Annotated in this window: 84 protein-coding genes (1 of these 84 running past the window's edge); 45 read left to right on the top strand and 39 right to left on the bottom strand. The window is 71.6% G+C overall.

The window, feature by feature from the left end; genetic code table 11:
* The 3 genes from AB0I52_RS00420 to AB0I52_RS00410 form a co-directional block, all read left to right on the top strand.
* Positions 1-87, top strand: partial view of a 3-hydroxyacyl-CoA dehydrogenase family protein gene (locus AB0I52_RS00420; RefSeq protein WP_363067807.1) — the 3' portion only. The gene continues 762 nt to the left of window position 1, outside the view; the window shows 87 of its 849 coding nt (coding positions 763-849); the start codon falls outside the window, past its left edge; its stop codon occupies positions 85-87.
* A gap of 228 nt (positions 88-315) precedes the next feature.
* Positions 316-639 carry an STAS domain-containing protein gene (locus tag AB0I52_RS00415; RefSeq protein ID WP_018102617.1) on the top strand — a complete coding sequence of 108 codons (324 nt, stop codon included), beginning with the start codon at positions 316-318 and terminating at the stop codon, positions 637-639.
* Positions 640-880: 241 nt separating this feature from the next.
* Positions 881-3358 (top strand): ATP-binding protein, encoded by a 2478-nt coding sequence (locus AB0I52_RS00410; RefSeq protein ID WP_363067451.1) that lies wholly within the window; start codon positions 881-883, stop codon positions 3356-3358.
* A gap of 111 nt (positions 3359-3469) precedes the next feature.
* Here AB0I52_RS00410 and nucS read toward each other — a convergent pair whose 3' ends face one another.
* The gene (nucS, locus tag AB0I52_RS00405) at positions 3470-4141 is read right to left on the bottom strand and encodes an endonuclease NucS (protein WP_219574249.1); all 672 of its coding nucleotides are present in this window, start codon (positions 4139-4141) and stop codon (positions 3470-3472) included.
* 263 nt (positions 4142-4404) lie between these two features.
* Here nucS and AB0I52_RS00400 point away from each other — a divergent pair, with 263 nt between their 5' ends.
* A complete protein-coding gene (locus tag AB0I52_RS00400; RefSeq protein WP_123461692.1) occupies positions 4405-4797 on the top strand; it encodes an SCO5389 family protein in 393 nt (130 codons plus the stop codon).
* 90 nt (positions 4798-4887) lie between these two features.
* Here the strand turns inward: AB0I52_RS00400 and AB0I52_RS00395 are convergent, their stop codons facing one another.
* Positions 4888-5931, bottom strand: coding sequence for an LLM class flavin-dependent oxidoreductase (locus tag AB0I52_RS00395; RefSeq protein WP_363067448.1), 1044 nt, complete (start codon positions 5929-5931; stop codon positions 4888-4890).
* 211 nt (positions 5932-6142) lie between these two features.
* On the opposite strand from AB0I52_RS00395, the gene AB0I52_RS00390 reads away from it, so the two are divergent.
* The gene (locus AB0I52_RS00390; RefSeq protein WP_073736866.1) at positions 6143-6472 is read left to right on the top strand and encodes an ATP/GTP-binding protein; all 330 of its coding nucleotides are present in this window, start codon (positions 6143-6145) and stop codon (positions 6470-6472) included.
* Positions 6473-6503: 31 nt separating this feature from the next.
* On the opposite strand, the gene AB0I52_RS00385 is transcribed toward AB0I52_RS00390, so the two are convergent.
* The 7 genes from AB0I52_RS00385 to mce all read right to left on the bottom strand — a co-directional run bounded on the left by AB0I52_RS00385 (position 6504) and on the right by mce (position 16301).
* Positions 6504-7379, bottom strand: a complete 876-nt coding sequence (locus AB0I52_RS00385; protein WP_363067446.1) for an ABC transporter permease — start codon at positions 7377-7379, stop codon at positions 6504-6506.
* Positions 7376-8599, bottom strand: coding sequence for an ATP-binding cassette domain-containing protein (locus AB0I52_RS00380; protein WP_363067444.1), 1224 nt, complete (start codon positions 8597-8599; stop codon positions 7376-7378). The genes AB0I52_RS00385 and AB0I52_RS00380 overlap by 4 nt, the downstream gene beginning before the upstream one ends.
* A gap of 171 nt (positions 8600-8770) precedes the next feature.
* Positions 8771-9550 (bottom strand): ABC transporter permease subunit, encoded by a 780-nt coding sequence (locus AB0I52_RS00375; RefSeq protein WP_363067442.1) that lies wholly within the window; start codon positions 9548-9550, stop codon positions 8771-8773.
* Positions 9551-9554: 4 nt separating this feature from the next.
* Entirely contained in the window at positions 9555-10592 is a 1038-nt protein-coding gene (locus AB0I52_RS00370; RefSeq protein WP_363067440.1) for an ATP-binding cassette domain-containing protein, read from the bottom strand.
* A 120-nt stretch (positions 10593-10712) separates the two neighbouring features.
* Positions 10713-11651: a cellulose-binding protein gene (locus AB0I52_RS00365; RefSeq protein ID WP_363067438.1), complete on the bottom strand. Its 939-nt coding sequence runs from the start codon at positions 11649-11651 to the stop codon at positions 10713-10715.
* 188 nt (positions 11652-11839) lie between these two features.
* A complete protein-coding gene (gene scy / locus AB0I52_RS00360; RefSeq protein WP_363067436.1) occupies positions 11840-15622 on the bottom strand; it encodes a polarized growth protein Scy in 3783 nt (1260 codons plus the stop codon).
* A 250-nt stretch (positions 15623-15872) separates the two neighbouring features.
* On the bottom strand, positions 15873-16301 hold the full coding sequence (gene mce / locus AB0I52_RS00355) for a methylmalonyl-CoA epimerase (protein WP_362963190.1): 429 nt from the start codon (positions 16299-16301) through the stop codon (positions 15873-15875).
* Positions 16302-16435: 134 nt separating this feature from the next.
* Between mce and AB0I52_RS00350 the strand changes: the two genes are divergently transcribed.
* Complete coding sequence (locus AB0I52_RS00350; RefSeq protein WP_363067434.1) at positions 16436-17638, top strand: acetyl-CoA C-acetyltransferase; 1203 nt, start codon at positions 16436-16438, stop codon at positions 17636-17638.
* A gap of 51 nt (positions 17639-17689) precedes the next feature.
* Positions 17690-18649 (top strand): methylmalonyl Co-A mutase-associated GTPase MeaB, encoded by a 960-nt coding sequence (gene meaB / locus AB0I52_RS00345; RefSeq protein WP_363067432.1) that lies wholly within the window; start codon positions 17690-17692, stop codon positions 18647-18649.
* A 201-nt stretch (positions 18650-18850) separates the two neighbouring features.
* On the opposite strand, the gene AB0I52_RS00340 is transcribed toward meaB, so the two are convergent.
* A complete protein-coding gene (locus AB0I52_RS00340) occupies positions 18851-19468 on the bottom strand; it encodes a PepSY domain-containing protein (RefSeq protein ID WP_363067430.1) in 618 nt (205 codons plus the stop codon).
* 119 nt (positions 19469-19587) lie between these two features.
* Here AB0I52_RS00340 and AB0I52_RS00335 point away from each other — a divergent pair, with 119 nt between their 5' ends.
* Entirely contained in the window at positions 19588-20247 is a 660-nt protein-coding gene (locus AB0I52_RS00335; protein WP_363067428.1) for a response regulator transcription factor, read from the top strand.
* Complete coding sequence (locus AB0I52_RS00330; protein ID WP_363067426.1) at positions 20244-21686, top strand: HAMP domain-containing sensor histidine kinase; 1443 nt, start codon at positions 20244-20246, stop codon at positions 21684-21686. Before AB0I52_RS00335 ends, AB0I52_RS00330 begins: the two co-directional genes overlap by 4 nt.
* 28 nt (positions 21687-21714) lie before the next feature.
* On the opposite strand, the gene AB0I52_RS00325 is transcribed toward AB0I52_RS00330, so the two are convergent.
* The 4 genes from AB0I52_RS00325 to AB0I52_RS00310 all read right to left on the bottom strand — a co-directional run bounded on the left by AB0I52_RS00325 (position 21715) and on the right by AB0I52_RS00310 (position 24342).
* Positions 21715-22185 carry a MarR family transcriptional regulator gene (locus AB0I52_RS00325; protein WP_363067424.1) on the bottom strand — a complete coding sequence of 157 codons (471 nt, stop codon included), beginning with the start codon at positions 22183-22185 and terminating at the stop codon, positions 21715-21717.
* 113 nt (positions 22186-22298) lie between these two features.
* Positions 22299-23063, bottom strand: coding sequence for an AIM24 family protein (locus AB0I52_RS00320; protein WP_363067422.1), 765 nt, complete (start codon positions 23061-23063; stop codon positions 22299-22301).
* Positions 23060-23710, bottom strand: coding sequence for an AIM24 family protein (locus tag AB0I52_RS00315; protein ID WP_363067420.1), 651 nt, complete (start codon positions 23708-23710; stop codon positions 23060-23062). The genes AB0I52_RS00320 and AB0I52_RS00315 overlap by 4 nt, the downstream gene beginning before the upstream one ends.
* Positions 23710-24342: an AIM24 family protein gene (locus AB0I52_RS00310; RefSeq protein ID WP_363067805.1), complete on the bottom strand. Its 633-nt coding sequence runs from the start codon at positions 24340-24342 to the stop codon at positions 23710-23712. Before AB0I52_RS00310 ends, AB0I52_RS00315 begins: the two co-directional genes overlap by 1 nt.
* A gap of 179 nt (positions 24343-24521) precedes the next feature.
* On the opposite strand from AB0I52_RS00310, the gene AB0I52_RS00305 reads away from it, so the two are divergent.
* Both AB0I52_RS00305 and AB0I52_RS00300 read left to right on the top strand, forming a co-directional pair.
* Entirely contained in the window at positions 24522-24872 is a 351-nt protein-coding gene (locus tag AB0I52_RS00305; protein ID WP_362963208.1) for a DUF3817 domain-containing protein, read from the top strand.
* Complete coding sequence (locus tag AB0I52_RS00300) at positions 24869-25162, top strand: MTH1187 family thiamine-binding protein (protein WP_363067418.1); 294 nt, start codon at positions 24869-24871, stop codon at positions 25160-25162. The genes AB0I52_RS00305 and AB0I52_RS00300 overlap by 4 nt, the downstream gene beginning before the upstream one ends.
* A 79-nt stretch (positions 25163-25241) precedes the next feature.
* Here the strand turns inward: AB0I52_RS00300 and AB0I52_RS00295 are convergent, their stop codons facing one another.
* Positions 25242-26240: a DUF5937 family protein gene (locus AB0I52_RS00295; RefSeq protein ID WP_363067416.1), complete on the bottom strand. Its 999-nt coding sequence runs from the start codon at positions 26238-26240 to the stop codon at positions 25242-25244.
* A gap of 73 nt (positions 26241-26313) precedes the next feature.
* On the opposite strand from AB0I52_RS00295, the gene AB0I52_RS00290 reads away from it, so the two are divergent.
* The 5 genes from AB0I52_RS00290 (at position 26314) to AB0I52_RS00270 (ending at position 31673) form a co-directional block, all read left to right on the top strand.
* Positions 26314-27807 (top strand): MFS transporter, encoded by a 1494-nt coding sequence (locus tag AB0I52_RS00290; RefSeq protein ID WP_363067414.1) that lies wholly within the window; start codon positions 26314-26316, stop codon positions 27805-27807.
* A gap of 10 nt (positions 27808-27817) precedes the next feature.
* Positions 27818-28327, top strand: a complete 510-nt coding sequence (locus AB0I52_RS00285) for a MarR family transcriptional regulator (protein WP_363067412.1) — start codon at positions 27818-27820, stop codon at positions 28325-28327.
* Between the two features lie 65 nt (positions 28328-28392).
* Complete coding sequence (locus tag AB0I52_RS00280) at positions 28393-28725, top strand: DUF3817 domain-containing protein (protein ID WP_363067410.1); 333 nt, start codon at positions 28393-28395, stop codon at positions 28723-28725.
* 86 nt (positions 28726-28811) lie between these two features.
* Complete coding sequence (locus AB0I52_RS00275) at positions 28812-30512, top strand: methylmalonyl-CoA mutase family protein (RefSeq protein WP_363067408.1); 1701 nt, start codon at positions 28812-28814, stop codon at positions 30510-30512.
* A gap of 102 nt (positions 30513-30614) precedes the next feature.
* Positions 30615-31673, top strand: coding sequence for an alpha/beta hydrolase (locus tag AB0I52_RS00270; protein WP_363067406.1), 1059 nt, complete (start codon positions 30615-30617; stop codon positions 31671-31673).
* A gap of 8 nt (positions 31674-31681) precedes the next feature.
* Here the strand turns inward: AB0I52_RS00270 and AB0I52_RS00265 are convergent, their stop codons facing one another.
* Positions 31682-32314, bottom strand: coding sequence for a TetR/AcrR family transcriptional regulator (locus AB0I52_RS00265; RefSeq protein ID WP_363067404.1), 633 nt, complete (start codon positions 32312-32314; stop codon positions 31682-31684).
* Positions 32315-32631: 317 nt separating this feature from the next.
* Here AB0I52_RS00265 and AB0I52_RS00260 point away from each other — a divergent pair, with 317 nt between their 5' ends.
* From AB0I52_RS00260 to AB0I52_RS00245, 4 genes are all read left to right on the top strand, one after another.
* Entirely contained in the window at positions 32632-33612 is a 981-nt protein-coding gene (locus AB0I52_RS00260) for a tetratricopeptide repeat protein (RefSeq protein WP_363067402.1), read from the top strand.
* A gap of 599 nt (positions 33613-34211) precedes the next feature.
* On the top strand, positions 34212-34871 hold the full coding sequence (locus AB0I52_RS00255) for a DUF6230 family protein (RefSeq protein ID WP_363067400.1): 660 nt from the start codon (positions 34212-34214) through the stop codon (positions 34869-34871).
* 92 nt (positions 34872-34963) lie between these two features.
* Complete coding sequence (locus AB0I52_RS00250) at positions 34964-35554, top strand: DUF6114 domain-containing protein (protein ID WP_363067398.1); 591 nt, start codon at positions 34964-34966, stop codon at positions 35552-35554.
* Entirely contained in the window at positions 35544-36866 is a 1323-nt protein-coding gene (locus AB0I52_RS00245; protein WP_363067396.1) for a hypothetical protein, read from the top strand. Before AB0I52_RS00250 ends, AB0I52_RS00245 begins: the two co-directional genes overlap by 11 nt.
* Positions 36867-36976: 110 nt before the next feature.
* Here the strand turns inward: AB0I52_RS00245 and pyk are convergent, their stop codons facing one another.
* From pyk to pta, 3 genes are all read right to left on the bottom strand, one after another.
* Positions 36977-38407 carry a pyruvate kinase gene (pyk, locus tag AB0I52_RS00240; RefSeq protein ID WP_363067394.1) on the bottom strand — a complete coding sequence of 477 codons (1431 nt, stop codon included), beginning with the start codon at positions 38405-38407 and terminating at the stop codon, positions 36977-36979.
* 74 nt (positions 38408-38481) lie between these two features.
* A complete protein-coding gene (locus AB0I52_RS00235; RefSeq protein ID WP_363067392.1) occupies positions 38482-39723 on the bottom strand; it encodes an acetate kinase in 1242 nt (413 codons plus the stop codon).
* Complete coding sequence (gene pta, locus AB0I52_RS00230; RefSeq protein WP_363067390.1) at positions 39720-41855, bottom strand: phosphate acetyltransferase; 2136 nt, start codon at positions 41853-41855, stop codon at positions 39720-39722. The genes AB0I52_RS00235 and pta overlap by 4 nt, the downstream gene beginning before the upstream one ends.
* A gap of 258 nt (positions 41856-42113) precedes the next feature.
* Here pta and AB0I52_RS00225 point away from each other — a divergent pair, with 258 nt between their 5' ends.
* Positions 42114-43139: an ATP-dependent 6-phosphofructokinase gene (locus AB0I52_RS00225; protein WP_362964780.1), complete on the top strand. Its 1026-nt coding sequence runs from the start codon at positions 42114-42116 to the stop codon at positions 43137-43139.
* Positions 43140-43290: 151 nt separating this feature from the next.
* Here AB0I52_RS00225 and AB0I52_RS00220 read toward each other — a convergent pair whose 3' ends face one another.
* From AB0I52_RS00220 to AB0I52_RS00210, 3 genes are all read right to left on the bottom strand, one after another.
* The gene (locus tag AB0I52_RS00220; protein ID WP_363067803.1) at positions 43291-43914 is read right to left on the bottom strand and encodes a helix-turn-helix transcriptional regulator; all 624 of its coding nucleotides are present in this window, start codon (positions 43912-43914) and stop codon (positions 43291-43293) included.
* Between the two features lie 197 nt (positions 43915-44111).
* Positions 44112-44786: a response regulator gene (locus AB0I52_RS00215; protein WP_363067801.1), complete on the bottom strand. Its 675-nt coding sequence runs from the start codon at positions 44784-44786 to the stop codon at positions 44112-44114.
* A gap of 5 nt (positions 44787-44791) precedes the next feature.
* Entirely contained in the window at positions 44792-46498 is a 1707-nt protein-coding gene (locus tag AB0I52_RS00210) for a sensor histidine kinase (RefSeq protein ID WP_363067388.1), read from the bottom strand.
* Positions 46499-46661: 163 nt separating this feature from the next.
* Between AB0I52_RS00210 and AB0I52_RS00205 the strand changes: the two genes are divergently transcribed.
* From AB0I52_RS00205 to AB0I52_RS00190, 4 genes are all read left to right on the top strand, one after another.
* Complete coding sequence (locus tag AB0I52_RS00205; protein WP_363067386.1) at positions 46662-48023, top strand: cation:dicarboxylase symporter family transporter; 1362 nt, start codon at positions 46662-46664, stop codon at positions 48021-48023.
* A gap of 126 nt (positions 48024-48149) precedes the next feature.
* Entirely contained in the window at positions 48150-48563 is a 414-nt protein-coding gene (locus tag AB0I52_RS00200; protein ID WP_363067384.1) for a MerR family transcriptional regulator, read from the top strand.
* Entirely contained in the window at positions 48563-48907 is a 345-nt protein-coding gene (gene trxA, locus AB0I52_RS00195) for a thioredoxin (RefSeq protein ID WP_363067382.1), read from the top strand. The genes AB0I52_RS00200 and trxA overlap by 1 nt, the downstream gene beginning before the upstream one ends.
* A gap of 177 nt (positions 48908-49084) precedes the next feature.
* Positions 49085-50338, top strand: a complete 1254-nt coding sequence (locus AB0I52_RS00190; protein ID WP_363067380.1) for a haloacid dehalogenase-like hydrolase — start codon at positions 49085-49087, stop codon at positions 50336-50338.
* Positions 50339-50428: 90 nt separating this feature from the next.
* On the opposite strand, the gene glgB is transcribed toward AB0I52_RS00190, so the two are convergent.
* The 4 genes from glgB to AB0I52_RS00170 form a co-directional block, all read right to left on the bottom strand.
* The gene (gene glgB / locus AB0I52_RS00185; protein ID WP_363067378.1) at positions 50429-52948 is read right to left on the bottom strand and encodes a 1,4-alpha-glucan branching enzyme; all 2520 of its coding nucleotides are present in this window, start codon (positions 52946-52948) and stop codon (positions 50429-50431) included.
* A 73-nt stretch (positions 52949-53021) separates the two neighbouring features.
* The gene (locus AB0I52_RS00180) at positions 53022-54419 is read right to left on the bottom strand and encodes a phosphotransferase (RefSeq protein WP_363067376.1); all 1398 of its coding nucleotides are present in this window, start codon (positions 54417-54419) and stop codon (positions 53022-53024) included.
* Between the two features lie 250 nt (positions 54420-54669).
* The gene (gene treS / locus AB0I52_RS00175; protein ID WP_363067374.1) at positions 54670-56376 is read right to left on the bottom strand and encodes a maltose alpha-D-glucosyltransferase; all 1707 of its coding nucleotides are present in this window, start codon (positions 56374-56376) and stop codon (positions 54670-54672) included.
* On the bottom strand, positions 56373-58415 hold the full coding sequence (locus AB0I52_RS00170) for an alpha-1,4-glucan--maltose-1-phosphate maltosyltransferase (protein WP_363067372.1): 2043 nt from the start codon (positions 58413-58415) through the stop codon (positions 56373-56375). The genes treS and AB0I52_RS00170 overlap by 4 nt, the downstream gene beginning before the upstream one ends.
* A gap of 784 nt (positions 58416-59199) precedes the next feature.
* Between AB0I52_RS00170 and glgP the strand changes: the two genes are divergently transcribed.
* Together glgP and AB0I52_RS00160 are read left to right on the top strand one after the other, a co-directional pair.
* The gene (gene glgP / locus AB0I52_RS00165) at positions 59200-61803 is read left to right on the top strand and encodes an alpha-glucan family phosphorylase (RefSeq protein WP_363067370.1); all 2604 of its coding nucleotides are present in this window, start codon (positions 59200-59202) and stop codon (positions 61801-61803) included.
* A 73-nt stretch (positions 61804-61876) separates the two neighbouring features.
* A complete protein-coding gene (locus AB0I52_RS00160; protein ID WP_363067368.1) occupies positions 61877-62923 on the top strand; it encodes an alginate lyase family protein in 1047 nt (348 codons plus the stop codon).
* 81 nt (positions 62924-63004) lie between these two features.
* Here AB0I52_RS00160 and AB0I52_RS00155 read toward each other — a convergent pair whose 3' ends face one another.
* From AB0I52_RS00155 to AB0I52_RS00140, 4 genes are all read right to left on the bottom strand, one after another.
* Positions 63005-65053, bottom strand: a complete 2049-nt coding sequence (locus AB0I52_RS00155; protein ID WP_363067366.1) for a M4 family metallopeptidase — start codon at positions 65051-65053, stop codon at positions 63005-63007.
* Between the two features lie 163 nt (positions 65054-65216).
* On the bottom strand, positions 65217-65705 hold the full coding sequence (locus AB0I52_RS00150; protein ID WP_363067364.1) for a TetR/AcrR family transcriptional regulator C-terminal domain-containing protein: 489 nt from the start codon (positions 65703-65705) through the stop codon (positions 65217-65219).
* A 19-nt stretch (positions 65706-65724) separates the two neighbouring features.
* Positions 65725-67629, bottom strand: coding sequence for an ABC transporter ATP-binding protein (locus AB0I52_RS00145; RefSeq protein WP_363067362.1), 1905 nt, complete (start codon positions 67627-67629; stop codon positions 65725-65727).
* Positions 67626-69512 (bottom strand): ABC transporter ATP-binding protein, encoded by a 1887-nt coding sequence (locus AB0I52_RS00140; protein WP_363067360.1) that lies wholly within the window; start codon positions 69510-69512, stop codon positions 67626-67628. Before AB0I52_RS00140 ends, AB0I52_RS00145 begins: the two co-directional genes overlap by 4 nt.
* A gap of 168 nt (positions 69513-69680) precedes the next feature.
* On the opposite strand from AB0I52_RS00140, the gene AB0I52_RS00135 reads away from it, so the two are divergent.
* The 5 genes from AB0I52_RS00135 to AB0I52_RS00115 all read left to right on the top strand — a co-directional run bounded on the left by AB0I52_RS00135 (position 69681) and on the right by AB0I52_RS00115 (position 74428).
* Complete coding sequence (locus tag AB0I52_RS00135; RefSeq protein WP_363067358.1) at positions 69681-70586, top strand: hypothetical protein; 906 nt, start codon at positions 69681-69683, stop codon at positions 70584-70586.
* A gap of 82 nt (positions 70587-70668) precedes the next feature.
* The gene (locus AB0I52_RS00130) at positions 70669-71649 is read left to right on the top strand and encodes an ABC transporter ATP-binding protein (RefSeq protein ID WP_363067356.1); all 981 of its coding nucleotides are present in this window, start codon (positions 70669-70671) and stop codon (positions 71647-71649) included.
* A 1-nt stretch (position 71650) separates the two neighbouring features.
* Positions 71651-72439 carry an ABC transporter permease gene (locus AB0I52_RS00125; protein ID WP_363067355.1) on the top strand — a complete coding sequence of 263 codons (789 nt, stop codon included), beginning with the start codon at positions 71651-71653 and terminating at the stop codon, positions 72437-72439.
* Positions 72440-72444: 5 nt separating this feature from the next.
* A complete protein-coding gene (locus AB0I52_RS00120; protein WP_363067353.1) occupies positions 72445-73719 on the top strand; it encodes a sensor histidine kinase in 1275 nt (424 codons plus the stop codon).
* A gap of 58 nt (positions 73720-73777) precedes the next feature.
* Complete coding sequence (locus AB0I52_RS00115) at positions 73778-74428, top strand: response regulator transcription factor (RefSeq protein WP_363067351.1); 651 nt, start codon at positions 73778-73780, stop codon at positions 74426-74428.
* Positions 74429-74438: 10 nt separating this feature from the next.
* On the opposite strand, the gene glgX is transcribed toward AB0I52_RS00115, so the two are convergent.
* Positions 74439-76664, bottom strand: coding sequence for a glycogen debranching protein GlgX (glgX, locus tag AB0I52_RS00110; protein WP_363067799.1), 2226 nt, complete (start codon positions 76662-76664; stop codon positions 74439-74441).
* A gap of 207 nt (positions 76665-76871) precedes the next feature.
* Between glgX and AB0I52_RS00105 the strand changes: the two genes are divergently transcribed.
* Positions 76872-78077 carry an Ig-like domain-containing protein gene (locus AB0I52_RS00105; RefSeq protein ID WP_363067349.1) on the top strand — a complete coding sequence of 402 codons (1206 nt, stop codon included), beginning with the start codon at positions 76872-76874 and terminating at the stop codon, positions 78075-78077.
* A 287-nt stretch (positions 78078-78364) separates the two neighbouring features.
* A complete protein-coding gene (locus AB0I52_RS00100) occupies positions 78365-79618 on the top strand; it encodes an Ig-like domain-containing protein (protein ID WP_363067346.1) in 1254 nt (417 codons plus the stop codon).
* A gap of 128 nt (positions 79619-79746) precedes the next feature.
* Here the strand turns inward: AB0I52_RS00100 and AB0I52_RS00095 are convergent, their stop codons facing one another.
* From AB0I52_RS00095 to AB0I52_RS00080, 4 genes are all read right to left on the bottom strand, one after another.
* Positions 79747-80889 (bottom strand): hypothetical protein, encoded by a 1143-nt coding sequence (locus AB0I52_RS00095; protein ID WP_363067345.1) that lies wholly within the window; start codon positions 80887-80889, stop codon positions 79747-79749.
* Positions 80890-81317: 428 nt separating this feature from the next.
* Positions 81318-81980, bottom strand: a complete 663-nt coding sequence (locus AB0I52_RS00090) for a 4'-phosphopantetheinyl transferase superfamily protein (protein ID WP_363067343.1) — start codon at positions 81978-81980, stop codon at positions 81318-81320.
* A complete protein-coding gene (locus AB0I52_RS00085) occupies positions 81977-82825 on the bottom strand; it encodes a metallophosphoesterase (RefSeq protein WP_363067341.1) in 849 nt (282 codons plus the stop codon). Before AB0I52_RS00085 ends, AB0I52_RS00090 begins: the two co-directional genes overlap by 4 nt.
* 60 nt (positions 82826-82885) lie before the next feature.
* A complete protein-coding gene (locus tag AB0I52_RS00080) occupies positions 82886-85654 on the bottom strand; it encodes an AAA family ATPase (RefSeq protein ID WP_363067339.1) in 2769 nt (922 codons plus the stop codon).
* A gap of 207 nt (positions 85655-85861) precedes the next feature.
* Between AB0I52_RS00080 and AB0I52_RS00075 the strand changes: the two genes are divergently transcribed.
* The gene (locus tag AB0I52_RS00075; RefSeq protein WP_363067337.1) at positions 85862-86476 is read left to right on the top strand and encodes a TetR/AcrR family transcriptional regulator; all 615 of its coding nucleotides are present in this window, start codon (positions 85862-85864) and stop codon (positions 86474-86476) included.
* 47 nt (positions 86477-86523) lie between these two features.
* Here AB0I52_RS00075 and AB0I52_RS00070 read toward each other — a convergent pair whose 3' ends face one another.
* From AB0I52_RS00070 to AB0I52_RS00055, 4 genes are all read right to left on the bottom strand, one after another.
* Complete coding sequence (locus AB0I52_RS00070) at positions 86524-86793, bottom strand: PqqD family protein (protein WP_363067335.1); 270 nt, start codon at positions 86791-86793, stop codon at positions 86524-86526.
* Positions 86794-87309: 516 nt separating this feature from the next.
* Complete coding sequence (locus AB0I52_RS00065; protein ID WP_363067333.1) at positions 87310-88074, bottom strand: alpha/beta fold hydrolase; 765 nt, start codon at positions 88072-88074, stop codon at positions 87310-87312.
* A gap of 19 nt (positions 88075-88093) precedes the next feature.
* Positions 88094-88327 carry an acyl-CoA carboxylase epsilon subunit gene (locus AB0I52_RS00060; RefSeq protein ID WP_363067331.1) on the bottom strand — a complete coding sequence of 78 codons (234 nt, stop codon included), beginning with the start codon at positions 88325-88327 and terminating at the stop codon, positions 88094-88096.
* A 55-nt stretch (positions 88328-88382) separates the two neighbouring features.
* The gene (locus AB0I52_RS00055; RefSeq protein WP_363067329.1) at positions 88383-89993 is read right to left on the bottom strand and encodes an acyl-CoA carboxylase subunit beta; all 1611 of its coding nucleotides are present in this window, start codon (positions 89991-89993) and stop codon (positions 88383-88385) included.
* A gap of 520 nt (positions 89994-90513) precedes the next feature.
* Between AB0I52_RS00055 and AB0I52_RS00050 the strand changes: the two genes are divergently transcribed.
* The 10 genes from AB0I52_RS00050 to AB0I52_RS00005 form a co-directional block, all read left to right on the top strand.
* A complete protein-coding gene (locus tag AB0I52_RS00050; RefSeq protein ID WP_363067797.1) occupies positions 90514-91380 on the top strand; it encodes an ACP S-malonyltransferase in 867 nt (288 codons plus the stop codon).
* A gap of 117 nt (positions 91381-91497) precedes the next feature.
* Positions 91498-92361, top strand: a complete 864-nt coding sequence (locus AB0I52_RS00045; protein ID WP_363067327.1) for a TIM barrel protein — start codon at positions 91498-91500, stop codon at positions 92359-92361.
* Positions 92362-92416: 55 nt separating this feature from the next.
* Positions 92417-93646, top strand: coding sequence for a cytochrome P450 (locus tag AB0I52_RS00040; RefSeq protein ID WP_363067325.1), 1230 nt, complete (start codon positions 92417-92419; stop codon positions 93644-93646).
* Positions 93647-93657: 11 nt separating this feature from the next.
* Entirely contained in the window at positions 93658-93852 is a 195-nt protein-coding gene (locus AB0I52_RS00035) for a ferredoxin (protein ID WP_362966135.1), read from the top strand.
* A gap of 154 nt (positions 93853-94006) precedes the next feature.
* A complete protein-coding gene (locus AB0I52_RS00030; RefSeq protein WP_363067323.1) occupies positions 94007-95542 on the top strand; it encodes an AMP-binding protein in 1536 nt (511 codons plus the stop codon).
* Positions 95539-96801, top strand: coding sequence for a type III PLP-dependent enzyme (locus AB0I52_RS00025; RefSeq protein ID WP_363067321.1), 1263 nt, complete (start codon positions 95539-95541; stop codon positions 96799-96801). The genes AB0I52_RS00030 and AB0I52_RS00025 overlap by 4 nt, the downstream gene beginning before the upstream one ends.
* Positions 96798-97298 (top strand): cobalamin-dependent protein, encoded by a 501-nt coding sequence (locus AB0I52_RS00020; protein WP_363067319.1) that lies wholly within the window; start codon positions 96798-96800, stop codon positions 97296-97298. Before AB0I52_RS00025 ends, AB0I52_RS00020 begins: the two co-directional genes overlap by 4 nt.
* Complete coding sequence (locus AB0I52_RS00015) at positions 97295-98683, top strand: methylaspartate mutase (RefSeq protein WP_363067317.1); 1389 nt, start codon at positions 97295-97297, stop codon at positions 98681-98683. Before AB0I52_RS00020 ends, AB0I52_RS00015 begins: the two co-directional genes overlap by 4 nt.
* 112 nt (positions 98684-98795) lie before the next feature.
* Complete coding sequence (locus tag AB0I52_RS00010; protein ID WP_363067315.1) at positions 98796-115142, top strand: type I polyketide synthase; 16347 nt, start codon at positions 98796-98798, stop codon at positions 115140-115142.
* Between the two features lie 7 nt (positions 115143-115149).
* On the top strand, positions 115150-115343 hold a 194-nt coding region (locus tag AB0I52_RS00005), incomplete at its 3' end, for a beta-ketoacyl synthase N-terminal-like domain-containing protein (protein ID WP_363067313.1).

The raw sequence follows: 115343 nt of genomic DNA, 5'->3' as shown, positions 1-115343 counted from the left end.
AAGTTCGCCGCTCCGGAGCTGATGCGCCGAATGGTCGATGCAGGTGACATCGGCCGTAAGAGTGGGCAGGGCTTTTACACCTACTGATCGTTTTTGGTCCTCCGTTGCCTGATCCGCCGTCAATCAGGCAACGGAGGCCCCGGGGGTCGCCTCCCGGGACCATCGGATCCACGGCGGGCCTCAGTCACTCCACGGAGTGAATTCGGTATCGGTTCGCTTACAGACGGCAACTTCCCTGTCGCTGCCGCAGTCAGTTGGGGCAGAGGCAGTTTCAGACAGACGGACCTTGCCACGGAGCATTCCAGGGGAGCGCATATGCACATCAGGGGCGACCACGCCGAGCTGGTCGTCGGGGGCCGCCTCGACGTCCGAAGCGCGGCGGACGCCCGTACGGTCCTGCACTCGGCCCTCGACGACGGAGTCGGCGATCTGGTGCTGGACCTGACCGAGCTGGATTCATGGGACGCCACCGGACTCGGTGTCATCATGGGCGCGCACAGACGGGCCGGACGGGCCGGACGGCGGCTGGTGCTCCGCGGCGTACCACCGCAGATGCAACGCCTTCTGGTGGCCACCAGGCTGCACCGCATCCTGGCCATCGAGGGCGGGATCGCGGCGGAATCGCTGCCGCGTGTCTGAGGTCCCGGGCGGCGGCGGACACCCGTCCGCACCCCGCGGCCGAAGCCGCGCAATCCTCACGAGACCGTGATCTGTCGGGCGGCACGGCACCCCGGATGTTCGTAGATACTGTGCGAAGGTTTAGGGTTCGGCCGTCTGCCGATTGACGGACCCACCTGGCTGACACCGGACCGGAAGCGACAGCTGGACGTGCGAGGCCGGGAGGGACAACCGTGCTCGACGCGTCTTGGGGGCTTTGGCGATGGACCCGACACACCGGGGGCCGGATGAGTTCGGCCACGACAGCAACGGCTCCGCGCAGGACGCCGGCCGACGGCGTCCCTCCCGCGATCCACTGACCCCTGATTTCGGTCAGCAAACACCGCAACAGGCACGTATCGTCCCGCTCATATCGGGCGACCTCCTGCTCACGGTCAACCCGGTCGACGGCAGCGAGGTCGAACCGTGCCGGCCGGGCGAGCGGCCCGCCGAACCGGTCCGGCGCACCCCCGCCGAGCGCGCCGACCGCGAACGGGCCGCCGCGCCCCCCGTGCCGCCCGGCCCGCCCGTCCTCCAGCCGGCCCTCCTGCAGCGCGAGGACGAACGCGAGCGGCTGGTGCGCCTGCTGGCCCGCGGACGCTCGGTACGGCTCACCGGACCGGCCGGATCCGGCCGAACCGCGCTCCTCGAAGCCGTCGCCGCCGACTGCGCCCAGCTCGCACCGGACGGGGTCGTACGGCTCAGCGGCCACAAGCGGACCGTCACCGACCTGCTGCACGGACTCTTCGACGCCGTCCACGACGCACCGCTGCACCGCCCGGACCGGGCACTGCTGCTGGCGAAACTGCGCGCCACCGGCGCCGTCGTCGTCCTGGACGACCTGGAGTTCGGCGGCGCCGCGCTGGACGAACTGCTCGACGCGACGCCCGAATGCGCCTTCCTGCTCGCCGCGACACCCGACGTCGCCGCGCCCGGCCCCGACTCCCACCTCGAAGAGGTCTTCCTCGCCGGGCTGGACGGCGAGGCCTCGGTCGCGCTGATGGAGCGGGTGGTCGAACGGTCGCTCACCGAGGAGGAGACCAACTGGGCGGGCGACCTCTGGTTCGAGTCCGAGGGCCTTCCGCTGCGCTTCGTCCAGGCGGGCGCCCTGCTGCGCCAGCGCGACCTGCTGGGGGCCGATCCCACCGCGTACGACGAGTACGGCTACCTGGACAGCCGGCCCGCCGAGGCGCCGCTGCCGGCCGAGGCCCCCGAACTGCCGCTGCCCAGCCTCGGCGAGGGCGCCGCGCCCGCCGCACTGCTCGCCTCACGGCTGAGCGACGCCGCGCGCGACACTCTGCGCTTCGCGGTCGCCCTGGGCGGCGAGGTGCCGCACCAGGCGCATCTGCCGGCGCTCGTGGGGGACACCCACGCCGATGCCGCGCTCGGTGAACTGGCGGGCTGCGGGCTGCTCTCCCCGGCCGGGCCCCGCTACCGGCTGGCCGCCGGTGTTCTCGCCCAACTGGAGGCCGCCGGCTACGGGGACGACGCCACGGGCCGGGCCCGTACGGCGGCCCAGCACTACGCCTGGTGGGCCGGCCACCCCTCCGTCACCCCCGCACGGGCGGTCGCCGAGGCCGACGCGATCCTCGCGGCGATGACGCAGCTGGTGCCGGGGGACGGTGCCGGACAGACCAGCGTCGCCGTGCTGCTGGCCCGCAGCGCCTCGCCCGCCTTCGCGGCCGGGCTGCACTGGAGCGCCTGGGAGAAGTCCCTGCGGATCGGCCAGGAGGCGGCCCGGATCGCCGGCGAGGTCGCCGAAGAGGCTTACTTCCACCACGAGTTGGGCGTACTCGCGCTCTGCACCGGCCATCCGGACCGGGCCAGGGCCGAGCTGGAGACCTCCATCAGCATGCGCGGAGCCCTGGCCGACAAGCCGGGTGCGGTGGCCGGGCGCCGGGCGCTCGCCCTGGTCGAGGACCTCTCCGGCGCGTCGGCGGCGGGCGGCGTGCCCCTGAGCGAGGAGATACCGGCAGGCCGCTTCGAGGCGTCCTCGCCCGGCGGCCCGACGGCCGGCATACCGGTCACGATGCCGCGGTCGTACGCGGACGACACCGCAGTGCTGTCCCGGCAGACCGCTCCGAAGAGTGCCGGGAGCGGCGCGGACGGCCGTTTCTCGGTACTGGGCGGGGCGCGGCGCAACCTGGTCGCCGCGGGTGCGGGCGTGCTGCTGGCGGGTGTGCTCGGCACGGTGGTGACGCTCGGCCTGACGTCGAACAGCGATGCGCAGGACGACCCCGCCGCCCCCACCGAGCAGTCGGTGAGCGAGGACGACGGCAGCGAGAACGAGCCACCGGCCGACGAGTCGACGGAGGGCGGTACGGTTCCGTCCGCTCAGGCGCCGAGCTCCACGTCGTCGACGCCGGGGCCGACGGGGAGCGAGGCCGCGCCGACCGGGAGCGGGAGTTCGTCCCCGGCCGCGAGCGCCTCGCAGGACACCCCTTCCTCCTCGGGGAAGCCGTCGAGCGACAGGCCGAGTCCGACGCACTCCACGTCCAAGTCGCCCAAGCCGACGAAGTCGGATCCGCCGCCGACGAGTGGGCCGCCGAGCTCTCCGCCGGCGAGTGAGACCCCGCCGCCCACGGAGAGCGCGACGGACGATCCGGGTCTGCCCGACTCGTCGGACTCCGCGAGTGGGCCGTCCGGGGTGACGAGCGCGGACGCGTCCCGGGAGCCGTCGGAGAGCGCGTCGGTGGCCTGAGCGGGGGGCGCGCCCCGGCCGGGCGCCTTGTCCTCACGTGGTGGGCGGGCTTGAAGTGGCCGGGGCTCCGCCCTCAGTCGTCGGACGGGCTTGAGGCTTCCGGTGCCCGGGTCAGAACAGCCTGAGTTTGTCGTCCTCGATGCCGCGCATCGCGTTGTAGTCGAGGACCACGCAGCCGATACCGCGGTCCGTCGCCAGCACGCGGGCCTGGGGCTTGATCTCCTGGGCGGCGAAGATGCCCTTCACCGGCGCGAGGTGCGGATCGCGGTTGAGCAGCTCCAGGTAGCGGGTCAGCTGCTCCACGCCGTCGATGTCGCCGCGTCGCTTGAGCTCGACGGCCACGGTCTGACCGTCGGCGTCGCGGCACAGGATGTCGACCGGGCCGATGGCGGTGAAGTACTCGCGGCGGATCAGGGTGTAGCCCTCGCCGAGGGTCTCGATCCGGTCAGCGAGCAGTTCCTGGAGGTGGGCCTCCACGCCGTCCTTGATCAGGCCGGGATCGACGCCCAGCTCGTGGGACGAGTCATGGAGGATCTCCTCCATCGTGATGATCAGTTTTTCGCCCGCCTTGTTCACCACGGTCCAGACGCCCGCGGTGTCGTCGGCGCCCTCCTTCAGGGTGCAGGGCGGCGACATCCAGTTGAGCGGTTTGTACGCCCGGTCGTCGGCGTGAATCGACACGCTCCCGTCCGCCTTCACCAGGATCAGACGGGGAGCGGAGGGCAGGTGGGCCGTGAGCCGGCCCGCGTAGTCCACGGAGCAGCGGGCGATGACGAGACGCATGGTGGGCCACGCTACTCGACGACGGGCGGTCGACGCGATTCACCCACCCGTCACTCCGTCCCCGCCCCGACCTGACCGAATCTGTCTTGTCCGTCTTTGAACCCCTTCGTTATTGGCCGGTTGTGTTCCCAATCTCCTGGTGCGGCCCGGACTGCACCCTTACCGTGGATGCAGGAGGTCGCCGTCTGTGCACGCTGCGTCGCCGTCCTCCTTCCCTGCCCGTAAGGCCCCGGCCCTCCGTCGGGGTCGCGAGAGGAGAACCCATGTCGCTCGACGTCTCACCGGCGCTGTTGGAACAGGCCGAGCGAGGCGAGGTCGACGAAGCCGACTTCGTCGACTGCGTCCGGACCTCCCTGCCCTTCGCGTGGGAGATGATCAGCTCGCTGGTGGCTCAGCTGAAGGTCGACGGCGGCGAGTTCGCCGACAACCAGACGCCGCCGCCGGACGAGCAGGCACGTGGCCAGCTGCTGCGTGCGCTCGCGAGTGATGCCATCCGCGGCGCGCTGCAGCGGCACTTCGGGGTGCGTCTGGCATTCCAGAACTGCCACCGTGTCGCGGTGTTCCCGCTGGACGCCTCGGTCGACGACCGGCTGGCCCGATTCACTTCGGTGAGGGGCCAGTTGCTCAACCAGTCGCCCGAACTACGGGACTGCTGAACGCCTTTGCTGTCGCTCCGGGCCGCGGGAGGTGCCACTGGTCCGGGGCGGCAGCTCCCGTTCGTACGGCGGAACAGTGGTTCCGGCGCATCATTTCAGGAGTGGCAGCACCTCGGTGCCCAGGCGCGCTACGTTCTCCTCCGTGGCCACGAGATCTCCCGAACCCTCGACCAGGAGCGCGAAGCGGGTGATACCCGTGCGCTCCGCCGTGGCCGCGAGCCGGTCCGCCGCGAGCCGGGGCGGGCCCACCGGGTGAATGCCGCTCAGCATCTCCGTATAGCCGACCGGGTCTCTCATCACCCGGTGCCGGCCGTCGACCGTCACATGGGCGTCCAGCCCCTGCCGCAGCCAGCCGGGCATCGCTTTCACGAGCGTCTCGGTGGCATCCTCGGTGCGGTCCGCGATCTGGGCCACTCCCGCCGACACGTGCCCGGCCTGCCGCACACTCTCCGGCGAACGGCCCGCGGCCAGCGCGGCGGTCCGCCAGAAGCCGACCATTTCGGCCTTCTCCTCGTCCCCGCAGTGCATACCGAGCAGCATCGGGAGGCCGTTCTCGGCCGCGAGCCGCACACTCTTCGGCGAGGTGCACGCGACGACCACCTCGGGACCGCCGGGGCTCTCGCCGCTCTCCCCGTCGAACAGCTCGTCGGCCCGGGGCACCACCGCCACCTCGGGGAACGCGTAACGCTCTCCGCGGCCCGCCACGCGAGGTTCGCGCAGCCAGTCGAGCAACAGCCCCAGGGACTCCGGGAAGCCCCTCTCGTACGCCTCCAGGCCGCCGCCGAACACCTCCAGGTCGATCCAGGGGCCGCCCCGGCCGACGCCGAGGGTGAACCGGCCGCCGCTGGTGAGGTGGAGCAGCGCCGCCTGCTCGCCGAGTGCGACCGGATGCTGCGTCGGCAGCACGCTCACCGCCGTGCCCACCCGGATTCTGCGGGTGCGGCCGAGCAGCAGCGCGGCCAGGGTCACGGCCGACGGGCAGACCCCGTACGGTACGAAATGGTGTTCCGCCAGCCAGACCGAGTCGAGACCGGATTCCTCCGCGACCTCGGCGGACCGGATCGCGCGATGCAGCGCTTCGCCCGGCCCCTGCCCCGGAAACTGGGCTGCCAGTACAAACGTTCCCACACGCATCGCCTATTGCCTCCTTGCGGCCGACGCGGCTTTCCCCTATTGGCAACAACGTCTGACACGTGCCAAAGGCACGGTCGGGCGTGAAGCTGTTGCGATTTTCCGGTAACCCGTCCCGTCCCGGGCCCGGTGTTGCGTGGTGCGGGACATCTGCCCCGGCCGAATGGCCCTACGCTGGACGGGAACTGCCCAGCCCTGCCCCGTGAGGTGTCACGTGTCCCCGCGCCGCAACCGCCCCCGAGGCGGCGAGAGTCCCACCGATAGCGCCGGCGCGGTGGGGGACCGGTACGGGGGTGGCGGGCGCGCGGAGGAGTGGCAGGGCGAGGACTGGTCCGTCCGCCCGGTGAGCGGCGCGAGCGCGGCGGGCAAGCGCTACCGGTGCCCCGGCTGCGACCAGGAGATCCCGTCCGGCGTCCCGCACCTGGTGGCCTGGCCCCAGTACGGCGGGATCGACGACCGCAGGCACTGGCACAAGGCGTGCTGGAACGCCAAGGACCGCCGCACCACACGGGTGCAGCGGTCCAGGAACGCGCCTCGGTACTGAACGCCCCGGCGGCGCCGGGGGTGGCGGCCGGTCAGACGTCCCGGCGGCTCATCGCGAGATAGGCGCCGCCCATGGCCACGGCGGTCACCCCGAGGATGATCCACAGCGGTTCCCAGCCGGACGGCCCCGACGCGGTGACCGAGGTGTCGTAGAAGTTGCTGAGCTGGTTGGGGATCGAGTACTCCAGGAGCCACTCCTGGAGCTTCGCGAGCGACTCGGCGAACATGAAGATCGCCAGCACGAGCGGCAGCAGCACCACACCGATCATGACGGTGATCGCACCGGCCGAGTGCCGGATCAGCGCGCCGACCGCCAGCGAGAGCAGCCCCAGCGTCGCGATGTAGAGGCCGACGCCGACCGTGCTGCGCAGCCAGTCCGCGCCGCTGGGCGTATCGGCGTCCAGGATGGCCGTCTGGAGTACAGCGACGACCGAGGTCATCACCGTCGTCAGGACGAAGGTGAGCAGGAAGAAGACGATGGCCTTCGCGCCGAGCACCCGGCCGGGGCTGGGGCAGGCCGTCATCGTCGTACGGATCATCCCGGTGCCGTACTCCGAGGCGATCGTCATCACGCCGAGCGTGATCACACAGATCGAGCCGAGCAGTACGCCGAAGAAGCCGAGGCTGAGCACCGGGGTGGAGCCCAGGTCGGTGTCGGACATGTCGACCGCGATCGCCGAGAGCAGGCCGATGACGAGCAGCAGCACGATCAGGACGCCGAGCGTCCACATCGTGGAGCGCACCGAACGGATCTTGGTCCACTCGGAGGCGATCGCGTCGCCGAGGGTGGCCCGGCGCACCGGGATCGGCGAGGTGTAGAAGCCGGCCTGCGCGTTCCCCTGCGGGGCGGGCGGCTGCTGGTACGCCTGCGGCTGGTACGGCGTCGGCGGCGTGGACGGCGTTGTCATCGGGGGTCCTCGCTGGTGTCGCGCGCGGTCGGGTCGGCGGGAGCCGGGGCGGGGGCGGGAGCGGTGGGGGCCGGAGTCGGGGGAGTGGCCGGGGCGGGGGCGGCGGGAGGCGCCACTGGGGCCGCGGCCGCCTGCCCGCCCGGTCCGGGGGCTGTCGCGTACGGGTTGTCCCCGGGCGGCGGCGGGGCGTACCAGCCCTGCTGCGGCACCTCCGGGACGGCGGGCTGCGGCGGCGCGTACCCGGGGTGCTGCTGCCCGTATCCGCCGTCCGGGAACGGCTGCTGCAGTCCGGCCTTCTGGTCCGCCGTCGAGCGGTAGTCCACGGCACCCTGCGTCATCCGCATGTACGCCTCCTCCAGCGAGGCCTGGTGCGGCGAGAGCTCCCACAGGCGTACGTCGGAGTCATGGGCCAGATCGCTGATCCGGGGCAGCTTCAGCCCGGTGATCCGCAGGCCGCCGTCCGGCTCCGACATGACCTGGCCGCCCGCCTCGATGAGGGTGGCAGTGAGCTTCTCCCGCTGCTCGGACCTGTTGTCCTGGACCCGGACCCGGGCGAAGTCGGCCGAGTTGGCCGAGATGAAGTCCGTGATGCTCATGTCGGCCATCAGCTGGCCGCGGCCGATCACGATCAGATGGTCGGCGGTGAGTGCCATCTCACTCATCAGGTGGCTGGAGACGAAGACCGTGCGGCCCTCGGACGCCAGCATCTTCATGAGATTGCGGACCCAGAGGATGCCCTCCGGGTCGAGCCCGTTGACCGGCTCGTCGAAGAGCAGCACCTGCGGGTCGCCCAGCAGCGCGGCCGCGATGCCCAGCCGCTGCCCCATGCCGAGCGAGAAGCCCTTGGACCGCTTCCGGGCGACGTCCTGGAGGCCGACGACACCGAGCACCTCATCGACCCGGGCGGCGGGGATGCCGGCGAGCTGGGCCAGCGAGAGCAGGTGGTTGCGGGCGCTGCGGCCGCCGTGCACCGCCTTGGCGTCCAGCAGCGCGCCCACCTGGCGCGGGGCGTTCGGCAGGCTGCGGTAGGCGTGGCCGCCGATCGTCACATGGCCGGCGGTCGGCCGGTCCAGGCCGAGCATCATGCGCATGGTCGTCGACTTGCCCGACCCGTTGGGACCGAGGAATCCGGTGACGGTGCCCGGCCGCACCTGGAAGGAAAGGTTGTGCACGGCCGTCTTCGCGCCATAGCGCTTGGTCAGGCCGACTGCCTCGATCATGCTCCAGCCCCATCGACTTATCTGTCGTCGGGGCCCAGGCCGTCCGGCCGCACGCCCCCGTAAGAGTTAGGAGGATAACCAAGCCTTTACGGTTCCGGCCAAGTCGTTGCGGCGGCGCGCCCCCCGGGTGAAGGCCGCGGACCGGGGTCCACGGCCCCGGACGGCCCCGGGTCAGGCGTCCCGCTTCTTGAGTACGAGGAAGCCGCCGATCACCGCGGCCGCCACCCAGGCGACCATGATCAGCAGTCCGCCCCACGGCCCGTAGGGAGCCGGACTGCTGTTCATCGCGTCGGGCACCACCTGCATGATCTTGGACCCGGCCTGGTCGGGGAAGTACCGGGCGACGCTCTTGGCACCCGGGACGGCCGACAGGATCTGGGAGACCAGGAAGAAGAACGGCATCAGGATGCCGAGCGACAGCATCGAACTGCGCAGCATCGCCGCCACCGCCATGGAGAAGACCGCGATCAGCCCCATGTAGATGCCGCCGCCGAAGACCGCCCGCAGCACGTTGTCCGCACCGATGCCGGTGCTGTGGTCGCCGAGCAGGGCCTGGCCGAGGAAGAAGGTGACGAAGCTGGTGGCGAGGCCGACCACCAGGGCCAGCACGCCGGCCACCAGCATCTTGCTGAAGAGGAACGTGGCGCGCTGCGGCACGGCCGCCAGCGAGGTGCGGATCATGCCGGAGCTGTACTCCGTACCGACCACCAGGACACCGAAGACCACCATCGCCAGCTGACCGAGAATCATCCCGGAGAAGCTGACGAAGGTGGGGTCGAACGTGGCCCGCTCCACGTCGGAGAGGTTGCTGAACTGGGAGTTCATCACGGCGCAGAGCGCGGCGCCCATCGCGACGGTGACGACGAACGCGGAGATCAGCGTCCAGGTGGTCGAGGAGACCGTACGGATCTTGGTCCATTCGGAGCTCAGGACCGCGGGTACCGATGCCATCGCGTCACGCCCCCTTGCCGGTGCCGGACCCGCCGGGGGCCCCGGGAGTGCCGTCGGGAGGACCGGGATCGGCGCCGGGCGGCTGCCCCCACCGGTCGCCCCAGTGCGGTCCCACCGGCGGCGGCTCGGGTCCCCGCTCGGAGTGCGCGTGGTACTCCACGGAGTCCGCCGTCATCTGCATGAAGGCGTCCTCCAGCGAGGCCCGCTGGGAACTCAGCTCGTGCAGCACGATGGTGTGCCGGGCGGCGAGCTCGCCCAGGTCCTCGGTGGTGGCGCCGTCGATCTCCAGCGTTCCGTTGCCCGACTCGACCGCGATGATGCCCTCCGCGTGCAGTACGTCGCGCAGCCGCTCCTGCTGCGGCGAGCGCAGCCGTACGTAACTGCGGGAGTTCTGGTGGATGAAGTCGGCCATCGAGGTGTCGGCCAGCAGCTTCCCCTGGCCGATCACGATCAAGTGATCCGCGGTGAGCGCCATTTCGCTCATCAGGTGCGAGGAGACGAAGATCGTCCGGCCCTCCGAGGCGAGCGCCTTCATCAGATTCCGGATCCAGTGGATTCCCTCGGGGTCCAGACCGTTGACGGGTTCGTCGAACATCAGGATCCGGGGATCACCGAGCAGCGCCGAGGCGATGCCCAGCCGCTGCCCCATGCCGAGGGAGAAGCCCTTGGACTTCTTGTTCGCCACCGCGGTCAGACCGACGGTGTCCAGGACCTCCGCCACCCGGCTCCGCGGGATCCGGTTGCTCTGCGCGAGACAGAGCAGGTTGTTGTACGCGCTGCGACCGCCGTGCATCGACTTGGCGTCGAGCAGCGCACCGATGAACTTCAGGGGTTCTTCCAGCTCGCGGTAGTGCTTGCCGTCGATGCGTACCGACCCGCTGGTGGGGTTGTCGAGATCGAGCATCATCCGCATCGTGGTGGACTTGCCCGCCCCGTTGGGACCCAGAAAGCCCGTCACCATCCCCGGCCTGATCCGGCACGACAACTGGTCGACGGCAACCTTGCTGCCGAACCGCTTGGTGAGGCCATCGAGCTCGATCATGCGTTCACGCTAGAACGGCCGCGCGCCCGGCGCCACCACAAGGGCGGAACCGGGCGCGTCGGTGTCGGACCGGCCGGTGCGTCGGGGGACCACCGGTCGTTACCGCGTTGTTCCCTGGCGTCAGCGGGTCTGCTGGGCCGGGACGCCGCGGGAGGCGGGCTCCTCGTCGGCGGGGGTGCCGGCGGCGGCCACGGCGGCGCCGGTCAGCGTCGCCAGCATCTCGCGGACGTTGGTCAGCTGCGCGTTGATCGAGTCGCGGCGGTTGGTGAGTGCCGCCAGCTCGCGCTCCGACTCGCTGCGGATCCGGTCGGCCTTCGCGTTGGCGTCCGCCACGATGTCCTCGGACTGCCGCTGCGCGGTCTCCACCGTCTGACGAGCCCGGCGCTCGGCGTCCGTACGGAGCTTCTCGGCCTCCAGGCGGAGCTGCTCGGCGCGGTGCTCGATCTCGGCCAGACGCTTCTCGGCCTTGGCCTGGCGGGACGCGAGGTCGCGCTCCGACTGGTCGCGGCGCTTGGCCAGGTTGGTCTCGAAGTCCGCGGCGGCCTGGGCGGCCTTGGCGCGGGTCTCCTCGAAGAGGGCGTCGGCCTCCTCGCGCTTCTGGGCGGCGTCCTTCTGGGCGTCCGAGCGAAGCGTGGTGGCCTCACCCTTGGCCTTCTCGACGATGCGGACGCCGTCTTCCTCGGCCTTGGACTTGCGCTCGGCGGCGAAGGCCTCGGCGTCGTTGCGCACCTGCTGGGCTGCGGACTCGGCCAGCTCGCGGTGCTGCTCGGCGGCGCGACGGGCCTCTTCTCGCAGGTCCTTCGCCTCCTCCTCGGCAAGGCGGAGAATCTTCTCCACACGCGCGCCGAGACCGGCGTACGACGGCTCCGCGTCGCTCACCTGGGCCTGGGCGTTCTGCGTTTCGAGGTGCAGTTCCTCGATGCGCTTTTCCAGAGACGTGATGCGGGCGAGAGCACTATCACGGTCGGCGACGAGCTTGGTAATGCGGTCATCCACCTGACCGCGGTCGTAACCACGCCGCACGAGCTCGAAGCCGAAGGGGGAGGAAGGGTCACTCATGGGTTTCCTGTCGAAGTAAGACCGGTGAGGTGATAGGGGGAATCCTAGGGGCCCGGACGGCGTGTCATCGAGCAGATGCCGGTTTGATCTGGAGAATGACACCCCTTTTGAGTGGCTAACCCCCGCAACCCTTGCCACTCGGGGGGCTGAATGTCGTTGCGGGGCTGCGGGAGGCCCGCGGACAGGACCTACCCATCGGACGGCTTGCCACTCGAACGAGTACCTGCCGCGGCCCCGGCCTTGACGCTGTCGGCGCCCTTACCGCCCGCCGCGGGGGTCTCGAATGACTCCAATGCCTCCAGTACGTCCTGGACACGGGAGATCTCCGTGTTGATGTCCGCCCGCCGGCGCACCAGGACATCGAGTTCTCGCCGGCCCTCGTCCACCGTCCGCTTGGCCTCGGCCTCGGCGTCGGAGCGCAGCTTCTCGGCCTCGCGCACCAGGCTGGCCTTCTTCTGCTCGGCCTCCTTCAGCAGCGACTCGGCCCGCTTCACGGCGGCGATCCGGACCTTGCTCGCCTCCGAACCGGCGTCGGACAGAAGTTCCTTGGCCTTCGCCGCGGCCTCGTCGCGCTGCTCGGTCGCCGCCCTCATCAGGTTGTCGACGCGCTCGCCGGCCGTCTTCATCTGCTCGGAGGTCTCCCGCCGGGCACGGTCGTGCAGCTCCTCGATCTCGGCCTCCAGGCGGGTCCTGAGCTCCTCGGCCCGCTCCCGGATGGCCGTGGCGTCCCGCCGCGCGCCGACCAGCAGCTCGTCCGCGTCCGTCCGGGCCCGCTCGACCAGGGAGTTGCCCTCGACCGTCGCGTCGGAGGTGATCCGGACAGCCTCGTTCCGGGCCGCCCCGACCATCGTGTCGGCCTGCTCCTCGGCCTCGGTGGCGGCGCGCAGCGCCTCCTCCTGGGCCTTGTTGATCAGCTGGTCGGCCTGCTCCGCGGCGTCGGCCCGGCGCTTCGAGGCCGATTCGCGCGCCTCGTCGAGCAGCCGGTCCGCCTCCTGGCGGGCCTCGGCACGCATCTGTTCGGCCGCGGCCTCGGCGTCGGCCCGCAGCCGCTCCGACTCCTCGCGGGTCCGGGCCGCGTGCTCCTGCGCGGAACCGACGGTCGCCGCCGCCTCCGCCCGCAGCCGCTCCGACTCGCCCGCCGCCTCGTCACCGGTCCGCGCCGCCTGCTGAGCGGCCTCCGTCACGAGGCGCTCGCTCTCGGCGGTCGCCTCGGACATCAGACGGTCGGCCTGGACCGCCGCCTCCGACCGCATCCGATTGGCGTCCTCGCGGGCCTCGGCACGGCTGCGCGAGGCATCCTGCTCGGCGGAGGCCAGGGCGTCGGACGCGTCGGTACGCATCCGCTGGCTGTACTCCGCGGTGTCGGCCCGCAGCTTCTCCGACTCCGCGATCGCGTCGGAGACCGTCCGCTCGGCCATCGCCTTCGCGGCCTCGGTCTCCTCCTTCGCGACGGAACGGATCCGGGCCGCGTCCTCGCCGGCCCGCTCCCGCTCGGCGTAGGCGTCGGCGCGGACCCGGTCCGCCTCCTCCTGCGCCTCGGACTTCGTCCGCTCCGCGACATGCTCGGCGGTGGAGCGCAGCCCGGCGATCTCCGCCTCGGCCTGCTCCTGAAGCCCGCTGACCGCGTCCCGTACCTGCTGGGCGGTCTGCTCGGCCGCGGAGACCATCTCGGTCGCCCGGCTGTCCGCCTCCCCGACCAGACGCTGCGCCTCGGCCTGGGCCTCCTCGACCCGCTTGCGGGCGGAGGCGAGGAGCTCCTCGCTCTGCTCGCGGGCCCGCTCGCGCTCCTGGTTCGCCTCGGCACGTGCCGCGTCCAGGGTCTCCTCCGCCTCGCGGCGGCGCCGGTTCGCCTCCTCCTGGGCGGCGGCCAGCGCCTCGGCGGCCTCCGTGCCCACCCGCTCGGCGGCGGCCGCGGCCTCCGACCGCACCCGGTCGGCGCTCTCCTGCGCCTCGGTCTTCAGCCGCTCCGCCTCGGCGGCAGCCTCGGAGCGCAGCCGTACGGCGACGCTCTCGCCCTCCGCACGGGACTGCGAGGCATCGGCCGCCGCCTCGTCGCGCAGCCGCTGGGTCTCGGTCTCGGCCTGCTCCTGGAGGGTGCGCAGCCGCTCGGCGGCCTCGGCGCGCAGCCGCTCGGACTCCTCGTTCGTCTCGCGCCGGACGCGCTCCGCGTCGGTGCGCGCCTCGCCCAGCGTCTGCTCGGCGGCGGCGACCCTGGTCTCGGCCTCGGTGTGCAGCCGGGTCAGCTCGTCGGCCGCCTCGGCCTGCCTCGCCGCTACCGCGCGCTCGGTCTCCTCGCGCAGCTCCGCCGCCGCCTGCTCGGCCGCCGACGTCGTCGACTCCGCCTGCTCCTCGGACTCGGTGCGCAGCGTCTCGGCCTCGGCGCGGGCCCGCTCCAGGGCCTCCTCGGCCTGCTTGCGGAGTGTGGCGGCGCGCTCGGTGGCCTCGGTGCGGACCCGTTCGCTCTCGGTGCCCGCGGCGCCGCGCAGCTCGTCCGCGTCGGCCTTCGCCTTGGACAGCAGCTCCTCGGCGGTCTTCGCGCCCTCCTCGATCTGCTGGACGGCCTCCCGGCGGGCCTCGCCGCGGATCCGCTCGCCCTCGGCGACGGCCTCGGAGCGCAGCTGCTCGGCCTCGCCGCGCAGCCTGCGGGCCTCCTCCTGGAGCTCGACCGTCTTGGCCCGGTACTCCTTGGTGTCGTCCTTGGCCGCGCCCTTGAGCTGGTCGGCCTGCTCGGCGGCCTCGCCGCGCAGCCGGTCCGCCTCGGCCTCCGCCTCGTGGCGGATCCGGTCGGCCTCCTCGCCCGCCGCCCGGGTGGTCGACTTCGCGTCGTCCGACGCCTTGGTCAGCACCTCCTCGGCGGCACGGGCCGCCTTGGCGAGCTGGGCCGCGGCGTCCTCGGCGGCGGCGGTGCGCGCGGCGTCGGCCGCCTCGGAACGGAGCCGGTCCGCCTCGGCGCGGGCGTCGGCGAGCGACTGCTCGGCCTCCGCCTTCAGGGATTCGGCGTCCTTGGTGGCCTCGCCGACCAGCCGGGCGATCTCCGACTTGGCGGTACGGGTGCGCTGCTCGTTCTGCGACTCGGCGCCGGCCAGCCGCTTGACCGCGGCCTCCTTCGCCTCGGACAGGACCTTCTCGGCCTCCACGCGGGCCTCGCGCAGCTGCGTCTCGGCCTCCTGCATGCGCTGCTCGGCGGTCCGGTTCAGCTCGGCGGTCTGCTGCCTGGTCTGCTCGGTCTCGGCCGTCGTCGAGGTGCGCAGCTGCTCGGCGTGAGCGGTGGCCTCCTGTGCCTGGCCGGACGCGGCGTTCAGCATCCGCTCGGCGTCCTTGCGGGCCCGCAGCAGGATCGACTCGGCCTCGGACCGGGCGGACTCCGCCTCGGAACCGAGCCGCTGCCGCGTCTCGTCCGCCAGCCGGCCGGCCTCGGCGCGTGCGGCGGTCAGCGCCTGCTCGGCCTCGGCCCGTGACTCCTCCAGCAGCCGGCGGGCCTGGGACTCGGTCCTGGCCCGCAGCTGCTCGGCCCACGCCACGTTCTCGTTGACGTGGGACTCGACGGTCTGGCGGCGCTCCGCCAGCTCCTGGTCGAGCCGCTGGCGCCGCTGCACGGCCTCGTTGTGCAGCTCGGCCTGGAGCCGCGCCTGGTGCTCCGCGTGCTCCTGCAGGATCCGCTGCGTCTGCGCACGGGCGTCGCGCAGCTCGCGTTCGGCGTCGTTGCGCAGCTGCTCGGCCTGGACCTGGGCGTTACGGAGCAACTGCTCCGCCTGGTAGCCGATGTCCGCGCTGTCGTAGGCGGGACGGGTCGCCAGACTGCGGCGGGCCTCGTGCAGCTTGGCGCGCAAGACCTCGACCTGGTAACCGAGGTCCTCGGCGTGCTGGACGGCCTTCTCCCGGTCGGTCTTCAGCCGGTCCATCTCGGCTTCGAACCGCGAGAGATGGTCGTCTTCAGCTCGGTGGCTCTCCTGGCGTTCGTAGCCCCGCACTGCGCGGTCCCATCCTTCCCCGAGCTCTCAACTCTGTTCGAACAGGGGAGACCCCAGCCCTGGTCGCAAACTCCACACGAGTACCGTTCGCCGGCGAACGGTCCCCCCGGGGAATGGTGACAGATCAACGGCTGAGGACGCGGCGCGGCCCCGACCCGGCCCCGGCCCGGAACAGCCCACTCTACCGGGCCGGGTATCCCTGAGAAGCTGTTGTCCGGCTCCCGCTGAATCCGGACAACGGCTTCCCGGGTCAGTGCTCCGTGCGGGACGTGACGAGTTCGGTGAGGACGCCGTGGCAGTCCTTGGGGTGCAGGAAGGTGATCCGGGACCCCATCGAACCCGTCCTGGGCTCCTCGTACAGCACTCTGACCCCCTTCTCCCGGATGTCCGCGGCGTCCGCGTCCACGTCTGCGGTACCGAAGGCGATGTGGTGCACGCCCTCGCCGTTCTTGGCCAGCCACTTCCCGACGGCGGAGTCCTCGCGGGTCGGTTCCAGCAGCTGGAGGTAGGAGGCGCCGCCGTCCGACGTCTCGTTGATCTTGAGCATGGCCTCGCGTACGCCCTGCTCCTCGTTGATCTCGGAGTGGAAGACCTCGAACCCGTAGGTCGAGCGGTAGAACTCGACGGTGGCGTCGAGGTCGAAACAGGCGATCCCGATGTGGTCGATTCGCGTCAGCATGGGAACAGTGCAGCGCTCCGCCGATGGTTACGCAACGTGCGCGCGATCACACCCGCTGCCGGATGACGGGCGCAGTACCGCTCAGTACATTCAGGTAAACCCTCGTTCACTTCTAATCCAAGGGGCTGCGCCTCATGTCAGGAACGACCGGTACGACTTCTGTGATCGTCGCGGGCGCCCGTACGCCCATGGGCCGCCTCCTCGGCTCGCTGAAGAGCTTCTCCGGAGCCGACCTCGGAGGATTCGCCATCAAGGCGGCGCTGGAGCGGGCCGGCATCGGCGGCGACCAGGTCGAGTACGTGATCATGGGCCAGGTGCTGCAGGCCGGGGCGGGGCAGATCCCGGCACGGCAGGCCGCGGTCAAGGCGGGCATCCCGATGAACGTCCCGGCGCTCACCGTCAACAAGGTGTGCCTCTCCGGGCTCGACGCCATCGCGCTGGCCGACCAGCTGATCCGTGCCGGCGAGTTCGAGATCGTCGTGGCCGGCGGCCAGGAGTCCATGACGAACGCCCCGCACCTGCTCCCGAAGTCCCGCGAGGGCCACAAGTACGGCGCGATCGAGATGCTCGACTCCATGGCGCACGACGGCCTGACCGACGCCTATGAGAACATCCCGATGGGTGAGTCGACCGAGAAGCACAACACCCGCCTGGGCCTGGACCGCGCCGCTCAGGACGAGATCGGCGCCCAGTCCCACCAGCGGGCCGCCGCCGCCCAGAAGAACGGGCTCTTCGAGGCCGAGATCACCCCGGTCGAGATCCCGCAGCGCAAGGGCGACCCGGTCCTCTTCTCCAAGGACGAAGGCATCCGCCCCGAGACGACCGCCGAGTCGCTCGGCAGGCTGCGCCCCGCCTTCGCCAAGGACGGCACGATCACCGCGGGCACCTCCTCGCAGATCTCCGACGGCGCCGCCGCGGTCGTCGTCATGAGCAAGGCCAGGGCCGAGGCGCTGGGCCTGGACTGGATCGCCGAGATCGGCGCCCACGGCAATGTGGCCGGCCCGGACAACTCACTCCAGTCCCAGCCGTCCAACGCGATCCGGCGCGCTCTCAAGAAGGAGGGCATCGGCGTCGGGGACCTCGACCTCATCGAGATCAACGAGGCGTTCGCGGCCGTCGCCGTCCAGTCGATGAAGGACCTCGGCGTGACCTCTGACAAGGTCAACGTCAACGGCGGCGCCATCGCGCTCGGCCACCCCATCGGGATGTCCGGCGCCCGGGTGGTGCTGCACCTGGCGCTGGAGCTGAAGCGGCGCGGCGGCGGCACCGGAGCGGCGGCGCTGTGCGGCGGCGGCGGTCAGGGCGATGCGCTGATCCTCCGCGTTCCGGGCAAGTAGCACGTAGCACGTAGTACGCAGAGCACGCGGCGAGCGAGGAGACGAGCGGTGATGGTGGACGTCCCCACCCTGGTGGAGCAGGCCCGCGAGGGCAGGCCGCGGGCCGTGGCCCGGCTCATCTCCCTGGTGGAGGGGGCGTCGCCGCAACTGCGCGAGGTGATGGCGGCCCTCGCGCCGCTGGCCGGCAACGCCTACGTCGTCGGCCTGACCGGGTCGCCCGGTGTCGGCAAGTCGACATCGACGTCGGCTCTCATCTCCGCGTACCGGCGGCAGGGCAAGCGGGTGGCCGTGCTCGCCGTCGACCCGTCGTCGCCGTTCTCCGGCGGCGCGCTGCTCGGTGACCGGGTCCGGATGTCGGACCACGCGTCCGACCCGGGCGTCTACATCCGCTCCATGGCCACCCGCGGACATCTGGGCGGCCTCGCCTGGTCGGCCCCGCAGGCGATCCGGGTGCTGGACGCGGCGGGCTGCGACGTGATCCTGGTGGAGACCGTGGGCGTCGGCCAGTCGGAGGTGGAGATCGCCTCCCAGGCCGACACCTCCGTCGTCCTCCTCGCCCCCGGCATGGGCGACGGCATCCAGGCGGCCAAGGCCGGAATCCTGGAGATCGGTGACGTGTACGTGGTGAACAAGGCCGACCGGGACGGTGCGGACGCCACCGCCCGCGAGCTCAACCACATGCTGGGCCTCGGGGAGTCCCGTGGCCCCGGCGACTGGCGGCCGCCGATCGTGAAGACGGTCGCGGCCCGGGGCGAGGGCATCGACGAGGTCGTCGAGGCGCTGGAGAAACACCGCGCGTGGATGGAGGAGCACGGGGTGCTCGCCGAGCGGCGCGCGTCCCGCGCCGCCCACGAGGTCGAGACGATCGCGGTCACCCGCCTGCGTGAACGCATCGGTGACCTGCACGGCGACCGCCGCCTCGGCGCTCTCGCGGAGCGCATCGTGGCGGGCCGGCTCGACCCGTACACGGCGGCCGACGAACTGGTGGCGGGGCTGACGGGGGAGGCCTGAGCGGTTCCCCATGGCTGATAGCGCGTCAGCCATGGGGCGGGAGTGCGCCGTTCACGTCTTCCCGCTCTGCCGCACCCGCCCCGGCCGTGACACGAATGCCGCCGGTCACGTGTCATGCGTGCCAGGGCGAGCGGCACATGCTGGGGCCGCTGCGGGAGGACTTGCCGCCCAGACAGAGCAAGGACCGCGGCGGCGACCGCCTCAGCCGTCTTCGCCGTCGTCCCCGCCGTCGTCCCCGTCGTCGTCCCCGTGGCCGTCGTCCGACCGGTCCACCGTGACCTTCGCCGTCTTCGCGTCCACGTCTCGCTCGTGCTTGCTGCCGTCCTTGCCCCGGACGTCGACCTCCCAGTGCACCGCCCGGCCGCCGCGGCCGTCGTGGTCCTCCAGCTCGACGGAGGTCACCGTGCCCGGCGCCGAGCGGAGCGCGGCGCCGACCGCCTCGTCGAGCGTGACGGAGGTCTTGGGGGGCGCGTGCCGGTCGCCGTCGTCGTCGTTGTCGACATGCTGGCCGAGCACCTTGCCGTTGCCCGGGTCCACCGTCACGTCGTGCCAGGACTTGTCGGAGCCGTACACATCCAGCTCCCAGACGAGCCGGCCGTCCTCGTCGTCGAGCTCGGCCTCGGTCACCGTGCCCGGGACGGCGCCGACGGCGGCCTTGACCGCGTCGCCGACCGTGACGCGGGCGGAGCCGTTGCTCGCGGTGCTGCTGCTGCCTGCCGGGCCGTGGCTGTCGCCGCCCGCGAGGGCGACGGCCGTCGCGGTCCCGCCACCGACGAGTACGGCTGCGGTGACGGCGGCGATGACGGTCTTTCGCTTCATGAGGGGTCCTCCCCGGTCGGATGGTCCGTTGCGACGAGGTCCACACTGCCGGGGTGATGCTGAACGCAGCCTGAAGCCACCTGAAGCCGTCTTCAGCTTCGGTTTGGGAGGCTGTGCACATGCGCCTGTTGATCGTGGAGGACGAGAAGCGGCTGGCGGTCTCCCTGGCCCGGGGGCTCACCGCCGAGGGATTCGCCGTGGACGTCGTGCACGACGGGCTCGAAGGACTCCACCGGGCCTCCGAGGGCACGTACGACCTCCTCGTCCTCGACATCATGCTGCCGGGGATGAACGGCTACCGGGTCTGCGCCGCGCTGCGCGCCGCCGGCCACGAGGTGCCCATCCTGATGCTGACGGCGAAGGACGGGGAGTACGACGAGGCGGAGGGCCTCGACACCGGCGCCGACGACTATCTGACCAAGCCGTTCAGCTACGTGGTGCTGGTGGCCCGGGTCCGCGCGCTGCTGCGCCGGCGCGGCGGTTGCGCGTCACCGGTGCTCACCGTCGGCTCCCTGCGGATGGACACCGCCGCCCGCCGGGTCCATCTCGGCGAGGAAGAGACCGTCCTCACCACCAAGGAGTTCGCCGTGCTCGAACAGCTCGCGCTGCGCGCCGGGCAGGTGGTCAGCAAGGCGGAGATCCTGGAGCACGTCTGGGACTTCGCCTACGACGGCGACCCGAACATCGTCGAGGTGTACGTGAGCACGCTGCGCCGCAAGCTCGGCGCGGCCGCCATCCGTACGGTGCGCGGCGCCGGCTACCGGCTGGAGGCGCTGTGAGATCGGTACGGGCCAGGGCGGCGCTCGGTGCCACGGTGGTGGTCGCCCTCGCGGTCGTCGCCGCCGGGCTCGGCGTCCTGCTGGTCCTGCGCGCCAACCTCACCGACCAGGCGGGTCTCCAGGCCGAGGTGGCGGCCCGCGAGACCGCCGGGCAGCTGGCCCTCGACGTGCCGTACGACAAGCTGGAGACGGGCGACGGGGAGGACCATCCGGTCCAGGTGACCGACGAGGACGGGCGGGTGGTCGCCGTCTCCGAGGACCTGGACGCGATCTCCGGCACCGGCACGGACCGGGTCATCCCGCAGCCCTCGCCCGCCGCCGCGGAGAAGGGCGACGACGGAGACCGCGACGACGACGATGACGACGGCGCGAGCGCCGACCCGGGACGCGGCGAGGTCTCCACCGACGAACCGCACTTCAGCAACGGCACCGCCACCGTCGACGGCGACCGCGCCGCATACCGGTTCGCCTCCGTCGAGGCCACGAACTCCGCCGGACTGACCCTGACCGTCCACGCCGGTGCCCCGCTCGCCGCCGAGCAGCGGGCCGTCGCGAGTGTGCGCGGTGCGATGCTGGCCGGGCTGCCCGTCGTGCTGCTCGTCGTCGCCGGGGTGACCTGGCTGGTGACCCGGCGGGCGCTCCGTCCGGTCGAGGGCATCCGGCGCGAGATGGCGGCGATCACCGCGTCCGAGGATCTGACCCGGCGGGTGCCGGAGCCCGCTTCGCGCGACGAGATCGCCCGGCTGGCCCGTACCACCAACGAGACGCTGACCGCCCTGGAGGCCTCCGTCGACCGACAGCGGCGGTTCGTCGCGGACGCCTCGCACGAACTGCGCTCCCCGATCGCCTCGCTCCGCACCCAGCTGGAGGTGGGTGCCGCGCACCCGGAGCTGCTGGACGTGGCGGGCGCGGTCGCCGACACCGTACGGCTCCAGACGCTGGCCGCCGATCTGCTGCTGCTGGCCCGGCTGGACGCGGGGGAGCAGCCCGGGAACGCACGGCTGGACCTCGGTGCACTGGTGCGGGAGGAGGTCTCGCAGCGCATCGGCGACCGGATCCCGGTGACGGTGTCCGTGCCGGAGCCCGGCGGGCTGGAAGTGACCGGTTCACGCGGGCAGCTGGCCCGGGTGATCGGCAATCTGCTGGACAACGCCGAGCGGCACGCGGAGAGTTCGGTGGCCGTCGAGGTGCGCGCGGAACGCGGCGGGGTGGCCGTGGCGGTCACGGACGACGGGGCCGGGGTGCCGGAGGCGGAGCGCGAGCGGATCTTCGAGCGCTTCGTGCGCCTGGACGACGCCCGCGCCCGCGACGACGGCGGGGCCGGTCTGGGCCTCGCCATCGCCCGTGATGTGGCCGGCCGGCACGGAGGGCGGCTGACCGTGGCCGGTGCGGGGGAGCGCGGCGCCCGGTTCGAGCTGTGGCTGCCCGGCTCTCGCTGAGCGCCGCTCCCGGTGATCCGGGCCGCTGTCAGACGCGGCGTGCGCGCAGGTGGTCGGCGACCGGGGCGAGGGCCGTGTGCAGCTGCTCCAGCGCCTCCGGGGTCAGCAGGTCCATGAAGTGCTTGCGCACCGACGCCACATGGTGCGGTGCCACCTTCCGCATCGTCTCCGCGCCGGCCTCGGTGAGGACCGCGTACAGCCCGCGCCGGTCGGACTCGCAGTTCTCCCGGCGGACCAGGCCCGCGCCCTCCATGCGGGTGATCTGGTGCGAGAGCCTGCTCTTGGACTGCAGAGTGGCGGTGGCGAGGTCACTCATCCGCAGGCGCTGGTCCTCGGACTCCGAGAGGTTGACGAGAATCTCGTAGTCGTTGTTGGTCAGGCCGAACGGCTGGAGATCTTTCTCCAGCTGGTGCATCAGCAGCCTGCTGACATCCAGATGGGTGCGCCAGGCGCACTGCTCCGCGTTGCTCAGCCAGCGAGTGGCCGTCTCGGTCTCCATATATGGATTCTACCTAAGAAGTTGAAATCCGGACGAAGTCAGTTGATGTGACGCCCGGCACGCGCTTACGAGCCGGGTGCGGACGTTCGGCGTCACACTGCGCAGACTACCGTTCACAATCCGAAGCGCCGCTGGAGGTCCCCCGGGCGGCCGGGGGCGCGGGGGGTGGACCCAGGTTGACCGCCGCCGCCCGGAACACCCGCCTGCTGCGGTGTCGCCCCCGTCGGCTGCTCGGCCATCAGCACCTCGGTGGACTGGAGCAGCACCGTACCCGCGCCCACGAACTCGAACTGGTGCTCCTCGCCGGAGGCGCCCCCGATCCCGGTGAACGCGCGCAGCCCGCCCAGTACGCCCGTCATGTAGCCGTGGTCGTAGTGGTGGCACGGCGAGGGGCAGTCCGCCCAGCCCACCAGCGCCTGCGGGTCGACCCGCAGCGGCGGTTCCATGAAGACCACCGGACCGTTGGACGCCGCGACGAACTTCCCGGTGCCGATCAGCGTCAGGAACCCCGGCACGATCGACTGCTTCAGCGCCAGAGTCGGCTGGTAGGCCAGCAGGTTGCCGGAGCGGATCGTCAGGTTCCCGTCCTCCAGGTCGTACGAGTTCACATCGAAGGCCCGGTCCGCGAGCAGCATCTTCCCGCTGCCCTCGGCCACCACCCAGTCGCTCGCGTGCAGCGGCGAGTGGAAGCTCGTACGCACCAGCCGCTCGAAGCGGCCGTGCCCGATGCCGTTGAACTCGATCCGCCCGTAGTAGGCGATCATCTTGCCCTTCTGCAGGAACCACTGGCTCCCCTTGAGCTCCACGCAGAAGGTGTACGAGTTGACGTTGTCGTCCGACGGCAGCGTCATCGGATCGAAGACCACGGGCGTGCTCACAGCTTCTCCTCCGACGCCTGGACGTACACCGCACCGTTGCCGCTGAGCTCCAGCTGGAACGCCTCGCCGGAGCCGCGCCCCACCATCTCGCGCCACCCGAGCGCGGTGGAGAGCTTGTTGCGCACGTCGCCGTGGTGGGCGACGTACGCCTGCGGATCCACATGGACCTCGCGGCCCGGGGTGATCGGCAGCTCGATCACCCCGCCGTGCGCCATCACCGCCACCGCGCCGTGCCCCTTGAGCGTCGTGGTGAACAGGCCCTGCCCGCTCACCTGGCCGCGCACCATGCCCATCACACCGCCCTGCGAGCCCATGAACATCGTGCCCTGCTGGAGTGAGCCGTCGAAGGCGAGCAGCCGGTCGGCCTCCACGTAGAGGGTGTCCCCGGCCAGGTTGATCACCTGGATGTGGTGGCCGCCGTGACCGAACATCACCGTGCCGCTTCCCTCGACCGTCATCAGCGGGGTCGCCTCGTTCGCCATCCGGCGGCCGATCATCGACATCACCCCGCCCTGGCCGCCCTGGATGTTCGGGGTGAAGGACACCTCGCCGCGGTAGGCCAGCATCGCGCCGCGCTGGCTGAACATCTTCTGGCCGGGGAGCACCGTCGCCTCGACCATCTTCGAGTTGATCTCGCGGAACGGCATCAGACATCGCCCCCGATCGTGTTCCGTTCGCTGGGCTGGACGTAGACGAGCCCCTCGCCCTCGAAGCGGATCTGGAAGGACTCGCCCGATCCCTCGCCGATCAGCGTCCGGAAGTTCACCCCGGACTGGAAGTGCTGCTGGAGGTTGCCCTGGTGGGCTATGTAGGCCCCCGGGTCGACGAAGAGCGGGTACTGGGCGGAGACCCGCAGCACCACGGCCGAGCCGTCCGACATGATCGCCGCCTGGCCGGTCCCCTCCACGGTGGTGGTGAACAGGCCGTTGCCCGTCGCGCCGCCGCGCAGCCCGGTGAAGGTGGTGCCGGTGCGCAGACCGGCGTCGGTGCAGAGCAGATTGCTCGCCTCGACGTACAGCTTCTCGCCGCGCAGCGAGACGAGGCTGATCTCGCTCGCACGGTCGGCGAAGAAGCAGGTGCCCTCCCCCTTCACCTCCATCACGGCCATCTGCTCGCCGGTCAGCCGGCGGGTCACCATGCCGCGCAGGCCCTCACCGCCGCCGGTCATCTTCTTGAACGCCATCCGGCCGTCGTAGGCGACCATCGAACCGTTCTTCGCCTTGACGGCGTCGCCGGTCAGGTCGACGGCGAGCGTCTTGCTGCCTTGGAGTCGGAACATTGCCACGGTGCGACGGTAGCCGCCGGAAAAGGAGCCCGTCCGGCGATTGGAGGACAAGAAGTGCCTGAAGGGCGCGAAACGGCCCCCCGCCACTCCGTCCGGCAGGGGCCGGTGCCACAATGGTGGCGCTTGTGCGTGCGTTCACAAGCCATCGCCGTCCTCCCACCGAAGGTGCCCCCGTGGACATCAAGACCGCTACCGCCCTGCACCGGCTGCGCCTCATCTCGATTCCCGAGGCGCTCTCGTTCCCGGCGCTGATCCTCTTCGGCTCGGTCCTGAGCCGGATCTCGGACATCGACTTCCTGATGATGCCGCTCGGCATGCTGCACGGCGTGCTCTTCGTGATCTACGTCGTGGCGCTGCTGGATGTCTGGTCCAAGACCAAGTGGCCGTTCAAGCGCGTCGCGTTCTTCTTCCTGCTCTGCGTGCTGCCGTTCGGCGGGCTGTACGGCGACAAGGTGCTGAAGCGCTACGAGGCCGACGGCCTCATCGCCGCCCGCGCCCGCCGGGAAGGCACGGTCAGCGCATGATCGTCGCCTTCTCCGTCAGTCCGCTGGGTGTCGGCGAGGACGTCGGCGAGTACGTCGCCGACGCCGTACGCGTGGTCCGCGAGTCCGGGCTGCCCAACCGCACGGACGCCATGTTCACCTCCGTCGAGGGGGAGTGGGACGCGGTCATGGACGTCGTCAAGCGTGCCGTCGAGGCCGTCGAGGCGCGGGCCGGACGGGTCTCCCTCGTCCTGAAGGCCGACATCCGCCCGGGTGTGACCGACGGTCTCACCTCCAAGGTCGAGACGGTCGAGCGCTACCTGGCCGACTGACGCCGGGGCCCCGGGCGAGCGGCAGGCCGGGTGACCTGCCGCCGCTCCGCCCCGGGGCCGTGGCCCCTGGCCGCTCCCGTCATCGCGGTGCCTGGTCCTGGGGCACCGCCAGGGCGATCCCGAGCGGCGTCCGCTCGTACAGCACCTGGTGGCCGTATCTGCGCGACGTCAGCAGCCCCGCGGCCCGCAGCACCGACAGGTGCTCCGACACCGAGGACGGCGCGAGGCCGAGCCGGTGGGCGAGCGCGCCCGTGCCCGTCGGCTCGTCCAGCGCGCACAGGACGTCGGCGCGGGCCCGGCCGAGCAGCCGCGCGAGCACCTCCGGCGTGCTGTCGCCCGGCTCCGTCCAGAGTCCGCCGATGCCGCGTGCCGGATAGATGACCGCGGGCAGCCAGGGCGCCTCGAACCCGCCGACCACGTTCGGCCAGGCGAAGACGCTGGGCATCAGCACCAGGCCCTGCCCGCCGAGCACCCGGGAGTGGCGGCCGGCCGTGCGCGAGATGGTGAGCGTCGACTCCGACCAGCTCAGCTGCCCGCTCAGCTCACCCAGCAGCCGCTCGAAGCCGACCGCGGCGAGCCGCCGCGAGTGGTACGCCACGTCCGCCTCCAGCAGGGCCCGCAGCCGCGGCCAGTGCGGCTCGATCAACACCCGCCAGGCCTGCTCCAGCAGATCGGCCAGCTCCCGCACGGTCCGCGCGGGATCGGCCAGCAGCGCCTGCCCGGCGGGGGAGTCCAGCGCTCCGGGCCGGTCGGACAGTGCCCAGGCCATGTCCTCCCGCGCCAGCGCCGGATCGACCGCCCGCACCCCCGCGATCTCCTCCTCGAACGAGGCGAGGGGCCCCAGCGGCGGCGGGCAGAAGAAGTCCGGGCTGTGACCGCGCTCGTTCATCAGCAGCCACAGCGGCCCGAGGTCGAGCCCGGCGGCCGCGTGCCGGATCCGGCGCAGCCACGGCAGGTGGTAACCCTGCCGCTCCGGCGCGGCCAGCACCCGCACGGCGGCCTGGGTCTCCCCCAGCGGGGAGAGCGCGAACCGGCAGCGGAGCAGATCGCTCTCCTCGAAATGCAGATGGAACGGCATACGCGGGCCTCGGAAGATTCGGTGTGGACCGAAAGTCTACGGAGCGAGGGCCGCCCTCCCGCAGGCTGCGTCCATGCCGAGAGACAACGATCCCCAGGCGGGCGGACCCCGCGACGCGCCGGACACACCCCGCGAACGGCCGCTCCCGCACCGGGCCCGGCCGCCCGTCCCGCGCCCCGCGAGCCCCACCCGCACCGGACCGGCCCCTCTCCCGGCACCGCACCCGGAGCGCGCCGGTCCCCCCGACCCGAGCGGACCGCCCGCGCTCCGGGCCACCGCCCCGCCCGCTCCCGCGCCCCCGCCCGCCGGGGAACCGCCCCGCGGCTACGGTGCCGTCTTCGCCGTCCGCGAGTTCCGGGCCGTCTTCGCCGCGCATCTGCTCTCACTGCTCGGCGTCGTCGTCAGCGAGCTGGCGCTCACCGTCCTCGTGTACGACCTCACCGGCTCGCCGCTGCTCAGCGCCCTCACTTTCGCGCTCGGCATGCTGCCGTACCTCGTCGGCGGCACCCTCTTCAGCGGGATCGCCGACCGCTACCCCGCCCGCCGGGTCCTGGTCACCTGCGACCTGATCTGCGCCGGCTGCGTCGCCGTGATGGTGCTGCCGGGCACCCCCGTCGCGGGACTGCTCGTGCTGCGCTGCCTGGTGGCCGCGGTGTCGCCCGTCTTCACCGGCACGAGGATGGCCGCGCTCGCCGACATCCTCGGCGAGGACGACCTGTACGTCCTGGGCCGCTCGCTCCTGCGGATCGTCTCGCAGGGCGCGCTGCTCGCGGGCTTCGGTGTGGGCGGGCTGCTGCTGGCGGTGGTCTCGCCGCGCGGCGCGATCACGATCACCGTCGTCACCTTCCTCGGCTCGGCCGCCCTCCTGCGCCTCGGCACCCGGGACCGGCCGGCCCGGACCGGCGGCGGCCAGGGCGGCACGCTGCTCAGGGAGTCGCTCTCCGGGGCCCGCCTCGTCCTCGGCGACCGCCGGATCCGCGCGCTGCTGCTGCTCTTCTGGCTGCCCCCGGTGTTCGTCGTCGCCCCGGAGGCGCTGGCGGCCCCGTACGCCGAGGAGATCGGTGCGGGCACCGTCGCGCTCGGGCTGCTGATGTGCGCGATGCCGGTCGGCCAGATCGCGGCCGAGCTGTACGTGGGCGCGGTGCTGAGCCCGCGCACCCGCTCCCGGCTCGTGCTGCCGGTCGCGGCGGTGGGGCTGCTGCCCTTCCTGCTGTACGGGGTCAGCCCCGGCATCGTGCCGATCGCCGCCGCGCTGGTGCTGGCCGGTGCGGGGTCGGCGTACATCATCGGGCTCGACCAGTGGTTCGTCGAAGCCGTGCCCGACGAACTGCGCGGGCGGGCCATGACCCTGCTCACCGCCGGACTGATGACGCTCCAGGGCGTGGGCATGGCCCTCGCGGGCCTGGCCGCCGAGTTCTTCCCGGTGCACCAGGTGGTCGCCGGGTCCGGAGTCCTGGGCACGCTGTGCCTGCTGCTGCTCGTGGCGGAGGTCCGCAGAACCGCACCCGCTCACCGTATTCGGACCGAAGTTCGAGACGGGGAGGAGCAGCATATGACCAGTGGGTAAGGTCGATGCCGTGCCCAAGCCGCTCAGTCTTCCCTTCGATCCCATCGCCCGCGCCGACGAACTCTGGCAGCAGCGCTGGGGTCCGGTGCCCTCCATGGGTGCGATCACCTCGATCATGCGTGCGCAGCAGATCCTGCTCGCGGAGGTCGACGCGGTGGTCAAACCGTACGGGCTGACGTTCGCCCGCTACGAGGCGCTGGTCCTGCTCACCTTCTCCAAGGCCGGTGAGCTGCCGATGTCCAAGATCGGCGAGCGGCTGATGGTCCACCCCACGTCCGTCACGAACACCGTGGACCGGCTGGTGCGCTCCGGCCTGGTCGACAAGCGCCCCAACCCGAACGACGGCCGCGGCACGCTCGCCTCCATCACGGACAAGGGCCGTGAGGTCGTCGAGGCCGCCACCGGGGACCTGGTCGCGATGGAGTTCGGGCTCGGGGCGTACGACGCCGAGGAGTGCGGCGAGATCTTCGCGCTGCTGCGGCCGCTGCGCATCGCGGCCCAGGACTTCGAGGAGATCTGAGAGACCGGGTTCCGGGTCCCGGCCCGCTGCAAGATCGCCCCGGGTGTCCGGTTAGGCTCGATGGCATGAAACGCAGCGTGCTGACCCGGTACCGGGTGATGGCTTACGTCACCGCCGTCATGTTGCTGGTGCTCTGCACCTGCATGATCTTCAAGTACGGCTTCGACACCGGTGAGGGCCTGACGCTCGTCGTCTCGCAGGTCCACGGCGTGCTCTACATCATCTACCTGATCTTCGCCTTCGACCTCGGCTCCAAGGCGAAGTGGCCGATGGGCAAGCTGCTCTGGGTGCTGATCGCCGGCACGATCCCGACGGCCGCGTTCTTCGTCGAGCGCAAGGTCGTCCGCGAGGTCGAGCCGCTGCTCACGGACGCCGTCCCGGTCCCCGCGAAGGCCTGACCGAAGTCCGGTCCGAACCGCCCCGTGCAAAGCACCGGGCGGTTTGCCATCGACATTTACTAGGACGTCCTAGTAAATTTGTACGCATGGACGCTGACGCTATCGAGGAAGGCCGCCAACGCTGGCAGGCTCGTTACGACAAGGCCCGCAAGCGTGACGCGGACTTCACCACGCTCTCCGGGGATCCGGTCGAGCCCGCGTACGGTCCCCGCCCCGGGGACGCGTACGAGGGCTTCGAGCGGATCGGCTGGCCCGGCGAGTACCCCTTCACGCGCGGTCTCCACCCGACCGGCTACCGCGGCCGCACCTGGACGATCCGCCAGTTCGCCGGCTTCGGCAACGCCGAGCAGACCAACGAGCGCTACAAGATGATCCTGGCCGCGGGCGGCGGCGGACTGAGCGTCGCCTTCGACATGCCGACCCTGATGGGGCGCGACTCGGACGACCCCCGCGCACTCGGTGAGGTCGGCCACTGCGGTGTGGCCATCGACTCCGCCGCCGACATGGAGGTCCTCTTCGGGGACATCCCGCTCGGTGACGTCACGACGTCGATGACGATCAGTGGCCCCGCCGTGCCCGTCTTCTGCATGTACCTGGTCGCCGCCGAGCGCCAGGGCGTCGACCCGGCCGTACTCAACGGCACGCTCCAGACGGACATCTTCAAGGAGTACATCGCGCAGAAGGAGTGGCTCTTCCAGCCCGAGCCCCATCTGCGTCTCATCGGCGACCTGATGGAGCACTGCGCCCGCGACATCCCCGCCTACAAGCCGCTCTCCGTCTCCGGCTACCACATCCGCGAGGCCGGAGCGACGGCCGCGCAGGAGCTGGCGTACACCCTCGCCGACGGCTTCGGCTACGTGGAGCTCGGCCTCTCCCGCGGGATGGACGTCGACACCTTCGCGCCCGGCCTCTCCTTCTTCTTCGATGCGCACCTCGACTTCTTCGAGGAGATCGCCAAGTTCCGCGCGGCCCGACGGATCTGGGCCCGCTGGATGAAGGAGACGTACGGCGCGAAGACCGACAAGGCGCAGTGGCTCCGCTTCCACACCCAGACCGCCGGTGTCTCGCTCACCGCCCAGCAGCCGTACAACAACGTCGTACGGACCGCGGTCGAGGCCCTGTCCGCCGTCCTCGGCGGCACCAACTCCCTGCACACCAACGCCCTCGACGAGACCCTCGCGCTCCCCTCCGAGCAGGCCGCCGAGATCGCCCTGCGCACCCAGCAGGTGCTGATGGAGGAGACCGGCGTCGCCAATGTGGCCGACCCGCTGGGCGGTTCCTGGTACGTGGAGCAGCTCACCGACCGGATCGAGGCGGACGCCGAGAAGATCTTCGAGCAGATCAGGGAGCGCGGCACCCGGGCCCACCCGGACGGGCAGCACCCGATCGGCCCGATGACCTCCGGCATCCTGCGCGGCATCGAGGACGGCTGGTTCACCGGCGAGATCGCCGAGTCCGCCTTCCGCTACCAGCAGTCGCTGGAGAAGGGCGACAAGCGGGTCGTCGGCGTCAACGTCCACCACGGCTCGGTGACCGGGGACCTGGAGATCCTGCGGGTCAGCCACGAGGTCGAGCGCGACCAGGTCAGCGAGCTCGCCGGCCGCAAGGGCGCCCGCGACGACGCCCGGGTGGGTGCGGCGCTGGACGCGATGCTGGCCGCCGCCCGCGACGGCTCCAACATGATCGCCCCGATGCTCGACGCCGTACGGGCAGAGGCGACCCTCGGTGAGATCTGCGGGGTGCTGCGCGAGGAGTGGGGCACCTACACGGAGCCGCCCGGCTTCTGACAGATAGTTGGCAGTTACAGGTGTCACCTCCAGGGGCCCGGGTAGGCGCAGCCGCGATACTCGTCACGCCTCTGGAGGAACACAGTGAGACTGTCCGGGAGAATGACAGCGGCCGCGGGCGCCGCACTCGCCGTACTCGGAACGCTGCTGGTCAGCGGTTCGACGGCGGTCGGCGCCGCACCGGCACCGAAGCCGAGGGTGCAGGACACCTTCGACTCGCTCGGCCCGGACGTGAAGGCCGCGAAGCTGTCCACCGGCCGGACCGCGCACTACATCGACGAGGGGCGCCGGGGCGGTACCCCGGTCCTCTACATCGGCGGCACCGGAACCAGCGCGCGCGCCGCGCACATGACGGACTTCCTCCGCTCCACCCGGGAGTCGTTCGGCCTCCGGCTGATCTCCGTGGAGCGCAACGGCTTCGGCGACACGGAGTACGACCCCTCCCTCGGCAAGGCCGACTTCGCGAAGGACGCCCTGGAGGTCCTGGACCGGCTCGGCGTCAAGAAGGTCTCGGTGATCGCGATATCCGGCGGCGGGCCGTACGCCGCCGAGCTGGCCGCCCGCGCCCCCGGCCGTGTCAAGGCCCTCCATCTGGCCGCCGCGCTCCCGCCGTACGGCGAGAAGGCCGCGTACTGCGGCCTGAGCGACGACGCGCTGGCCGACGCGGTCAAGGACTCGATCGCCGACCCGCGCTCCTGGTGGGCGTTCCCCGACGACAGTGCGGTCAAGTCCATCCCGGGCTTCGCCGACACCGCGTACGAGGAGGGCGCCCGCACGTACAACCAGCGCGGCCAGAAGTCCGATCCGGCTCCGCAGGTGCACGAGCAGCGGCTCTACTGCGAGCGTCCCGGCCCCGACCTGTCGAAGCTGAAGGCACCCGTCTTCCTGTACGGCGGCGACAAGGACACCACCGTGCCGCCGGCCAGCCTCGCCACCTGGCGCAAGGCGCTGCCGGTCACCCCGGTGGTCCGTACGTACGCCGACTCCGGCCATGACGTCCAGTACCGCCACTGGGACCAGATCCTGGTGGACCTGGCCGGACAGGGCGACCGCACGGTCGTCTGCCACAGCGACCACAGCAAGCTGATGGCGCCGAAGCGGGCGGACCGGCTGGTCTCCGCAGGCAAGGCCACGCTGGGCAGCTGCGCCTGGCAGAAGTAGCCCGAGGGCTACTGTCCCCCGGCGGCCGCACCCAGCCCCGCCAGGAGCAGCAGGGTGAAGCGCCGGGCCCAGTCGGCATCGACGGGCTCGGCGCTCACCAGCACCCGGTGCACCACCGCGCCGGCGATCACGTCGAAGGCCAGATCCGCCGTCAGGGCCGCCGTGACCTCGTCCTGCTCCACCGGCAACTCACCCCGGTCCTGCGCCCGTTGGCGACCCTGGAGCACCAGCCGCTTCTGCCGGGCCACGATCGAGTCGCGGATCCGGGTCCGCAGCGCCTCGTCCCGGGTCGACTCCGCGACCACCGCCATCAGCGCGGTCTGGGTCTCCGGCCGCTCCAGCAGCGCGGCGAACTGGATGACCACCGCCTGCACATCGGCGGACAGGCTGCCCAGATCCGGCAGCTCCAGCTCGTCGAAGAGAACCGCGACCGCGTCCACGACCAGCTCGTTCTTGCCCGCCCAGCGCCGGTACAGCGTCGTCTTGGCGACCCCGGCCCGCGTCGCCACATCGCCCATCGTCAACTTCGACCAGCCGAGATCGACCAGCGAGGCTCTGGTGGCCTCAAGGATCGCCTCATCGGCCGCGGCATTGCGCGGACGTCCCGTTCGTGAGGGTTTGGGGTGGCTGTGGCTCAGCATGACGCGACCATACCCGCCAGTAGCTAGTACCGGCCGGTCCCGTTCGCCGTGAGACAGATCACCGGGCACTCCTGTGCAGCGGGGGTGGTGGCCAGTTACGCTACGGGTCGTAGCGTAAGAACAACGGTCCGGCCGTTGTGGCGCCACGGGCGAACGACAGCCACAGGCACCGGGTGGGGACCGGGTGCCGAACCGGGTCTTTCAGGGGCCCTCGGACCGTGTCTGTCCGTACACCTCGCACACCGGCGGGGGGCGCGGACGGGCGCGGTTCACACATTGCTTTCCGGATCGGTGCGCCAAGGGGGGAGGATGTACGTATGCAGCCTAGGAACATGTCCATGAGCGGCGTCGTCGACCTCGCCGCGGTGAAGGCGGCCGGTGAGGCCAAGGCGAAGGCGGAGCAGGCCCGTGCCGAGTCCGCCCGGCAGGGTGGCCCCGCCGCCGTACCCGTTTCCTCCCTCGTCTTCGACGTCGATGAGGCGGGCTTCGAGAGCGACGTCCTGCAGCGCTCGGCCGAAGTCCCCGTCGTCATCGACTTCTGGGCCGAGTGGTGCGAGCCGTGCAAGCAGTTGGGGCCGCTCCTGGAGCGGCTGGCCCATGAGTACAGCGGCCGCTTCGTGCTGGCCAAGGTTGATGTCGACGCCAACCAGATGCTGATGCAGCAGTTCGGGATCCAGGGCATCCCGGCGGTCTTCGCGGTCGTCGCGGGCCAGGCACTCCCGCTCTTCCAGGGCGCGGCCCCCGAATCCCAGATCCGCCAGACCCTGGACCAGCTGATCCAGGTCGGCGAGGAGCGGTTCGGACTCACCGGCATCGTGGTCGACCAGGACGCGGCGGCTCCCGACGCGGCCGCGCAGGAGCCCGCCCCGGTGCCCGCCGGCCCGTACGACGCCCTGTTGGAGGCGGCCGCGCAGGCGCTGGACGCCAGCGACTTCGCGGGCGCCGTCCAGGCGTACAAGAACGTCCTCTCGGACGAGCCGGCCAACAGCGAGGCCAAGCTCGGCCTCGCCCAGGCGGAACTCCTGGCCCGGGTCCAGAAGACGGACCCGCAGCAGGTCCGCAAGGACGCCGCCGAGAACCCGGCCGATGTGCCGGCCCAGCTCGCCGCGGCAGACCTGGATCTGGTGGGCGGTCATGTCGAGGACGCGTTCGGGCGCCTCGTCGAGACGGTCCGCCGGACTTTCGGTGACGACCGCGACCGGGTGCGGGTGCGGCTGCTGGAGCTGTTCGAGGTGATCGGCCCCGATGATCCCCGTGTGGGCGCCGCGCGTACCGCCCTCGCACGCGTCTTGTTCTGATCTGACAACACGGCCGCGACTCCTTCCGGGAGTCGCGGCCGTTTTCGCGTCGGGGCGATAAGAGAGGCCCACGCTTTACCAAATCTTGATAAAAGCACGGGCTGTTACTCCGAGTAAATCGTGCACCGGGATCTGTCCGACTTCGCGCGTCAATGCCGTGATTCGTCTGCGGGTCCGGGGCAACCCTGTGTGGCCGGGCGGTGCCGCCCGGTCGTGGGCGGGTTATCGCGCCGTTACCAGTGAGTAACGAACCCCCTTGTGTCACGGCCGCGAATGGACCACGATCGGCCACGCTCGGTCCAATGACGCCAGTCCGGCTGCCAGTCGGTGCGGCGGCTCCGTTGGGTCCCCACCGGGTGGGCCGGCTGCAGTGGTGCCGGCTCCGGACAGGGGGGTTCCTGCTGACTCGCAGGGCCTGTCCGAAGAGGTTGCGCGAACGCGTGGCCAGTGGTTGTCGCTCGGGGGTGATCGCCGGTGATTCGGGCGCGGTTCACGTCCCCGTTCGCGGGCGCTCTCCTTTCCGAGGACGTAGCACTTCTCCCATCCCAGGTCGGGCAGGATGCCAGACCGGAGATGTACGTCCGAGAAGGAGGAAAAGTATGAGTTCCCAGGTTCGCGGTGGCACGAGATGGAAGCGTTTCGCTGTCGTCATGGTGCCCAGCGTCATAGCCACCGCCGCGGTGGGTGTCGGCCTGGCACAGGGCGCGCTCGCCGCGTCGTTCAGCGTGTCCGGGCAGGAGTTCAAGGTCAGCGCGAAGAAGCTCGAAGGCTACGACTTCGTGCAGTACGGCAGTGTGGCCGCCGAACGCGGCGCCGACCCCAAGGTCGCGGGCAAGGCGCACGCCGTGGCCGTGTCGGGCTTCAGCAAGGCCTACATCACGAACATGTGCCAGTCGGTCGTCACGCCCAACCTGCCGTTCGGCCTCGGCACCATCACCATGAGGCTGGAGGCCGGTGGCGAGGGCCACAAGCGTGTCTACGCCAAGGACCTCTACCTCGATGTGGCGGAGCTCGACGGCGACGCCAAGTTCTCGAACATCGACATCGGTGTGGCTGCCGGTTCGCTGCCGCGCACGGACAAGGGCACGGGCATCCAGCCTGGCACCCAGGCCGACCCCAACGGGTTCTCCCAGCGTGCCGAGGAGGCCGTGCTGACCGACGTCAAGCAGAAGGCGTGGGCCACGACGGCCGGCACCTTCAACCTCAGCGGTCTGAAGCTGCGCCTGCACAAGGGCACCGACATGGAGTGCTACCACTAGGCACCCGCCAGGGTGGCCGGGGGGCGCACTGCCTTCCGGCCACCCACCCTTCTCTTTCTCACGGCAGTACCGGTTCCAGGGAGCTGTTTTCCATGAGCCCCGAATCCCAAGGGCAGAACGAGCACTACCTCAGCGTCTTCCGGCGGACGTTCCGCACCTGGCGGGGTAACCGGCCGTTCTGGGCGGGTCTGTTCACCATGTTGGGCGGAGTACCCATCGCGTACTTCCCGTACGCGAACATGCACCTCGGCAACGTGACGCTGGCCATGTCCACCACCGCGGGCGCCGGGTCGCTCATCATCGGAGTCCTGCTCATCACGCTGGGCCTGACGATGTGGTTCCACAGCATCGTCCGAGTGTTCGCGGGCGTCGCGGCGATCCTTCTCGCGCTGATCTCGATCCCCGTCGCCAACATCGGCGGCTTTCTGATCGGCTTTCTGTTCGCCATGCTCGGTGGTGCGCTCTCCCTCTCCTGGGCTCCTGGTGAGCCGGGGACGGAAGAGGCCGCGCCCGCGGCGGGAGTTCCCGCCGAAGCGGCGCCGGAAGGCCCCTCGTTCACGAAGGACGAGCAGACCCCCGAACACTCCGGGGGCGAGCTCTACGGGAGCGCCGTTCCCCAGCAGGAGCCGGCGCAGTACGACACGACAGTTGAGGTCGACGGCGGGAGGCATCGTGCGGGGTGACGACAATCTGGCGGACGCCGCGGGCGGGGGCGGGCCCCAGGAGCGAAGAGGGCCCCGCCACGCCGCCCCCAGGAAGTCCCTGCTGACGAAGCTCCACATGCCCGCGGGCAAGAAGGCGTTCGCGCTCGCCGCGATGCCGACCGCGGTGTTCGTCGGGATGGGGCTCACCCCGAAGCTGGCGATGGCCGACGACAGCGCGGACATCCCCTTCGCGCCGGGCCCCTGCGTGACCCGCTCCGACGAGCCGAGCGAGTCGCCGTCGCCCTCCGCGTCGGAGACGAAGTCGCCGTCCCCGTCCGCCACCGCGAGCGGCAAGGCCACGCCGGACCGGAGCGACGGGGCCACCCCGAAGCCCTCGGCCAGCCCGTCGGCGAGCGCCTCGGGCGACAAGGCGGCCGGCACAGCGGGCGACAAGGCGGCCGACTCGGCGAAGAAGAGCACCGACGCCGAGACCGAGAAGCCGAGCGCGACCCCTTCGCCCACCAAGTCGAAGAACCCGCTCGACCCGCTGGGACTGGGTGACGCCCTCAAGGACCTCTTCGACGGACCGGACAAGGAGACGGCAAGCCCGTCTCCGAGCGCCACCACCGCCTCCCCGAAGCCGTCCGCGAGCACCGGTGACAAGTCCACCGACAAGGCGGACGACAAGCCCGTCGACAAGGTCACGGACGCGGCGAAGGACACGGTCGACAAGACCACCGAGGCCATCCGCGAGGCGGCCGGCAAGGCGGGCAAGCCGGTCGAGGAGCTGGACAAGGACGTCAAGGGACTCGACCCCAAGAAGGACGAGGACATCCCGGACGGCGCCAAGCCCTCCTTCCCGTGCCCGACCGCCGACCCGAAGGCACTGGCCGCGGCCGATCTGGAGCAGGGCATCCCCCGGGTCCCGAACGACCCGTGGATCCTGGAGAGTTCGCTGCTCACCCTGAGCGGGCTCGACTACAAGGGCATCGTGGAGGTGGAGAAGGGCGACGGCAGCACGAAGAAGGTGCTGAAGTTCACCGCCTCCTCCGTTGACATCAAGGACCTCCACCAGTTGACGGTCGGCCCGCAGTCGGGCGTCACCGGTCATGTGAAGGCGCGGAAGGGTTCGACCTCCACCATCCGCGACGGCACGGTGACGATGTACACGGAGGAGCTGAAGGGCAACCTCTTCGGCCTCATCCCGATCACCTTCAGCCCTCAGACCCCGCCCCCGCTGAACGTCCCGTTCGCCTTCTTCACCAACGTGAAGGTGACCCAGGCCGGCCAGTTCGGCGGCACGCTGACGGTGCCGGGACTGCAGAACTACTTCACGGGCGGCAACAGCTAGGAGCTTTCGTTCGGGAGCCGCGTGAGGCCCGCCCAACCGCCGAGGGCGGTGCCCCGGTTCAATTCGAACCGGGGCACCGCCCTCGTGTCGTCTACGGGACCGCCGTGCGGTCAGTCGCGGCCCTGGCCGCCCACGTGGTGCACGCGCACCATGTTGGTCGTGCCCGGGACGCCGGGGGGTGAGCCGGCCGTGATGACCATCGTGTCGCCGGCGTTGTAGCCGCTCAGCTTCAGCAGCTCCGCGTCGACCAGGTCCACCATCGCGTCCGTGTTGTCCACGTGCGGGACCACGTGGGCCTCGACGCCCCAGCTGAGGGCCAGCTGGTTGCGGGTGGACTCGTCCGTGGTGAAGGCCAGGATCGGCTGGGCCGCGCGGTAGCGGGAGAGGCGGCGGGCGGTGTCGCCGGACTGGGTGAACGCGACCAGGGCCGCACCGTCCAGGAAGTCCGCGATCTCGCACGCCGCGCGGGCCACCGAACCGCCCTGGGTGCGGGGCTTCTTGCCCGGCACCAGCGGCTGGAGGCCCTTGGAGAGCAGCTCCTCCTCGGCGGCGACGACGATCTTCGACATCGTCTTGACCGTCTCGATCGGGTACGCGCCCACGGAGGACTCCGCGGAGAGCATGACCGCGTCCGCGCCGTCCAGGATCGCGTTGGCGACGTCGGACGCCTCGGCGCGGGTCGGACGGGAGTTGGTGATCATCGACTCCATCATCTGGGTCGCCACGATCACCGGCTTGGCGTTCCGGCGGCAGAGCTCCACCAGGCGCTTCTGCACCATCGGGACCTTCTCCAGCGGGTACTCGACGGCGAGGTCGCCACGGGCGACCATCACACCGTCGAACGCCGCGACGACGCCCTCCATGTTCTCGACGGCCTGCGGCTTCTCGACCTTGGCGATGACGGGGACCCGGCGGCCCTCCTCGTCCATGATCTTGTGGACGTCCTTGACGTCACCGGCGTCCCGCACGAAGGAGAGCGCGACCAGGTCGCAGCCCATCTTCAGGGCGAAGCGGAGGTCGTCGATGTCCTTCTCGGACAGGGCCGGGACGTTGACCGCCGCACCCGGCAGGTTGATCCCCTTGTGGTCGGAGATCACCCCGCCCTCGATGACGATGGTGTGGACCCGGGGGCCGTCCACGGAGACGACCTTGAGCTCGACGTTGCCGTCGTTGATCAGGATCGGGTCGCCCTTGGTGACGTCTCCGGGCAGGCCCTTGTAGGTGGTGCCGCAGATCGACTTGTCCCCGGGGACGTCCTCGGCGGTGATGACGAACTCGTCCCCCCGGACCAGTTCGACAGGGCCCTCGGCGAACTTCGCCAGGCGGATCTTCGGGCCCTGGAGGTCGGCGAGTACGCCGACCGCCCGGCCGGTCTCGGCGGCGGCCTTGCGGACCCGGTCGTAACGACCCTGGTGCTCCGCGTGGGAACCGTGACTGAAGTTGAATCGGGCCACGCTCATGCCGGCCTCGATCAGAGCGACGAGCTGCTCATGGGAGTCGACGGCGGGACCGAGGGTGCAGACGATTTTGGAACGGCGCATGAGGCGGATCCTATCGGTTTGTTTAGCTGCGGAATATTCCGGCTGGTGGAAGATACAAAGGGGCGCGGGGGTGCTCAGTTGTCGATCAGTGCGAAGGTCTGGTCCGCGATCTCCAGCTCCTCGTCCGTCGGCACCACGGCGACCGCGACCCGTGCGTAATCCGGCGAGATCAGCCGCGGTGCGCCGGACCGTACGGCGTTGAGATCAGCGTCCACCACCAGGCCGAGCTCCTCCAGACCGGCGATCGCAGCCTCCCGTACCGGTGCCGAGTTCTCGCCGACCCCCGCCGTGAACACCACCGCGTCCACCCGCCCGAGGACCGCCGAATAGGCGCCGATGTACTTCTTCAGCCGGTGGACGTAGATGTCGAAGGCGAGCGCGGCACGCTCGTCGCCCTCGTCGATCCGGCGTCGGATCACCCGCATGTCGTTGTCGCCGCAGAGGCCGACCAGACCGCTCTTCTTGTTGAGCAGGACGTCGATCTCGTCCGCCGACATCCCCGCCACCCGCTTGAGGTGGAAGGTGACGGCCGGGTCGATGTCTCCCGAGCGCGTGCCCATGACCAGCCCCTCCAAGGGGGTCAGCCCCATCGACGTCTCCACGCACCGGCCGGCCGCCACCGCGGAGGCCGAGGCGCCGTTGCCCAGGTGGAGCACGATGACGTTGACGTCCTCGGGGGCGTGGCCCAGCAGCTCGGCCGTCTTGCGCGAGACGTACGCGTGCGAGGTGCCGTGGAATCCGTAGCGCCTGATCCGGTGCGCGTCGGCGGTCTCCACGTCGATCGCGTACCGGGCCGCGTACTCCGGCATCGTCGTGTGGAACGCGGTGTCGAAGACCGCCACCTGCGGCAGGTCGGGGCGCAGCGCCTGGGCGGTGCGGATGCCGGTGATGTTCGCCGGGTTGTGCAGCGGCGCCACCGGGACCAGGCGCTCGATCTCCGTCAGCACCTCGTCGGTGATCACGGTCGGCTCGGTGAACCGCAGCCCGCCGTGCACCACCCGATGGCCGATCGCCGCCAGCTCGGGGGAGTCCAGGCCGAGCCCGTCGGCGGCCAGCTCCTCGGCGGCGGCCCTGAGCGCCGCGTCGTGGTCGGCGATCCGGCCCTCGGTCTCCCGGCTCTCGCCACCGCCGCCGGTCAGCGGGGTGTGGACGAGCCGGGAGGTCTCCTCGCCGATGCGCTCGACCAGACCGGCCGCGAGCCGGGTGTGGTCGCGCATGTCCAGGAGCTGGTACTTCAGGGAGGAGGAGCCGGAGTTGAGCACGAGCACCCGGCTCGCCCCCTCGGCTGCCGCGGCACCTTCGGTCGGGGTGGTCATGCGGGTCGCTCCTCGCCCTGTGCCTGGATCGCCGTGATCGCCACGGTGTTGACGATGTCCTGCACCAGCGCGCCCCTGGACAGGTCGTTGACGGGCTTGCGCAGCCCCTGGAGGACCGGGCCGACGGCCACCGCTCCCGCCGAGCGCTGCACGGCCTTGTAGGTGTTGTTGCCGGTGTTCAGGTCCGGGAAGATCAGGACCGTCGCCTGGCCCGCCACCTCGGAGCCGGGCAGCTTCGTCGCGGCGACGCTGGGCTCCACCGCCGCGTCGTACTGGATCGGACCCTCGATCATCAGGTCCGGATGGCTCGCGCGCACCCGGTCCGTCGCCTCGCGGACCTTGTCGACGTCCGCTCCCGTGCCCGAGGTCCCCGTCGAGTACGAGAGCATCGCGATCCGGGGCTCCACGCCGAAGCGGGCGGCGGTCACCGCGGACTGCACGGCGATGTCCGCGAGCTGCTCCGCGTCCGGGTCCGGGTTGACCGCGCAGTCCCCGTACACCAGGACCTTGTCCGCGAGGCACATGAAGAAGACCGAGGAGACGATCGAGGCTCCCGGCTTTGTCCGCCCAGCGCCCGCCGCCACCCTGCCTGACGAGCTCCGCTCGGCCGCCTTTGTCTTGATGATCTCGAACGCGGGGCGGATCGTCGCCGCCGTGGAGTGCACGGCCCCGGAGACCATGCCGTCCGCGAACCCCTCCTGGACCATCAGGGTGCCGAAGTAGTTGACGTCCGCGACGACGTCGTACGCGAGCTCGACCGTCACCCCCCGGTGGGCGCGCAGCTGCGCGTACCGCTCCGCGAAGGTCTGGCGCAGCTCGGAGGTCTGCGGGTCGATGAGCTGGGTGCCGGCCAGATCGATGCCGAGGTCGGCGGCCTTCTTGCGGATGACGTCGGGGTCGCCCAGGAGGGTGAGGTCGCAGACGTCGCGCCGCAGCAGTACGTCGGCCGCGCGCAGCACCCGTTCCTCGGTGCCCTCCGGCAGCACCACCCGGCGCCGGTCCGCGCGGGCCTGCTCCAGCAGTTCGTGCTCGAACATCATCGGCGTGACCCGGCTGCTGCGGGCGACCGAGATCCGGTCGAGGAGCGCGCCCGTGTCGACATGGCGCTCGAAGAGTCCCAGCGCCGTCTCGGCCTTGCGCGGCGTCGCCGCGTTCAGCTTGCCCTCCAGGGCGAAGAGCTTCCCGGCGGTGGGGAAGGAACCGTCGACCACCGCGACGACCGGGGTGCCCGGTGCGAGCCGTGCGGCCAGCTTGAGTATCTCCTCGCCGGGCCGCTCGTCCAGCGTCAGCAGCAGGCCCGCTATGGGCGGGGTGCCCGCGCTGTGCGCGGCGAGCGAGCCGACGACCAGGTCCGAGCGGTCCCCGGGGGTCACCACCATGCAGCCCGGTGTCAGCGCCTTCAGCAGGTTCGGCAGCATCGCGCCGCCGAACACGAAGTCCAGCACGTCCCTGGCCAGCCCCGCGTCGTCGCCGAGCAGCACCGTCCCGTCCAGCGCCGCGGTGATCTGGGCGACCGTCGGCGCCGAGAGGGCCGGGTCGTCGGGCAGCACCGAGCAGGGGACGGGCAGCGTGGCCGAGAGCCGGTCCGCGATGACCTCGCGGTCCGCGGAGGCCACCCGGTTCACCACCATCGCGACGACGTCGCAGCCCAGACCGGCGTACGCGCGGTAGGCATTGCGCGTCTCGGCCCGCACGGACTCCGCGTTCTGGTCCTGGCCGCCGACCACCGCGATCACCGAGGCGCCGAACTCGTTGGCGAGGCGGGCGTTGAGGGCCAGCTCGTCGGGGAGCTGGGTGGCGGCGAAATCGGTGCCGAGCACGAGGACCACCTCGTACTTCTGGGCCACCCGGTGGAAGCGGTCGACGAGCCGGGAGACCAGTTCGTCGGTACCCTGCTCCGCCTGGATCGCGGAGGCCTCGTGGTAGTCGAGCCCGTAGACCGTCCCCGGGTCCTGGGAGAGCCGGTAGCGGGCCCGCAGCAGCTCGAACAGCCGGTCGGGGTCGTCGTGGACCAGTGGGCGGAACACCCCGACCCGGTCCACCTGACGCGTCAGGAGCTCCATGACTCCCAGATCGACGACCTGTCGGCCGTCGCCCCGGTCGATCCCGGTCACGTACACGCTGCGCGTCACGCGTGCTCTCCCGTCCTTGCCTGGCGGTTTGGGTGGTATCGCCTGTTTGACGATACCTGCGGGGGCCGAGGGGCCGCCCGCCGGGCGAAAGCCCCTCTCCGCGGCCGCCGGCGCCGCCGCCGCGAGCGGCCGGCGGCCCCCGGAGCAGGCCGGGAGCGCGAGGTACGTACCAGGCATGGGACAATCACCGTGGCTCACGGTACGGGGGATTCTGTAGTTACCGGCGGACAGGCCCTAGCGAGCAGGAGACAAAGCACGATGCGCATCGGAGTTCTCACCGCAGGCGGCGACTGCCCAGGCCTGAACGCAGTGATCCGCTCGGTCGTGCACCGTGCCGTGGTGGGTCACGGCGACGAGGTCATCGGGTTCGAGGACGGGTTCAAGGGCCTCCTCGACGGTCACTTCCGTCCCCTCGACCTCAACGCGGTCAGCGGCATCCTCGCCCGCGGCGGAACGATCCTCGGCTCCGCCCGGCTGGAGCGCGACCGGCTGCGCGAGGCGGCCGAGAACTGCGCCGAGCTGAGCCGCCGTTACGGCATGGACGCGCTGATCCCGATCGGCGGCGAGGGCACCCTCACCGCCGCCCGGATGCTCTCGGACGCCGGAATGCCCGTGGTCGGTGTACCGAAGACCATCGACAACGACATCTCGGCCACCGACCGCACCTTCGGCTTCGACACCGCGGTCGGCGTCGCCACCGAGGCCATAGACCGGCTGAAGACCACCGCCGAGTCCCACCAGCGCGTCATGGTCGTCGAGGTGATGGGCCGCCACGCGGGCTGGATCGCGCTGGAGTCCGGAATGGCCGGCGGGGCCCACGGCATCTGCCTGCCCGAGCGGAAGTTCCAGGTCGAGGACCTGGTCAAGATGGTCGAGGAACGCTTCGCGCGCGGCAAGAAGTTCGCGGTCATCTGCGTCGCCGAGGGCGCGCACCCGGCCGAGGGCTCGATGCCGTACGCCAAGGGCGCGATCGACCAGTTCGGCCACGAGCGCTTCCAGGGCATCGGCAACCGTCTGGCCGTCGAGCTGGAGACCCGGCTCGGCAAGGAGGCCCGGCCGGTCATCCTCGGCCATGTGCAGCGCGGCGGCACGCCGACCGCGTACGACCGGGTGCTCGCCACCCGCTTCGGCTGGCACGCGGTGGAGGCGGCGCACCGGGGTGACTTCGGGCGGATGACGGCCCTGCGCGGCAACGACATCGAGATGGTGCCGCTCGCCGACGCGGTGACCCAGCTCAAGCGCGTCCCGCTGGACCGGATGCACGAGGCCGAGTCGGTGTTCTGACCGGGCCGGCCGGTCCCGGCGAGCTTGTTGGGCAACGGCAGCAACCTTATTGAGCAACGGCAGCAACCGCAGCAACCGCAGTAACGGCGAGCGGGGCCGTGACCGTCCACCCTGGACGGCCACGGCCCCGCTCATCGTCGTGCGGCGGACCTCACGCCTCGGCGGTCTGCCAGAACCGGTCCACGATCTCCGCCAGGAACGCCCGGCCCGCTTCGCCCGTCGCACCCTCCCGCTCGGTACCGGTACTGCTCCAGCTCAGCGTGGACACCATCACGGCCTGGTACTCGGAGTGCAGCTGTTCCAGTACGCCCTGGACCACCTTCCGGTCCACCGGCACCACCTTCGAGACCGGCCGCACATACGCCTGCCAGCGCGTCGTCACGGCGCTGCGCAGCAGCTCGGCCAGCTCCTCGTCCCGTCCGGACGCCGTCACGAAGCCGGCGGCCGTCAGCCCCAGCGCCTCGGTGAGCGCCGCGGACTGGCGCTCGTTGCCCCGCCACCGCCCGGACTCCTCCATGCGCAGATACGCGGACGTGGCCATCCCCAGCAGCCTCGCCAGCTCGTCCGGCGCCAGGTCCCGGGCGACCCGGTGCTCGCGCAGGGTCCGGGCGGCGGTCAGGAGCTCACCGGGGGCGCACCACAGCACCCCCGCGAGCGCCGTGAGTTCGTACTCGGTCGGCAGAGCGAGTCCACGCTCCCAAGCGGCTACGGTCTCGGCGCTGATCCGGAGTCCGTACTGGGCGCCGAGGCCGTAGGCGACATGACCGGGAGCCATACCCAGGGCCTCGCGCAGTCTGCGCGCGGCGGGGGCGTTGAAAGGCGGGGTGGGGTGCACGGCCCTACCGTAGGAGGTCAGAGGCGGTATGACTACGGTGTGTTCTGCCGAGGCCACGGCTCGTAGGAAGCTCCTAGGGCGAAATCCGGGCGGCCGGGCACCCCCTGCGGGGGCCCAGGGACGGCCCGGGAGCCCGCTCAGCGGGCCTCGGCCACCCACCGGTAATGCAGTTCCGGACGTCCGATCTGTCCGTACTGTGGACTGCGCACAGTCCGCCCCGTGGTCACCAGATGCTCCAGATAGCGGCGCGCGGTGATGCGGGAGATCCCCAGCTCCACGCCCGCCGAGGCCGCCGTCACCCCGTCCGGGGCCGAGCGCAGCACCCGGGTCACCGCCTCCAGCGTCGGACCGCTCAGGCCCTTGGGCAGCCGGGCGGGCTGCGGGGAGCGCAGGGAGGCGAGCGCGCGGTCGACCTCGTCCTGTCCGCTCGCCTCGCCGGCCGCCGCCCGGAACTCCGCGTAGCGGACCAGCCGGTCGCGCAGGGTGGCGAAGGTGAACGGCTTCAGCACGTACTGGACGACGCCGAGCGACACCCCCTCCCGGACCACCGTCAGATCGCGCGCCGAGGTCACGGCGATCACATCGGCGGTGTGACCGGCCGCCCGCAGCGAGCGCAGCAGGTGCAGACCGTGCCCGTCCGGCAGGTACAGGTCCAGGAGCAGCAGATCGACCGGCGTGCGCTCCAGCGCCCGTACCGCTTCGGCGCGGGAGTGCGCGACCGCGGCCACCTCGAATCCCGCGACCCGGTCCACGTAGAGCCGGTGGGCGGCGGCGGCGACCGGATCGTCCTCGACGACCAGCACCCTGATCACTGGGTTCATGTGGTCCTGCCCTTTCGCGCGCCGCCGCCCTCGGACAGCGGCAGTCGTACGGTGAACTCCGCGCCGCCGTCCGGCCCGCGCTCCAGCGTGACCACGCCGCCGTTGCGGTGCGCGGCCTGCTGTACGAGCGCCAGGCCGATCCCGCGGCCGGCGCCGTTCGTCGACCAGCCGCGCCGGAACACCTCCGCGGCATCGGCCGGGTCGACGCCGGTCCCGTTGTCGGCGACCCGCAGCAGGAGTTCGCCGTCCCCGGCGAGTGCCGTGACGGTGACCCGGGCGCGTGCGGGGCGGTGCGGCGACGGGCCGCGCTGGGCGGGGACGGAACCGTCCCCCGGGCCGTCCCCCGGGCCTTCCGCGGCACCGGGCGGGCCCGCCACCGCCTCCGACGCCGCGTCCACCGCGTTGTCGATCAGATTGCCGAGGACGGTGACCAGATCGCGCTGCGGCAGCGACGCGGGCAGGACCCCGTCGTCGATCAGGCTGTCGTCCGCCAGCACCAGCTCCACCCCCCGCTCGTTCGCCTGCGCCGCCTTGCCCAGCAGCAGGGCCGCCAGCACCGGTTCGGCGACTGCGCCGACGACGCGGTCGGTCAGGGTCTGCGCCAGTTCCAGCTCCGCCGTGGCGAAGCCGACGGCCTCCTCGGCCCGGTCCAGCTCGATCAGCGACACCACCGTGTGCAGCCGGTTCGCCGCCTCGTGGGCCTGCGAGCGCAGCGCCTGCGTGAAGCCGCGCTCCGAGTCCAGTTCGCCGGACAGCGCCTGGAGTTCCGTGTGATCGCGCAGGGTGACGACCGTGCCGCGCCGCTCGCCGCCCACCACCGGGCGGGTGTTGACCACGATCACCCGGTCCGCCGTCAGATGCACCTCGTCGACCCGCTCCTCGGAGGCGAGCAGCGCCCCGGTCAGCGGCGCCGGCAGATCGAGTTCGGCGGCCCGGCGCCCGACCGCACCCGGCGCCAGGCCCAGCAGCTCCCGGCCCGCGTCGTTGATCAGGGCGATCCTGCGCTGCCCGTCGAGCATCAGGAGCCCCTCGCGCACCGCGTGCAGCGCGGCCTCGTGGTAGTCGTGCAGCCGGCTCAGCTCGGCGGCGTTCATCCCGTGGGTGTGCCGCCGGAGCCGGGCGTTGATCACATAGGTGCCGATGCCGCCGAGCGCCAGCGCCGCACCGGCCGCGAGCCCCAGCGCGCCCAGTTGCGCCCGCACCTGGGAGGAGACCCGCTCGACCGTGATGCCCGCACTGACCAGGCCGACGATCCGGCCGCCGTCCCGGACCGGCGTGACGACCCGGATCGACGGGCCGAGCGTGCCGGTGTACGTCTCCGAGAACGTCTCGCCGCCCAAGGCCTGCGCCGTGTGCCCGAGGAAGGTCTCGCCGATCCGGTCGGTGTCGGGGTGCGTCCAGCGGACCCGGTGCGGGTCCATGATCGTGACGAAGGCGATCCCGGTGTCCCGGCGGGCCGCTTCCGCGTACGGCTGGAGGACGGCCGACGGGTCCGGGGTGCGGATGGCCTCCCGCACCGACGGTGAATCGGCCACCGACACGGCCACCGCCCTCGCCTGCCGGGTCGCCGTCTCCCGGGCCTGAGCGCTGCCGGACGCGTACGCGAAGAAGGCGCACCCCGCCACGACGGCCGCCACCAGCACCACCTGCATGGCGAAGAGCTGTCCGGCCAGGCTGCGTGGACGGGCACGGGGAAACTGCATAGCCACAGTCTGCCTGGCCGAAAACCTACGTGGGGCCGGCCACTGGGGGCGGCCCCTCTTGTGAACGAAATGCACGTAACGGTGACCGGTGTCACAGGGAGCGGAATAGTCGCCGGGGCCCCCAGGGACGGGGGAGGGACAAGGACGAGCCGAGGAGACCCCCGTGGGAGTGGCCGCCGCCAAGCGGGACCGTACGAAATATCTGTATATCGCCGTGATCGTGGCGGTGGGGCTCGGCATCCTCGTGGGCCTGGTCGCCCCGGATGCCGCCGTTGAGCTCAAGCCGATCGGAACCGGCTTCGTCAATCTCATCAAGATGATGATCTCGCCGATCATCTTCTGCACGATCGTGCTGGGGGTCGGCTCCGTACGAAAGGCCGCCAAGGTCGGCGCCGTCGGCGGTCTGGCCCTCGGCTACTTCCTGGTGATGTCGACCGTCGCCCTGGCCATCGGCCTGGTCGTCGGCAACATCCTGGAGCCCGGCTCCAGCCTCCACATCACCGAGGCGACCCGCGCCGCGGGTGCGGCGCAGGCGGGGGACAGCGAGTCCACCGCGGACTTCCTGCTCGGCATCATCCCCGACACCATGGTGTCGTCCTTCACCTCGGGCCAGGTCCTCCAGACCCTGCTCATCGCCCTGCTCGCGGGCTTCGCGCTCCAGGCCCTCGGTTCGGCCGGCGAGCCGGTCCTGCGCGGCATCGGCCACATCCAGCGCCTCGTCTTCCGTGTCCTCGCCATGATCATGTGGATGGCCCCGGTCGGTGCGTTCGGTGCCATGGCCGCGGTGGTCGGCGAGACCGGCGTGGACGCGCTGAAGTCCCTCGCGGTCATCATGGTCGGCTTCTACATCACCTGCGGGCTCTTCGTGTTCCTGATCCTGGGCACGATCCTGCGCCTGGTGGCCGGGCTCAACATCTTCACCCTGCTGAAGTATCTCGCCAGGGAGTTCCTGCTCATCCTCTCCACCTCTTCGTCCGAGTCGGCCCTGCCACGGCTGATCGCGAAGATGGAGCACCTGGGCATCAGCAAGCCCGTCGTCGGCATCACCGTGCCGACCGGCTACTCGTTCAACCTCGACGGCACCGCGATCTACCTCACGATGTCCTCGCTCTTCATCGCCAACGCGACGGGTGACCCGCTGAGCATCAGCGAGCAGATCTCGCTGCTGGTCTTCATGGTGATCGCTTCCAAGGGCGCGGCGGGCGTCACCGGCGCCGGACTGGCCACTCTCGCGGGAGGCCTCCAGTCGCACCGCCCCGAGCTGGTGGACGGTGTCGGTCTGATCGTCGGCATCGACCGCTTCATGAGCGAGGCCCGCGCCCTGACGAACTTCGCGGGCAACGCCGTGGCCACGGTGCTCGTCGGCACCTGGACCAAGGAGATCGACCGGGAGCGGGTGGACCAGGTCCTCTCCGGAGCGCTGCCGTTCGACGAGGCGATGCTCGCGGACGAGGGCCCCGCCGAGCCGCAGGTCCCCGAGGCCAGGGACGGTGGCGAGGAGCAGCCCTCGCTCGCGAAGGTGTAACACCCCCCATGCGCGCCGGGCCGGTACGGAACTTCCGTACCGGCCCGGCGCGTGTCCGCGCGCCCGCCCGCACCCCCGAGCCGCCGCCCTTGCGTTGACGCCGACGTCAACGCTTACGGTCGTGCCATGCGAATCGGGGAGCTGGCCGAGCGGGCCGGAACGACGACGCGGACGCTGCGCTACTACGAGTCGCGCGGGCTGCTGCCGACGCGGCGGGCGGAGAACGGGTACCGCACGTACGACGAGGGCGACCTGCGGCTGCTCCAGCAGATCCGGACCCTCCAGGACTTCGGGTTCGACCTGGAGGAGACCCGGCCCTTCGTCGACTGCCTGCGCGCCGGCCATCCGGCCGGTGACTCCTGTCCGGCGTCACTGGCCGTCTACCGGCGCAAGCTCGGCGAGCTGGACGCGCTCATCGGCCAGCTCCAGTCGGTCCGCACGGAGGTGGGCGCCCAGCTGGCCCGCGCCGAACTGGAGGCTTCCGCCGAGCTGCCCGGCGGCCCCGAGCCACGATGTGAACTGAACTGGGAGGACGACTGATGATCCAGGTGGAGGGCGTGGCCGAGGTCACCGACGAGACCTTCGACGCGGAGGTACTGGGGGCGGGGCTCCCCGTCCTCGTCGAATTCACCGCCGACTGGTGCGGACCGTGCCGGCAGCTCGCCCCCGTGCTGGGAGCGATCGCGGCCGAGGAGAGCGAGCGCATCAAGATCGTCCAGATCGATGTCGACCGGAACCCCGGGATCACCTCCCGGTACGCGGTGCTGTCGATGCCGACCCTGATGGTGTTCCGCTCGGGCGAGCCCGTGAAGTCGATGGTCGGCGCCCGGCCGAAGCGCCGGCTGCTCCAGGAGCTGGAGGACGTGCTGCCGACAGCGCGCTGATGTGCGCGAAGCCGATGACGGCGGACGCGGACGGGAGGCTGAACACCGCGAAGGGCAGGGGCGATCGCGCCCCGGCCCGCGTCCACGCGGTGGAGCGCGCCCTCTCAACATCGCGGAAACGTTGATGTACGGTCCACTCGCATGCGAACCCGACTTGTTCTCGCGTGGACCTCAGCCGTGACCGCCGCATTCGCGGTCGCGGCAGCAGCCGGCCCCGTGGCCGCCGCTCCGGCCGATCGCATGTCCGTGACGCCGACGGCTCGCTGCCCTCAACTCTCCGACCAACTCACCTGGTACGGCGACAACCGTGCCCAGCTGCAGCGCGTGATCGACGAGCGCGGCACCTGCCACGGCAGGAGTGGACCGCGCCCGGTCGCGGCGTTCGACTGGGACAACACCATCACCAAGAACGACGTCACCGACGCCACCATCAGCTGGTCCCTGCGGCACGACAGGATCCTCCGGCCCGCCCGCTGGAAGGACACCAGCAAGTGGCTGACGGACACCGCGGACAAGGCACTCACCAAGGCCTGCGGCACCGACGTCAGGGTAGGAGCGCCCCTGCCCACCTCCACCCGTGCCCGCTGCGCCGACGAGATCCTCCAGATCCGTGAGGACGGCACCACGATGAGCGGCGAGGCCGCCTTCGCGGGGGAGTGGAACCACCGGCGCACCGTTCCGCAGTACGCGTGGGTGCCCCAGCTGTTCGCCGGACACACCGTCTCCGAACTGCGCGCGTACACGGAGGCCGCCCGCTCGGAGGCCCTCGCCGCGCCCGTCGGCGCGACCCGCACCGTCGGCACCCACGTCCTTCCGGCCTACGTCCGGTACTACGAACAGCAACGCGACCTCGTCCGTACGCTCCAGAAGGCCGGGTTCGACGTCTGGATCGTCTCGGCGGGTTCCGAGCCGGTCACCGAGGTCTGGTCGCGCGGCATCGGAATCGACCGCGCACACACCGTCGCCATCCGCTCCGTGCTCGACCGCAAGGGCCGCATCACGACCAGCAACGAGGGCTGCGGCGGGGTGGGCGTCACCCAGGGCGAGGCCATCCCGTACATCGACGGCAAGCGTTGCTGGATCAACCAGGAGATCTACGGGATCAAGGGCCGGGCCGCCTGGAGCCGGCAGGCCCCGGACCGGCGGATCACGCTCGGCGGCGGTGACGCCGACACCGACGTGACGTTCGTCGGTGACGCCACGGGCGCGCACCTCGTGCTCAACCGCAACAAGAACGAGGTGATGTGCCGCGCCTACGACAACGCCGACGGCCGCTGGGTCGTGAACCCCATGTTCATCGAGCCACTGCCCCGCAGGACCACGGCCTACCCCTGCGCGACCGCCGCCCGCACCGAGCCGGAGGGCGGCTTCGGCCCCGTGCGGCGTGGTGACGGCAGCGTCGTACCGGACCAGCAGGACACGGTGTACTGACGCCGGGACCGGCAAGGGAAGACGCCGCGGCGGTTCCGGGAAACGACCCGGGGCCGCCGCGGCACGGTGCCCCGGGCGGTCGGCGCCCCGTCAGGCGGGCCGCAGCCACACCGTCGCGAGCGGCGGGAGCGTCAGCGTCACACTCGTCCTTCTGCCGTGCGCCGCCACCGCCTCCGGCTTCAGGGGCTCCTCGTTGCGGACGTCGCCGCCCCCGTACCGCGCCGCGTCCGTGTTCAGGACCTCGACCCAGGCGGCCGGCCCGTCCGGCACCCCGATCCGGTAGTCGTGCCGCACCACCGGCGAGAAGTTGCAGACGGACAGCAGCGGTGAGCCGTCCGCGGCGAAGCGCAGGAAGGCGAAGACGTTGTCCTCGGCCGCGTCACCCACGACCCAGTCGAACCCCTCCGGGACCGTGTCGCGCTGCCAGAGCGCCGGCGTCGCCCCGTACACCGTGTTCAGATCGCTGACCAGGGTCCGTACGCCGCGGTGGTCGCTCTCCGCCGCGTACGACGGATCGAGCAGCCACCAGTCCGGGCCGTGACCCTCCGACCACTCCGCCCCCTGAGCGAACTCCTGCCCCATGAAGAGGAGTTGCTTGCCCGGGTGGGACCACATGAAGCCGAGGTAGGCGCGGTGGTTGGCGCGCTGCTGCCACCAGTCGCCGGGCATCTTGCTGACGAGCGACCGCTTGCCGTGCACGACCTCGTCGTGCGAGATCGGCAGCACGTAGTTCTCGCTGTACGCGTACACCATCGAGAAGGTCATCTCGTTGTGGTGGTACTTGCGGTGCACCGGCTCCTTGGACACGTACTCCAGCGAGTCGTGCATCCAGCCCATGTTCCACTTCAGCCCGAAGCCGAGCCCGCCGAAACCGCCGGGGCCGACATGGTGGGTGGCGCGGGTGACGCCGTCCCAGGCGGTGGACTCCTCGGCGATGGTGACGACCCCGGGGTTGCGCCGGTAGACGGTGGCGTTCATCTCCTGGAGGAAGGCGACGGCGTCCGGGTTCTCCCGGCCGCCGCGCTCGTTCGGGGACCACTCGCCCTCCTCGCGCGAGTAGTCGAGGTAGAGCATCGAGGCCACGGCGTCCACCCGCAGCCCGTCGATGTGGAACTCCTCGCACCAGTAAGTGGCGTTGGCGACCAGGAAGTTGCGCACCTCGGTGCGGCCGAAGTCGAATTCGAGGGTGCCCCAGTCCGGATGCGCCGCCCGCTGCGGGTCCGAGGGTTCGTACAGCGGCCGGCCGTCGAACTCGGCGAGCGCCCACTCGTCGCGCGGGAAGTGCGCGGGCACCCAGTCGACGATGACGCCGATTCCGGCCCGGTGCAGCGCGTCGACCAGGAAGCGGAAGTCGTCCGGTGTGCCCATCCGGGAGGTCGGGGCGTAGAAGCCGGTGACCTGATAGCCCCAGGAGCCGCCGAAGGGATGCTCGGAGACCGGCATCAGCTCCACATGCGTGAACCCCAGATCGCGTACGTACGCGGGGAGTTGCTCGGACAGCTGACGGTAGGTGAGACCGGGCCGCCAGGACGGCAGGTGCACCTCGTACACGGACAGCGGCGCCTCGTGCACCGGGACGTTCCCGCGACGGGCCATCCACTCCTGGTCCTGCCAGACGTGGTGCGCGGCCGTCACGACCGAGGCGTTGGAGGGCGGGACCTCGGCATGGCGGGCCATCGGGTCGGCGCGCAGCGTGTGCGTGCCGTCCGGGCGGCAGATGTCGAACTTGTAGAGCGCGCCCTCCCCGATCGCGGGCAGGAACAGCTCCCACACCCCGGTGGAGCCGAGCGAACGCATCGGGAAGCCGGTGCCGTCCCAGTAGTTGAAGTCACCCGCGACGCGTACCCCGCGGGCGTTGGGGGCCCAGACGGTGAACCGGGTGCCGGTGACGCCCTGGTGCTCCATCGGCTGGGCACCCAGCGCGGTCCACAGCTCCTCGTGCCGGCCCTCGCCGATCAGATGCAGATCGAGATCGCCGAGCGCGGGCAGGAAGCGGTACGGGTCCTGGACCTCGGTCTCGTTGTCCTCGTAGGTGACCAGGAGCCGGTACTCGGGGACCGCGGGCATCGGCAGGAGCCCGGAGAAGAAGCCGCCGCCGTCCTCGTGCAGCTGGGCCCGCAGCCCCTTGGCCAGCACGGTCACGGACCGGGCGAAGGGACGCAGCACCCGGAACGTCACCCCGCCGCGGATCTGGTGCGCGCCGAGCAGGTCGTGCGGGGCGTGGTGCTCACCGGCCAGGAGCCGGGCCCGGTCCCCGTCGCCCAGGGCGCGGGCCGGGCGGACCCCCTGACCGCCGCCGGCGCGGCGGGTATGCGGCGGTGCCGCCGCCCGCTTCGCCCGCTTGGCGGGAGCGGGCGCGGGAGCGGGAGCGGCAGCGGGCGTGGGCGTGGGGGCGAGTGCGGTGACCGGGGTCGCGTCCGGCGTCGGCACCGGCGTGGGCATCGGCATCGGAGTGGTGACCGGCTCGGGGGGCGGGGCGCTCGCTTCCACCGGTGCGAGGGTCCCGGTCGCCGGGCCTGCGGCGGCGTCCGCGTGCTCGGCGGACAGCGGGGCCTCGGTGGTGGACGGAGCGTGATCGGGCGCTTTGCGGGACGGCTTGCGGGCGGTCACAGGGACAGCCTCCTTTGGGGTGTGGGTGGGGCGCCGGGGACCGCGCGCGGGACGGGGCGCGCGGCGGCGGGGGTCAGTCGGTGGCGGCGGCCAGGCGGTGGATGGCGGCCATCGGGACCGGAAGCCAGTCGGGCCGGTGCCGTGCTTCGTACAGCACCTCGTACACCGCCTTGTCGGTCTCATGGGCCCGCAGCAGCTCCGGTTCGCCGCGGGGGTCGATGCCCGCGGCCTCGGCGTAGCCGTCGCAGTAGGCGGACCGGCAGCGGGCCGCCCAGTCGGCGTTCCAGGGCCGGTGGGAGCGGGCCGCGTAGTCGAAGGAGCGGAGCATCCCGGCGACGTCGCGCACCGGCGGCTGCGGGCCGCGGCGCTCCGGGAGCGGGCGGGCAGGTTCGCCCTCGAAGTCGATCAGTGACCAGAAGCCGTCGGCCCCGCGCAGGGTCTGGCCGAGATGGAGATCGCCGTGCACCCGCTGGGCGGCCCGGCTCCGCCCCCGGTGGCCCAGCGCCGTCACGGCGTCGAAGGCGGCGCGCAGTCCGGGGACGTACGGCACCAGTTCCGGCACCGCGTGGGCGGCCGCCTCCAGCCGCCGCACCATGCCGGCGGCCTGTTCGTCGGTCTCGCCGCGGGGCGGCACGGGGGTGGGCAGCGCCGTGGCGAGCGCGGTGTGCACCTCGGCGGTGGCCCGTCCCAGTGCACGGGCCTCGGGTCCGAAGTCGTGGCCGGCCGCGAGCGCGCGCAGCGCGAGCTGCCAGCCGTCCTGCGCATCGCGCAGGAACGGCTGGAGCACTCCGAGCGTGAGGTGCTCCGGCACGGTGGACTCGAACCAGGCGACGGGGGCCGGGACGCGCCGGCACCCCTCGCGGGAGAGCGCGAGAGGCAGTTCCAGATCGGGGTTGGTGCCGGGGAACACCCGGCGGAAGATCTTGAGGATGTAGGCGTTGCCGTAGACGAGGGAGGAGTTGGACTGCTCGGTGTCCAGCACCCGGGGCGCGAGCCCGGCGGGTACGGTGGCCGCGCCCCGGCCGAACCGGAGGACACCGAGTCCGCCGGGGGTGCGCAGCCGCTCCAGCAGCAGGGCGGCGAGGCGCGGGTCGTGCAGTCCGTCGTAGACGGTCAGGCCGGCCAGCGGGCCGTCCGTCACATGGCCGATGAGGGCGGGTGCCAGCCGGGTCGGCAGCGTGGGCCGTACGCCGAGCAGCAACTGGTAGCAGTCGATGGGGGGCTGGGCGGGCATGGTGGGCTGGTGGACCCGGACCAGCAGGTGCAGGAGCCCGGGGCCGGCGGCGGTGCCGCCGGACTTCTCCACCGGCAGCATCTCGGTCGCCGACACGAGCGAGAAGGCCGTGATCGGCCGTCCCTTGCCCGCGAACCACCGCTGCCGGGGCAGCCATTCATGGAGCAGCGGTCCGAGAGACGGGAGCAGGGCTGTGCTGTTCGCCAGGGTGACCTGAGCGGATGCAGCCTCCGACATGGCATCGCGTCCTTTCCCCGGGCACACCACAGGATGCGAAGAGTGTCCCGGATTGCGGCTTTGGCTGTCCGGCTGTGCGGGACGTGTCGGGTCAGGATGGTCCGTACGGACTCGACTCGAAGGGAACGAAACGCCGGGAGGATCCACGAAGGGCCCCGAAGCGTTCTGTATGGGGGAGAGCGCCCCGTGCGGAGCGGCGGGAACCGCCCCGCACGAGAGCCTCTCCAGCGGCCTGTGCGCCGGTGCCCGGTCAGCTCGGCGGCGCGTCCTTGCGGAGGCGGAACCAGTAGAAGCCGTGTCCCGCGAGAGTCAGCAGGTAGGGCCACTGACCGATGGCGGGGAAGCGCACCCCGCCGATCAGCTCCACCGGATGACGCCCGTTGAAGGACCGCAGATCGAGCTCCGTGGGCTGCGCGAACCGGGAGAAGTTGTGCACGCACAGCACGAGGTCGTCCCCGTGCTCGCGGGTGAAGGCGAGCACCGCGGGGTTGGACGAGGGCAGTTCGGTGTACGAGCCGAGGCCGAACGCCGGGTTCTGCTTGCGGATCTCGATCATCCGGCGCGTCCAGTGCAGCAGCGAGGACGGCGAGGCCATCGCCGCCTCGACGTTGGTGACCTGGTAGCCGTAGACGGGGTCCATGATCGTGGGGAGGAAGAGCCGTCCCGGATCGCTGGAGGAGAATCCCGCGTTCCGGTCGGGCGTCCACTGCATCGGGGTGCGTACGGCGTCCCGGTCGCCCAGCCAGATGTTGTCGCCCATCCCGATCTCGTCCCCGTAGTAGAGGATCGGGGAGCCGGGCAGCGACAGCAGCAGGGCGGTGAACAGTTCGATCTGGTTGCGGTCGTTGTCCAGCAGGGGTGCCAGGCGCCGCCTGATACCGATGTTGGCCCGCATCCGCGGATCCTTGGCGTACTCCGCGTACATGTAGTCGCGCTCTTCGTCCGTGACCATTTCGAGCGTCAGCTCGTCGTGGTTGCGCAGGAAGATGCCCCACTGGCAGCCGGACGGGATCGCCGGTGTCTTGGCCAGGATTTCGGAGACCGGGTAGCGGCTCTCACGGCGTACGGCCATGAAGATCCGCGGCATCACGGGGAAGTGGAACGCCATGTGGCACTCGTCGCCGCCCGCCCGGTAGTCGCCGAAGTAGTCGACGACGTCCTCGGGCCACTGGTTGGCCTCGGCGAGCAGCACGGTGTCCGGGTAGTTGGCGTCGATCTCCTTGCGGACCCGCTTGAGGAAGCCGTGGGTCTCCGGGAGGTTCTCGCAGTTGGTGCCCTCGCGCTGGTAGAGGTACGGCACGGCGTCGACCCGGAAGCCGTCGATGCCGAGGTCCAGCCAGAAGCGCAGGGCGGAGATGATCTCCTCCTGCACCGCCGGGTTCTCGTAGTTGAGGTCGGGCTGGTGCGAGAAGAACCGGTGCCAGTAGTACTGCTTGCGCACCGGGTCGAAGGTCCAGTTGGACGTCTCGGTGTCGACGAAGATGATCCGGGCGTCCTGGAACTGCTTGTCGTCGTCGGCCCAGACGTAGTAGTCGCCGTACGGCCCCTCGGGGTCGGTGCGGGACTGCTGGAACCAGTCGTGCTGGTCGCTGGTGTGATTCATGACGAAGTCGATGATCACGCGCATCCCGCGCTGGTGCGCGGCGTCGACGAACTCGACGAAGTCGGCGAGGTCGCCGAACTCGGGCAGCACGGCGGTGTAGTCGGATACGTCGTAACCGCCGTCGCGCAGCGGCGACTTGAAGAACGGCGGCAGCCAGAGGCAGTCGACGCCCAGCCACTGGAGGTAGTCCAGTTTGGCGGTGATCCCCTTCAGATCTCCGATGCCGTCGCCGTTGGAGTCCTGGAAGGAACGGACGAGGACCTCGTAGAAGACGGCACGCTTGAACCAGTCGGGATCGCGGTCCTTGGCCGGGGTGTCCTCGAACGTGTCGTGGACGGGCTCATTGACGATCATGGTGTGGGTGACCCTCCGGTCGGCGGGGACGGTCGCAGGACGGCGATGTGCGCGGGCGTCACGCCCGGCTCAAGGCGCACATAGAAGGTCCTGCCCCAGTGATAGGAAGTGCCGGTGAGCTCGTCGCGCACCGGCACGCTCTCGTGCCGGTCGAGGCCGAGTCGCGGCATGTCCAACGAGACGGTCGCCTCCTGGGTGTGGTGCGGGTCGAGGTTGACGACCATCAGAACGATGTTCGAACCGGAGCGCTTGCTGTACACGATCAGGGCGTCGTTGTCGGACGAGTGGAAGTGCACGTCACGCAGCTGTTGCAGCGCCGGGTGGCGGCGCCTGATCCGGTTGAGCGTGGTGATGAGCGGGGCCAGCGACCGGCCCTCGCGCTCGGCGGCTTCCCAGTCCCTGGGCCGGATCTCGTACTTCTCCGAGTCGAGGTACTCCTCACTGCCGCTGCGGATCGGGGTGTTCTCGCAGAGCTCGTACCCCGCGTACACCCCCCAGGTGGGGGAGAGGGTCGCCGCGAGCACCGCCCGTGCCTCGAAGGCGGGCCTGCCGCCGTCCTGGAGATATCCGGGGAGGATGTCGGGGGTGTTCACGAAGAAATTCGGCCTCATGCAGGAGGCCGTCTCACCGGACAGTTCGCTCACGTACTCGGTGATTTCCTGCCGGCTGTTGCGCCAGGTGAAGTAGGTGTACGACTGCTGGAATCCGATGGTGGCGAGTGCGTGCATCATCGCGGGGCGGGTGAATGCCTCGGCCAGGAAGATCACATCGGGATCGGTGCGGTTGATGTCGGCGATGACCTTCTCCCAGAAGATCACCGGCTTGGTGTGCGGATTGTCGACGCGGAAGATCCGTACCCCGTGATCCATCCAGAACCGGAGAATGCGCACGGTCTCCGTGACGATTCCGCACAGATCCTTGTCGAAAGCGATCGGGTAGATGTCCTGGTATTTCTTGGGAGGATTCTCCGCGTAGGCGATACTGCCGTCCGCCCGGTGATGGAACCACTCGGGGTGTGCCGTGACCCACGGGTGATCGGGGGAGCACTGGAGGGCGAAATCCAGTGCGACCTCCATGCGCAGGTTTCGCGCGGTCCCGACGAAATGGTCGAAGTCGTCGAGGGTGCCGAGATCGGGGTGGACGGCATCGTGGCCGCCCTCGGCCGAGCCGATCGCCCACGGCACCCCCACATCGTGCGCGGCGGGGGAGAGGGAGTTGTTCGGGCCCTTGCGGTGAGTGGTCCCGATGGGGTGGACGGGTGGCAGGTAGACCACGTCGAAACCCATCGCCGCGACCGCGGGCAGGCGTTCGGCCGCCGTGCGGAAGGTGCCGCTGACGATCCGGGGCGGCTGCGCCGCGGCCGCCCGCGCCTTGGCCGAGCGGCCCTTGCGCGGCGCCTTCACCGGTTCGGTCCTGGCGCCCTCGGAACGGGGGAACAGCTCGTACCAGGAACCGAACAGGGCGCGCCGGCGCTCGACGACGAGCGGGAGCGGGCGCGAGGCGGTGACCAGCTCACGCAGGGGATGGCCGGCCAGCGCCTCCTCCGCCTCGGGGGTGAGCGCGGCGGCCAGCCGGGCGGCGGCCGGGCGGGACGCGTCGCGCAGGGCGTCGACCGCGCACAGCACCGCCTCGCGGCCGTCCCGCTTGGGCACGCCCTCGGCGGCCCGTTCGTACAGCTCGGCGCCCTCCGCGAGGACGAGCGCGGTGTCGACTCCCGCCGGGATCTTGATCCGGGCGGTGTGCCGCCAGGTGGCCACCGGGTCGCTCCAGGCCTCGACCGTGTACGTCCAGCGCCCCTCCGCGTCCGGCGTCACATCGGCGCCCCAGCGGTCGGTGCCCGGAGCGAGCTCGCGCATCGGTGTCCAGGGGCCGGGGCGCCCGCTCGGGTCGAGCAGGACGACGTTGGCCGCGACCGCGTCATGGCCCTCGCGGAAGACGGTCGCGGTGATCTGGAAGGTCTCACCGGAAACCGCCTTGGCGGGCCTTCTTCCGCAATCGACGAGGGGGCGGACGTCGAGGACGGGAATGCGACCGATCATGAAATCACCTGGGGACTGGAGCTCGGACTCGGCAGGGCGCGTTGCGGCTGCGGAGGGCTGAACACGCGCGCCGCGACGGTGGGGTTCCGTCCTTTCTAGCTGCTCCGTTGACGACTGGTGGGGTGTGGGCATGGCCGCTCCTGTCCGCGTTCACTCGAATGGCACTCGAATGGGTGGGGTGAGGGTGTGGTGCACGCGTGCGGACCGAATGTGCGCGGGCCGCACCGATTGCATACGAACCGCGGGCGGATCGCCGCCGAACGGCGGATGAACCGGCCGCGGGTGCGGGACGGATTGCCTTGAACTTTCATCCGAACGCATTCGCTCCGGCTACCGGAGAAGCCTTCCCACGGATGCCGGTAGGCCAATCCGGTGGTTTGTTAACTACTCGGGCGTATCTGTGACGGTCTGAATGCGCCGGGCTCCGCCGCGCGTGCGCGGGTTTACGGAAAGCCGGCGCACGCGGGGACGGCGGACGCCACTGGGAAGCCTTCCCTGTGGGGCGAAGGCCCACAAGGCCGTATGAGGTGAGGGAATCGGCCATAACGCCTGTGACGGATGCGCCTGGAGCCGCGTCCAGTGCCCGGCGGTGCTCAGGAGTGCGGAGCGGAACCGGGAGTGCGGAGCGGAAGGGGCGGTCGGCCCGTCCGGGGTCGCACGCCGCCGGACGGCCGTGCGCCGTGGTTGCCGAGTGCCGCGCCCAGCTAACGTCGAGGGTGACGGAGCGGCGCACACCCGTGGTGCGTCCCCTCGGATCCGGACGTCCCCTGTAAAGGTGGAATACGTGAAGGCCATTCGTCGATTCACCGTGCGTCCCGTCCTCCCCGATCCCCTTCAACCGCTCAGCGACCTCGCCCGCAACCTGCGCTGGTCCTGGCACACCGAGACCCGTGAGCTCTTCCGGTCCGTCGACCCGGTGGCCGGCCGCGCGGCGGACGGCGACCCCGTGCGCCTGCTCGGTGCCGTGTCCGCCGGGAGGCTCGCCGAGCTCGCCCATGACGAAGCGTTCCTGCACCGGCTGACCGAGGCGTCCGCCGGCCTCCGGGACTACCTTCAGGGCCCCAGGTGGTACCAGGAACAAGTGGCGCAGGGCGTCGAGCTGCCCACCGCCATCGCCTACTTCTCGCCCGAGTTCGGGGTGACCGCGGCCCTGCCCCAGTACTCCGGCGGGCTCGGCATCCTCGCCGGGGACCATCTCAAGGCAGCCAGCGACCTGGGCGTCCCCCTGGTCGGTGTCGGCCTGCTCTACCGCCACGGCTACTTCCGCCAGAGCCTCTCCCGGGACGGCTGGCAGCAGGAGCACTATCCCGTCCTCGACCCCAACGAACTGCCGCTCACCCTGCTGCGTGAGGCCGACGGGACACCGAGCGAGGTGGTCCTCGCGCTCCCCGGCGGCCGCTCGCTGCACGCCCACATCTGGCAGGCCCAGGTGGGCCGGGTGCCGCTCCTCATGCTCGACTCCGACGTCGAGGGCAACGCCCCCGGCGAACGCGAGGTCACCGACCGGCTGTACGGCGGCGGCAGCGAGCACCGGCTGCTCCAGGAAATACTGCTGGGCATCGGCGGCGTGCGTGCCGTGCGGACCTACTGCCGGCTCACCGGCCACCCGGCGCCCGAGGTGTTCCACACCAACGAGGGCCACGCCGGATTCCTGGGCCTCGAACGCATCCAGGAGCTCTCCGGCAGCGGCCTGGACTTCGGCGCCGCGGTGGAGTCCGTACGCGCGGGCACCGTCTTCACCACCCACACCCCGGTGCCGGCCGGAATCGACCGGTTCGACCGCGAACTCGTCGCCCGTCACTTCGGCGACGACGGAGAACTGCCGGGCGTCAGTGCCGAACGCATCCTGCACCTGGGCACCGAGACGTACGACGGCGGCGATCCCGGCGTCTTCAACATGGCCGTGATGGGCCTGCGGCTCGCCCAGCGGGCCAACGGGGTCTCCACCCTGCACGGGGCGGTCAGCCGGGAGATGTTCGCCGGGCTCTGGCCGGGCTTCGACGCCCCGGAGGTGCCGATCACCTCCGTGACCAACGGGGTCCACGCCCCCACCTGGGTCGCCCCGGAGATCTACCGGCTGCGCACCGAGTCCGGGGGCACCCCCGGGCGGTGGGACTCCGCCGCCGCCATCCCCGACCGGCAGCTCTGGGACCTGCGGCGGACGCTGCGCGAACAACTGGTGGCCGAGGTGCGGCAGCGGCTGCACGCCTCCTGGCGCACCCGCGGCGCGGAACCCGCCGAACTCGGCTGGATCGACGGCGTCCTGGACCCCGACGTACTGACGATCGGCTTCGCCCGCCGCGTCCCCTCGTACAAGCGGCTGACGCTGATGCTGCGCGACCGCGACCGGCTGCGGAGGCTGCTCCTCCACCCGGAGCGCCCGATCCAGATCGTCGTGGCGGGCAAGGCGCATCCGGCCGACGACGGCGGGAAGCGGCTGGTCCAGGAGCTGGTCCGGTTCGCCGACGACGCCAGGGTGCGCCACCGCATCGTCTTCCTGCCCGACTACGGGATGGCGATGGCCCAGAAGCTCTACCCGGGCTGCGATGTCTGGCTGAACAACCCGCTGCGCCCGCTGGAGGCGTGCGGTACGAGCGGGATGAAGGCCGCCCTCAACGGCTGCCTCAACCTGTCCGTTCTCGACGGCTGGTGGGACGAGTGGTTCGAACCGGACTTCGGCTGGGCGATCCCGACGGCCGACGGCTGCGCCATGGACGAGGACCGGCGCGACGATCTGGAGGCCAACGCCCTCTACGAGCTGATCGAGGACCGGGTCGCGCCCCGCTTCTACGACCACGGCGGCGAGGGGCTCCCGGAGCGCTGGATCGAGATGGTCCGCCGCACGCTGGGCACCCTCGGCCCCAAGGTCCTCGCGGGGCGCATGGTCCGTGAGTACGTGGAGCGGCTGTACGCCCCCGCGGCCCTCGCCCAGCGCTCCCTGGACGCCACCGCGGCGCGGGAGCTGGCCGACTGGAAGGCCAGGGTCCGGGCGGCCTGGCCGCGGGTGGCGGTCGACCATGTCGAGGCGGTGACGCCCACCGAGGCGGGCAGCTCGGCGGAGCTGGGCTCGACGCTGGCGCTTCGGGTCCGGATCAGCCTCGGGGTACTGGAGCCGGACGATGTGGAGGTGCAGGCGGTGGCCGGCCGGGTGGATGCCGCCGACGCCATCACGGACGCCCAGGTCTTCCCGCTGAAGCCGGCCGGCGGTCAGGACCTGGAGGGCCGCTGGCTGTACGACGGCCCGCTGGCCCTGGACCGCACGGGCCCCTACGGGTACACCGTGCGGGTGCTGCCGGCCCATCCGCTGCTCGTCGGCGGAGCCGAACTCGGCCTGGTGGCACAGCCGACGGAGGGAACGGGTGAGGGTGCGGGTCTGCTGATGCGCTGACGTCCCGCTCTCCCGTTCCTGCCCGGGGCCCGGCACCGTTCCACCGGTGCCGGGCCCTTCGTCCTCTGAACGCATGTGCTTGGACTTCGTACGTACCAAGGTGCAGGCCGGCACCCAGCCCTGGAAGGGCGCGTACGACCAGATGATGGCGAGCAAGTACGCCTCGCTCACCCGGACCGCCAAACCCCGGGCCGTCGTGGAGTACGGCTCGTACTCCAACCCCAACAACGGCTGCACCGACGAGCGCGAGGACGCGATAGCCGCCTACACGCTCTCGCTGGCCTGGTACATCACCCAGGACAGCCGCTACGCCGCCAAGGCCGTCGAGATCATGGACGCCTGGTCGGCCGTGATCAAGGACCACACCAACAGCAACGCCCCGCTCCAGACCGGCTGGGCCGGCTCCTCCTGGCCGCGTGCCGCCGAGATCATCAAGTACACGTACACCGGCTGGCCGAACGCGGGCCGGTTCGCCACCATGCTGCGCGACGTCTACCTGCCCGAGGTCATCAACGGTTCGAACAGCAACGGGAACTGGGAACTGAGCATGACCGAGGCCGCGATCGGCATCTCGGTCTTCCTGGAGGACCGCACCTCGTACGACAAGGCGGTCACCAAGTTCCGCGGACGGGTGCCCGCGTACATCTATCTGACCTCGGACGGCGCGCTGCCGAAGACGGCGCCCGGCAGCGGCCTCGACACCCGCGACAAGATCGTCAACTACTGGCAGGGCCAGTCGACCTTCATGGACGGGCTCTCGCAGGAGATCTGCCGCGACCTCACCCACACCGGCTACGGCCTCTCCGCCATCTCGCACATCGCCGAGACCGGCCGGATCCAGGGGCAGGACCTCTACCTGGAGATCGCCGACCGGCTGCGCCACGCGCTGGGGCTGCACGCCAAGTACCAGCTGGGGGAGGCCGTTCCGTCGTCGCTCTGCGGCGGATCCCTCAAGGACGGCCTCGGCCCGGTCACCGAGGTCGGGTTCAACGCGCTGCACAACCGGATGGGCATCGCGATGACCAACACCCAGACCCTCACCGAGCAGCGCAGGCCCGCCGGGACCGACAACCTGTTCGTCGCCGGGGAGACGCTGACCCACGCGGACAACCCCGCCTGAGCGCGGAACCGCCCGGGAGGAGTGGGTACTCCTCCCGGGCGGGATACCGCGTCAGCTGTGGTGCGTGCCGTGCGGCTGGGTTCAGAAGGTGAGCTTGAAGCTGTTGATCTTTCCGGTGTCGCCCGAGTAGACGTCCTGGACCTTCAGCTTCCAGGTACCGTTCGCCACCACCGAGGAGGCGTTGACCGTGTACGTGGTCTGGACGTTGTCCGCCGAGTCGGTCGGGGAGGAGTTCTTCAGGCGGTAGGTGGTGCCGTTCGGGGCGACCAGGTCGATGACCAGGTCACCGCGGTAGGTGTGGGTGATGTCCACGCCGACCTTGAGGGCACTGGGGGCGTTGCCGGTACGGCCGGTGACGTTGACCGAACTGGTGACGGCCGAGCCGCGGTCCGGGATGGCCGTGGCGGTGGTGTTCTCGAAGACCGTGCCGCCGGGGTCGGTGCCGCCACCGGGGCGTGAGCCGACGTTGATGCCGGCCCAGGCGTTGGCCACGGCCGTGTACTCGGCGCTGGTCGTGCCGTACAGCTCACCGGCCGCGGCGAGGGTGCCCGTGCGGGCGCCCGCGTAGTTCGTGGTGGAGCTGAACTTGGTGGTGAGCGCCTTGAACCAGATCAGCGCGGCCTTGTCGCGGCCGATGCCGGTCACCGGCAGGCCGTCGGAGGTCGGGGAGTCGTACGAGACGCCGTTGATGGTCTTGGCGCCGCTGCCCTCCGAGAGCAGGTAGAAGAAGTGGTTGGCCGGGCCCGACGAGTAGTGGACGTCGACGTTCCCGATGCCCGAGTACCAGGCGTCCTTGGACGCGCCGTCCTTGCTCGGCTTGTCCTGGTAGCGCAGCGGCGTGCCGTCGCCGTTGATGTCGATCTTCTCGCCGATGAGGTAGTCGCCCTTGTCGCTGGCGTTGTTGGCGTAGAACTCGACGGCGGTGGCGAAGATGTCGCTGGTCGCCTCGTTGAGGCCACCGGACTCACCGCTGTAGTTCAGGCCGGCGGTGTTCGAGGTGACGCCGTGCGTCATCTCGTGCGCGGCCACGTCCAGCGCGGTCAGCGGCGAGGCGTTCCCGCTGCCGTCGCCGTACGTCATGCAGAAGCAGCTGTCGTCCCAGAAGGCGTTGACGTAGCTGTTGCCGTAGTGGACGCGTGAGTACGCCCCGACGCCGTCACCCCGGATACCCGTCCGGCCGTGGACGTTCTTGTAGTAGTCCCACGTCTCGGCCGCACCGTAGTGCGCGTCGGCCGCGGCGGTCTCGGCGTTCTGGGGGGTGCCGTCACCCCAGATGTCGTCCGAGCCGGAGAACAGGGTGCCCGTGCCGGACGAACCGTGGTTCAGGTTGTACGTCTTGTGGTTGCCGCGGCCGGTGTCGGTCAGCGTGTACGAGGGGGCGGTGCCGAGGGTGACCTGCCCGCTGTACTCGGTGTTGCCGGTGCCCTTCTCGATGGCCTGCCACTCGTAGAGCTTCGCGCCGGTGGTCGCGTCCGTGACGACGTGCAGCGCGTTCGGGGTGCCGTCGTCCTGGAGCCCGCCGACCACGGTCTCGTAGGCGAGCTGCGGTGTGCCGCTCGCCATCCAGACGACCTTGCGGGGGGCCTTCTCGGCGACGGTCTTGTCCGAGCCGTCGGCCTTGGCCGCACCGAGCGCCTGCTTCTCGGCCGCCGCCGGGGCGACCTCCGCGGCCGTGTCCACGGCCTTCAGCTGGGCGGTGGTGGCCTTGGACGCCTTGGTGACGCTCTCGGTCGCGCCGGCCTTCGTCTGCTGGACGACCAGGTCGCCGCCGAGGACCGGAAGTCCGCTGAAGGTGCGCTCGTAACGGGTGTGCGTGGTGCCGTCGTTGTCCTGGATGACGTCCCGGACGACGAGCTTCTCCTGCGAGCCGAGACCGAGGTCCTTGGCGGTGGCCGCCTTGCTCGCGTTCGCGTCGCGGATCAGCTCCGCACGCTGGGAGGGGGAGAGCTGCCTGGGCAGCGCACCGTGATCGGCACCTGCGGATGCAGCGGCGTTGATGGCGGCTGCGGCGCTGGATGCGCCGGCCGGTGTCGCGGTGGCCGTGCCGGTCTGGACTCCGGCGGCCAGAAGGGCTGCTGCGGCTATCAGAGCGCCGGTCGCGGTGGCACGACGGCTGGGCGTGGATCTCACGCGGACTCCTTCTGCAAGGGGGGTACCGGCGGCTGGGTGAGCCGTCCGGGCAGAGCAGGCAGTGCGCAGAACGGGGTGAAGAGTGTCAGCAGAAGGGTGTTGCTGTCAGGACCTCGTCAACAAGATGGCCGGAATTCGTTCGTTGCCGTAATGGTCATGTTCGTTAACCGGACGTTTCGCCGATCATCACCGCGATGCCGTCCAGCGTCCTGCGTAGCCCGAAATCGAAGAGGACGTCGAGGTCGAGCTCGAAGTCGTCGTGTTCGAAAAGAGCGTGCGGAACCGGGAAGCGACCACCTGTCGAGACGGCTGCGAACTGTGGCTCGTTCCGCGCCATCCACTCCTCGTCGGACAGTCCGGTGTCCTTCAGGGCGCGCAGCACCCACTCCGTGTACCGCATCGCGTGCGGGGACGCCTTGGGCCGGGTGAAGGAGGCCGTCGCGCGGGCCATCCACGGATGCCGCCCGTGCACCGCGCGCAGCCAGCGGGCGGCGAGTTCGAGGCCGGTCCGCCAGTGCTGCGGCGGGCCGGCGGGTCCGGGGCGGCTGGTTCGGGGCGCGACCCACTGCCGGATCGCCCACTCGCGAGGGAGCTGCCCGGCCGCGCGTCCCGGCCCGCGGAACGCCGATGACGTAAGGGAGCTGCCCCACAAGGGCGCGGACCTCCCGCCCTCAGACCAGGCTCTCCCGCCAGACGCGGTGCAGGCCCGCGAACCGGCCCGTGCCGCCGATGAGGTCGGCCGGGGCCCCGTCCTCCACGATGCGGCCGTGCTCCATCACCAGGACCCGGTCCGCGATCTCCACGGTCGACAGCCGGTGGGCGATCACCACCGCGGTGCGGCCGTGCAGCACGGTGTCCATCGCGCGCTGGACCGCCCGCTCGCCCGGGATGTCGAGGGAGCTGGTCGCCTCGTCGAGGATCAGCACCGCCGGGTTCGCCAGCAGGGCGCGGGCGAAGCCGACCAACTGGCGCTGGCCGGCCGAGATCCGGCCGCCCCTCTTGCGTACGTCGGTGTCGTAGCTGTCGGGCAGACCGCTGATGAAGTCGTGGGCGCCGATCGCCTTCGCGGCCTGCTCGATCTCCTCGCGGCTCGCGTCCGGGCTGCCGATCGCGATGTTCTCGGCGACGGTCCCCGAGAACAGGAAGGCCTCCTGGGTCACCATCACCACCCCGCGCCGTAGTTCGGGGACGGCGAGGTCCCGCAGATCGGTGCCGTCCAGCAGCACCCGGCCGTCGGTCGGGTCGTAGAAGCGGGCCAGCAGTTTGGCGAGCGTCGACTTGCCGGCGCCCGTCGAGCCGACCACGGCGATCGTCTGGCCGGCGGGCACGGTCAGATCGAAGCGGGGCAGCACCTCACCACCCGTGCGGTAGGCGAAGCTCACCGCGTCGAAGACCACCTCGCGGCCCGGGAGCTCGCCCGTGAGCGGCGGCAGCTCCCGCGGCTCCAGGGCCTCCGGGACCGTCGGGGTCTGGGCCAGCAGACCCGCGATCTTCTCCAGCGACGCCGCCGCCGACTGATAGGAGTTGAGGAACATGCTGAGCCGGTCGATCGGGTCGTAGAGCCGCCGCAGATACAGCACCACCGCGGCCAGCACACCGAGGGCGAGGGTGCCTGAGGCGACGCGGTAGGCACCCCACAGCACGATTCCGGCCACCGCGGTGTTGGCGATCAGCCGGGACCCGACGACGTAACGCGCGTTCTCGATCATCGCGTCGCCGTTCGTGCGCCGGTGCTCGTGGTTCAGCTTCCGGAAGGCCGCGTCGTTGACCGCCTCCCGGCGGAACGCCTGGACGGGGCGGATGCCGTTCATCGTCTCCGCGAACTTCACGATGACCGCGGCGATCGCCGTCGACCGGGCGGCGAAGACGACTCCGGCCCGGCGCTGGTACTGCCGTACCAGCAGATACAGCGGGGCGAAGGAGAGCACGGCGACGGCGCCCGTCGCGAAGTCCAGCCAGAGCAGCACCAGGGAGATGGAGACGAAGGAGAGGACGACCCCGATCAGCTCCTGCAACCCCTCGCTGAGCAGCTCCCGCAGCGACTCCACATCGGTGGTGGAGCGGGAGATCAGCCGGCCCGAGGTGTACCGCTCGTGGAAGTCCACGCTCAGGGCCTGGGCATGACGGAAGATCCGGCCGCGCAGATCGAGCAGGGCGTCCTGGTTGACGCCGGCCGAGGCCCGGATGAAGGCGTACTGCATGGCTCCCGCGGCGAAGGAGCACAGGGCGTAGCCGATGCCCACGGCGATCAGCGGCCCGTAGTCCTTGTCCCGGAACGCGGGCACCCCGCTGTCGATGGCGTACGCGACGAGCAGCGGACCCGCCTGTACCGCTATCTGCTGGACCAGCAGGAAGAGCGCGGCCACCACGACCCGGCCGCGGTGCGGGCGGAGCAGCGAGACGAGCAGCCCGCGCGTCGCGCCACGGGGAGTGGGCAGGTCGTCGCGGTCGAAGGAGTCCCGGGGCGCCGGGTCCTGGGGGCCGGGGTCCGGGGCGGTCTTCTCGTCGCCGCAGTCGCCGCAGTCGCCGCGGTCGCCGTCGTCTTCCGTGGGTCGCCCCGTCGTGGTGCTGGTCATCGGCTGCTGCCCTCCTCGGCAGGGGCGTTCGCGCCCAGGATGTCGTCGGTCGGGCCGGGGCCCCCGGGGCAGGCGTCCTCGCCGGCCGGGCGTTCCGCGCCGGACATCAGCCAGGCGTACTCGGCGTTGCCGCGCAGCAGTTCCTGGTGGGTGCCGACCGCGCTGATCCGGCCCTCCGACAGGAGCGCCACCCGGTCCGCGAGCATCACGGTGGACGGCCGGTGGGCGACCACCACGGCTGTGGTGTTCCGCAGCACGCTGCGCAGCGCGGCCTCGACCAGTGTCTCGGTGTGCACGTCCAGCGCGGAGAGCGGGTCGTCGAGCACCAGGAAGCGCGGCCGGCCGACGACGGCACGGGCCAGCGCGAGCCGTTGCCGCTGCCCGCCGGAGAGGCTCAGTCCCTGTTCGCCCACCTGGGTGTCGATCCCGTGCGGCAGGTCGTGGACGAAGTCGGCCTGCGCGACCGACAGGGCGCGCCGCAGCTCGTCCTCGTCGGCACCCTCGGCGCCCATCAGAACGTTCTCCCCGACGCTCGCGGAGAAGAGCGTCGGCTCCTCGAACGCCACGGACACCAGCTCCCGCAGCCGCTCGCGCGGCATCGCGGTGATGTCCTCGCCGTCGAGGGTGATCCGCCCCGAAGTGGCCTCGTGCAGCCGGGGAACGAGCGCGGTGAGCGTGGTCTTGCCGCAGCCCGTGGCCCCGACCAGGGCCATCGTCTCGCCGGGACGGATCCGCAGATCGATCCGGGCCAGCACCGGAGCGGAGCCCTCCGCCGCGTCCGGGTAGCGGAACCGGACCCCCTCGAAGACCATGCCGCCTGCCCCGGAGGCATCCTCGGCGGGGCCACCGGACGGGCTCCCGGCCGCCGGCCGGTCCGTCGCGGTCTCCTCCTCCTCGGCCACGTCCATCACCTCGAAGAACCGCTCGGTCGCCGTCGCCGACTCCTGGCTGATCGCCAGCAGGAAGCCGATCGACTCGACCGGCCAGCGCAGCGCCAGCGCCGTGGAGAGGAAGGCGACCAGCGTGCCCGCGGACAGTCCGCCGTCCGCGACCTCGATCGTGCCGAGTACCAGCGCCGCCCCGATGGCGAGTTCGGGGATCGTCGTGATGAGGGCCCAGATGCCCGCGAGCAGCCGCGCCTTGTCCAGCTCCGTGGTCCGCAGCCGCTGCGCGAGGGCGCGGAACGCGAGGGCCTGGCTGCGGTGCCGGCCGAAGCCCTTGACGATACGGATGCCGAGCACGCTCTCCTCGACCACCGTCGTCAGATCGCCGACCTGGTCCTGGGCCGTGCGCGCCACCAGCGAGTACTTCGCCTCGAAGACCGAGCAGAGGATCATCAGCGGCACGACGGGGACGAGCAGCACCAGGCCGAGCGTCCACTCCTGGCCGAGCAGGATCACGAAACCGACCACGATCGTGGTGGAGTTGACCACCAGATAGGTCAGCGGGAAGGCCAGGAACATCCGCACCAGCATCAGGTCGGTCGTGCCGCGCGACAGCAACTGGCCCGACGGCCAGCGGTCGTGGAAGGCGACCGGCAGGCGTTGCAGATGCCGGTAGAGGGCGGCCCGCATCGACGCCTCGACGGCGGCCAGCGGGCGCGCCACCATCCAGCGCCGGAGGCCGAACAGAAACGCCTCCGCTATCCCCAGCAGCAGCAGATACAGCGCCCCCAGCCAGACGCCGCCGGGGTCCCGCTCGGCCACCGGGCCGTCGACCATCCACTTCAGCACCAGCGGGATCACCAGGCCGAGGCACGAGGCGACGACCGCGATCACGACCGCGCCGGACAGCCGCGCCCGCACCGGCTTCACGTACGGCCACAGCCGCATCAGGGAGCGTGCGACGGACCGGTCCTTGGGCTCTGCATGTTCTTCGGGCATCAGGGGCGAGCCTACGGTTCACCACTGACATCGCTCATCTGCTTTTCCCGTCCGGAACCGGCTTGACGCCGTGCCCACCGCAGCCGATATTTGGTCGGCCCCTGGAGGGAGGGGCGGCTGGACGCGGAATCCGCGCAGTCGAGTCCGTGAGCACTGGGGGCAGCACGCATGACGACGGCCGATGTGTACAGCGAACCCTGTGAGCAGCTCTTTCTGGCGGGAGGCCTCGCCGGGGTCCGGCGCACCGCCACCCAGCGTCTCGACGAGGCGGGTCCGCACGCCGACCTGTACTGCCGGCTGGCCGTGGCCCACGCGTCGGAGGACGACGACGACCACGACACCGAGGCCGAACGAGCCTTCCGGAAGGGCCTGGCCCTGGACGCGGACCACCCCGGGCTGCTGGCCGGGTACGCCGAGCTGTGCCTGCGCAGCGACTCGTTCGAGTACCCGGGCCGGGCCGCCGGTGCTGTGGAGCTGACCCGGCGCCTCGAAGAGCTCGCCCCCGACTCCGCGGAGAACGCACAGCTGCGGGCAGCCCACCGCTGGGCCGCCCGCGGCTACTGGGAGGACCTGCGGATGTCGGCGGCCGAGGGCGCGGTGAGGCGGCAGGCGCGCGAGACACAGAGCGACGAGATCGCCGACGCCCTCAGGGGCCAGGGGCTCCGGGAGGCGCGGGTGCGGACCGCGGAGGCCGCCGGGGCCCGGCCCGACGACCAGCGGGCCGCCGTTCTCGCCGTCACACTCGAAACGCTCTCCGGCCCGGGGAACGGCTGGCTGCGCTGGGTGGCCCGTCACCGGGCGGCGGTGTGGGGGGTGTCGGTCGCGTTCTCGGCGCTGACGAGTCTGCTGCTGCGGACGACCGGAGTGGTCGACGGGTTCGGTCCCTGGGGCCTGTTGTGGATGCTGCCGATGCTCCTGGCCGACGCCAGGCTGTCGTCGGTGCGCAAGGAGAGCGAGCGGGTGGCCCTGGCGCGCCTGGAGGCACGGCTGTCGGGGAGCGAGGAGACCGGCACCGCCGCCGGGACCGCCACCACCGCCGACGCAGGTACCCGACGGGGCGTACGGCGGTCGTAGCCGGCATCAGCCGATCGGCTGATGCCGGTTCGAGCGCGATGGCGGATACCGCGTGCGGGCCGGGGCCGGGATGCTCGTGGACATGGCAATCATCGAAGTGGACGGGGTGCACAAGGCCTACGCCGGACGCCCCGCGGTGGACGGGGTGAGCTTCTCCGTCGAGGAGGGGGAGATCTTCGGGATTCTCGGCCCCAACGGTGCGGGCAAGACCACCACCGTCGAATGCGTCGAAGGGCTGCGGGTCCCCGACTCCGGTACGGTCCGGGTCGCCGGGCTCGACCCCGTGGCGGACCACGACCGGGTGACGCTGCTGCTCGGCGCCCAGCTACAGGAGAGCGAACTCCAGCCCAAGATCACGGTGGGCGAGGCGCTCGGCCTGTACAGCGCGTTCTACCCGGACCCCGCCGACTGGCGGCCGCTCGCCGAACGCCTGGGCCTGCACACCAAGCTCACCACCCGGTTCGGCCGGCTCTCCGGCGGTCAGAAGCAGCGGCTGTCCATCGCGCTCGCGCTCGTCGGCAACCCCAGGGTCGTGGTCCTGGACGAGCTGACCACCGGGCTCGACCCGCGCGCCCGGCGCGACACCTGGCAACTGATCGAGGAGATACGGGCGAGCGGGGTCACGGTCCTGCTCGTCACGCACTTCATGGAGGAGGCCCAACGGCTCTGCGACCGGATCGCCGTGATCGACAAGGGCAGGGTCGTCGCCCTCGACACCCCGTCCGGGCTCATCGCCGGGGCCGGCAGCTCCACGGTCATCTCCTTCACGCCCTCGCGGCCGCTCGACGACGCCGAACTGGCGCGGCTGCCCGGCGCGGCCTCGTGCGAGAGCCGCAACGGCCGCATCGTCATCAACGGCACCGACGAGACCGTCAACGCCGTGATCTCGCTGCTGGCCCGGCTCCGCGTCACCGCGCACCAGCTGCGCGTCGCCGAGGCCACCCTGGACGACGCGTTCCTCGACCTCACCGAACACCGCGCAGACCTCACCGAACACCCCGGAGACCTCACCGAGCACCCCGGGCCCGCCGAGCGGCACGAACTCACAGAACGGGCAGTCTGAGATGGCCACAGCGAACACCGTCACCGGCCACGTGCCGCGCACCGCCCCGGCGGGCGCCTCCCTCGCGGTCCTCAGGTCCGAGACCAGGCTCTTCCTGCGCGAACCCGGCAGCCTGTTCTGGATCCTCGTCTTCCCGACCGTACTGACGACGATCCTGGGACTGATCCCGTCCTTCCGGGAGCACGACGACGGCCTCGGCGGCCGGCGCGTCATCGACCTGTACGTCCCCGTGGCGGTGCTGCTCGCCATGATCATGGCCGGGCTCCAGGCCATGCCGCCCGTACTGACCGGCTACCGCGAGCGCGGCATCCTGCGCCGCATGTCCACCACCCCTGTACGGCCCTCCGCCCTCCTCGGTGCGCAGATCGTCCTGCACGGCGCCGCGGCACTCGGCTCCGCCCTGCTGGTGATGGCGGTCGGCCGGATCGCCTTCGGGGTGCGGCTGCCCGGACAGCCCTTGGGCTATCTGCTGGCGCTGCTGCTCGCCGTGGCCTGTGTGCTGGCGCTGGGCGCGCTGGTCTGCGCGGTCTCCCGCACCACCAGGATCTCGGCGGCCATCAGCTCGGTCGTCTTCTTCGCGATGATGTTCACCGCGGGCGTCTGGGTGCCGGTGCAGGCCATGCCCGACACCGTCCGCCGCATCGTCCAGGTCACCCCGTTCGGCGCGGCCTCCCAGGCGTTGGACCGGGCGGCCTCCGGAGACTGGCCGAGCTGGGCGTACCTCGGCGTGGTGGCGCTGTGGACGGTACTGGCGGCGGGGGTCGCGATCCGCAACTTCCGGTGGGAGTAGGGGACATGAGGGCGGGGGAGCGAGCGGCCGTGATCCGGGTGGCGACGGCCGAGCAGTGGTGGGAGCGGTTCTTCCGGTACGGACCCTACGGACTGCTCGGCCTGGCCACCGCGGTCTCGGCCGTGACCGCCGAGCTCATCATGTCCCGGAGGGACGTGTACACGGTCGCGGTCCTCGTGCCGGTGGCGCTCGTCCTCCAGCTCTGGCGGGGCCGCGACCCCTCCGGGCCGGGGTCACGGGCGGCGCAGTTCTACTTCGTCACCCGCACGCTTCTCGCCTCCGTGCTGACCTGGTGCAACCCGTTCTTCTCCATGTTCGCCGTGCTCGGCTACTTCGACGCGGGCCGGCTGCTTCCGCGACGGGCCATGCGGGCCGGAATGCTGGCCACCGCCGTCATCATGGCGGGTTCGCAGTCCGGCAGCGGCCTGCCGCCGGTCAGCCTCATGAACTGGATCACCTTCCTCATCCTCCTCACCCTGCACGGGACCCTCACCATGGTCTTCGCGCAGATCAGCAACCGGGAGGCCGATCAGGTCCGTACCCAGGTCGACACGATCACCGAACTGGAGTCGGCCAACGCCCGGCTCGAACAGGCCATGGCGGAGAACGCCGGCCTCCACGCCCAACTGCTGGTCCAGGCCCGCGAGGCCGGGGTGGCCGACGAGCGGAGGCGGATGGCCGCCGAGATCCACGACACCATCGCCCAGGGGCTGACCGGCATCATCGCCCAGCTCCAGGCCGTGACCTCCGCGGCCGCCACCGATCCGGAGCTGGCCGGGGAACACCTGGTGCGGGCCACCGCCCTCGCCCGGCACAGCCTGGGCGAGGCACGCCGCTCGGTGCACGATCTGCTGCCGGCCGCGCTGGAGCACGACGACCTCCCCGGCGCACTCAAGAAGACGGTCACCACCTGGTCGGAACGGACCGGCGTCCGCGCCGAGTTCACCGTCACCGGCACGGCCGAGCCGCTGCACGACGAGGTCGGCGCCACCCTGCTCCGGATCGCCGAGGAGGCGCTCGCCAACGCCGGCCGCCATGCCGCCGCGTCCCGGGCCGGCGTCACCCTGTCCTACATGGGCGACGAGATCACCCTCGACGTGCGGGACGACGGCCGCGGCTTCGACCCGGCCGCGCTGCCGCCCTACCGGGGCGCCGGCGGATTCGGGCTCGGCGGCATGAGGGCACGCGCCGAACGCATCGCGGGCACGGTCGAGGTGGAGACAGGACCCGGCCTCGGCACCGCGGTCTGCGCCCGGGTCCCACTGGTGCGCGACGACTGACAGGCTGTCGGGTGACCTCTGGGACGGCGCCGCCGCGCGCACAGTACGGTGGGCCGCTATGGCTGAGGAACCCGCACGCGTCATCACGCTGATCGTCGTCGACGACCACCCCGTCGTACGGAACGGGCTGCGGGGCATGTTCGACTCGGCGGCGGAGTTCCGGGTGCTCGGCGAGGCGGCGGACGGTGTCGAGGGCGTCGAGATGGCCGTCCGGCTCGATCCCGACGTCGTCCTGATGGACCTCCGGATGCCCGGCGGCGGCGGAGTCGCGGCGATCACCGAACTGACCCGGCGCGGCGCCCGTTCCCGGGTTCTGGTCCTCACCACGTACGACACCGACTCCGACACCCTGCCCGCGATCGAGGCCGGTGCGACCGGATACCTGCTCAAGGACGCCCCGCGCGAGGACCTGTTCACCGCGGTGCGCGCCGCCGCCGACGGCCGTACCGTCCTGTCGCCCGCCATCGCCTCCCGTCTCGTCTCGCGGGTGCGCGCCCCCGCCCGGCCCGGCGGCGAGACGCTCTCCGCGCGTGAGCGCGAGGTGCTCGCACTCGTCGCCAAGGGGAACTCGAACCGGGAGATCGCCGCCGTGCTCTTCATCAGCGAGGCCACGGTGAAGACCCATCTCGCCCATGTCTTCGCCAAGCTGGGTGCCAAGGACCGCGCTGCCGCCGTCGCCGTGGCCTACGACCGCGGCATCCTGGGCTGAGCGGCCGGGCTCACTCCCGTACCCGCAGCAGCAGCACCGATCTCGCGGGCACCGTGAGGCCCGTGTCGCCCCGGTGGACCGTGCCCGGTGCGGTGGACTGGTCCTCCCGTGCGGTGTCCAGGACCAGTTCGTAACTCTGCGCCCACGGCGGTCCCGGCAGCCGGAAGTCCGCCGGGCGGTCACCGGCGTGCAGCACGGCCAGGAAGCTCTCGTCGGTCACCGGCTCGCCCCGGGCGTCCCGGCCCGGGATGTCGCGGCCGGAGAGATAGAGCCAGACCGTCGCGGCCGGCGCGTACCAGTCCTCCTCCGTCATCTCGGTCCCCTGCCGGGTGAACCACGCCAGGTCCCGCAGCCCGTCCGGGGCCTGCGCCCGGCCGGAGAAGAACGCCCGGCGGCGCAGCACCGGATGGGTGTGGCGCAGGGTCAGCACCCGGGCCGTCAGCTCGGTCAGCTCCCGCCACCGCGGCTGTTCGAGGAGTGACCAGTCCAGCCAGCCGACCTCGTTGTCCTGGCAGTACGCGTTGTTGTTGCCGCCCTGGGTGCGGCCCATCTCGTCGCCCGCGACGAGCATCGGCACCCCGGTCGACAGCAGCAGGGTGGTGAGCAGGTTGCGCAGCTGGCGGCGGCGCAGCGCGTTGACGCCGGCGTCGTCGGTCTCGCCCTCGGCGCCGCAGTTCCAGGACCGGTTGTCGCAGGTGCCGTCGCGGTTGCCCTCGCCGTTGGCCTCGTTGTGCTTCTGCTCGTAGCTCACCAGGTCGCGCAGGGTGAAGCCGTCGTGCGCGGTGACGAAGTTGACCGAGGCGTACGGGCGCCGGCCGCCCCACGCGTACAGATCGCTCGATCCGGTCAGCCGGTAACCGAGATCGCGTACGTCGGGCAGCGCGCCGCGCCAGAAGTCCCGTACGGCGTTCCGGTAGCGGTCGTTCCACTCGGTCCACAGCGGCGGGAAGGCGCCGACCTGGTAGCCGCCGTTGCCGACGTCCCACGGCTCAGCGATCAGTTTCACCCGGCGCAGCACCGGGTCCTGGGCGATCACCGCGAGGAACGGGGAGAGCATGTCGACGTCGTGCATCGAGCGGGCGAGCGCCGCCGCCAGGTCGAAACGGAAGCCGTCGACGCCCATCTCGGTGACCCAGTACCGCAGGGAGTCGGTGATCAGCCGCAGGACGTTCGGCTGCACCACGTGCAGGGTGTTTCCGCACCCGGTGTAGTCGGCGTATCTGCGGGCGTCGGACTGGAGCCGGTAGTAGCCGCGGTTGTCGATGCCGCGCAGCGACAGCATCGGGCCGAGCTCGCCCGCCTCCGCCGTGTGGTTGTAGACCACGTCGAGGATCACCTCGATCCCGGCACCGTGCATCGCGCGGACCATCCGCTTGAACTCGCCGACCTGCTGGCCCGCGGTGCCGCTCGCGCAGTAGCCGGCGTGCGGGGCGAAGTAGCCGATCGAGTTGTAGCCCCAGTAGTTGTGCAGCCCGCGCCGGAGCAGATGGTCCTCGTGGGCGAACTGATGCACCGGCAGCAGCTCCACGGCCGTCACCCCGAGGCGCTTCAGATGGCCGATGGCCGCGGGGTGCGCGAGTCCGGCGTAGGTGCCCCGCAGCTCCTCGGGGATGCCAGGGTGGAGCTTGGTGAAGCCGCGGACGTGCAGTTCGTAGATGACGGAGTCGGCCCATGGGGTCTTGGGCCGCCGGTCCTCGGCCCAGTCGTCGTCATCGTGGACCACCACCCCCTTGGGGACGTACGGGGCCGAGTCCCGTTCGTCGCGCACGGTGTCGGCGACCTGCTGCTGGGGCCAGTCCCTCACATGGCCGTACACCTCGGCCGGAAGGGTGAAGGACCCGTCCACCGCACGGGCGTACGGGTCGAGGAGCAGCTTCGCCGCGTTCCAGCGGGCGCCCGTCCACGGGTCCCAGCGGCCGTGCACCCGGTAGCCGTAGCGCTGACCGGCTCCGATGCCGGGCACGAAACCGTGCCAGATCTCGTGGGTCAGCTCGGTCAGCGGCAGCCGGGTCTCGGTGCCGTCCGCCTCGAAGAGGCACAGCTCCACGGCCTCCGCCCCGCCCGCCCAGAGCGCGAAGTTGGTGCCCGCCACCCCGTCGGGCCCCACCCGGAAGCGGGCTCCGAGCGGCATCGGCGTACCGGGCCACACAGCGGGCGGCCGCTGTCCGGGGCCGGCCGGAGCGGTTGCCGGCCGTTCCGCCGCCTGTCCGGGCGGTCCCGGAAACGTCTTCGGCACTGCCTCCTGCTCGGCTGCGCTCGACACCTGCTCGCCTCCCGCGGCTCGTGGGGGACCGGCACCGGAAGGGAGCGCGCGGCGTCCCGGCCGCGGCTCCGCGAGTGTGGTCTCTCCTCTGTTCTGCCCACGAGTGGGCCCGCACTCACGTTTCCCCCGAGCGGCCCCGGTCGTTGGGGGGACGTGAACCACGTAGCGAAGAAGGCAGGCGTGAGCCCGGTGACCGTGCTGACACGGCCGGGACTGCTCGCCGTACTGGCCCTACTGGCCGTTCTGACCGGCTGTTCGGGCGCGGGCTCGATCGTCGGCGGGAAGTCCCGGTCGCCGCAGGAGGCGATCCGGATCACCCCGCAGGACAGGGCCGAAGGTGTGAAACCTGACAGCAAGGTCGAGGTGAAGGTCCCGGACGGGCGGCTGGAGAGCGTCAAGGTGACCCGGATCGAGGACGCGCAGGAGCAGGAGGTGAGGGGCCTGATCGCGAAGGACGGCCTCTCGTGGACGCCGCAGGGAGCGGCGGGCCGGCTCGGGCTCGCCGCCAAGTACAGCGTCGACGCGGTCGCCCTGGACGGCGCGGGGCACCGCTCGGCCCGCCACACCACCTTCACCACGGTGGTGCCCGAACACCGCTTCATCGGCTACTTCAAGCCGGAGAACCGGTCCACGGTCGGCACCGGCATGATCGTCTCCTTCGAGTTCAACCGTCCGATCACCCACCGCGCGGCCGTGCAGCGGGCCATCCGGGTGACCAGTGATCCGCCGGTCGAGGTGGCCGGGCACTGGTTCGGCGCCGACCGGCTGGACTTCCGCCCGGCCGCCTACTGGGAGCCGGGCACCGAGGTCACCGTCGAGGTGGCGCTGCGCGATGTGGAGGGGGCGCCGCAGGTGTACGGCACCCAGCACAAGACGATCAGGTTCACGGTGGGCCGGGAGCAGGTCTCCCGGGTGGACTCGGCCGCCCACACCATGGAGGTGCGCCGGGACGGACAGCTCGTCTCCACGGTCCCGATCACGGCGGGCTCCCCGACGACGACCACGTACAACGGCAAGATGGTGGTCAGCGAGATGCACGAGGTGACGCGGATGGACGGGCGGACCGTCGGCTTCGGCGGTGAGTACGACATCAAGGACGTGCCGCACGCCGTCCGGCTCACCGAGTCCGGCACCTTCCTGCACGGCAACTACTGGTCCGACGACGACATCTTCGGCTCGACCAACGTCAGCCACGGCTGCATCGGGCTCCGCGACGAGCAGGGCGGCAGCGGGTCCACCCCGGCGGGCTGGTTCTTCGACCGGACGCTCATCGGGGACGTCGTCGAGGTCGTCAACTCCAAGGACAAGAAGGTCGCCCCGGACAACGGGCTGAGCGGCTGGAATCTGAACTGGACCCAGTGGAAGGCGGGTTCCGCCGTGCGCTGAGGCGCCGCGGCTCTCCCGTGCACATCTCGGCTCCGCCCCGGAGCCGTCCGGACGGCGCGGCCGGTGCGGCCGCGCCGTCCGTCGCGTCCGCCCACAGCGCCGGTACCGCCCGCCACCAGGCGAACTCCTGAACGAGTTGGGACGGAACGGTGACATTCCGGGGGAGATCTGTCCGCAGCCGGTGTGATTATCTTTCGCTGAGCGCGCATATGCAGCGCGCGGGGGCGGGAGCCCGAGAGCTCCCAGGGTCTTGGCGGGGCCAGGCCGTGCGAGGGGAGACGACCACATTGAACGGGCAGCCGATATCGGGCACACCTGCCGGGGCGAACAGCGGGCGGCGTGGACGTGGGGCCACCGGACTGCTGGCTCTGGTGCTGGGCGCACTGTTGCTCCTGGTGACGGCGTGCGGCGGTGAGGACACCGGCGGCGGGAGCAAGGGTGGCGGCAAGGGCGGGGCGAAGACCGACGACACCAGCGCCTCCCAGGCGGTGGTGAAGGTCGCCCCGAAGGACGGTGCCGACTCCGTCGCCACCAGCGGGGCGCTGAAGATCTCGGCCGAACAGGGCAAGCTCACCACCGTCAAGGTCGCCGACGCCAAGGGCGCCGAGGTCGAGGGGAAGATCGCGGCGGACGGCGCGAGCTGGGAGCCGGAACGGCATCTGGCCTCCGCGACCAAGTACAGGGTCCACGCGGTGGCGAAGGACGCGAAGGGCCGTGAGTCGGCGAAGGACACCACCTTCACCACACTGGTCCCGCAGAACACCTTCATCGGGCAGTACACCCCGGAGGACGGTTCCACGGTCGGCGTCGGCATGCCCGTCTCGATCCACTTCACCCGTGGCATCACCGACCCGGAGGCCGTCGAGAAGGCCGTCAAGGTGACGGCCGATCCGGCCGTCGAGATCGAGGGCCACTGGTTCGGCAACGACCGCCTGGACTTCCGGCCGCAGGACTACTGGGCCGCGGGCACCAAGGTGACCGTGAAGCTCGACCTCGACGGTGTCGAGGGACGCCCGGGGGTCTACGGCAAGCAGACCAAGACGGTGTCGTTCACCATCGGCCGCCGGCAGATCAGCACCGTGGACGCGAGCTCGCACCGGATGAAGGTCGTCCGCGACGGCAAGCAGGTCAAGGACATCGCGATCTCCGCGGGCGCCCCGGCCACCACCACGTACAACGGCCGGATGGTCATCAGCGAGAAGCTCCGGGTGACCCGGATGAACGGTGACACCGTCGGCTTCGGCGGTGAGTACGACATCAAGGACGTGCCGCACGCGATGCGGCTGTCCACGTCGGGCACCTTCATCCACGGCAACTACTGGGGTGGTTCGGGTGTCTTCGGCTCCACCAACACCAGCCACGGCTGCGTCGGCATGATGGACGCCCGCGGCGGCGGTGACCCGGGCACCCCGGCGGCCTGGTTCTTCAACAACTCGCTCATCGGCGACGTCGTGGTCGTGAAGAACTCCCACGACAAGACGATCCAGCCGGACAACGGCCTCAACGGCTGGAACATGGACTGGTCGGAGTGGATCAAGTAGCCCTGACCGTCCGAGCGACGTCGGCTCCCGGGACCACACGGTGGTCCCGGGAGCCGACGTCGTCATGGGGGAGCGGTGTGGAACGGTATTTCGGCACGTATTCGGTACGTGTGTAACGGTCCGGTTCGTTACATGGATGTCGTTCCGGGCGTGTATGTCGAGTGCGGGGGCCCTTCCGCGGCCTCGGGATTACCCGGCAGGCCGGGCTCTTTTCCCGGCGCGGCTGTCGGGTCCGGCGGAAAGGGTTCGTCGACCAGGCCCGCCCGGGTCAGATGAACACCCGCCTGAAAGCGGCTGAGCGCTCCCTGTTCATCCATTATTTCCGCGATATGGCGACGGCACGTGCGGACCGATATGCCGAGCCGGCGTGCCACCATTTCGTCCTTGTGGCCCATTGCCAGAAGGCGCACTATCGACTTCTTGAGTTCATCGATTGTGTGTGCGGTGCTCTTCGTGTCGGGAATGAGCGGGCTTGCGGTGTTCCACAGGTTCTCGAAAACGGCGCAGGCGAACGCGACCACGGCCGGGTCCCGTACGGCGGCCGCCGATGTCATGCCGGCCCCCCGGGAGGAGTCCGGGGAGTGGGGCAGAACGACCGTCTCGCGGTCGAACACGACGAGCGGATCGATCAGTTCGGCGCTGGTCCTGACCTCGGCCCCGTGCTGGGTGAGCTCCCGCACCAGGGACCGGGTGACCAGGTCGCCGCGGATGGCGTGCTGGTAGATCAGCCGGGCCCGAACCCCGCGGGCCAGCAGGTCCAGGGTGATGTTCCGGGCGGCCGGGAAGGCCTGGCAGGGGCGGGCGCCACTCGGCAGGACGAGGAGGAGTTCCTCCCGGCAGCGGGTGCTCAGCTCGTCGATCAGCGCGTGGAAGGCCGCGGCGTCGGCGGGGTCGCACGCCGGGGGAGGGGCCGCGGAGGGCGGACCCTCCCGGTCCGGCCGGTTCTCCTCGCCGTCGCGGGCGCCGTCCGGGTGACGTTCGTACAGCCGACGCTCGCGCAGTTGCGCTCCGAGCGCCCGTGCCAGCATCGCCCCCACCTCCTCGGCGTCCACCGGGGCGATGAGTTCGCCGGCGGCGCGGGCCGACCGGATCAGGCCCAGGAGGCGCAGCACCCGCTCCGCGCCGATCGACTGCTCAGGACTCAGGCTCAGACCCGCGGCGACGTCCTCGCGCTCGAACCGGGCCTCGTCCCCGGTGAACCGGTGCGTCGATGCGCCGCGGTCCTGCGGTGCGAACTCCCCGAGCGAGTGGGAACCTCTGGCTGCCGGCATTCGCTGCTCCCCCCTTGTGCCCGCAGGTCGGTGGGCTTCAACTCTAGGGTATCTGGATTTCGTTAAGACAAATGGAGCGTGAATACACTCACGAATGATCCAGGGTATAACCGTGCAGTGGAGAGGGGAGACGCGGGAAGTCTCGGAAAAGTTGCTGGGAAATAAAACAACGGCGTTCGGGGGCCTGTCCCGGTGGTGCCGAGTCAGGAAAAATTCCCCTCACGCCGAATTGTCTGTAGGACAATCGGAGCGGGCTTGGTCGATCACGAGCGTAACCGAGGGGGTTGCGCATCCAACAGCATTTACTCAATCAATGCAGTTCATTTACTACCCCTTTACTTGTTTTCAAGTTGTGACCCTGTTTGGGTTCGCCGTATGGGGGAAGGGGTTAGTTGAATGTTTTCTCTGTTTCTGTCGTGCGGTTCATCTCACGCCGGCAGCGCGATCGCGGTCACGACGAAGCCGCGCCCCACCGTCCAGCGCCCGGAGAACGTGCCGTGCCGCCGCCCGGCCACCTCGGGCCCCGGCACCAGCAGCCGCGCCGAGAAGGTGCCCGCCGGGTCGAAGTCGAGCTCCGCCTCCGTGAAGTCGAGCTCGCGCCGGGTCAGCGGGTACCAGGTCTTGAACACCGACTCCTTGGCACTGAACAGCAACCGGTCCCCGTGCACCTCCGGGCGCTGCCGGGAGAGTTCGGCGAGCCCGGCTCGCTCGCGGGGCAGGGAGACGACCTCCAGCACACCGTCGGGCAGCGGCCCGTTCGGTTCCGCGTCGATGCCCAGTGACGCGGTGGCGTCGGTGCGGGCGACCGCCGCCGCGCGGAAACCGGCGCAGTGGGTCATGCTGCCGGTCACGCCGTCCGGCCAGCTGACCGCGCCCCGCTTCCCGGGCAGCAGGGGGGCCGGTGGCAGCCCGAGCTGCTCCATGGCGCGCCGCGCGCACAGCCGTACGGTGGTGAACTCGGCGCGGCGGCGCGCCACCGCACGGGCGATCGCCGCCGTCTCCGCAGGGAAGAGCCCGCAGCCCTCCCGGGGCGACAGATCACCGAACACGCTCACGGCGGCCACGTCCGGGGGGAGTATGCCGCCGATCATGTCGTGGGCCCCGATGCGGGCGGGGGCAGGATCTGGCGCAGCGGGGAGCGGGCCGGCCGGGACCGCCACTCCCTCGGGTATCCGATCGACACCTCCTCGAAGCGGACCCCGTCGTACCAGGTGACCCGGGGGATGTGGAGGTGGCCGTAGACGGCGGCGACCGCCCGGAAGCGCCGGTGCCAGTCGGCGGTCAGCTCGGTGCCGCACCACTGGGCGAACTCGGGGAAGCGCAGGACCCGCGTCGGGTCCCGTACCAGTGGATAGTGATTGACCAGGACCGTGCCGTACCGGGGGTCGACGGCCGAGAGCCGCTCCTGTGTGAGGGCGACCCGGGCCCGGCACCAGGCCTCGCGCGACGGGTACGGGTCGGGGTGGAGCAGGAACTCGTCGGTGCACACCACCCCCGATTCGTGGGCCACGCGCAGCGATTCCTCCTTGGTGCGGGTCCCGGGGGCGAGGAAGGAGTAGTCGTACAGGACGAACAGGGGCGCGATCGTGACGGGTGCCTCACCGCCGTGCCAGACGGGGTACGGGTCCTCGGGGGTCAGCACACCGAGGCCCCGGCACAGTTCGACCAGCGCCTCGTAGCGGGCGGTGCCCCGCAGGGTGACGGAGTCGGCGGGGTGGGTCCACAACTCGTGGTTGCCAGGGGCCCAGACGACCTGGGCGAAACGCTCCGCGAGAAGCTTCAGCGCCCAGGCGATGTCGTCGAACTTCTCGCCGACATCGCCCGCGACGAGCAGCCAGTCGTCCTCGGACTCCGGCCGGAGAGACTCCGTGATGCGCCGGTTCTCCTCATGGGCGACGTGCTGGTCGCTGAGTGCGAACAGCTTTCCGTGGGTCACCGGGACCAGTCCTTCCAGCCGTGCTGATATCGCGGTCCACAGCGAACCCGGAAGGTCTGATCAGACGGCTTCGGCGGTGGAGACCGCGAGGTGGAGGTCCACCGGCAGATCCTGCCGGCGGGTGATGTTGAGTTTGCGGTAGACGCGGGTGAGGTGCTGTTCGACGGTGCTGACGGTGATGTGGAGCTTCAGGGAGATCTCGCGGTTGGTGTAGCCGCTCGCCGCGAGGGTCGCCACCCGCCGCTCGGAGTCGCTCAACTTGGTGTCGAGATCGGAACGGTACTCCTCCGGGGCGCCGCGTCGGTGCATCCCGTCCTCCGGACCGAGTTCCGGGCAGATCTCCTCGCACAGCGACTCGGCACCGCACTCCCGGGCCAGGTTCCAGGCCCGGCGGATCACCGCGTCCGCCCGTGCGGGCTCGGCGACCGCCCGCAGGGAACGGCCCAGCGCGGCGAGCGAACGGGCCAGTTCCACCCGGTCGCCGGAGCGGCTCAGCTCGTCGACCGACTGATTCAGCAGGGCGAGCTGCTGGCGAGGATCCGAGGTCACCGCGCGTAGACGAAGACTGATACCGCGTACCCACGGCCTGCGCGCGTCCGGATCGGCGAACTGCTGCTCCACGAGCGCCTTGGCCCGCTGCGTCTCACCGAGCCGGAACAGCGCGTCGGCCGCGTCCGTGCGCCAGGGCAGCATCGCCGGCCGGTCCACGCCCCAGCTCTTGGCGAGCCGGCCCGCTTCCAGGAAGTCGCCCAGCGCGGCCTGGAGTTGATGCGTGGCCATGAGGTAGAGGCCGCGGGCGCGCAGGTAGGAGAGGCCGTGGGTGCTCTTGAACAGCGTGTCCGCGACGGGCTGGTGGAGCTGCCGGGCGACCGCGGCGTGGTCCCCCATCAGGGTGCGCGCCCGGATCAGGGTGGCCGTCGGACTGCCGATGAACGCGCTGCTGCTCTGCTCGGGCAGGCAGTCCAGCGCGCGGCGCGCGTACTCCTCGGCGGCGTGCAGATCGCTCAGGCGCAGCAGTACCGCCGCGAGCGCGGAGGAGAACAGGGCCTGCCAGGCGGGGGCCTTCTGCCGCTCGGCCTCGGCGATCAGCTCGCGGCAGCAGACGGCGGCCCGTTCGGGCTGACCGAAGTAGGCGAGCGAGCGCAGCGCGCGCATGACCGGTTCCAGCGTCTCGTCGGTGAGGACGGTCGTGCGCAGGAAGCGTTCGGCGGCCGTGGTCTCGGCGTTGTTCTCGGCGTCGGCCGCGGGTCTTCCCCCGCCGGGTTCTCTCGGGTTCTCGATCCGGACGCCGGAAGTGCCCGTTCCCTCGGCCGGACGGGTTCCGTATCCGTTCCCCGTGTGGTCCCCGGCGCCGCTCGCCGCGGTATCGCTGAGAATCATGGACATCACCTCGGCCGCCTCGGCGATCCGGCCCTGGGAGGTGAGGAGTTCCGCCAGCGGCGCCAGGCGCTCCGCGGCCAGCCGGCCGGACCGGAGCACCGCGAGCGGGACGGACAGGTGCTTCTCCGCCCGGCCCGGATTGACCCGCCAGGTGACGGCCGCGAGCCGGGTCTTGATGTCGGCCCGCTGCTGTTCGTCGCGGCTCAGTTCGTGGGCGAGTTCGAGTGCCTTGGTGGCGCGGACGGGGTCGCCGTGGGCCAGCAGGTCCTCGGTGGCCTCCCGCAACACGTCCACGGCCCAGGGGACGGCGGTGAGCGATCCGCCCAGCTGGGCGGCGCCGAGCAGATGACCGGCGACCCGGGTGACGGATTCGCCCTCCAGGTGCAGGAGTTCGGCGGAGCGCAGGTGCAGGCGCGCCAGTACGTCGGCGGGCACCTGGTCCAGGACCGCCGCCTCGGTGTGCGGGTGCGGGAAGCGGTGGCCGTTGAGGATGCCGGAGGCGGACAGCGAGGCGACCGACTGCGCGGCGGCCAGGGCCGGGACGCCCAGGAGCCGGCCGGCCCGCTCCGGCGTGTAGGCGTCGCCCAGCACGGCGAGCGCCGCGCCCAGGTCCACCATGTGCGGTCCGCTGTGCCGCAGGCAGGTCAGGACGGCCTGCCCGAACAGCCCGCCCTGCTCGGGGCGGAAGGCCTCGGTGCCGGTCGGGGCCGAGCGGTACTCCTCCAGGAGCGCGCGCAGCAGCAGCGGGTTGCCCCCGCTGATGGCGTGCAGCTCACCCGAGAGCGCCTCGCGCGGTGTGGGGCCGCGGGAGCCGGCCGCGACGCTCCGGCTTCCCTCGGGGCTCAGCCGCCGCAGCCGGATGCGCCGCGCGTTACGGCTGCGCAGCAGCTCCGTGCAGAAGGCGGCGTCCTGGCCCTCCTGGTGGAGGGGCGTCGTGAGGACCAGCAGCACCCTGGCGGAGCGGCAGTGCCGGACGATGTGCTGGAGATAGCGCAGGGACGCGCTGTCCGCGTGGTGCGCGTCGTCGACGGAGATGACGACCGGGGTGCCGGCACTCAGCCGCTCCAGCGCCGCCTGGAACTCGCGCATCGCGCTGACCTGCGGCTGGCCGTCCGGTGCGGTGGAGGCCTCGGGCAGCGCGCCGGCCGGCGCGTCCCCGGTCAGCTGCCGCATCAGGCCGAGCGGCAGCGCCCGTTCGCTCGGTGAGCAGTACGCCCGCAGGGCCAGCTCGTCGCCCGTGTCGGTCCATTCGGCGAGGGCGTCGATGAGTTCACTCTTGCCGCATCCGGCGGCTCCCTCGACGACGATGATGCGTGTCGCGCCGTTGCGGCACTCGTCGAGTGCGGTGCGCAACGCCCGGACTTCCGGCTCTCTTTCGGCAAATACCACTCTGTCCCCCGAACACCATGCTGCAGATTGACTTGTTCCGGCATTGGGAAAATGCCTCATAGGAACACGTGTGGCGTATCTGGAACGCGTGTGCGTACGCCACACGCCTCAGAGTGTGGCGCACGCTCGGCGCATCCTCTAGTGGCCACAAGCTGCACGGACGGCGAGGCGGTGTTGCGTTCGGCGGTCACGGTCCAACGCTTGTCAGTTCCGCGGGAGTTCGCTCGGTCTAAGATGCCCCGACGGCTTCAAGGCAAGGGTGGTGCTGTGGGTCACCGTGAAGATCTTCTGGAAGGCGCTAAGCGCTGTCTCCTGGAGAAGGGGTTCGCCCGTACGAGCGCGCGGGACATCGTAGCGGCGTCCGGAACCGCTCTGGCGTCCATCGGCTACCACTACGGTTCCAAGGACGCCCTGCTGGTGCAGGCGTACGTCCAGGCGATGCAGGAGTGGGCGGACGAGTTCGGACCGGGGACCGCGATCGGGGCCGACCTCGAATCCGCGTCGTCGACGATCGAGCGTTTCGAGATGGTCTGGAACCGCATCGTCGAGATCTTCCCGGAGCGCAAACCGCTGTGGGCGCTGAGCGTGGAGGTCGCCGTGCACGCGGAGAACCTGCCCCAGATGCGCGAGGGGCTCTCCAGGGCGCAGCCGTTCGGCTGGTCGGCCCTGGTCGCGCTCTTCCATGGCGTGGACGAGAGCGAGGTCGACGAGCAGATGGCGGTCACCCTCGGCCGGTTCTACGCCGCGCTGCTCAACGGGGTGATGTCGCTGTGGCTGTTCTCGCCGGAGACCGCGCCCTCCGGGCGCGATCTGGCCGAGGCGATGCGGGCCATTCTGGTGCTGCACCAGGGTACCGCCGCCGGCACGGGCCCGATCGTCTGAGGGGGCCGTGCCCGAGGGAGGGGGTGGGTGCCGTGGCTGCCGCCTCCTCAGAGCTCGTCGCGGACCAGACCCGCGTCGCGCAGCTCGCTCACCCAGATGTCCATGTCGGTACGGGTGTTCTCCGGGTCCGTGCACCACAGCTCGGCCAGCATCTCGGCCGCCGGGCCGAGTTGGCCGTTGTGCTGGCGCAGCGCGATCCACATGGCCGCGGCGACGGGGCTGCACCGGTAACTGGGGCCCTCCGTCGTGGTGAGGAATTCGAGGCACCCGTCCTCGGTGACGCGTGAGGTGACGCCGTGCTCTGGTCGTACCGGCACTCTGGCCTCCGTAGTCGATAGCCGGTCGGTGACGGCCAACCATGGGAAGGAGGCGTGACCGTGTACGCGGGGCGGGATGGGGATGTGTGTCAGGCCGGTGCGTTCACGGGCTCCGACCGGGACTGCCTCGCACATCGGCTCTTGAGGGCAGACTGCCCGATGCCGCGATAGACGTTAGTCTAGTACGGTCGTCTAGATTCTGGTGAGGGAAGCGCAACTCTGTCCGGATTGCATTGGACGGGGCATGAAACACACATGCCCCGGAGATGACTCCGGGGCATGCGGCAGGAGGCAGTTCGACGACACGGCCTAAGGGCTGTCCCGCGGCGTCACGGGGCTGGGCACGCCCGCTCGCAGCGTTGCCGGAGCGCCCTGGTAGCTCCGCTACAAGGGTGCTCCGGCGCCTTGCGATCGCACGCACCCAGCCCCGCTCCTTCTTCCGCGTGACAACCCAATACAGGCCCTAGACGCGGGTGACCGGGCGAGCGGGCCGGACGGCCCGCCGCACCCGGCGGTTCACCGTCCCACCGCGGTCACGCCCATGCGCGCGCGGATCAGGTCGAGCACCGCGGCCACGTGGGAGTCCAGGAAGAAGTGTCCGCCGGGGAACACCTTCAGCTCGAACGAAGCCGTGGTGTGCTCGCGCCACGACGCCGCCTCGTCGACGGTCACCTGCGGATCGTCGTCACCCACGAGCGCCATGACGTCCAGGCCCAGCGGCGGCCCCGGCCGGTAGCGGTAGGTCTCCGCGGCCTTGTAGTCGCTGCGGATCGCCGGGAGGATCATCCGCAGGATCTCGGGATCGGCCAGCACCGCGGAATCCGTCCCGCTCAGCTGGGTGATGTCCGCGATGAGGCGGTCGTCGTCCGCCAGGTGCACGGTCTCCTCGCGCACCCGGGAGGGCGCCCGGCGGCCGGAGGCGAAGAGCATGCCCGGCGGTGTCCCCGCGGCCTCCAGCCTGCGGGCCACCTCGAACGCGAGCGTGGCGCCCATGCTGTGGCCGAACAGGATCAGGGGTACGTCACCCCAGGGGCGCAGCTCCTCCACGACGAGGCCGGCCAGCTCCTCGATGGACTCGACGCAGGGCTCGTTCCTGCGGTCCTGGCGGCCCGGGTACTGGATCGCCAGCACGTCGACCGCCGGGGACAGCGCACGCGACACCGGGAAGTAGTAGGTGGCCGAACCGCCCGCGTGCGGGAAGCAGACCAGACGGGCGCGCGCCTCGGGCGCCGGATGGAAACGCCGGATCCAGGGTCCGGTCTCCCGGGAGTCGTCCGTCATCAGTGCTCTACATCCTTACTCATCGTGCCGCCCAGCTGCCTGGCGGCCGGTAGTGAAGCGGTGCGCTCCACCGGGGTGCGGTGCCGGGACGGGCGTCCGGACCGGCCGCCGGGGCGCGGCGCAGGCTCAGCAGCGCGGCGGTCACGGCGGCGATCTCCTCGCGGGACGGCGCGCCGCCCAGGAAACGCAACGCCGGTCCGGTGCGGTCCGGGTCCGCGCTCCGGGCCGCCGGGGCATGGGCGAGAGCGGTCATGGGCGGGTCACTCCTCACAGGGTCACAGGTCACAGGTCGTCGCGGTTCACAGGTCTCAGGTCGGGGGGTTGCCGTGCTTGCGGGCGGGGACAGGAGCATCCTTGGTCCGCAGCATCGCGAGGGAACTCACCAGCACCGCACGGGTCTCGGCCGGATCGATCACATCGTCGACCAGACCGCGCTCCGCCGCGTAGTAGGGGTGCATCAGCTCCTGCTGGTACTCCTTGATCCGCTGCTCACGGGCTGCCGCGGGATCGGGCGCGGCGGCGATCTCCCGGCGGAAGACGATGTTCGCCGCACCCTCCGCGCCCATCACGGCGATCTCGTTGGTCGGCCACGCGAAGGACAGGTCGGCCCCGATGGAACGCGAGTCCATCACGATGTACGCACCGCCGTACGCCTTGCGCAGGATGACCTGGACGCGGGGGACGGTCGCGTCGCAGTAGGCGTAGAGCAGCTTCGCACCGTGCCGGATGATGCCCCGGTGCTCCTGGTCGGTGCCCGGCAGGAAGCCCGGTACGTCGACCAGCGTGACCAGGGGGATGCTGAACGCGTCGCAGGTCTGGACGAACCGCGCCGCCTTCTCCGAGGCGTGGATGTCCAGCACCCCGGCCTGCGAGGCGGGCTGGTTCGCCACGATGCCGACCGTGTGACCGTCCAGCCGGGCCAGCGCGCAGATGATGTTGGTGGCCCACTGCGCGTGGACCTCGAAGAAGTCCTCGTCGTCGACGATCTCCCGGATCACCGCGCGCATGTCGTACGACTGGTTGGCGTGGTGCGGCACCAGGGTCAGCAGGCTCTCGCACCGACGGTCCGCCGGGTCGTCGGTCGGTGCCTCGGGCGGCAGTTCGCGGTTGTTCGCCGGCATCAGGGAGAGCAGGTGCCTGACCTCCTCCAGACACTCCGCCTCGTCGTCGTACACGAAGCCCGCCGCGCCGGAGACCGTCGCGTGCACCTGCGCCCCACCGAGCTCTTCGTGTGTCACCCGCTCGTTGGTGACGGCCTGGACCACGTCCGGACCGGTGATGTACATCTGCGAGATGTCCCGCACCATGAAGACGAAGTCGGTGAGCGCCGGCGAGTAGGTGGCACCGCCCGCGCACGGCCCGAGGATCACACTGATCTGGGGAATCACCCCGGACGCCCGCACATTGCGGCGGAAGATCCCGCCGTACCCGGCGAGCGCCGTCACACCCTCCTGGATCCGGGCCCCGGCCCCGTCGCTCAGACCCACCAGCGGAGCCCCGGACGACAGCGCCAGATCCATCACCTTGTGGATCTTCTGCGCGTGCGCCTCGCCCAGCGAGCCGCCGAAGACCCTGAAGTCATGCGCGTACGCGAACACCGTACGGCCGTGCACCTGGCCCCACCCGGTGATCACCCCGTCCCCGCTGGGCCGCCGGTGCTCCAGGCCGAAGCCCGTGGACCGGTGCCGCCGCAACGGCTCCACCTCGCGGAACGTACCCGGGTCGAAGAGCAGTTCCAACCGCTCCGGAGCGGTCAGCTTGCCCCGGGCGTGCTGCTGTTCGGTGGAGCGCGGGCCCAGTCCCTCACGCGCCGCGCTCTTCAGCTCCGCCGCCTGAGCCACCAGCGAGCGCAGATCCGGCCGGGGCGCCGGGGAACTGTCGCCCACACTGTCCGACGGGGCGTCCTGAATCACTGTCATGGTCCCACCCATCCATGGCTCGACGGTGCGCGGCGGTTTCCTCCACCGGCGCCGGAATCCGGATAACCGTCCCTCATTGAAGACCCGGCGCGGCCCCGTGCCCTCCCCTAAGTTGTCCGGCACCCCCCTACGCCGGGTCCGCGAGGCCTGGGCCGGGTCCGCGACCCGCCCGCGGCCGGGACCCGCCCCGTCCGGTCCCGACGCCCGACCCTTAGGGGCTCTACGGGGGACCGCCGGGTGGAGCCGAAATCCCTTTGCGCCGACCGGACCGCAGGGCGCCGCGCCTCCACGAGCGCGGGGCGTCAACGGAATTGGGACCCGCAACCTTAGGGGTTTTGGCGGCGGCGGGCAGACCTCAGCCTGGGTCCCGACCGGTTCGGAAACGAAGCGCCCGACGGCTGATCGCGCCGGGACGACGTGCTGAAGGGCAGGAACACCAATGAGAGACGACTTCCGCGCCGGCGCTGCGCTGGTCTTCCCCGGCATGAGTCCCACGCGCTTCCAGGACTCGGCCAAATTCATGCTCATCAACCCGGTGGCCCGCCGGCTGGTCGCCGACGCCGACGACGCGCTCGGCTACTCACTCGTCGACCGCTACCGCGAGGCCGAGGGCGACTACAGCGAATACGCGCAGGTCGCCTTCCTCGTCAACTGCCTGGCCCTCGCCGCGTGGGCGCACGACCGCTTCGACCCGGAACCCGAGCTCTGCGTCGGACCCAGCTTCGGCGGAAAGACCGCGGCCGCCCACACCGGCGTCCTCGACTTCGCCGACGCGGTCCGCCTGACCGCCGGCTGGGCCAGGCTCCTGGAGTCCTGGTTCGCCGAGAACCTCCAGGACGTCGTCACCCACTCCTTCACCCGGGTCCCGCTCCCGGAACTGGACCGGGTGCTCGCCGAACTCGACGAGCGCGGCGAGTGGTACGAGGTCTCCTGCCACGTCGACGACGACTTCCACATGGTGTCGCTGCGCGCACACGTCCTCGACTGGCTCGGCAAGCGGCTGCGTTCGGTGGGCGGCCTGCCGCTGTACACGATGCGCCCGCCCATGCACGCGAGCGTCTTCGCCCCGCTGCGCGAGCGGGCCGAGCGGGAACTGTTCGCCCCGCTGACCTTCCACGATCCCCGCATCCCGGTCGTCGCCGACCAGGACGGCACCCTGCTGACCACCGGTGACCAGGTCCGCACCATGCTGCTGGACGGTTTCGTCCGCCCGGTCCGCTGGCCCCTCGTCGTCGACTCCCTGCGCCGCCACGGCGTCGGCAGGCTGTACGTCGCGGGACCGGACAGCCTCTTCGGCCGGGTACCCGTCACCACCAGGAACTTCGACGTCGTCGCCGTGGACCCCAGGACGGCGCTCCGGCCCGTCCGCCGGAGCCTCGCCGCCTGAGCGCGGCCCGGTCGCCCCGGACCCAACGCACCTCCGGTGGGACGCGCCCAGGCCGGCGCCGCGTCCCTGCCACCGGAACTCAGGACCGGCCGCGGACTTCCGAGCGAGAGGTACACCATGACCCTTCTGACCAGGACCGACCTGGGATTCGCCTATCTGCAGCTGACCGGGTCGGCCTGGCAGGAGCCGGTGCGGTACACGCTGGAGGAGCGGCTGGCGGCGCTGGCCGAGAACAACTGCGCCTCGATGGGCATGAGCGTCGAGGAGCTGGAGTCGTTCCTCGCCGAGTTCTCGGCGGACAAGCTGCGCGGACTGCTCTCGGAGTACGCGATCCGGCTGCACGAGCTGGAGGTCCACTTCGGCTGGAACGCCGGACCGGAGGAGAGCGCCGCCGCCCTGGAGACGGAGACCCGCCTCTTCGACCTGGCCGAGATCGCCGGCATCCCCTCCGTCAAGTCCTGTGCCGTCTACCCGCCCGGTGTGGAGATGCCCCCCACCGAGGTCCTCACCGAGCGCTTCGGCGCGATGTGTGACCGGGCCGCCGCGCGCGGACTGAACATCTCCCTCGAAGCGATGGCCGTGATGCCCGGCTTCACCTACCAGGTCGCCTCCGACATCATCACCGCCGCCGACCGGCCCAACGCCGGTCTGCTCGTCGACATGTGGCACCTCTTCCGCGACCCGACGGGCATCGGCTCGATCGACCAGCTCACGGGCGCGCAGATCGTGGGCGTGGAGTTCGCGGACGCCCCGCGCACCCCGTCCCCCGACGTCATGAACGAAGTCCTCAGCGGCCGCATGCTGCCGGGCGAGGGCGACTTCGACATCACCGGGCTGCTGCGCAAGCTGGACGCCAAGGGTGTCGACCTCACCCCGTCGGTGGAGGTCCTCTCCGCCGACCTGCGCGCCCTGCCACTCAGCGAGAACATCGCCCGCACCGCCGCCGCCGTGCGCGCCTCTCTGGAGAAGGCCCGTGGCTGAGCCGGTCACCGCCGCCCCGTACCCACCGAGCGCAGAGACCTCTGGAGAAGGAACCATGTCCGATCTCGTCGACGCATGCCCGCACGCCCAGCCCCGCCCCTTCCCCCTGGAACGCACCGGCTGCCCCCTGGACCCCGCACCGGAGTACGCGGTCCTGCGGGAGACCGAGCCGGTCTCCCGGGTCAAGCTCAAGTTCAACGGCCGTGAGGCCTGGCTGCTCACCCGGTACGAGGACGTCCGGCAGATGCTGGTCGACCCGCGGTTCAGCGCCAACATGGCCGACCCCGGCTACCCGCTCCAGTTCCACTTCCCCATGGAACTGCTCGGCAAGGTCAAGCCCGCCCTGCTGCACATGGACCCGCCGGAGCACACCGCGCACCGCATGATGCTGATGCCCGAGCTCAGTGTGAAGCGCGTCGAGGCGATGCGGCCGCGCACCCAGGAGATCGTCGACGAGTGCATCGACGCGATGCTGGCCCAGGGCGGCCCGGTGGACCTGGTGTCCATGCTGTCGATGCCCGTGCCGTCCATCGCCATGTGCGAGCTGACCGGTGTTCCGCACGAGTCGCGCGACCTGTTCCACCGCTGGGTCACCCTCCTCGTCACCCAGGGCAGCGCCGAGGAGCACGCCTCGGCCAACGCCGAGGTCGAGGTGCTCCTCTACGAGCTCATCGCCGAGCGGCAGAAGAACCCCGGCGACGACCTGATCAGCAGTCTGATCCAGCGCAACGGGGAGAAGAACGAGCTGGAACCGTCCGACATCAGTGCCCTGGTACGGGCCATGATCGCCGCCGGCCACGAGAGCACCGTCAACGGCATCACCATCGGCGCCCTCGTCCTCCTCCAGCACCCCGAGCAGGCCGACTGGCTGCGCGCGCACCCCGAACTGTCGGGCCAGGCCGTCGACGAGCTGTCGCGCTACTCCAGCATCTCCGACCACGGCACCGTCCGCGTCGCGCTGGAGGACGCCGAGATCGGCGGCCAGCTGATCCGCAAGGGCGAGGGCGTCATCTGCTCGCTCTCCGCCTCCAACCACGACCCGGCCGTCTTCAAGGACCCCAACACCCTGGACCTGAGCCGCCGCGAGGCACGCCACAACGTCGCGTTCGGCTTCGGACGCCACCAGTGCGCGGGCCAGATGCTCGTCCGCATGCAGCTGGAGGTCGTCTTCACGACCCTGCTGCGGCGTATCCCCGGACTGCGTCTCGACGCGGCCCTGGACGAACTGCCCTTCAAGGCCAACGCCCTCATCGACGGCGTCCACGAGCTGCCGGTGACCTGGTAAAGGAGTTTCCCATGCGTGTGATCGTCGACAAAGAGCGCTGTGTCGCGGCCGGTTCCTGTGTGATCACCTCGCCCGCGGTCTTCGACCAGGACGAGGAGGACGGCAAGGTCGTCCTGCTGATCGAGACGCCGGACGAGAAACTCCGCGACGAAGTCCTGGAGTCCGTCAACGTCTGCCCGGTCGCGGCGCTGAGCGTCGCCGACTAGGTACGGGGCACAGCCCCGGGAAGCCGGGGCACGGAACCCACCCCCCTCTCAGGTTCCGTGCCCCGGCCCCCCACACCCCCCGAAGAGCCCGGCCCCCCGTCGCGCGACGACGCCGGCCCGCTCGCCACCCACACCCGAAAGCGACGTTGGAACCGTGGAGAATCCGAACACCACTTACGCGCCGACGGCGCACGGGAACGGCGGGACGGTCCATTCCCTCCTCGACGACGCGACCGCCGACACCCCCGACGGGCGGTGTCTGCACGACTCCGCCGGCGAGGTGACGTACCGGCGGATGGCCGAACTCAGCCACGGCTTCGCCGCCTGGCTCACCGAGCGGGGTGCGGCCCACGGTGACCGGCTGCTGGTCCAGCTCCCCAGCCGGCGGGAACTGGTGGCCATGGTCTACGGGGCCTCGCGCCTCGGAGTGATCCTGGTGCCGCTCAACCCCGCGATGAAGGAGTACCACCTCCGGTCCGTCATCGAGGACGCCGAACCCACCCTGATCATCGGGGACGGCCCCACCACCGAGGTACTCGGCAGGGCCGCCGGCCTCCCCGTGCACGACCTCGCGGCGATCTGGCCCCACGTCGAGGAGGCCGCCGGCCGCCCGGCGCCGCCGCCCCTCGACATCGCCGCCGACGACACCGCGTTCCTCGTCTACACCTCCGGCTCCACCGCCGCGCCCAAGGCGGTCGTGTGCCCGCACGCGCAGGTCACCTTCGCCTCCCGCGCCATCCAGGAAGTGCTGGGATACCGGCCGGACGACGTCGTCTTCTGCCGCTTCCCGATCTCCTGGGACTACGGCCTGTACAAGGTGCTGCTCGCCTGCCTGGGACGCTCCCGGCTGGTCCTGGACGGCGGCGAGTCCGACCTCGTACTGCTGCGGCGGATGCGGGAGACCGGCGCGACCGTGGTGCCCATCGTCCCCTCGCTGGCCACGATGATCGGCACCCTCGCCCGGCGCGACACCCAGGACCCGCCCCCGGTGCGGATGTTCACCAACACCGGCGCCGCGCTGCCCGCCCACGCCGTCACCGCCCTGCGCGAGGCGTTCCCCGGCGTACAGGTGATCCGCCAGTTCGGCCAGACCGAGTGCAAGCGCGTCTCCATCATGCCGCCGGACCAGGAACACGAACGCCCCCAGTCGGTGGGCCTGCCCCTGCCCGGCACCACCGTCCTCATCCTCGACGCCGAGGGCCGGCCCCTCCCGGCCGGCGAGACCGGCGAGATCGTCGCCGTCGGCCCGCACGTCATGCCCGGCTACTGGCGCCGCCCCGAACTCTCGGCGCGCACCTTCCGCCGCGACCCCGCCACCGGGGCGCTGCGGCTGCACACCGGCGACTACGGCCGGCTCGACGAGGACGGCTACCTCTACTTCGAGGGCCGCCGCGACGACATGTTCAAGCGCAAGGGCATCCGGATGAGCACGGTGGAGATCGAGGCCGCCGCCATGGACATTCCCGGTGTGCGGACCGCCACGGCGCTGCCGCCCACCGACACCCGGGACCTGGTCATCTTCGCCGAGACCGAGCTGCCCCCGCACACCGTTCTGAAGGAACTCGCCGAGCGTCTGGAGTCGGCGAAGGTGCCCGCCCAGTGCCGGGTCCTGGACGAACTGCCGCTGAGCCTGCACGGGAAGAACGCCCGGCAGCTGCTGACCGAGATGATCGACGGGGAAGGGCGATGAGCCGCTACCAGGCACTGGCCGAACGCTTCGGCACACCGCTGTACGTGTACGACCTCGACGAGATCGAGGCGGCCCGGCAACAGCTGTCCGACGCACTGCCCGAGGAGTTCACCCTCTTCTACGCCCTCAAGGCCAACCCCCACCCGGGGCTGGTCCGGGCCCTGCGCGAGGGCGGGGGCCGCAACTGCCGGCCCGAGATCAGCTCCACCGGCGAGCTGGAGTCCGCCCTCGCCGCCGGCTTCCGCGGCGAGGACTGCCTCTACACCGGACCCGGCAAGACCGCGGGGGAACTGGACGAGGCGATCCGCCTGGGCGTCCGCGTCTTCTCCACCGACTCGGTCTCCGACGTCCGCCATGTCGCGGACGCCGCCCTGGCGAACGGGGTGACCGCCGACTGCCTGCTGCGCGTCAACAGCGCGACCGCCAGCGCCACCAGCAGCATCCGGATGACCGGCACCCCCTCGCAGTTCGGCTTCGACAGCGAGACCCTGGCCGACGTCGTCCCCGAGCTGCGGACGGTCGAGGGCGTCCGCATCACCGGGATGCACTTCTTCCCGCTGAGCAACGCCAAGGACGAGGAGAGCCTCGTCGGCGAGTTCCGCCACACCATCGAACTGGCCGCCCGCCTCCAGCAGGAGCTGGACCTCCCCCTGCGCTTCCTCGACATCGGCGGCGGCTTCACCGTGCCGTACGCCGTACCCGGCAGCCGGGGTACGTACCCCAAGCTGCGCGGCGAACTCGCGGCCGCGCTGGACACCCACTTCCCGCGCTGGCGGACCGAGGGCCCCGAGGTCGCCTGCGAGTCGGGCCGCTACCTCGTCGGCGCGAGCGGCACGCTGGTCGCCTCGGTCAGCAACGTCAAGGTCAGCCGCGGTCGCAAGTTCGTCATCCTCGACGCGGGCATCAACACCTTCGGCGGCATGTCGGGCCTGGGCCGGCTGCTGCCCGTGGCCGTCGGGACCGAATCCGGGGAATGCGTCGAATCCGCCAGCCTGGTGGGCCCGCTGTGCACTCCCGGCGACATCCTCGGCCGCGAGATCGACCTGCCCGCGCTCGCCCCCGGCGACCTGGTGTCGATCCCCAACGCCGGGGCGTACGGGCCGACCGCCAGCCTGCTGATGTTCCTGGGCCGCCCGGCCCCCACCGAGGTGGTCGTACGGGGTGACACGGTGCTGTCCGTCTCCCGGATCGAGCACTCCCGCTCCTACGCGAACGTGGACGAACCGTCCGCGGACACCGGGGCGGGAGAGACCGCATGAGCGCCGGCCTCACACACGGCGCCACCAGCGCCGTCAGCGCGGCGGGCGACCGGCGCGGCACCGTGATCGTCACCACCGTGGCCTCCGACTCCCACACCTGGAACCTCGTCTTCCTCCAGCTGCTCATCGAGGAGCTGGGATACGAGGTGATCAACCTGGGGCCGTGCGTCCCGGACCAGGTACTCGTCGACGCCTGCCGGGAGAGCGCCCCCGACCTGGTGGTGATCAGCAGCGTCAACGGGCACGGCCACCAGGACGGCCTGCGCGTCATCGACGCACTGCGCACCCGCGGTGAACTGGCCTCGACCCCGGTGGTCATCGGCGGCAAACTCGGCGTCGCCGGGCAGCAGAGCGACGCGGCGATCGGCGAGCTGATCTCCGCCGGTTTCGACGCCGTCTTCGACGACGCCTCCACCACCACCAGGGAGTTCAGCCGGTTCGTCGGCGCACTGCCCACCGCCCCCCGCGCCCTGGAACGCACCGAGGTCGTGGCGTGAGACCGGGCGCGCGCCCGCTCCGGCGGACGTCCGAGGGGGCGCGCCCGGTGGACTTCGGAGCCTTCGTCCGGGCCAGGAGCCGCGCCGGCGACCTGGTGGTGCAGCCCCGGATGGGGTTCAGCGACCCCGCCACCATGCGCGCCGGACTGGCCGCGACCCGCGCCGCCGACGCCGCGACGGTCGGCACCATCACCCTCGACAGCTACACCAGGGTCGGTGAACTGACGTCCGTGGAGAGCGCGTTGCGGGCCGGGGCCGATCTCAACGGCTACCCCATCGTCAGCTACGACCCGGCCGTGACCGGGCAGGTTCTCGCGGGCATCAGGGACGAGGCGTTCCCCGTCCAGGTCCGGCACGGATCGGCCGTCCCCGAGGACATCTTCACCGCGCTGCGACGGACCCTGATCAACGCCACCGAGGGCGGCCCCGTCTCCTACTGCCTCCCCTACGGACGGACTCCGCTGGACGAGTCCGTACGGAACTGGGTCCGCTGCACCGAAGATTTCGCACAACTGCGGGAATCGGGCGTGGAACCGCATCTGGAGACGTTCGGCGGCTGCATGCTCGGGCAATTGTGCCCACCCAGCCAGCTGGTGGCGATCAGTGTGCTCGAAGCGCTTTTCTTCTGCGCGCACGGAATACGCAGTGTGTCGCTCAGCTATGCCCAGCAGACCCACCCGGGGCAGGACCGGGAAGCGGTCGCGGCGCTGCGGCGGCTCTGCGCCGAATTGCTCCCGACGCCGAACTGGCACGTGGTCATCTACGCCTACATGGGCGTGTACCCGACCACGGACGAAGGCGCCTATCTGCTGCTCGACGAAGCGACGCGCCTCGCGGTCGACTCTGGTTCGGAGCGGCTCATCGTGAAGACGGTGGCTGAGTCCCGCCGCATACCGACCGTCGCGGAGAACGTCGCCGCGCTGGAGTCCGCGGCCCGCACCGCCAAGGCGCCGCCGTCCGGCGGCCCGGCCGCCGCCGAGGCCGACTCGCAGACATACCTGGAGGCCAGAGCCCTGGTGGAGGGCGTACTCGAACTGGCCCCGGACATCGGGCACGCACTCGTGCTCGCCTTCAGGCAGGGCGCCCTGGACATCCCGTACTGCCTGCACCCGGACAATCACGGCCGGGCCCGCAGCTACATCGACGGCGACGGCCGGCTGCGGTGGGCCGGCATCGGGCGGCTGCCGCTGGCCGGGCTCGTCGGCCGGGCCCGCGGCCGGGAGGTCACCTCGGCGGGGCTGATCGCCGACCTCTCCTACGTACAAAGGGCATTCGACCGGACGGCGATGGATTCCGGTGACTTCCGGGACCGCGAAGGTGCGGACATCCGGCCGGACACCGGTCACTCTCCCGCGGTGAACAGCGGGCGAGATCTCAGGTCTTAGGGGGGCTCTAGGGGCTGCGTGCGGCCTTTCGCCTTCCATAGCGTGACCCGCAAGTGGTGCGGTTCCCTGGTGAATTCCGTCCGGCGACGGGCGACAATTGTGTGGAGTGCAGATGACTGAGTCGGGAAACTTCGTCTCTGGCACCGACGGTGTGCCGGACGGGGGCACGGTGCAGCAGTCCGCACTCGTGCGTGAGCTGGAATCCCTCCCCACCTCGGAGCAGACCCGGGTGCTGCTCGACCTGGTGCGGGAGAACACCGAGGCCGTCCTGCGGCAGACCCGGCCGGACGCCGCGCAGAGCGTGGACCCGGCACGCGCCTTCCGCGAGCTGGGGCTCGACTCCGTGGCGCTGGTGGCGCTGCACGCCCGGCTGGCCGCGGCCACCGGCCTCGCACTGCCCCCTACCGTCGCCTTCGACCACCCCTCACCGGCCGAGCTCGCCGCACACCTGCGCACCGAGGCCCTGGGCCTGCCCGACCTGCCCGACCCGGTCGTCGCACCCGGCATCGCCACCGACGACCCGATCGCCGTCGTCGGCATCGGCTGCCGCTACCCGGGAGACGTGTCGTCCCCCGAGGACCTGTGGCGACTGGTCGCCGACGGCACCCACATCCGCGACGACTTCCCCACCGACCGGGGCTGGGACCTCGACCGGCTCTTCGACAACGACCCCACGACCCCCGGCACCACCTACGCCAGGCACGGCGGATTCCTGTCCGGCGCGGCCGAGTTCGACGCGGACTTCTTCTCCATCAGCCCCCGTGAAGCCCTCGCGATGGACCCGCAGCAGCGCCTCGTGCTGGAGACCGTGTGGGAGGCCGTGGAGCGGGCCGGGATCGACGCGCGGACCCTGCGCTCCAGCCGGACCGGCGTCTTCGTCGCCGCCGAGCCGCAGGAGTACGCGATGCGCCTGCACGAGGCGCCGGACGGACTGGACGGATACCTGCTCAGCGGCAACGCCCCCAGCGTGGTCTCCGGCCGGGTCGCCTACACGCTCGGCCTGGAAGGACCCGCGCTGACCGTCGACACCGCCTGCTCGGGCTCGCTGGTCGGCCTCCACCTCGCCGTCCAGTCCCTGCGGCGCGGCGAGTGCACCCTCGCGCTGGCGGGCGGGGTCGCCGTCATGGGCAGCCCCGGTGTGTTCACCGCGTTCAGCCGGCAACGCGGACTCGCCCCCGACGGCACGGTCAAGGCCTTCGCCGCCGCCGCGGACGGCACGGCGTTCGCCGAGGGCGCCGGTGTGTTCGTCCTGGAACGCCTCTCCGACGCACGGGCCAACAACCACCCGGTCCTCGCCGTCCTGCGCGGTACGGCCATCAACCAGGACGGCGCGTCCAACGGGCTGACCGCGCCCAGCGGCCGCGCCCAGCGCCAGGTCATCCGCCAGGCACTCGCGGACGCCGGACTCACCGCGGGCGAGGTCGACGCCGTCGAGGCGCACGGCACCGGCACCACGCTCGGCGACCCCATCGAGGCCCAGGCGCTGATCGCCACCTACGGGCAGGAACGCACCGGGGAGCCGGTCTGGCTCGGCTCGGTGAAGTCCAACATCGGACACACCCAGGCAGCCGCCGGCTCGGCCGGCCTGATCAAGATGATCATGGCGATGCGTCATGGCGTGCTGCCCGCGACCCTGCACGTGGACGCCCCCTCGCCCAACGTCGACTGGTCGGCGGGGGAGGTCCGGCTGCTCACCGAACCCGTGCCGTGGGCTCCCGGCGACCGCCCCCGCCGGGCCGCCGTCTCCTCCTTCGGCGTCAGCGGCACCAACGCCCACATCGTCATCGAGGAGCCGCCGGCCGGGACCGCGCGGAGCGCCGCCGCCGAGGGCGACGGCACCCCCGCCGACGACGGACGCCCGCTGCCCGCGACGCTCTCGGCCCGGACCGAGGCCGCCCTGCGCGACCAGGCCCGACGCCTGCTGGCCCACGTCGAGAACGCCCCCGACGCCCGCCCGCTCGACCTCGCCCACTCCCTGGCGACCACCCGTGCCGCGCTGCCCCACCGCGCCGTGGTGCTCGCCGGCGACCGCGCGGGCCTCCTCGACGGGCTGCGCGCCGTGGCCGACGGCCAGAGCGCCCCCGGTGTCCTCACCTCCGTCACCGGCGGCGGCACCGCGTTCCTCTTCACCGGCCAGGGCAGCCAGCGCCTCGCCATGGGACGCCTGCTGTACGACGCCCACCCGGCCTACGCCAAGGCCCTCGACAACGCCATCGGCTACCTCGACCTCCAGCTCGACCGTTCCCTGTGGGACGTCCTGTTCGCCGACGAGGACACCCCCGAAGCGGCCCTCCTGGACCGCACCGAGTACGCGCAGGCGGCCCTCTTCGCCGTCGAGGTCGCCCTGTTCAGGCTCCTGGAGTCCTGGGGCGTCCGCCCCGACTACGTGGCCGGGCACTCCATCGGCGAGCTGACCGCCGCCCACGTCGCCGGTGTGCTCACCCTCGACGACGCCGCCACCCTCGTCGCGGCGCGCGGCCGGCTGATGCAGGCCCTGCCCGAGGACGGCGCCATGATCGCCGTGGAGGCCGCCGAGGAGACGGTCGAGCCGCTCCTCGCGCACTGCCGCGACACGGTGAGCATCGCCGCCGTCAACGGCCCCCGCTCCGTCGTCCTGTCCGGGGACGAGGCGAACGTCACCGCCGTCGCCGCCCGGCTGGAGGCCGCCGGCCACCGCACCAAGCGGCTCCGGGTCAGCCACGCGTTCCACTCACCGCTGATGGCCCCCATGCTCGACGACTTCCGTCAGATCGCCCGGATCCTCAGCTACGCCGCACCGCAGCTCCCCGTCGTCTCCGCCCTCACCGGCCGGCTCGCCACCGCCGGGGAACTCACCGACCCCGAGTACTGGGTACGGCACATCTGCGCCCCCGTGCGCTTCCACGACACCGTCGCCTCCCTCACGGACCGGGGCGTCGCCACCTTCCTCGAACTGGGACCCGACCCGGTGCTCTGCGCCATGGGCCGCGAGAGTGCCGGCCCGGCGGCGGTGTTCGCCCCGCTCCTGCGGCGCGGGCACGACGAGCCGTACCAGGTGCTGAGCGCCCTGGCCGTCGCCCACACGCGCGGCACCCCCATCGACTGGCACGCCTTCTTCGCCGGCGCCGGCGCCCACCGCGTCGAGCTGCCCACCTACGCCTTCCAGCGCGAACGGTTCTGGCTCAGCGCCCCCGACGCCGCCCAGGACGCGACGGCGCTCGGCCAGATGGCCGCCGGCCACCCGCTGCTGGGCGCGGTGGTCGGCCTCGCTGACACCGGGGGCGCCGTCCTCACCGGACGGGTCTCGCTGCGCTCGCACCCCTGGCTCGCCGACCACGTGATCGACGGCCATGTCCTGCTGCCCGGCACCGCGTTCGTCGACCTCGCGGTCCGGGCCGGGGAACAGACCGGCTGCGAACGCCTCGACGAACTGGTCATGGCGGCCCCGCTGATCCTGCCCGGCACCGGCGGCGTCGCCCTCCAGATCGTCGTCGACGCCCCGGACGCCACCGGCCGCCGCCCCGTCGCCTTCTACTCGCGCGACGAGGACGCCCCCGCCGACGCCCCGTGGACCCGGCACGCCACCGGCCTCCTGGCCCCCCGCGGCCCGGCCGGGCCCACCGCGGACTTCGCGTCGGGCACCTGGCCGCCGCCCGGTGCCGAACCCCTGGACATCACCGGCCTCTACGGAGACCTGGCCACGCAGGGCTACGGATACGGCCCCGCCTTCCACGGACTGCGAGCCGTCTGGAAGGCCGCCGGGGGCGAGGTGTTCGCCGAGGTACGGCTGCCGGAGACGGCCGGAGACCCGGCCTCCGCCTACGGACTCCACCCCGCACTGCTCGACGCCGTCCTGCACGCCACCGACTTCGCCGCGGCGGACGGCACCGACAGCCAGGACGGCCGCATCCTGCTGCCCTTCGCCTGGACCGGCGTCACCCTCCACGCGGCGGGCGCGACCACCCTGCGGGTACGCGTCACCGCCACCGGCACCGACGAGGTCGCCCTCGAACTGGCCGACGCCACCGGAGCCCCGGTCGCCTCCGTCGACTCCTTCCTCGTCCGCCCCCTCACGGCCGGCGGACTGGCCGCCACCGCACACCCCGACGCGCTCCACCACGTCCGGTGGACCCCCCTGCCCGACCCCGCCCCCGCCGCGTCCGCCCCGGACACCGGCGCCGTCCACCACTGCCCCGCCCCGACCGGACCCGACGTCGCCGCCGACGTCCGCACCGCCCTCGGCACCACGCTCACGGCCGTACAGGACTGGCTCGCCGACGAGAGCTCCGCCACCGCACGCCTGACCGTCCTCACCCGGGGCGCGGTCGCCGCCGGCCCCGGCGAAGAGGCCGCACTCGCCCAGGCACCCGTCTGGGGCCTGGTGCGCTCGGCCCAGGCCGAACACCCCGGCCGGTTCCTCCTGCTCGACACCGACGGCTCACTCGGCACCGACGAACTGCTGCGCCTCACCGCCGGCTCCGGCGAACCCGAAATCGCCCTGCGCGACGGCCGGCTGCACGTCCCCCGGCTGACCCGCACCACCCAGGCACCGAACCCCGACACCACCCCCTGGCGCACCGAAGGCACCGTCCTGATCACCGGCGGGACCGGCGGCGTCGGCGCCACGCTCGCCCGGCACCTGGTCACCGCGCACGGCGTACGTGGACTGCTGCTCACCGGCCGCCGGGGCGCGGACGCCCCCGGCGCCGAGGAACTGCGCTCCGAGCTGACCGCACTCGGCGCCGAGGTCACGATCACCGCCTGCGACGCCGCCGACCGCGACGCACTGGCCGCAGCCCTGGCCGCCGTACCGGACCGGCTGCCGCTGAGCGCGGTGGTGCACGCGGCCGGGGTGCTCGACGACGCACTCGTCGACTCCCTCGACGACGCCCGCCTGGACACCGTCCTGCGGCCCAAGGCCGACGGAGCCTGGAACCTCCACGAGCTCACCCGCGACAGCGACCTGTCGGCGTTCGTCCTGTTCTCCTCCACCGCCACCCTCCTGGACGGTGCGGGACAGGGCAACTACGCCGCCGCCAACGTCTTCCTCGACGCCCTGGCCACCCACCGCGCCGCCCTCGGCCTCCCCGCGACCTCGCTGGCCTGGGGGCTGTGGACCGGCACCGGCGGCATGGGCGGCACCCTCGACGAGGCCGCCCTGCGGCGCATCGAACGCCTCGGCCTCCAGCCCCTGTCCGTAGCGGAGAACCTCGCCCTCCTGGACCGTGCGATCAGCACCGAGGCACACCCGGCCGTCGTCCCCGTACGGCTGAACCTGCGCACGCTCAACGCCCGAGCCGACGAGGCCCCGGCCCTCCTGCGGGCCCTGGTCCGTCCGCCGCGCCGCGCCGTGGGCGGCGGCGGGGTCAGCGTCGAGCAGTCCCTCGCGCGCAGCCTGAGCGGCCTGACCCGCTCGGAGCGCGGCGAGGCCCTCCTCGACCTGGTCCGTACCCAGGTGGCCGCCGTCCTCGGCCACGACGGTCCCGAACGCGTCGTCACCACGAGGGCGTTCAACGAGATGGGCTTCGACTCCCTCGCGGCCGTCGAACTCCGCAACCGGCTCGGCTCCGCCACCGGCCTGCCGCTCACGGCCACCCTCGTCTTCGACTACCCCTCGCCCGCCGCCCTCGCCGACCACCTGGCCTCCCGGCTCGGCGGCGACGCGGAACAGCGGACCGGCCGGCAGAACCCGGCCACCACCGCCGTCTCCGACGACGACCCCATCGCCATCGTCTCCATGGCCTGCCGCTACCCCGGCGGCGTGACCTCGCCCGAGGAGCTGTGGCGGCTCGTCGAGGAAGGGCGCGACGTCGTCTCGGCGTTCCCCACCGACCGCGGCTGGGCCACCGACATCCACGACACCGAGCCGGGTACACCGGGCAAGAGCCTCACCGACCAGGGCGGATTCCTCCACGAGGCGGCCGACTTCGACGCCGAGTTCTTCGGCATCAGCCCCCGCGAGGCCCAGGCCATGGACCCGCAGCAGCGGCTGCTGCTGGAGATCGCCTGGGAGACCGTCGAACGCGCGGGCATCGACCCGCACGCCCTGCGCGGCAGCGACACCGGTGTGTTCGCCGGTGTGATGTACCACGACTGGGGGCTGCGGCTCGGCCCGCTCCCCGAGCACGTGGCCGGCTACCACGGCAACGGCAGCCTCGCCAGCGTGGTGTCCGGCCGGGTCGCCTACACCCTCGGCATCGAGGGCCCCGCCGTCACCGTCGACACCGCCTGCTCGTCCTCCCTGGTCGCCCTGCACTGGGCAGCCCAGGCCCTGCGCCGGGGCGACTGCGCCCTCGCCCTCGCGGGCGGCGTCACCGTCATGTCCACCCCCGACACCTTCGTCGACATGAGCCGGCAGCGCGGCCTGGCCGCCGACGGACGGTGCAAGTCGTTCGGCAGCGGTGCCGACGGCACCGGCTGGGGCGAGGGCGTCGGCATGCTCCTGCTGGAGCGGCTCTCCGACGCCGAACGCAACGGCCACCGTGTGCTCGGCATCGTCCGGGGTTCCGCCGTCAACTCCGACGGCGCGTCCAACGGCCTCACCGCACCCAACGGACCGGCCCAACAGCGGGTCATCCGACGCGCGCTGAGCGTCGCCGGCCTCACCCCCGCCGACGTCGACGCCGTCGAGGGCCACGGCACGGGCACCGTCCTGGGCGACCCGATCGAGGCCCAGGCACTGCTGGAGACCTACGGCCAGGAGCGGCCCGCGGACGGCAGCCCGCTGCTGCTCGGCTCCATCAAGTCCAACATGGGCCACACCCAGGCGGCGGCCGGGGTGGCGGGCATCATCAAGATGGTGCAGGCGATGCGCCACGGCACCCTGCCCGCGACCCTGCACGCCGACGAGCCCTCACCTCAGGTGGACTGGGACTCGGGCGCCGTCGCGCTGCTGACCGGCCCCACCGCCTGGCCCGCCCACGACCGCCCGCGCCGCGCCGGGGTGTCGTCCTTCGGCATCAGCGGCACCAACGCCCACGTGATCATCGAGGAGCCGCCCGCCACCACACCGCAGGACGCGCCCGAGCCGGCCGGTTCCACGTCCGCCCCGGTCGCCTGGCCGCTCTCGGCGAGGACCCCGGAGGCGCTGAGCGCCCAGGCGGCGCGCCTGCTCAGCCACCTCGCGACCGTCCCCGACGACGCACTCGCCGCGACCGGCCACGCCCTCGCGACGACCCGCGCCGCCCTGGAACACCGCGCCGTCGCACTCGGCGCCGGCCGCACCGAACTCACCGCGGTCCTGGAGGCGTTGGCCTCCGGCGCGGGACCGGTACGGGACACGGTCAGCGAGGGCAAGGCCGCCTTCCTGTTCACGGGTCAGGGTGCGCAGCGGTTGGGGATGGGTCGGGAGCTGTATGAGGCGTTCCCGGTGTTCGCGGAGGCGTTCGACGCGGTGCTGGTCGAGCTGGATGCCCGGTTGGGGCGTTCGTTGCGTGAGGTGGTGTGGGGTGAGGACGTCGATCTGTTGAACGGGACGATGTTCGCCCAGGCCGGCCTGTTCGCCGTCGAGACCGCTCTGTTCCGGCTGGTGGAGTCCTGGGGGGTCCGTCCGGACTTCCTGGTGGGTCATTCGGTGGGTGAGATCGCGGCTGCGCACGTCTCGGGTGTGTTGTCGTTGGCGGATGCGGCTGAGCTGGTGGTGGCGCGTGGTCGGTTGATGCAGGCGTTGCCGGCTGGTGGGTCGATGGTGGCGGTGGAGGCGACGGAGGCCGAGGTGCTTCCGCTGCTGAACGGTGAGGTGGGGATCGCGGCCGTCAACGGGCCGCGTGCGGTGGTCGTTTCTGGTACGGAGGATGCGGTTCGCGGGCTGGTCGCGGCGTTCGAGGAGCAGGGGCGTCGGACGAGTGTGTTGCGTGTCTCGCACGCGTTCCATTCGCCGTTGATGGAGCCGATGTTGGCGGAGTTCGGGGCGGTGGTGGCCGGGCTGTCGTTCGGTGCCGCGTCGATTCCGGTGGTGTCGGGTGTGTCGGGGGATCTGGCGGAGGGCTGGGGTTCGGCCGCGTACTGGGTGCGGCACGTGCGGGAAGCGGTGCGGTTCGCGGACGCGGTCCGGTTCCTGGAGGACCGCGGCGTCACCTCGTACATCGAGATCGGCCCCGACGCCGTGCTCAGCGGCATGGGCCAGAACTGTGTCCAGGACCCGGACGGGGCGGCGTTCGTCCCCTCGCTGCGCCGGAACCGGCCCGAGGCCCGCGCGCTCCTGGCCGCCGTCGGCCGTGCCCACACCCGCGGCGTCACCGTCGACTGGGACACCCTCTTCGGCCTCCGCGGCATCGGACAGGGCCCGGACCTGCCCACCTACGCCTTCCAGCACCAGCGCTACTGGCTCGACCTGGCCACCGCACCCGGCGACCTGGACGCGGTCGGCCTCGAAGCGGTCACCCACCCCCTGCTGAGCGCCGCCGTGGCGACGCCCGACGACGGCGGGGTCGTCCTCACCGGACGGCTCGCCACCGCCACCCAGCCCTGGCTCGCGGACCACGGCGTGCTCGGCAGCGTGCTGCTGCCCGGCACCGGATTCGTCGAACTCGCGATCCGGGCGGGCGACCACGTCGGCTGCGGCCGGATCGAGGAACTCCTCCTCGAAGCACCCCTGACCCTGCCCGCCCGGGGAGGCGTCGCCCTGCGCGTCGTCGTCGGCACACCGGACACGTCCGGCGCCTGCTCGGTCAGCATCCACTCGCGCGGCTCCAGCGCCCCCGACGCCCCGTGGACCAGGCACGCCCACGGCACCCTGACCCGCGAAGCACCCGCCCCCGCCTTCGACCTGACCCAGTGGCCGCCGGCCGGCGCCACCCCGGTCGACGTCGAGTCCGCCTACGAGCGGCTGCGCGAACGCGGCTACGCCTACGGCCCCGCCTTCCAGGGCCTGCGCGCGGCCTGGCGGAGCGGCGACGACGTGTTCGCCGAGGTCGCCCTCGACGGTCCCGCCCGCGCCGAGGCGGCAGCCTTCGGACTGCACCCCGCACTCCTCGACGCCGCCATGCACGCCGATCTGCTGACGGACCCGGCCGCCGACGCGGCCACCCTGCTGCCCTTCTCGTGGAACGGCGTCACCCTGCACGCCGCCGGAACCCCCTCGCTGCGCGTCCACATCCAGCGGCTGCGCGGCGACGAGGTGTCCGCCATCATGGTGGCCGACGAGAGCGGCGCACCGGTCGCCACCGTGGAGTCACTCGTCTCCCGGCCGGTCTCGCCGGAGCAGATCGCGGCGGCATCGGGCGGCGCACTGTCCGCCTCCCTCCACCGGATCGGCTGGCAGCGCACGGAACCGGCCACCACGACGGCCGACGCCACCCCCGCGTACACCGTTCTGCACTGCCCGGTGTCGCCCGAGGGCGGGTACGTCCCCGACGCCGTGCGCGACCTCACCCACCACGTGCTCGACGAGATACGCGACCGGCTCGCGGACCCCGAGGCGGCCGACCGCCCGCTCGTCGTGGTCACCCGGCGCGCCGTGCCCGTACGGCCCGGCGAGGACGTGGACCCCGTGCAGGCCCCCGTATGGGGTCTGGTGCGTGCCGCGCAGGCCGAGAACCCCGGCAGGTTCCACCTGCTCGACGTGGACGGCGCGTCCGAGGTGACCGACGCCGAGCTCTCCGCCGCCGTCGCGTCCGCCGAGCCCGAATCCGCCCTGCGCGAGCACGAGTTGTGGGTGCCGCGGCTCGGCCGGGCCGCCGCACCCGAGCCCGCCCGGCCCGCCCCGTGGGACACCGCGGGCACGGTGCTGATCACCGGAGGCACCAGCGGCCTCGGCGCACTCGTCGCCCGTCACCTCGTCACCGAACACGGCGTACGCCACCTCCTCCTGGCCGGCCGGCGCGGCATGGACGCACCCGGTGCGCAGGCACTCGCCGCCGAACTCACCGGCCTCGGCGCCCACCCCGTGATCGCCGCCTGCGATGTGGCCGACCGCGACGCGCTGGCCGCGCTGCTCGCCGGGATCGACGCCGAACACCCGCTGCGCGGCGTCGTGCACGCGGCGGCGGTCGCCGACGGCGGACTGGTCGGCAGCCTCACGCCCGAGCGGTTCGACGCCGTCCTGCGCCCCAAGGCCGACGGCGCCTGGAACCTGCACGAACTGACCAGGGAGACCGACCTCACCGCGTTCGTCATGTTCTCCTCGGCAGGCGGCCTCGTCCTCGCCGCGGGCCAGGCCGACTACGCGGCGGCCAACGTGTTCCTGGACGCGCTCGCCACCCACCGCGCGGCGGCCGGACTGCCCGCGACCTCGATCGCGTTCGGCATGTGGGAGGTCAGCACCGGCCTCGGCGGCGACCTCACCGAAGCCGACCTGGACCGGATGCGCCGCCTCGGCCTGCCCGCCCTCCCCGCCGACCGGGGCCTCGCACTCCTCGACGCCGCAGTCGTCGCCGGGGACACCGTCGTCGTCCCCCTCACCATCGACCCGGCGGCGCTCGCCGCCCGCAGCGACGAACTGCCCGCACTGCTCCGCGGCCGGGTCCGTACCCCCGCCCGCCGCACCGTCCGGGCGGCCGCCACCGGCTCCGCACTGGAACGCCGGCTGTCCGGTACGACCCCCGACGAGCGGGCCCGCATCCTGCTCGACACCGTCCGCACCCAGGTCGCCGCCGTCCTCGGCCAGCCGACCCCCGAGGCGGTCGGACCCGACACCGCCTTCCGCGACCAGGGGTTCGACTCCCTCGCCGCCGTGGAACTGCGCAACCTGCTGGTCGGCGCGACCGGGCTGCGACTGCCCGCGACGCTGGTCTTCGACTACCCCAACTCCCGTGCCGTGGCCGGACATCTCGACACCCTGCTCACCGGCACGACCACCGCCGCTCCCGCCGCCGCCCCGCTCGCGGCCGTCGACGACGACCCGATCGCGGTGGTGGCCATCAGCTGCCGCTTCCCCGGCGGCGTCCGCTCGCCCGAGGACCTGTGGGACCTCGTCGCGGACGGTGTCGACGCCATCGGTGACTTCCCCGCCGACCGCGGCTGGGACGCCGACGCCCTCTACGACCCCGAACCCGGACTCCCCGGCCGCACCTACGTCCGCGAGGGCGGATTCCTCTACGACGCGGCCGAGTTCGACCCCGAGTTCTTCGGCATCATGCCGCGCGAGGCCCTCGCGATGGACCCGCAGCAACGCCTGCTGCTCCAGTCCGCGTGGGAGACCTTCGAGCGCGCCGGGATCGACCCGGAGACGCTGCGCGGCAGCCAGACCGGTGTGTACGCCGGTGTGATGTACCACGAGTACGGCAGCCGGGTCACCGACGTCCCCGACGACCTGGCCGGCTACCTCGGCAACGGCAGCGCGGGCAGCATCGCCTCCGGCCGCGTCGCCTACGCGCTGGGCCTCGAAGGGCCCGCCGTCACCGTCGACACCGCCTGCTCCTCCTCCCTGGTCAGCCTCCACATGGCCTGCCAGGCGCTGCGCACCGGCGAGATCGACCTCGCCCTGGCGGGCGGCGTCACCGTCATGCCGACCCCGGAGATCTTCGTCGACTTCAGCCGGCAGCGCGGTCTCGCCTCCGACGGACGCTCCAAGGCGTTCGCGGGCGCCGCCGACGGCACGAGCTGGGCGGAGGGCGTCGGCCTCCTGCTGGTCGAGCGCCTCTCCGACGCCCGCCGCAACGGCCACCCCGTCCTCGCGGTCGTCCGGGGCAGTGCCATCAACCAGGACGGCGCCTCCAACGGCCTGACCGCCCCCAACGGCCCCTCCCAGCAGCGCGTCATCCGCAAGGCCCTGTCGGCCGCCGGACTCACCCCGGCCGAGGTGGACGCGGTGGAGGGACACGGCACCGGCACCCGGCTGGGCGACCCGATCGAGGCGCAGGCCCTGCTCGCCACGTACGGCCGGGATCGCCCCGCCGACCGCCCACTGTGGCTCGGCTCGGTCAAGTCCAACATCGGGCACGCCCAGGCCGCCGCCGGTGTCAGCGGAGTCATCAAGATGGTGATGGCCCTGCGCAACGGCGTGCTGCCCCGGACCCTGCACGTCGACGAGCCGTCACCGCAGGTGGACTGGGAGGCCGGCGGCGTACGGCTGCTGACCGAGCCGGTCACCTGGGCGGCGGGGGACCGGCCCCGACGGGCCGGAGTCTCCTCCTTCGGGCTCAGCGGCACCAACGCCCACGTCATCATCGAGGAAGCCCCCCGGAACGGCGCCGCATCCACCGAACCGCAGCCCCTCGTGTCGCTTCCCGCCGAACTCCTGCCGCCGTCCGCCGTGCCGCTGCCCGTCGTACCGCTTGCGCTGTCCGCGCGGAGCGCCACGGCGCTCACCGCGCAGGCGGGGCGCCTCCTCGCCCACATGGAGGCGCACCCCGACGAGCTGCTGGTGGACATCGGCCAATCGTTGGCCACGACGCGTGGCGTGCTGGATCACCGAGCGGTGGTGATGTCCGCGGACCGTGACGCGGCGCTGCGTGCGCTGTCCGATCTGGCGGCCGGCCGGGAGAACACGGACGTGGTCACGCCCGCCGGTTCCACGGCGGAGGGCCTGACTGCCTTCCTGTTCACCGGACAGGGCGCGCAGCGGCTGGGGATGGGCCGCGAACTGTACGGCGCGTTCCCGGTGTTCGCCGAAGCCTTCGACGCGGTGGTGGGTGAGCTGGACGCCCGGCTGGGGCGTTCGCTGCGCGAGGTGGTCTGGGGTGAGGACGCGGGACTGCTGAACGGGACGATGTTCGCCCAGGCCGGCCTGTTCGCCGTCGAGACGGCCCTGTACCGCCTGGTGGAGTCCTGGGGCGCGCGGGCCGATGTGGTGGCCGGGCACTCGATCGGTGAGATCGCGGCAGCGCACGTCGCAGGCGTGCTTTCACTCCCCGACGCCGCCGAACTGGTCGTGGCACGAGGCCGGTTGATGCAGGCCCTGCCGGCCGGCGGGGTGATGGTGGCGGTCGCCGCGTCGGAGGCGGAGGTGCTTCCGCTGCTCAGCGACGAGGTGGGACTGGCCGCCGTGAACGGCCCGTCGGCCGTGGTGGTCTCGGGGGAGCAGGAGGCGACGCTCGCCGTCGCGGAGCACTTCGCCGCGTCCGGGCGCCGGACCAAGAGGCTGAGCGTGTCGCACGCCTTCCACTCGCCGCTCATGGAACCCATGCTCGACGCGTTCCGGAAGGTCGCCCAGACACTCACGTACACCGCTCCCTCGATGCGCGTCGTGTCCCACGTGACCGGCACCGAGGCGACCGCCGAGCAGCTGACCTCGCCCGAGTACTGGGTCCGCCACGTGCGCGAGGCCGTCCGGTTCGCCGACGGCATCGCCCACCTCTCCGGCCAGGGCGTCACCCGCTTCGTGGAACTCGGCCCCGACGCGGTGCTCACCGCACTCACCGAGGCCACCGCACACCACACGCCCGACACCCTCACCGTGCCCGTCCTGCGCAAGGGCCGGCCCGAGGTCGCCACCCTGCTCACCGCCCTCGCCCGGCTGCACGTCGCCGGACCCGTCGTCCGCTGGGCCGACGTCCTCGAAGGCCGCGGCGGACGCACGGTCGAGCTGCCCACGTACGCCTTCGACCGGACCACGTACTGGCTCGACGCCCCCGCCCCCGTCGGCGGCGACGTGACCGGCCTCGGCCAGACCGCCGCCGCGCACCCGCTGCTCAGCGCCGTGGTCGCCTCCCCGGAGGCCGGCGGCGTGGTGCTCACCGGGCGACTCTCCGTCCGCACCCACCCCTGGCTCGCGGACCACGACGTCCTCGGGACCGTGCTGCTGCCCGGCACCGGCTACATCGAACTCGCCATCCGGGCCGGAGAGGAAGTCGGCTGCGAGGTGGTGGAGGAACTCACCATCGAGGCACTGATGCCGCTCCCGCCGCACGGCGGACTCGCCGTCCAGGTCGTCGTCGACGCACCCGACGCGGGCGGGCGCTGCTCACTCGCCGTCTACTCCCGCGCCGACGACGCCCCGGCCGGCGCACCCTGGAGCAAGCACGCCAGCGGTGTGCTCGCCCCGGGAACCGGACAGGCACCGCCCGCCGGCGCGTTCGCCCCCGCCCCGGCCGACTGGCCGCCCACGGGTGCGACCGAGGTCGACATCTCCGGTGTGTACGACTACCTCACCGGCCAGGGCTACGGCTACGGCCCGATGTTCCGGGGCCTGCGCGGCATCTGGTCCAGGGGCGCGGAGACCTTCGCGGAGGTGTCCCTGCCGGAGGACTCCCTCGACGTCGGGAAGGACTTCCGCCTCCACCCGTCCATCCTCGACGCGGCGCTCAGCGCCACCGACTTCATGGACGGCCGCCGCCCCCAGGACGTCGGCGGCACCCAGCTGCCGTTCGCCTGGTCCGGCGTCACCCTGCACGCCGCCGGCTCCTCCCGGCTGCGCGTCCGCATCACCGCCGTCGAATCCCACCGGTCACAGGGCTCCGACGCGGTACGCCTCGAACTCACCGACCCCGCAGGCACCCCGGTCGCCACCATCGACTCCCTGGTGGTGCGCCCCGTCACCGCGGCCAAGGTCAACGCGGCCGCCGCCGCGGGCGGCGGTGAGCACGAGGCCGTGTTCCACCTGGTCACCCAGCAACTGCCCCTCGGCGCCGCCGTCGCCGCGGCCACGGACCGCTGGGCCGTGCTCGGCGCCGGCCCCGAGGACACCCTCACTGCCGGACCCGGCACCGGCTACCCGGACCTCGCCGCCCTCGGCGCCGCCCTGACCGGCGGCGCCCAGGTACCCGACGTCGTCGTCCTGCCCGTACCGCCCGCCCCGGACCACGACGACATCCCGGCAGCCGTCCGCTCCGTGACCGGACACCTGCTCACCACCTTGCAGTCCTGGCTCGCGGACGAGCGGTACGCCCACTCCCGCCTCATGGTGGTCACCCGCAACGCCCTCCCCGTCGAGGAGAGCGACGCCGCCGCCGTGGACCTCGTCCAGGCACCGGTATGGGGCCTGCTGCGCTCCGCCCAGGAGGAGTACCCCGGCCGGTTCGTCCTCGTCGACTCCGACGGCACGGACACGGCCCGCGAGTCGCTGCCCGCAGTGGCCGCGTCCGGTGAACCCGAGGCGATCCTGCGGGGCGCGGAGGTACGGGTGCCCCGACTGGCCCGGGTGGCAGCGACAGCACCCACCACGCCCCTGCCCTGGGACGCCGACGGGACCGTACTGATCACCGGAGGAACCAGCGGCCTCGGCGCCGTCGTCGCCCGCCACCTGGTGGAACAGCACGGCGTACGCCACCTCCTGCTCGCCGGACGACGCGGCCAGGACGCACCCGGCGCCACCGCACTCCGCGACGCACTGACCGGACTCGGCGCCACCGTCACCCTCGCGGCCTGCGACACGTCCGACCGTACGGCCGTCGACGCACTGCTGACCGCGATCCCGGCCGCACACCCGCTGACGTCGGTGGTCCACGCGGCCGCCGTCATGGACAACGCGCTGCTCGCCTCCCTCACCCCCGCACAGGTCGACACGGTGATGCGCCCCAAGGTGGACGCGGCCTGGAACCTCCACGAGGCGACACGCGGCCTCGACCTGAAGGCGTTCATCCTCTTCTCCTCCTGCGCCGGACTGGTCGTCGGCGTCGGCCAGGGCAACTACGCCGCCGCCAACCGTTTCCTGGACGCCCTCTCCGCCCACCGCCGCGCCGCCGGACTCCCGGGTACGGCCCTGGCGTTCGGCCTCTGGGAGACCAAGACCGGCCTCGGGGGCGGAGTCACCCACGCCGACCTGCGGCGCATGCGCACCATGGGCATGCCGGCCCTGCCGACCGCCGAGGGCCTCGCCCTGCTCGACGAGGCCCTGGGACTCGACCGGCCGGTGCTCGTACCGATCCGGGTGGAGCGCGACCAGCACGCCACCGCCGAACCGCCGCACCTGCTGAAGGACGTGCTCCGCGCGCCGGAACGGCCCGCCGCCCGCAAGGAGGTACGCGCCCCCGCCGTCACCGCGGCGGCCGCAGCCCCCGCCACCGAACAGACCCTGGAACAGCGGCTGTCGGGCATGAAGGCGGCCGAACGCAAGCGCACCGTGCTGGACGTCGTGCGCGAGCAGGTCGCCGGAGTCAGCCACAGCGTCCCGGCCACCATCGACGTATCCAAGGGCTTCACCGAGCTCGGCCTCGACTCGCTCGCCGCGATCGACCTCCGCAACCGGCTCCAGAAGGCCACCGGCCTCCGGCTCCCGGCAACACTCATGTTCGACTACCCCAGCCCGATGGTGCTGGCCGACTTCCTCCTCGACGAACTCCCGCCGGGCATCGACGAGAACACGCCGGACGCATCGTCCGCCGGAACCGCACTCGCATCCGCATCCGCCGCATCCGCGCAGTACGGATCAGGGACCGCGGAGGCCGACGCCGCCATCCGGCAGACCCTCGCGGACATCCCGGTCGACGCGCTTCGGGAGTCCGGTCTGCTGGACGCGCTGCTGAAGCTCGCCCCCCGACCCGCGACACCCGCACCGGCCGCCGCACAGGCCGGCGAAGCGATCAGGACCATGGACGTCGACGACCTGGTGCGCGCCGCGCTCGCGTCCGCCGACCCGACCCGGAACCCGAGCGAGGGCTGAGGACATCATGGAAACATCTGTAGAGCAGTTGGTTGCCGCCCTCCGCGCGACCATGGTCGAGAACGAACGCCTCCGCTCGGCCAACGATCGCCTCACCGAAGACGCCGGCGAGCCGATCGCGATTGTCGGGATGGCGTGTCGTTATCCGGGTGGGGTGGGTTCTCCGGATGAGTTGTGGGATTTGGTGGTGGAGGGCCGGGA

Origin of the sequence: Streptomyces sp. NPDC050423, assembly GCF_040655445.1 — a bacterium.
GTDB lineage: Bacteria > Actinomycetota > Actinomycetes > Streptomycetales > Streptomycetaceae > Streptomyces.
The sequence above is the reverse complement of the archived record's forward strand: the minus strand, read 5'-3'. Positions and strand labels throughout refer to the sequence as shown.

Coding starts and splice junctions, on each gene's coding strand:
- AB0I52_RS00290 (WP_363067414.1), top strand. CDS start 26,314: ATGCCGAGAGACAACGATCCCCAGGCGGGCGGACCCCGCGACGCGCCG.
- AB0I52_RS00035 (WP_362966135.1), top strand. CDS start 93,658: ATGCGTGTGATCGTCGACAAAGAGCGCTGTGTCGCGGCCGGTTCCTGT.
- AB0I52_RS00255 (WP_363067400.1), top strand. CDS start 34,212: ATGAGTTCCCAGGTTCGCGGTGGCACGAGATGGAAGCGTTTCGCTGTC.
- nucS (WP_219574249.1), bottom strand. CDS start 4,141: ATGCGTCTCGTCATCGCCCGCTGCTCCGTGGACTACGCGGGCCGGCTC.
- AB0I52_RS00415 (WP_018102617.1), top strand. CDS start 316: ATGCACATCAGGGGCGACCACGCCGAGCTGGTCGTCGGGGGCCGCCTC.
- AB0I52_RS00350 (WP_363067434.1), top strand. CDS start 16,436: ATGTCAGGAACGACCGGTACGACTTCTGTGATCGTCGCGGGCGCCCGT.
- AB0I52_RS00275 (WP_363067408.1), top strand. CDS start 28,812: ATGGACGCTGACGCTATCGAGGAAGGCCGCCAACGCTGGCAGGCTCGT.
- treS (WP_363067374.1), bottom strand. CDS start 56,376: ATGATCGTCAATGAGCCCGTCCACGACACGTTCGAGGACACCCCGGCC.
- AB0I52_RS00160 (WP_363067368.1), top strand. CDS start 61,877: ATGTGCTTGGACTTCGTACGTACCAAGGTGCAGGCCGGCACCCAGCCC.
- AB0I52_RS00095 (WP_363067345.1), bottom strand. CDS start 80,889: ATGCCGGCAGCCAGAGGTTCCCACTCGCTCGGGGAGTTCGCACCGCAG.
- meaB (WP_363067432.1), top strand. CDS start 17,690: ATGGTGGACGTCCCCACCCTGGTGGAGCAGGCCCGCGAGGGCAGGCCG.
- AB0I52_RS00170 (WP_363067372.1), bottom strand. CDS start 58,415: ATGATCGGTCGCATTCCCGTCCTCGACGTCCGCCCCCTCGTCGATTGC.
- AB0I52_RS00065 (WP_363067333.1), bottom strand. CDS start 88,074: ATGACGGACGACTCCCGGGAGACCGGACCCTGGATCCGGCGTTTCCAT.
- AB0I52_RS00270 (WP_363067406.1), top strand. CDS start 30,615: ATGACAGCGGCCGCGGGCGCCGCACTCGCCGTACTCGGAACGCTGCTG.
- AB0I52_RS00055 (WP_363067329.1), bottom strand. CDS start 89,993: ATGACAGTGATTCAGGACGCCCCGTCGGACAGTGTGGGCGACAGTTCC.
- AB0I52_RS00145 (WP_363067362.1), bottom strand. CDS start 67,629: ATGACCAGCACCACGACGGGGCGACCCACGGAAGACGACGGCGACCGC.
- AB0I52_RS00025 (WP_363067321.1), top strand. CDS start 95,539: ATGAGCCGCTACCAGGCACTGGCCGAACGCTTCGGCACACCGCTGTAC.
- AB0I52_RS00410 (WP_363067451.1), top strand. CDS start 881: ATGGACCCGACACACCGGGGGCCGGATGAGTTCGGCCACGACAGCAAC.
- AB0I52_RS00020 (WP_363067319.1), top strand. CDS start 96,798: ATGAGCGCCGGCCTCACACACGGCGCCACCAGCGCCGTCAGCGCGGCG.
- AB0I52_RS00235 (WP_363067392.1), bottom strand. CDS start 39,723: ATGACCACCCCGACCGAAGGTGCCGCGGCAGCCGAGGGGGCGAGCCGG.
- AB0I52_RS00295 (WP_363067416.1), bottom strand. CDS start 26,240: ATGCCGTTCCATCTGCATTTCGAGGAGAGCGATCTGCTCCGCTGCCGG.
- AB0I52_RS00300 (WP_363067418.1), top strand. CDS start 24,869: ATGATCGTCGCCTTCTCCGTCAGTCCGCTGGGTGTCGGCGAGGACGTC.
- AB0I52_RS00140 (WP_363067360.1), bottom strand. CDS start 69,512: ATGCCCGAAGAACATGCAGAGCCCAAGGACCGGTCCGTCGCACGCTCC.
- AB0I52_RS00135 (WP_363067358.1), top strand. CDS start 69,681: ATGACGACGGCCGATGTGTACAGCGAACCCTGTGAGCAGCTCTTTCTG.
- AB0I52_RS00335 (WP_363067428.1), top strand. CDS start 19,588: ATGCGCCTGTTGATCGTGGAGGACGAGAAGCGGCTGGCGGTCTCCCTG.
- AB0I52_RS00375 (WP_363067442.1), bottom strand. CDS start 9,550: ATGGCATCGGTACCCGCGGTCCTGAGCTCCGAATGGACCAAGATCCGT.
- AB0I52_RS00060 (WP_363067331.1), bottom strand. CDS start 88,327: ATGACCGCTCTCGCCCATGCCCCGGCGGCCCGGAGCGCGGACCCGGAC.
- AB0I52_RS00370 (WP_363067440.1), bottom strand. CDS start 10,592: ATGATCGAGCTCGATGGCCTCACCAAGCGGTTCGGCAGCAAGGTTGCC.
- AB0I52_RS00200 (WP_363067384.1), top strand. CDS start 48,150: ATGCGAATCGGGGAGCTGGCCGAGCGGGCCGGAACGACGACGCGGACG.
- AB0I52_RS00125 (WP_363067355.1), top strand. CDS start 71,651: ATGGCCACAGCGAACACCGTCACCGGCCACGTGCCGCGCACCGCCCCG.
- AB0I52_RS00090 (WP_363067343.1), bottom strand. CDS start 81,980: ATGATCGGCGGCATACTCCCCCCGGACGTGGCCGCCGTGAGCGTGTTC.
- AB0I52_RS00385 (WP_363067446.1), bottom strand. CDS start 7,379: ATGACAACGCCGTCCACGCCGCCGACGCCGTACCAGCCGCAGGCGTAC.
- AB0I52_RS00040 (WP_363067325.1), top strand. CDS start 92,417: ATGTCCGATCTCGTCGACGCATGCCCGCACGCCCAGCCCCGCCCCTTC.
- AB0I52_RS00365 (WP_363067438.1), bottom strand. CDS start 11,651: ATGAGTGACCCTTCCTCCCCCTTCGGCTTCGAGCTCGTGCGGCGTGGT.
- AB0I52_RS00010 (WP_363067315.1), top strand. CDS start 98,796: ATGACTGAGTCGGGAAACTTCGTCTCTGGCACCGACGGTGTGCCGGAC.
- trxA (WP_363067382.1), top strand. CDS start 48,563: ATGATCCAGGTGGAGGGCGTGGCCGAGGTCACCGACGAGACCTTCGAC.
- AB0I52_RS00120 (WP_363067353.1), top strand. CDS start 72,445: ATGAGGGCGGGGGAGCGAGCGGCCGTGATCCGGGTGGCGACGGCCGAG.
- AB0I52_RS00050 (WP_363067797.1), top strand. CDS start 90,514: ATGCTCATCAACCCGGTGGCCCGCCGGCTGGTCGCCGACGCCGACGAC.
- AB0I52_RS00265 (WP_363067404.1), bottom strand. CDS start 32,314: ATGCTGAGCCACAGCCACCCCAAACCCTCACGAACGGGACGTCCGCGC.
- AB0I52_RS00340 (WP_363067430.1), bottom strand. CDS start 19,468: ATGAAGCGAAAGACCGTCATCGCCGCCGTCACCGCAGCCGTACTCGTC.
- AB0I52_RS00400 (WP_123461692.1), top strand. CDS start 4,405: ATGTCGCTCGACGTCTCACCGGCGCTGTTGGAACAGGCCGAGCGAGGC.
- pyk (WP_363067394.1), bottom strand. CDS start 38,407: ATGCGCCGTTCCAAAATCGTCTGCACCCTCGGTCCCGCCGTCGACTCC.
- AB0I52_RS00045 (WP_363067327.1), top strand. CDS start 91,498: ATGACCCTTCTGACCAGGACCGACCTGGGATTCGCCTATCTGCAGCTG.
- mce (WP_362963190.1), bottom strand. CDS start 16,301: ATGCTGACGCGAATCGACCACATCGGGATCGCCTGTTTCGACCTCGAC.
- AB0I52_RS00210 (WP_363067388.1), bottom strand. CDS start 46,498: ATGCAGTTTCCCCGTGCCCGTCCACGCAGCCTGGCCGGACAGCTCTTC.
- AB0I52_RS00115 (WP_363067351.1), top strand. CDS start 73,778: ATGGCTGAGGAACCCGCACGCGTCATCACGCTGATCGTCGTCGACGAC.
- AB0I52_RS00325 (WP_363067424.1), bottom strand. CDS start 22,185: ATGGAGACCGAGACGGCCACTCGCTGGCTGAGCAACGCGGAGCAGTGC.
- AB0I52_RS00280 (WP_363067410.1), top strand. CDS start 28,393: ATGAAACGCAGCGTGCTGACCCGGTACCGGGTGATGGCTTACGTCACC.
- AB0I52_RS00310 (WP_363067805.1), bottom strand. CDS start 24,342: ATGTTCCGACTCCAAGGCAGCAAGACGCTCGCCGTCGACCTGACCGGC.
- AB0I52_RS00180 (WP_363067376.1), bottom strand. CDS start 54,419: ATGTCGGAGGCTGCATCCGCTCAGGTCACCCTGGCGAACAGCACAGCC.
- AB0I52_RS00080 (WP_363067339.1), bottom strand. CDS start 85,654: ATGAGGCATTTTCCCAATGCCGGAACAAGTCAATCTGCAGCATGGTGT.
- AB0I52_RS00260 (WP_363067402.1), top strand. CDS start 32,632: ATGCAGCCTAGGAACATGTCCATGAGCGGCGTCGTCGACCTCGCCGCG.
- AB0I52_RS00130 (WP_363067356.1), top strand. CDS start 70,669: ATGGCAATCATCGAAGTGGACGGGGTGCACAAGGCCTACGCCGGACGC.
- AB0I52_RS00220 (WP_363067803.1), bottom strand. CDS start 43,914: ATGGCTCCCGGTCATGTCGCCTACGGCCTCGGCGCCCAGTACGGACTC.
- AB0I52_RS00315 (WP_363067420.1), bottom strand. CDS start 23,710: ATGCCGTTCCGCGAGATCAACTCGAAGATGGTCGAGGCGACGGTGCTC.
- AB0I52_RS00380 (WP_363067444.1), bottom strand. CDS start 8,599: ATGATCGAGGCAGTCGGCCTGACCAAGCGCTATGGCGCGAAGACGGCC.
- AB0I52_RS00250 (WP_363067398.1), top strand. CDS start 34,964: ATGAGCCCCGAATCCCAAGGGCAGAACGAGCACTACCTCAGCGTCTTC.
- AB0I52_RS00395 (WP_363067448.1), bottom strand. CDS start 5,931: ATGCGTGTGGGAACGTTTGTACTGGCAGCCCAGTTTCCGGGGCAGGGG.
- AB0I52_RS00225 (WP_362964780.1), top strand. CDS start 42,114: ATGCGCATCGGAGTTCTCACCGCAGGCGGCGACTGCCCAGGCCTGAAC.